The following is a 115343-nucleotide window of genomic DNA, read 5'->3' on the forward strand; positions in this document are numbered from 1 at the left end:
ATGACGCTATTCTAACAGTTGTGTCGATTGATCAATAGACTGTCATGGTTATGTAATTTTTCAGTGAGGAGGAAGAAAAGAGTTAAGCTAGCCATTTAGCTTGCAGCAGCGAAGCGCTATCAAGAAGCTCTGAGTTTAATCGCTCGGTCTATTCATCTATTCATTGCATTTTTGGTCGGTGACTTAAAAATGAGACCAATCATCTGTAGCAACTCATACTTAATCAGAAACCTTTGCTAGGTCTGACAGTCGGCTTAGTGCCAAGAGCGGATGTTGGTTGTATCGTGCAATGCTGATTTATTAGGAGCCGGTAAAGCCAACTTGAACTACCAAACCGAATTACCAAAAGTGATCGAGGTGATGGCTGTTGCACATTCTCAGTACCGCTTAACCGGATCAGGTTTAGACTGACTCAACTATGATGCATAGTATTTACGTCAAAGCGGGCTTGCTGTAAATTCTATAGCTTACAGGGTGATAAGCCGTACGGAACTAAATTCTATTAACATGCTGGCGATTGACGGGGAATAAAACAGGCTATTACTAGTTTTAAAGATCACAATATAAAATAATACTAATTAAAAGAAAGCGAACATTGACAGTTGAATAACTCACATAAAGGGTTAATATGAGCTTTAAAAACAAGACTAAAAATCAGCATTTTATCTCTCGCATTGAGCAACGATTGAATGCAATCAATTTAAATTCCGAAAAAGATAGTATGAAAATTTACTCGTTTTTATTACTGGAGCGAAATGAATACAAGGTTGAGTTGGAATCCAAAAGCGCTAATAAAATATCAAGTAATCTTGCCTATATTGACCTCTATAGTTTTGACTTTCTAGATAATGGAATTAGGCATAACTTCGAAAAGGCTTTTGGGAAGTATGAGGAAAAAATTCATGCGTCTACACTGACTTTCATTAATAAAATTGAAAGCAATAGCAATGATATTTTAGACGAGCTAAACGATGTCTTAGCCATGAAATTCCTTAACTTCATAAGGAATCCTTTTAACATAAAAAAAGTTTTGAACACGTTTGGTGCTTTGGCTGACTACTATCCATTAAACAGTAAACTACGCGCCGAATACGATAAAATAGAGAAAAGAGATGATAAAGGCGTGGACAGGATCTGCCATCTTTTTGACGTTGAAAAACACCAGTATTTCAAATGGATGAGGGTTATGTTTCTAATTTTGATGGATTCAGGAAATAAAGGAAGAAATATGTTAGATGACATCATTTACCAGTTTGTCACTGATAAAAAACAGGCAACGGCTGTTTGGGTTTATAAATTTACTGATGAAAACGCAGATAAAAAAGTATGCCTATCCGATAGATCGTTCGTAGACCTCGCTGGCCCAGAAAATGGTAGCTTGGTTATGGCTTTTAATCTCACGGCCAATTGCTTCATAAAACTTGCTATGATCGATGTGAGAACTTTTTTGGAAAAAAATCCAGAGCGACCAGATACGGTTGAAAACTTAATGGCAATTTTAGAGAACATACCTAAAAACATTGAAATAAGATTACTTTTAAATGATGAATATGCTCTTGAGGCACTAGCCCATTACAATAGAACAGCAATTCTTCAATGTCACAAAAGGGTTTATTGTTCATCTTCTAATATCTATGGGTTATAAACTGATTTATTTCAAGGTGGGCTGAGGGATTCCAAACCGTTAAATTTATTATTATGCACTGTTCAGACGCTTATATAAAGGCTGTTGAGCATCCACTGTTTGTGGAAATATAACATGATCTTTAAATAGTTATTGTCCACAAAATACAATAATTTGTAGTTGTCACTGATTTATATTATCAATATTTAGAGCGTGCAAGTTTAAGTAACTCGGGCCAAACCTGACAACCAAGTGGAAAGTTCAGTACCACCTATTCAAAATTTGAACGAAACTTCCGCTCCTCGCTCACTACGGACTGTTAACTCGTCCGCTGCATGCCAGGAGCGGACATTTTACACATTCTGATCTGCTTCGTACCAAAAGCAGATGTTGTGAATATCGTGTTATCTTACTCTCTGGGAATTAGTAAAACTCTCGTTTGACGTAAACGCATTCAGCCGCTTACTCTAAGAAAAAGGGGGCGGCTGAAATAAGTACGTTACCTTACTGTTATGCTTTTCTCTATGAATTAACCAGTCGTTGATAAGCAGAAACTCTTCCAATATTAGGGAGTTGAGGCAGCGTTGCAGATGCGATATAACCCAGGGCTTGAATTACAACTTGGTTAGTAGAAGCAAATGTTGCAGCCAAATTTTTATAACTCTCAGCACATCTAGCTATAGAAACTCTGGATACAAACTCACTATCCAAGACAAGTCTTACAAACTCTTTTAATTCGTTGTCACCAAACTTAGCAATCATCTGATCGTAATAATATACAGCTCCATTTGAAACGCCGTATCCATTACCCAACTTACACATTATTATGGTTTTGACATAATCCTTTCTTACTGCATCAGGAATAATTCCGGTACTGGATATATAAGCAGCTAAAGCTGAAGCATGAGGCGGTTCACTATGGAAATTATTCCATCCACTGTGAGCTTGATATAGATTATCTATCTTTATCGACATTTCAACTGATAGTGTATCTGCAGGTAAATATGGCAAGCCACTAACAATAGTCAAAAATTCGTTTGCAGCATCACGCCGAGAGTTCTCGCCATTGGTAGCAAAGGACTGGTATTTTATGCCGCAGTTATATTTCGCACTATCAGATGCTAAGGTCCAACAATCATTTGCAATAGCTTTAATATTGTTTTTAATTTGCACTGATGCGGAATCATTTGTATACATTCCAAATATAGTTCGCAAGAGAGAATTTAGAGCATCTAAAGGTAGAGTTTGTAAGCCTGTTTTGATATGGGCTATGGCAGTCGAATCTAAAGACTCTTGTTTGATACTTAGCAGAAAGCGATTTACATTTAAGGCCGCTGGTTCTGGTTGCTTTGATATAACTTCTTTAATACATGTTTCCAACCAAGAAACCAATTGAAAACCAGTTAGCTGATTCTGGTTAGGATGTGCTGCGCTTGCCCAATTTCGCATATCCCTAATGTAGTCTAGGTGTTTAAAACCTAAATCTGAAAGCAGACCTGTTAGGTGACATCCCCTAATTAACTCCCACTCCTCAACCTTTACAAGGTCATCAATGGATTTTAATTTATCGCGTCTTTTAGGATCGGTTATTATGCTATCATAAAAATAATCAATATCATTTAATGAAACCTTCCACCTCAAATTGGTTACAGTCTCATTCCAGAGGAAATTCAAAGCAGCATCAAAAAGACCTGCGCCGCATGCCGCGACAAATTTCGATAAATATAATGAGTCAGACCGGGTTTGTACGGTCATGTTACTGATGACATCGGGAAGATTTGAAATAACTCTATGACGTTCTGAATTATCTACGAGAACATTATTTGTAGGCAAATCTAAACTTGATAGGTAGGTAGCAAGTGACGTGTTAAATTGGTCAACAACAGTTGTTACACTTTGTGTGTCAACAACTAATAAGTTATTTGCCATGTTCATTCCTTTTCATCGATTTCATACCTCAGTCGAAAGTTCTGACAGAACCGATAACGACTTCATAAATTATTTAGGTAAGTCATTTGGGAAAACTTTATAGGTCTCATTTTTTGTCACGGGCTTTTAATGTTAGAAACAATTTAAACTAGCTGAACCAACTGATGCAACTAAAAAACCAAGATCAGACTGGCATTTTACCCACCAAAGTAGATTACAGGCCTGAGTGTAAGATACTTTTGTTGGCTTGCTTCCCATTACCAATGTCACTATATAGCTTGTAGTGTGACCATTATCACACGATAAACTACTTCCGCTCCTCGCTCATAGCTGCCAGTCAGACTTAATCGTACCTTGCTACAAAACACAAGCCGAACGCATTAAACGTATCGAAATTTTTACGAATGGTTCCGAATTAGCAGTTAACTATATGAATTTAAAGACTAGGTAAGTAAGGTAATGGAAGGTGTTTTTTACGATGATATTGATTTAATTGCTTGATTTTAAAAATAAAAATTCTTTTAAATCTAAAAGAGGAATCGTATTCGGTCTTTTTTTATCTGATTGATTTATATGGTTTTATTTTTAAGATCCCGAAATCCCCCGAAATCCCCCGAAATCTCCCCGAAATCCTATACTCGGCCTAAATTTCTACCCACTCATTTTTGCGTGAATCCAGGTAATCAAAGTAGTCACCTCCGAGACCTGGTGGCCTGAAAAGGCGGATCACCTTGTTTTCATTCGTGGTCGTATCGGTTTCGATCTCCCACACTGGTTTGTTCCGGCAGATGATAAGCAAGTACCGAGCGGGGCATTCTTCGCGGGTGCGATAGCGGTATTTGATAAGTCGTGGCGCGGGCCAGCAACAAGTTATGTCTCGTTAGATCAGCTTATGACCACTGGCACGGCATTCTTAGCGCAGATCCGCAGAGAGACCGTGTGTTTGGCCTTAATGGGGGCCGCATGATAACAGCACCGCGAACTAAGTCCCCGAGAAAGAAAAAAACGGAGGTGCTGGGCGTGCTGTTACCTGGTGGCGGCATCAAGTACGCCACTGATCATGATCGTGAAACGATGAAGGGGGTGCCTGTTGGCACGCCAATTTCAATGAGTCCAATTGGTGACTGCCGCAATCTGAAGCATCACCGTAAATTCTGGAAACTGCTTGAGTTGGGTTTCTCTTATTGGGTGCCAGACTGGACTTTTGTCAGTGCGCCGGAGGAATGGATAGCACACGAGGTGGCTAAAGCCGTGGGGAGTGCCGCTGGAGATCCGGGACTCTATGAGAATGTTACCAAGTCTATTGCTCAAGCAGTATTAGACAGGGTAATTAGGCAGCGCCAGAAGAGGTTTGATGGGGAGGCGGTAAAGACTGATGCAGCCTACTTCAACCACGTCATGATTAAGGCAGGATTCTATGACCTTATGGCTAACCCTGAAGGCGGGACATTGAAACAGCGTTGGAGTATCGCGTTTGTGAATATGGATCAGGGTGCTTTTGACCGTATTTATAAAGGCGTGGCTGGTGTTATCTGGAATGAGACATTAGCCCAGCACTTTGATAACGAGTATGAAATGGAGCAGGCAGTTAACCAACTGCTGGAGTATTGATATGAAATCTCCGGCATTTAGAAGTAAAGCCCTGCGCGATTCTGCACGGGGCCAATGCTGCACGCTACAGATCCCCAGCATCTGTAACGGTAACCCAGAAACAACGGTACTGTGCCATTTACCCAGTTCAACCCACGGCATGGGGTATAAGTCAGATGACTACTGGGCCGGAGAGAAGGAGCAAACTCTGTTGTTAGCATTGTACAAAACAATCGAATTGTGGATAAAATCGGGAAAGGCATTTAACGGATAAGGGACTATTGATGCGTCATAATATATTGTTTTTTAAATATTTCTATTCCACGACATTCGGTTTTTTGGTCACGTATTCAATGTGTAGATAGGGTCATTGCAGGTAATGCTCACGCTCAATGAACGTGCCGATTATCTTGTCATGCATTTCTGCCGATTTTGAGTACCCAAGCGTTTTGCGATTCAGTCGTTTTAACCGGTTACGAAGATTCAGGTTTTCGCGTTCAATCCGCTGGGTGTAAAGCTTACCTGTGATGTCTTTTGTAGCCGGTAACATCTCATAAGCACTGAAGTTGTCTGTACACCAGAAGGCGACTCTGAAGCCCGACAGTAAACCCAGTAATTTGCACTGCGTCATTTTGCTCCTGCGCCCAAAAGCATGAGCAACAATACGTTTGAGACGAGGCTCCCATGCATACCACAGCCAACGCTGACGCTTTTTATTGCCAACAAACGACCACATTTCATCAACTTCACAGATAAGCTGAATTTGCAGGTTATCCAGAGGAAGCGTGGTTACAACTCTCGGCGAGAGTTTTTTAGTGTGCGCACAACGGCATTAATGCTGATATGTAAAGCTCGGGCAGTGTCTCGAATACCGGCATTGTTCATTGCAAGGTCGACAATTTGTGATTTCATGCCGGGTTGGCAGGCGCGATAAGCATAATCGAGCTGGAAAGTACGGCAGCACGACTGGCACCGATAGCGCTGAAGTTTGGCCTTACCCAGGCCATGCTTTTTAACAGATTCGATTTGCTCACAAAACGTGCATTTTACGTCAACTTTAGCCATCAGATGCACACTTCAAAAAGAGTGATTCTACCGCATGATCAACACATTGAATACTTGACCAAAGCGAGGATATTCCCACTGAAGAGGTAAATTAGAATACAACACCGGGCTTAATGGCCCGGTTATTTAAAGCTGGCTAAAAATGTCAGATATCACCATTCGCAATTACCAATCTTTTATTTCTGTTTCGTTACTGTGAATTTATCACTACATTTTTGCACTGCCCAGAATATTACAGCGCCAACCACGAAGAAGCCGATAGCAACACCCCAGGCGGTAATCCCTTCATAGAAGGCATAAGCAATCATAAATCCTATAGCCATTATGAACGTAACGATAACGCCAATCATATCGAAGATAAATCGCAAGAACCCATTAATAACTTTTGATTTCATCTGCAAAATGCCTCAACGCCATAGGGTTATTTTTTGCCATTTTACTGAGTTTCATAAAACGCTCGAATGGCTTCTCAAAAAGAAAGAACAACATATCGTAATCATCCGGTTTTAGCTTATTAAAAAGCGATGGATTTTCTCGGGCTAATGTCCGTGATGATTCACATGCGCGAGATGCGATCCCTTGTAGCATAACGATGGAAATCATCGCGGTGGTGCCTAATCTAAAACTCAGTGTTACCGCAGAACTGGCCGCTAAGCCACTAACGACTCGTCCACTGATATAACCTGATATCAATGTCTGTGCCGCCATACGCGTGATTTTACCAGTGGCACCATAGATAAGCTCTTGGTGTAATTGTTGAATGGTTTCATCCGGTAAACGGCTAAGGGTATCATGAATGATGATATCTGCTATTTTAGCGATAATAAAACGATCGCGAATGAGATTACTGAAGGCATTAAGAAAACGCTTATCATCAGACATATTACGTTGTTGATAATATCGTCCGCCATCGGAAAGTTTTAAATCTTGAAAGGTACGTTCAACCCCCAAATATAAATCCATGGGGATAGACTTGATTCCCTCAGCCATGGCCTTAATAAATCTTGATGAATCCATAACATTTCCTTGTTCTGACTACATTCGCCTCCGCCTAGCATATTGGATTAAGGATCAATATTCCAAACCATTATAGTGAGCAAAATTCTGAAAATAGAACAACATCAGATATTTCCCACGTGCATTGAAAAATATCCGCTACCTCCAAGCCAGATAGCTATGCGTCTTAAAATAAATAACTACCCTGTTGCTCTCTTATCAACAACGCGCTAAATTATCCAAAGATGCCAAGCCTCACTTTTTGGTCACGTATTCAATGTGTAGATAGGGTCATTGCAGGTAATGCTCACGCTCAATGAACGTGCCGATTATCTTGTCATGCATTTCTGCCGATTTTGAGTACCCAAGCGTTTTGCGATTCAGTCGTTTTAACCGGTTACGAAGATTCAGGTTTTCGCGTTCAATCCGCTGGGTGTAAAGCTTACCTGTGATGTCTTTTGTAGCCGGTAACATCTCATAAGCACTGAAGTTGTCTGTACACCAGAAGGCGACTCTGAAGCCCGACAGTAAACCCAGTAATTTGCACTGCGTCATTTTGCTCCTGCGCCCAAAAGCATGAGCAACAATACGTTTGAGACGAGGCTCCCATGCATACCACAGCCAACGCTGACGCTTTTTATTGCCAACAAACGACCACATTTCATCAACTTCACAGATAAGCTGAATTTGCAGGTTATCCAGAGGAAGCGTGGTTACAACTCTCGGCGAGAGTTTTTTAGTGTGCGCACAACGGCATTAATGCTGATATGTAAAGCTCGGGCAGTGTCTCGAATACCGGCATTGTTCATTGCAAGGTCGACAATTTGTGATTTCATGCCGGGTTGGCAGGCGCGATAAGCATAATCGAGCTGGAAAGTACGGCAGCACGACTGGCACCGATAGCGCTGAAGTTTGGCCTTACCCAGGCCATGCTTTTTAACAGATTCGATTTGCTCACAAAACGTGCATTTTACGTCAACTTTAGCCATCAGATGCACACTTCAAAAAGAGTGATTCTACCGCATGATCAACACATTGAATACTTGACCATAAGTTATATGCCATAAATAATGGAATGAGAAACTTCCTACAAAACACCACTCCGAGACCTATAGAAACAAAAAAAAATTGATAATATATTAAATCATCTTATTAATAAGTTCCATGCTGATTGGTAATGCATAGTTCTTCTTGCTTTTTTGATGTTATCTATTGAAGTAATGGTTAAGACCTAAATGACATCTATGATATTCATAGATGATTTTTTATTAAAAATTAACAAAAAATATTAGTATGCAAACTACACCATATGAGTATATAAATTATTTTATGCCCATGCTGTAGTAGTTTTCATGGTTTTTTGTGGTAAAAATAATTCAATATCAGATATCAAATGTATCATGGATAGCAACTGTGATTGTTTATTTTTAGTTTCTCGCCATTATTTAAGAATAGATGGAATGGTCTATTCTTATTTTAGCTCTTGTGTCATCACTACGGACCATGACGGAATATCTATAAATTTATAACTTATATAGGGTATGGACTTTTAAACCAGGAATAAACCACCAAGCCTTAATTAATATCAAGAGTTATATTCTGATGTCAACCAGGCTTTTATTGAGAATATAGTATGAATAAAGTATTTAAAATAATTTGGAATACAACATTGAATCGATTTGATGTGGTGCCCGAGTTTGCAAAAGCAGGGAAAAAATGGGTCGTGCCGCAGATTTAGTGGTAATGGTTAATTGTCAGATACCATCCGATGATCTTATCGTGCATTTCTTCTGATTTTGAGAAGCAGATAGTCTTGCGGGCTAACCGTTTGAGATGGGTTCGCAAGTTCAGATTATGTCGCTCTATCCTCTGGGTGTATTTCTTGCTGATAACATGACTGGTTGAGGACAATAAAGTGCGGTATACCGGCCAGGCATCGGTCATGTAGAAGGCAATGCTAAACTGGCTCAGCAAAACCAGAAGACGCTTTAATGTCAAAGCATTTCGCGGGCCAAATACATGGGCGATAACGCGCTTTCGGATGCGGTCATAGGCATAAAACAGCCAGCGTTGATTGCCTTTACAGCGGACATATGACCACTGCTCATCGGCTTCACAGCAGATAACCACCTCTGCGCTAGGCTCTACGTTTTGCGCTACCTGGTGCGGCGTAAGTTTTTTAGATGACGCAGAACGGTATTGAGGCTTATCCGTAGAACCCGTGCTGTATCGCGGCATCCGGAGCCGTTCATCGCCATATCAACGATGGCCTGATGGGTTTCGGGTTTAGCTCCGTTGTAGCGATAGCTGAGCTGGAAGGTCTTCAGGCATTGGTTACAGCGATAGAGCTGCGCCCCTGAGCCGGAGTGGCCGTTTCGGATAACCCCATGAGTTTCAGAACAGCGAGGACAAACCACATCAATCTTTGCCATCAATCATCCAAAGGGTAAAGAGTACACCAACACTAAGTTTGCGTCACGACCAAAAAATGTAAAGCATCAACTTCCATGACCATAAAGACTACTATCAAACTTCCGTTGATTATAGGCCTTAGTGCTTTCGCTACGGGAAATGCCTGGGCTGCACCATTGCCATCCATTATTGTTAACAGTACGGTTAGCGAGAATGATGTAGAGCGTGATTCTGCCACAGGTCCGGCAGTTGCCGTGACTAGTGGCGGTAATTATACCGGTACAAACGTAACTATCACCTCACAAGCTCCAGCCTCTGGCGGAAATACGGCCGCCTTCTATGTGACCTCAGGCGGTAAAGCAAATATTGATGCCAGTAGCAATATCATCATGAATTCCTCAAGTATCGCTACGATTTGTTGCTCATATGGCCTTGTTGTCGATGGTGTGGGAAGTGTTGTAGATACTTCAGCTACGATAGTTGGTAGTACCGGGGGGGCGGGAGTGTACAACGGTGGTCTACTCAATCTTAATGGCGGTTCCCTCTCTGGCCTGTATGGCATCGTTTCCAGTGGCACTGGCAGTGTTATCTCTGGCAATGCGGATATTTCTGGTTCGGGAGCCGGGACTGGAGTTCGGGCTGAACTCGGTGGTTCGGTTATTTTGAATGGTGGAAGTGTCTTGTCAAATGGCATGACTGCAACGGGTAGTGGGAGTTCCATTTCTGCAACAGCACTTACTGTAAACGGCAGTATAAATGCCAATAATGGCGCCACCATCTCTCTTGATGGTGGGTCGGTGAGCGCAGGAGGCTTTGGTGCTGTTGGAGTTCTTGCCGATGGCTTGGCTAGTAGCTATGTCACGACGTCAGCAGATATCACCATGACTGGTGGTGGTGGTGGTTCTACCGCTATTTCCGCTAGAAACGGCGCGACCGTAGATATTACGGGGGGCAGTTTGGTTGGGGATACTTATGGCATTACCGCAGTCACTGGGGGACAAGTTTTAGTCTCCAATGCTAATGTTACATCTAATAATACAGGGGTCTATGCGGCTGACAGTGGCTCTCGAGTAACACTCAACAATGGCACTATCAATATGCCTGGTTGGAATAATGTGGGTGTGACAGTCAACGGAGTGGGTGCTGTTGTCGAAAACCTCGGAGTCACAATTATTGGTGGGGGTGCTAGTAGCATTGGTGCTCAAGCCAATAATGGCGGCTCTTACATCCTGGCAACTGGCGGTACGATGACCGGCAGTGGAACAGGGATCAAAGCCAATGGTGTAGGTAGCTCAGTTGTCAGTTCGGGTACGGTTAGCGCGACTCAACGTGCTGTAAATGCAACAAACAGTGGTATTGTGACCGTAAATGGTGGGTCTTTGGCGACAACTATTGCCGGCTATACTGCTATTGTTGCAGATACTAGTGGGCAGGTTAATATAACGGATGCGTCTGTTTTAGACTCGGCCACTTTAGCTGGTAATGGTATTCAGGCAATCAGCAGCGGAGTGGTCAATTTGGCTGGCGGTACTCTGAATATTAATGCCATTAACAGCTCGGGATTGATCATCGACGGTACAGGTTCAACCATTAATAGTTCAGCACCGCTGAATATCAATGTCGTTGGTTCTTCGAGTAAAGCAATAAGTGTCGCCAATGGCGCTTCACAAACATTCCAAGGTTTAACTGCTAGTGTGACGGGCAGTAATAGTAATGTGGTCCAATCCAATGGTGGTGCAAACCAACTTACCTTAATAGGGAGTTCGCTCAACAGCACGCAAGGTGCAGCTATCATTGGCCAGGGTGGCTCGCTTGACCTCATTGTGTCTAACTCTCAACTGAGTGGGCCAGTACTGGTGCAAGACAATGGCAGTACAATTGATATCACTGCCAGTGACAGTTCGGTTATCTCTGGTTCAGCAGAAGCAGCTAACTCTTCACTCACGTTAGATACTGGCTCTGCATGGAATGTCGGGGCGGGTAGTTCAACGTTGGCTTCTCTCTCAATTGATAATGGCACAATAAGATACATGGGGGCTGGTAGCCTAAACCTTAGCGGTGATGTCATTCTGGGTCCAAGTGGCGGTATATTCGACACCAATGGCTTTGATGCTGTACTTTCCGCCAGTACTATCTCTGGGGTGGGTAACTTTGCAAAAAATGGTGCTGGCACGATATCGTTGACACAATCTGCGGTCTACACTGGCCAGACGAACATCAATGCGGGCGGGCTTATCCTAGGTAGTAACGTTGATCCAATAACATTAGCTAGCCAACAAGTAAACATTGCCAACGGTGCTTTTATGGCAGGTTTTGGTGGAGTGGCAGGCGCTGTTGATAACAACGGGATATTGTTTGTCGGCAACCCAACTGCTCCGGTGACTTCAGTATTGAGTAACGTGTTCACAGTCGGGACGGATCTTACTAATAGCGGCAGTGTTTTTATCGGTAATGAAACTAGTAATGGTACCGGTAGCACGGGCAATCAGTTGATAGTAAATGGTAATTATACAGGTAACAGCGGTCTTCTGCATTTCAACACCGTACTGGGGGATGATAACTCGGCAACGGATAGCATGATCATTAATGGCAACACCAGTGGAATCACTTATGTTAGCGTTGATAATGCTGGAGGTAGTGGGGCCCAGACACTGAATGGTATTGAACTGATTCAGGTGAACGGTCAGTCAGATGGTAAGTTCGTGCAAAATGGCCGTATTGTTGCGGGGGCGTATGATTACTCTCTGGCCCGTGGCGTGGGAACAAATGCGACCAATTGGTATTTGAGTAGTGATGTGGTGACTGCTCCGGTTGATCCTACTGCCCCAGTAGACCCATCATTAATGGTCGAACGTCCGGAAGCCAGTGGTTATGCAGCGAACCTGGCTGCAGCGAACAACATGTTCGCCATGAGTCTGCATGACCGTTTGGGTGAAACACAATATATCGATGCATTAACCGGAGAACAGAAAGTGACAAGTCTGTGGCTGCGTAATGCTGGAGGCCATAATCGCTCCCGTGATACGTTGGGCCAGCTAAGTACGAAAGCTAACCGGTATGTAGTGCAATTGGGCGGCGATATTGCTCAGTGGAGTCATGGCGGGCAGGACCGTTTCCATCTTGGTGTGATGGGCGGTTATGCAAATAGCAAGAGCAGAACAGGAGCGAGTCTATCAGGTTACAGCGCCCGGGCCTCTGTTGATGGCTATAGCACGGGTGTCTATGGTACTTGGTATGCTAATGAAACCGATAAATCTGGCTTGTATGTGGATAGCTGGGCGCAATATAGCTGGTTCAATAACACCGTTGATGGCCAAGGATTGAATACTGAAGAGTATAAATCTAAAGGGTGGACAGCTTCTCTTGAGAGCGGTTATACCTTTAAAGTAGGTGAGAACGCGGCTAAAAATGCGACTTACTTTATCCAACCGAAAGCCCAGGTGACTTGGATGGGTGTCAAGGCTGATGACCATAAAGAAGTTAACGGTACCCGTGTATCCGGCGAAGGGGATGGAAATATTCAAACCCGTCTGGGGGTAAAAGCCTTTATGAACGGTTACAGTGAGCAGGATAAAGGGAAAGACCGGGTATTCCAGCCTTTTGTTGAAGCCAACTGGATTCATAACACCAATGATTTTGGTACTACTATGAACGGCGTAACCATTAAGCAAGATGGTGCAGCCAATATTGGTGAACTGAAAGTCGGTGTAGAAGGGCAAATCAATAAGCAGGTCAATCTGTGGGGCAATGTTGGTCAACAAATTGGTAATAAAGGCTACAGCGATACTGCGGTGATGTTAGGAGTTAAGTACAACTTCTAATCAGTTAAAAATACCATAGGTTACGATATCAGCATATTGTTATGATGTGCTGATATCTTTTGCATTATTCTCACTTATATAATCAGTAAATACTGCCATTAAGTTATATTTTACTGAAGAGTAAAATACGGTTTTTAGTGTTGGTTATGAGCTTAAAAAATCTTTGTCAAAGATAAGTGTTCATCAACAAATTATTGGATTTATAGCCCGAAATTTTTACGAATAGTTCCAGATTAATTGATAACTATATGAATTTAAAGGATGGCATAACAAGGTAAAACGAGGTGTTTTATTAAATGGAATGATGGTATATAATTGATTTAAAATGGAATTTATAATATCAATCTGAAATAGGAATCGTATTCGGTCTTTTTTTAATTTATTATAAAGACATGTCTGACCAGCGCTATCGTGCGTGGTAAATCCAATCTGGCTACAGGAAATGCATGTTACCGAAGCTCAAAGATCGCGCTGCCATCGAATTTGGCTAGTTCAGAACGAGCTTACTGCGCTCAAACTGACTTGATGCTGGGGATTATTGATGATGCTGGCACAGCGCGCTTGATTAACCTGAAAGGTTACGTCATATCTTTAAAACAATTAGATATATCGACAGCCCCTGAAATTGAATGGCCGGTAGCGCCAGTATCATAAAATATAAAACTGGGTTTAACGGCCCGGTCTATTTTAATCATATAGCCAGCGGCCTGCTTTGGCAGATTCTGTAAACATTTTTATTGTCAGTGGTTTTTTGTCTTGGACTGGTTCCTTAAAAGAAAAGAATCCTTTTTCTTTCCAAGGAAAATAATTACTCCAATAGAAGTTATCATAGTTAACGTTAAATGCTTTTAAACAGGTGGCTGTGGCATCACTTATGTCCTCAAAGCCAAAATTACTTAGCAAAACAGAATCGACTTCAACAAGGATCCTCTTGAAGACAATCGTCGCTATGAGGGAATGCTCTTTTTTCAAAAAATCGATAACCAGTAGTTCAAGATCAGTTTGAGTTACCATAAATTATTGCTAACTCAAACTGATAGCCCATGAAGGTTATCCCTACTGTGAGTGCATACAGAATCGCTATAGCATTTTGGGTTAATGTTGGTTATTATAAATATAATTCGGGATTTTTTAATTAATGGAACTAATAATGAATACTAATAAATTTCTTTTTTACACAATGGCGTCATTATCATTTTGTCTGTTTTGTTTTATTACCTTTGTTGTGTTCAGCTTTTTTACAACCATCATTGACATATATAATGACGGTGGGTTATCTCCATTTAACTATAGCTATGTTGTTGGTCACTTACTTATTCTTATGTTTGGATTAGGTTGCTTCTACTTTTCAATAAAAACAACCTTTAAGTTAAAGGATAAAATTTAATTATTATCTTTCAAGACCAATTATTATCTTCATGATAATCTCGTCCCACGCGGAGGGATTTTTATCTTTCATTATCATAGCCTCAATAAATGGGCTGGCATAGCTATCCACCAAAAAATAAAACAAATCCAAATCACCAGAACTTCTTAGCTTAGTATATATATCAGGTGTTTTCTCCCTTAACGCATCAGAGCCATAAATTGCTCGAGACCTAGCTCCACCTATTGAATAAATTGTTGAAAACAAAGAACCAACAAGAAATTTGCTCACGAGTCTTTTGGAGAAAATAGTAGATAAATCATTAAGAATAGCAGTGCTGATGACAAATTTGCCCGTTGCTTTTCCTAAACCATCAGCGAGTGATTTTATTTTGTCCTTTCTGATTTTGCTCACGAATTCATTTGTGATGATATTTAATATTTTGGTTAGATCTTCATTTGTAACGCCTTTTTTTATTCTCTCTAAGAGCCGTATGGTGGCTATTTCATTTCTTGATCTGTTTTCCGTGTCAATAAAATCTACAAATATAAATGATATATCTTTTGAAAAGTCAATAACAACTTCACCTGCCTGCTTAAAATATATTTTATAGGCGGGTTTATTGTTTGACTTTAAAATTTCCACTATTTGATTTGCTATTAAATCTTGTTTAGATATTTTACGTTCCTTATAGAGTGTCCTATGTTTATTTTGTCACGTTCACACTTCTTTTTACATAAACCCCATGAGAGAAATAGCTTATCATAGGTTAATATTTTAATCGTACGAAAAGCTAGCGTAAGGTTTGGCTTATTACACTAAAAAATTTCTCTGTTATTACCATATAAATTCCTATCACAGCATATTGGATTATGGATGATTACTCCATGCAATAAGAGTGAGCAAAATTCTGAAATTGGCGGGCGCTGATGGTTTTTGCCCTTCGTCACACTTCACATGATAGTGAGACTCTAGGCACCCCATCACGGCGATCAATGAAAAAATTCGGCCATCAAGTTACTTATAATCCCTTGTGTATCTTTCACCATATTCTTAAAGCTGATTGTATAACCCATTGATATATTGCATTTAATTTAATGTTTAGTATGGCGAAAATATTGACTAACATTATGAATCAACGAGATATTACCGGCGTTTTAAAATCCCTCGGCTTATGGCTGTGCGGGTTCAAGTCCCGCCCCGGGCACCATGGAAACAAATCTAAGTAAAACAAAGCAGTATGAGTATGTCGTTAACCGCCGTGAGGCGGTTTTTTTGTGCCTGAAATCACATTCCTAAGATGTTCCTAACATCATTTCCTAACATGATTTTGGCAATCTGAATAAAAACTCACTTTTTCTGACCACCCACCACTGGTACGATTTCTGTTTTCCTGTCATATCTTGCTGTCTGAGCTGTATTCTTATGCCCTGAAATAGCTTGTTTTTCTTCGAGTGTTCCCTCTAAATCGGATATGCCCTTTGCCTTTAAATCATGAAACGTGAAGTCAAAACCCAATTCAGGAAATGTTTTTGTGGCCAGTAATTTTGCATTGCGCCACCGACTATTGAAACCATCTCTTGTGTAACCATGTCCTGACTTTTGATGCAGCACATAAATACTGCTCACTCCTGGTGCTATTTCTATTTCATCGGCAATTTTGATGGCTTGTTGGGTCAAGTATTCAATGTGTTGATCATGCGGTAGAATCACTCTTTTTGAAGTGTGCATCTGATGGCTAAAGTTGACGTAAAATGCACGTTTTGTGAGCAAATCGAATCTGTTAAAAAGCATGGCCTGGGTAAGGCCAAACTTCAGCGCTATCGGTGCCAGTCGTGCTGCCGTACTTTCCAGCTCGATTATGCTTATCGCGCCTGCCAACCCGGCATGAAATCACAAATTGTCGACCTTGCAATGAACAATGCCGGTATTCGAGACACTGCCCGAGCTTTACATATCAGCATTAATGCCGTTGTGCGCACACTAAAAAACTCTCGCCGAGAGTTGTAACCACGCTTCCTCTGGATAACCTGCAAATTCAGCTTATCTGTGAAGTTGATGAAATGTGGTCGTTTGTTGGCAATAAAAAGCGTCAGCGTTGGCTGTGGTATGCATGGGAGCCTCGTCTCAAACGTATTGTTGCTCATGCTTTTGGGCGCAGGAGCAAAATGACGCAGTGCAAATTACTGGGTTTACTGTCGGGCTTCAGAGTCGCCTTCTGGTGTACAGACAACTTCAGTGCTTATGAGATGTTACCGGCTACAAAACACATCACAGGTAAGCTTTACACCCAGCGGATTGAACGCGAAAACCTGAATCTTCGTAACCGGTTAAAACGACTGAATCGCAAAACGCCTGGGTACTCAAAATCGGCAGAAATGCATGACAAGATAATCGGCACGTTCATTGAGCGTGAGCATTACCTGCAATGACCCTATCTACACATTGAATACGTGACCATCACTGTGGCCTTGCCGCTTCGGTATTAATCAGGAGGAAGAGTGGGAAATTGTTAATAGCCGTGGCCGAATGGTGGGGCAGACGGTTTCCCGCTCCAGCGGTGGGCAATTAACCGGTGGTCGTGCGGGTTTCCCCGGCCCTGATTTTTCCGGTTTTGTTGGGCTAGATGATTACAACAAACCCGAAGATATGTTTTCGGCCACCAAACGGGCCAGCGCTAACCGTATCTTGGTGAACACCATCCGCTCACGACGCGGTGATAAGAGCAAAGAGCACCCGACACCCTTTGTTTCTATCCAGCAAATACTTCATACCGATGATGCCACCGGATTTATGCTGTCCGGCAAGATGGGAGGGATTTTCATCACATCACCATTCCGGCGTAGGTCAGTGAAGAATATATCGATGCATTACCGGATCCGTGGCACTCGCAGTGCTGGTTCTCGGTTAAATGTTGCAAGATGAAACCCATAATTACCTGGTATTGCTGGGCAGGTATTGAGGGAAAATATTGGCCCTTTTTGTCAACATTGCCCGCCACTGGCGAAGTGGTCAGATATGCTGGATGGCAGATATACCATTGATGATGTGCAACTGATGCATGATGTGCTAGATGATATTATGGCGGTGGTGGAAAGGGCGCGAGGTTAGCAATAGGCTGTTATTCAGCTTTGCCTAGTATGTAAATGAATTGCATATTTAAAGAGTAAAATATACTATCCATAAAGATATTAAATATAAGGATATTATGAGTGAAAGAGATCAGTGGAGAGAAATGGGTTTCTCGTTTTTAGGGAAGTGCTTTAACCCAATCATTAAGCGCGTCATTTAAAATAAGTGTAGACAATTTTATATCTGAATTAACAAGTTAGGGTGCAACAATAATTATATCAGCCACATTAAGCCCCCCAGAAAGGGCTTATTTGATACATTGGTCTTGGAAAATATCAAGAAAACTTGTCAAGCCAGAGGATGTACCGGATAAAACCGGTGCCAACATTCAATGGGTTCATAAAAAGAGCGATGGCAGTACAGACTCAGCGAAAAGCATTAAAGCTGCACAGGATATGGTAAGAGCGTACGGTATGACAGGACTTAATGTGGCTCCATCATTAAAAAGCAGACATACCGAAGGGAATGCTATAGATATGAATATCTCATGGATGGGAGATTTAAAAATAAAAAAGGGGAAGATGTCTTAATTAAGAGTTTTCCCAAAGATGGTATGAATACAGAACTTCATAGTGTAGGAGAAAGTTTTGATGTTATAAAATACCATGGTGGTTCTAAAGATAGATCTCATTGGTCAAAGAATGGTAGATAACATGAAGAAAATGATTGTTTTTATTTTGCCATTTATTCTTTTACATGGATGCTCCCATGCTGCTGAAAAATACCCGGCTGATATTAGCGAGTTTATAAAAATAGCAGATAAATGCCAGTATCTTGCCGGCGAATGGGACTCATCAATCCCCAAAGAACGGCAAATTGCCATAGAGAAAGAAGTCAATGTTACTTGCCCTAAAGCAACTGAATTGCAAAAAAAATTAAGCACCAAATACCAAGAGAATAAGCAATTGTTGGAAGTCATTAATGATTATGACTTCTAATTTTAATGTTAGGAAGTGGGGGAGTTATGCAGATAAGAAGCATGTACATGAGATATTAGTTTTTCTATTAAACCATTCCCCTCGCCAAATATATTTTCATAAATATGGTTGCTTATGCTATTAACTATCTCTGACACAATTTTGTTTTTTTCTTTTGATTCTTTTTCAAAAAAATCATTTATCTTATTTTCTCCGTTAAGGTATGTTCTTATACAATGTTTTATCGAGGATTGTGCACAAGATGTATCTAGCTTTAAATTTTCATCATCAATATATCTGTACGCAGAATCAAAAATTAAATCTTTATCTTTATTTGATATTTTAACACCTGATACGGTATGAATATTGTCTATTTCCTTACTAATGACTGCTGACAAATAAGTGGTTTTCTCTTCTTTTTTCCACGTTTCAAAACCCTCACCTTTATTGACTTTTTTAACTTCCCTCATAAATTTATCGTAAAGGTTTGTATAATCTAAAGTGATGTTTTTCCCTTGATATGAGATACATACAGATTCGCTTATCATCCATTTTACATTAGGTCTTAGGTGCGGCTTTGGCCAGTTATTAAAGGTTATGGCTAGCTTTTCTGTGCCAAATTGGCTCTCTTGAGCGGGCGATTCTATTAGCGGAATATCAAAAATAAATATTTTATCTAAAATAGTGTAGTTACATAACTCGCCTTTTTGTTCAATGCACAATAGGTCGCCATTATCATCACCTTTTATGTGTAACTTACCCGTGGTTGAACTATCAATATGATTACTGCAAAACTTTTCCTTGTACCCAGGTGAGGCTAACTCTTTTAACCTAAAAAATATTTCTTCGACATCGTGACTTGTGAGGTTTTTCGTAGGATTGCATAGTTTATATAGACATTGAAATGCTTCTTTTTGACCGGTGGAAAAAAAGTAATCTTTTATTTTTTCCCATAGAGTCATATGCGGTATGGAGTTTTTAATAAGTATTTCATTTATTTGTTCGTTGCTAATATTTGCAGTAATAAAAGAGCTACCAACAGTAAAATTCATAAAAGATACCTTATTTAAAATAAATTTAATGAAATATAAGGAATGTTAAGGATATTAACACTAAGGCTTTCACCTGATTTTGTAGGTCTTGTAATCCGGTAGTTGTAAGTTCAAACAGCGATAACTATCTAATTGCGGTGAGAACATGGTGTTAAACACCAGTTTATGCAGTCCGCGGGTTTTAGTCGCTTGCTGTTAGCATCGGTATACGTTTATTACCGATATTTAGATTTAATTGGAAGATAGTCACGTGATACACAAATGCAAGGATAGGAAAATATATTATTAAGTTAAACGAGTTTTATTTACACAGATGAATTTAGCCGTATTTCGAGGTCAACAAGACAATTTTAATAGCTAATAAATTAGTTTCAGACTAATTATTGCTAAATTAAACTGGTGACGAGGTAAAGCATTGCAAGTGCGCGGAATATATGGGGGGAAAGATATGTAATTATATGAAATTGATGGGGATCACATTCAGATGATGGGCGTTTTACCACTTACATATTTATGCAATTGATATCATAAAAAATACAATCTAAAGTCAAGTTTAGGTATTCACAGTAGTTATTTATTAATCGTTTAAATTAGATGTGATATCTAAGAATGCCATGACACTCAAGTTATTGAAGCTATTTTTATCTGCCATGGGTGTTTATGTTTATTAGCTAAGTGATTTTTCCTAGGTATTTGGTTGACGTTTTATCTAGCGGTTAATTTTAAACAAGGAGTAGTTTATGATAACAAAAGGTATTTTCGTCGTATTTGGGGTGTTTTCCGTGACTTTACCTGCGCTCGCAGATGACAATATTCATTTGGATTCTAAAAGTATTAAAACCAGCGTTGGTTTAGGTATGCTAGGTGGAGAGTCTAAGGAGTATGTCTACGACTCTGATAGTGGACAAAAGATAAGTCAATTGAATTGGAAGATTAAAAACACTGCTATCATTAAAGGGGATATATCTTGGGATGCTTTTAATTGGCTAACTTTAAATGCTAGGGGTTGGACATCCTTGGCATCCGGATCTTCTGGGATGGATGACTATGACTGGTTAATTCCAGGGCAGACTAATTGGTCACACTGGTCCAATCATCCTAATACACAATTGAATCATGCCAATGAGTTTGATGTAAATGTAAAAGGGTGGATTCTTAATACACCTGAATATCGTATTGGAACTATATTCGGTTATCAACAAACTAGATTTAGCTGGGCAGCATCTGGCGGTAGTTATAGCTATAATAACGGCGCTACTACTGGGGTCTCCCCCCCTAATTCACCGGGTATAGGTTACAATCAACAATTTAGTATGCCTTACTTAGGGCTTGCCAGTATATATCGCTATCAGGATTTTGAATTTAATGCATTATTAAAATTTAGCCCTTGGGTTACCGCGAATGATAACGATGAACATTATAGGCGCAATCTTACTTTCCGCGAAAAAACCAATAATTCACGGTATTATTCTGTCACTGTAGATGCTGGTTATTATGTAACACCTAATGCCAAAGTTTATACAGAGTTAAGTCTCAGTAAGTATGAAGAAGGCAAAGGAGGTACAGAAATCATTAATAGGGCCACTGGAGAAAAGGCTTACCTCGGTGGTGATGCTGCCGGGATAGAAAACATGAATTACACGGTATCTATCGGCATGCAATACCAATTCTAATTTAGATAGTATTTCAAATAATGACGCCTTCACTGCAAGCCAAGGAGTTAATATGGCATGGATTAATCTAACACTTGGAAGCGGAAAACTTACCCAGCTCGTTACAAATAGTAATCGGAAACACTCCATATCCGACAGGCAAATTACGACGGAATACCGAAACCATGGCTATATTAGCAGCAATTGTTGAGGTGCATCCTGACTCGTTTGTGTTGAATTGATAGTCGATATACCACCAATCTAATTAGTTGGTGGCTTTTCTATATGGGGAGGTGAAGGCAAAAGACATGATGATAAACTTGCCACTATGTAAATATAACATATCTAACACCAGACATTTTAACGCAGTGCACCAAATAAAGAGTTTGCTCAGGTTGATTTTTTATGCCGGTAGTAATAGTACATTTTCGTGCGCAAATCAGCCAAGAGCCATTCGGGTAGAGTTTTAATAGAAAGCCATGTTACCATGGCTTTCTGGTGTATTTACTCTTTTGAATTACTAAGGAGTTTTACAGGACTCTGCAGAAAAATACTTTAACCCAGGCTCCCGGTCCGGTGGGCATGAATTTACTTTCTGCTTGACTAGCTGCATCAGCTTCATTATTGGCATTGAAAATACTATCCCATAGTCCAGAATCTGTTGCATCACCGTGGGAACCACTACAAATGTATTGCTGAGATTTACTTTCTTTTGCATGAGAGGGTAATACTGTGAATACCGATAAGAAACAAATTGCTGGAACTAGAATTTTTCGAAACGCAGCCAATATACTCATCTTTAAAATATCATGTGTATAAAAATGCTGAGTAATAGATCAGCCTCTGTAACATAGCACTACAAATTTATGACTATTTAAATTTTTCATAAACAGAATTACAGATAAATATGTTTTTTTAAGATTATATTGCACTAATGCTCTGGGCGATAATGTTTGTTCACATGATATCTCTGATAATTGCAGATATACATGTAGATGCTATCTATATTGATGCTAATAATTAACTTTAAAATACTAATCTTAATAAATAAAAAGAGGTGATAAATAGAATAGATATCTGTTGGTGATTGTGACCACTGATGATTATTTTGTTTGAAGATAAATCCGCAGAGAGTAGAAGTGAAATAGCAATACAGATGGTATTTACCGCGTGTTATCTGTATTGCGCCAGTAAAACCATCAATAATACTTTTGCTCTCCCTGAGCATCCTCGGTGTAAACTGCAAGTCGTCCTATCATGTCCAGTATTTGGCTATCATTATCAGGGCCGAGCATCGTTGACCGCTATTTCAGCCTGAATGTTAATCAAAGCAGGGAGAGTAATAAGGCGACAGGCAGACTTAAAGGCCAGGTTATCGCAATAAGAAGTGACGATAATGCTCTTATGACCAAACTCTGGTCGCGGGTTAAGGGAAAGGTGATACAGGCAGCGACAAGAACGCCAATCAAGTAAACCCAGAGCAAAATAAATCCGATATTCATGGGGCAATTTTCCTTTTGTCCATATTATCTGCTTATTATCGACGAAAAGGATGGCGTTTTTACAGCATAATTCAAAATAAATAGTAAATGCACACTGATGCGCTGTAATTGATGTCTGGAAGATAAAACTTCATCAGCGTTTTGTCGCCAAGTCAACACTAATGAGAATTATTATCAATCAACATTAAACAGATCGGTTTATTAGATTGATTAATAAATTTACTGAATCAATGATTAACACGGTTGACGTGAGTATCAAAAAACGCCGCCAAATCGTCCGTCAATAGAGTGATGGCGGCTAATCATGGAGGAGGTTTTGATGAAAGATATGTTAAAAGGCTTACTGTTAGTTGGTATTATGTCCGTCTCTGCCGGAGCTATAGCTGAAGAATGTAATCCTGTTAACAAGTGGTGGCCATATTGCAATGATCCCGCCACTGTGCCAGATGTTGGCACCTCAGAATATGACCGTTGCCAAGCTAAGGGTGGATGTACTGAATAATAATGAGTCCTGGAGTTGGGAATCAAATTTAATATTCTGATGCCATTATTCAATGGTCTGTAGATGATTTCTGCGTGTTTTAAAGCCACTAACCAAATAGATTAGTGGCTATTTATCGTGGGTGGCTAATTAAAAACTATCCTCACTGGTATATTGGGGGATATATTCACGGTACTGTCAATGTAATGATTGAAGAATATGATTAGCTGCTGCCACCCGCAGAGGATTGGGGTAATTCTTATTGGCTAACATCACTATGCCTATTTTCTTCTCTGGGATAAACGCAATATAGGCGCCGAAGCCATTAGTGCTGCCGGTTTTATGCACCCAAGAGGAGGATGCAGCAGAGTATGGCGGGGTTAAGGCCTTAATTTTATGGGGCTGTAAAGCAATTTCATTACTGCTGGAATCAATAACTTCTTGTGAGTTAATAGGCCAGTTGTACATTTCCCATCCTAGCCCCTGGAACATATTCCCTACTTGATAATAACGAGATTGGGCCGAGATAATGGCTTTCTTTAACTTATCATTATCGGCAGGAAGGCTATTCGGATCTATATTAGCCTGCATAAATTTCATCATATCTTGTGCCGTGGATTTGACGCCATAGGCTTCAGCATCTAATACCCCCCGGGTGACACGAACGGGTTGGTCATTTTTATAACCCCATGCGTAATCTGCGAGCATTGAGTCGGGAACGGTGATAAATGTATGTGTGAGTTTTAATGGTTGGAAAACGTGTTGAGTCATATAGTCTTCAAACGACAGATGACTTTTCTTTACTGCCAGTGCCCCGAATAACCCAATACTTGCGTTGGAGTAATTACGCATTACACCGGGAGCCCATTGCGGCTGCCATTGCTGATAATATTGCCATAATAACTTCATATCAGTGACAGCGTCAGGAATCTGAAGAGGAAGACCTCCAGCAGTGTAGGTCGCCAGATTCAGCATGCTAATATCTTTCCACTGGTCGCCTGTTAACTCTGAACTGTATTTTGTCGCCGGGTCACTGAGGTTAAGAATACCTGTTTGCTCAGCATAGCCTCCCACGACTCCAGTAAAGGTTTTACTGACTGAACCGAGTTCGAATAAAGTATTCTCTGTCACCGGGCGATGGTTTTTTATATCGGCCACACCATAGTTAAAGAACATTGGCTTGCCGTCATAAAAGACAGCGACGGCCATACCAGGGATATCTTGCTTTTCGATCAATGGAGTCAGAGTATTATTAACAATGGTGGCTATCTGCTGCTGTGTGAGGCTCTTTTGCGCAGATGCATAAAGCGGGGAGGCTACAAGCATTGCAAACACAAGAGAAGTTATAATAGGCTTTTTCATTGTGAGGATATCTTCCCTGGTTATTAAATGGTAAACAGTTATTTCTATTTGTATCCATTATAGACTGAATATGACTCTATCATTGGCTGTCATAGGATAGTACATCCGCAATAGAATGCTGAACTCAAGTCATAATATAATAGAGGTGCGGGTTCTGATGCCAGTAATATTTTAAGCGAAGAGTGTTACCGGCTTGAATATAGAAAAGTAATTAAGATAACTATATTTCCACAGCATTTATCTGGATATAGCCGTATTTAATAATGAGTGTACCTTATTGAAACACTGTAGAGTCTTAGTTCCTCTGTGTTGTTAATATCTCGATTCGTCATTTTAATACTGTGAAGTTTCGTAACCCTATCCTTATCTTCAGCGGTATTAGGGTGAGAAAGGAATTGCAATAAATAACAAGTGCTTTTTCATTGAGCAGCTTTTAGGCAGTCAACCATGAGAGGTATATTTTGTGACAAATGTTAATTTTGAAGAATCACTCATTCTCAATATCGGTATTAGCCTCGGTGCCTAATGGTTATTTGTGATGTTGGTATAACTTCGCGGCTTCTCTGCTAAGCAGTCTGTTAGGATTCGTAACCTAACGTGGTATAGTCCAATTTTTACGGAAAATTATGCTGACCAATTCATCCACTCGTCTTAACAAATACATCAGCGAAAGTGGTATTTGCTCCCGTCGTGATGCCGATCGTTACATCGAACAGGGTAATGTTTTTATTAATGGCAAACGCGCTGCGATTGGCGATCAAGTCTATATCGGGGATGTGGTGAAGGTTAACGGTCAACTGATTGAGCCGCGTAACGAAAATGACCTGGTGTTGATCGCGTTAAACAAGCCGGTGGGTATTATAAGCACTACGGAGGACGGTGAATCCGATAACATCGTTGATTTCGTTAATCACAGTAAACGCGTGTTTCCAATTGGGCGTTTAGATAAAGACTCGCAGGGTTTGATTCTTCTGACCAATCATGGTGATTTGGTTAATAAGATCCTGCGTGCCGGCAATGATCACGAAAAAGAGTATGTGGTGACGGTCAATAAACCGGTGACTGATGAATTTATTCTTGGCTTGGGTGCGGGTGTACCGATGTTGGGAACAGTGACTAAAAAATGCAAAGTAAAGAAAGAAGCCGCCTTGGTATTTAGTATCACGTTGGTGCAGGGACTTAATCGCCAAATTCGTCGCATGTGCAAGCACTTTGGTTATGAAGTGACTAAACTGGAACGAACTCGCATCATGAATATTAATTTGAAAGGTCTGCCAATGGGGGAGTGGCGAGATTTACGTGATGAAGAATTGACGGAGTTATTTAAGCTGATTGAAAATTCATCGTCTGATGAAAAGCCGCTTAAAAAAACGAAAGCTAAAGCTGCTGTTGATAAAAAAACCGTTATTAGCCGGCCGAAGAAAGTCGAAAAATCAGAAAGTCACTCTACTGCGCGTCAGCGTTTTACTAAGCCGGGGCGTAAGAAAAAGGGGCGCTAAGTTCGCGTCATTTTGCCCGCCGCCACGAATTGATAAAATTAACAGCCCTGTTGAGAGGGCTGTTAATTAAATTAGCCCAGTGGTGTAAACATAGGCAGTAATAAAGACAACTTAATCACGATAGCATTGGCAATATCGAGGAAGAATGCGCCGACCATCGGGACAATAAGAAATGCAATGTGAGATGGGCCGAAACGATCGGTAATTGCTTGCATATTGGCAATTGCCGTCGGGGTGGCACCTAAACCTAAACCACAATGTCCTGCAGCCAGTACCGCAGCATCATAATTCTTCCCCATAATCCGGTAAGTCACAAATATGGCATACGCAGCCATCAGCAATGTTTGCACCAATAAAATAGCCAACATTGGCAAGGCCAGAGAAGCTAATTCCCACAATCTTAGACTCATCAATGCAATTGCCAGGAAAAGAGAAAGGCTGACATTCCCGACGACTGAGACGGCGCGATCAAATACCTGATAAAACCCAGTATAAGTGAGTATATTACTGAGGATGACCCCGATGAACAGGACGTACACAAATATGGGTAATTCGAATATTGAGCCCTGGAGCAAGTCCCTAATATAACCCCCGGCCATCAAGCAAATAGTAATCATAGCAATGGTTTCGACTAAAACCAGTGAAGTTATCATTCGCCCTGATTGCGGTTTTCAAATGTCGTGGGCTGTAATGTATCTTCTGGTCTCCCATTTGGCGTCGCGGAATGCTTAATCAGATAAAGTGCAACCGGCCCTGCGATCAATCCGCCTAATACTAGGCCGAAAGTCGCACAGGCCATTGCAACTTCGGTGGCATTAATTAGCCCATAATTCTCGACAAATACATTGCTCCAGGCGGCGCCAGTACCATGCCCCCCCAGATAATGTTATTGTCCCTACCAATAACCCCATTAAAGGTTCCAGCCCCAACATTTTAGCCATACCAATGCCAACGGTGTTCTGCAACAGCAGCAAGCCAATAACCACAAAGATAAATTTGATTAAAACTTTACCGCCAGCCCTTAGACTGGCGAGATTCGCGTTGAGGCCAATCGAGGCAAAAAAGGTCAACATCAAAGGGTCGCGTAATGAGGTATCAAAATGTGCTTCCCAACCGGTGGTTTGGTGGATAAGTAGGAACATTAGTGCAACTAATAGGCCGCCCGTGATAGGGTCTGGGATGGCATATTTTTGTAATAAAGGCGTCTTTTTGACGCACTGTCTTCCCAGTAATAAAACCAGACTTGCCGCGACAAGTGTGCCATAAGCATCGAATTGGAACATATTGGAATGCTATATAGGTAAAAGCGATAACCGGTTATTTACGCAGTTCTTTCCACATGTTCAGATGTCATATAAAGGAGGATTCATTGTAATGCTCCTGGCAAGGGGGGAATGTGCACTTGTGGTGATGGCTGGTTTTTTGATGAGTATTTATATAACCATAATTGAATGCTGTTAATGCCATTATCACTTAATTAAAGCGTAACACGGCTTTTTATTTTATTACGCTGACTGCAATAAATTTATTATATAACATATTGTTTACACATGAAGATTGATATTTCCATTAGGGTTTTGACGGCCTTTAACCCTAACAGCCACGGTAGTCAACAAGGTTTTAAATGGATTCATTGAACAGGAGGGCTGGACTGTAGATTTGTCGATTTAGTTTGCTTTAAGGTGCAAATTTATTCAATAAGAAGAATTGTACAAATAATATCAGCCAATTACCTTGTGTTCCCCATTACCGGCCAGAAAAATATTAAGGTACAGATATCATCGAGGGTAGGCTGTATTGCAGTGGTCATCAAACTATCAAGTCTAGACAGTAAAAATTTAGAGGTATTAGTCAGTTTTATCACCATTAGCGTGGCGGTAGACTTCACCACAAATCAGTACCACATCAGGCCTTCTTTGATGAATTCGAGTCGCGACAGCCAAACACTCATGGCGAGTTGCGTAAATATCGTCAGTCACGGGCAGAGCCTCACAGGCATCCATTCCGCAGGTGCTAACCAGTAAAACAAATCCTATGAGCATATATTCTCCTTATTTATAGGATTTCTATGAGTATAGCCTGTTTGTGGGAGAGGTCGCACACTCGTTTTGTATCAAAGTCATCGGTATTGTTATCGATGTTCAAGGATTAGCCAAATTTGGTCATCGCCACACCGGCCATAATAATGGCGCTGGCTATCAGGCGTAATAGTGAGGGTTTTTCTTTTAACATCCAGATAGAAATAACCATAGCAAAGAGTACGCTGGTTTCACGGAGTGCGGCCACCAAGGCAATTGGCGTGCTTTTCATCGCCCAAATAACAATACCATAGGCCAATAACTGCATTGCACCACCCAAGATACCCTGACGCCAATGCTGTCGAATTTCACGAAAAACCATATTACGATGCATTATCCAAAGTAGCCCGAACATGGTTAGGCCATTGAACATAAATAGCCATAAAATATAACTGAGTGGTTCAATACTGGCGCGGCTTCCGGCCCCATCTGCAAGGGTATAGCTGGCGGTAAATGCCGCCGTCATTAAGGCATAAATAATGGCTCTGGGGTTGAGCCTATTAGGGCCATGGCGGCCATCAAATGTCATCATAATGACCCCCGAAACCAGAATAATAGCGCCAAATAATGCCATTGCCCGCGGAATTTCAGACAAAATTAGCCATGAAAGTAGGGCGCTTAATAATGGTGCTATGCCGCGTGCAATGGGATAAATTTGCCCAAACTCGGCTTGTTCATAGGCTTTACTGAGAAAGAGACAATAACCGGTGTGGAAAGCGACAGATAATAGTAACCAAGGGATCGCACTGGGAGAGGGGAGGCCAACAAAGAAAATACCAACGAATGAGATGAGGCCGGAAAAAAACGCCATCAAGGCAATAGCGACTAAACGGTCAGTGCCAAATTTGACCAAAGCATTCCAGCTAGCATGTAGCAGTGCAGCACCCAATACCGCAATAAATATTTCAGTGCTCATCCCATCTCCTTATTTAGGCGTGTGAGTTTACCTTGGATTGATGGGTTTGACATGATGATGAAAGTCGATTTTTAATATAAAAATTTAATCGAGCTTAAGCTTTGATAAGCAGGTCACGTTAACGAACGTATATATCTAATGATCATAGATATAGTGAGGTGTAGGGCGCTTTAATAGCAGCAGCGGCGCTGCTTCCTAAAATAGCTGCGATTTGGCATGATATAGGCATACATGTTTTTTTAGGGTGAATGATGAAACAGTTTCCGTTTGATAAACGTTACGAGATCGAAGATGCCAGCGGTATTGCTGAGTATTATATTGATGGCGATGAATATATTCGTGGTCAAGATGGTGTTCCGGGCTATCGAATTGATGGCTATGAAGTGTACGAACACAATGCAGAAGCCAAACTTGCCGGTTTTCTTGAGGGGAAACATATTACTACTCCAGATGCAGATATTCTGTTCACCATTTTAGATGGGACTCCCCGGGAAGAGTGATTTGCATCGGTTTGATTTCTGGCTGTAGAAGCTGCGATATAAATTTATACGCAGCTGCTGAATAAGAAGACGCGGCGTGATTACGGATAATAAATTTTTGTAGAAGGCGCTGTTCAGCTAACTGAAAACCGATTAACGTAATCTTTTGGTGATAATCAGCCGGAGCTTCAATGAATCAGCAAACTATGACGTTGTATACCGATGCGGATTTTTTCAGCCCTTATGTTATGTCCGTTTTTGTGGCTCTGACAGAAAAAGCACTTCCTTTCACACTGAGTGCCATTGACCTGTCTGCTGGCGAGAACTTAGGTGATGTATTTGGCAAGTTATCCGCAACTCGTCGTGTGCCCACATTGATTATTGATGATTTCCAATTATCTGAATCTTCAGCTATTTCTGAGTATTTAGACGAGCAATTTCCTTCACCGAAATACGCGAGAATCTATCCGCAGAATAAGCAAGAGCGCGCTAAAGCACGAGAAATTCAAGCATGGCTGCGCAGTGATTTTATGCCGATTAGGTCTGAACGCCCGACTGAGGTGGCCTTTGCCGGAATGAACATGCCGCCATTATCGCCAGCAGGGCAAGGTGCTGCTCATAAGCTTATTTCAGGTCTGGAACGTTTACTTTCAGATGGCCGAAAAAATTTATTCAATGAATGGTGTATTGCAGATACCGATTTGGCGTTAATGCTTAATCGGCTGGCGCTTAATGGTGATGCATTGCCGACTTATTTGCGTAATTATGCCAGCTATCAATGGCAGCGGCCTTCAGTACGGCAATGGTGTGAATTGTCACAGAGCTAGGTGCCCATTTTCATAAATGTAATATAGAGTTAGTGGGTTGCCAATGACCGCGCCGCTGGAAAATATAATGATAAAGATTGAGCAAATAATACGTGTTGTGGCGTTATTGTCAGGTGTTTTTTTATTGGCGGCCTGCAGTCAATTACCCAGAAATCCGGTCCCTGTGGCGTTGATGCCAGAGGCGGAAATTCCGGGTATGCCAAATATCCGAGCGAGAGCTGGGCATATAAGCCCAATATTTGAAGCTGACTTACTGCAGTCTTATAAAGATGAACCGAAAGAAATGTTTCGTGTTGCTGACGGAACTCTTGTATATCCGCATTTAGCATTATCGGGTGGTGGGCCTAATGGCGCATTCGGTGCCGGTTTTTTGAATGGCTGGACTAAAACGGGTAAACGCCCGATATTTAAAGTAGTCAGTGGGGTATCAACCGGTGCTTTGATAGCCCCTTTTGCTTTCTTAGGCAGTGATTATGATCAGGCATTGCACAATTTTTATACCACCACCACCACCCGAGATATTTTCCATCTGGATAATCTATTATTTCGTCTCTTTTTCCGTGAGTCACTGGCAGATACCAGTCCGCTGTCTCAGTTAATTGATGGCTATATTACACCGCAATTATTGAGTGAAATAGCCAAAGCCCATCAGCAGGGGCGTCGATTGTACATGGGCACGGTTGATCTGGATTCACAGCAGTTTATTGTCTGGAACATGGGGCTAATTGCGACAAAAGGGACGCCGGAAGCTTTAATATTATTCCGTAAGGTTATGCTCGCCTCCTCTTCAGTGCCCGTTGCTTTTTCACCAGTATTTTTTGATGTGGTCGCTGGGGGAAAACATTACGATGAAATGCATGTCGATGGTGGTGTTGCGGCACGAGTTTTTTATAACGGCGGGGTTTATAGCTCCAAAGTAGTGCGCGCCAGAGCCGGTTTAGCCGCCAGTAAAGAGGATATTTATATTATTCATAATGGTCAGCTTGGCCCACAACCTGCGCCGACTCCGCGCTTGGTCAGAGATATTGCTTTGCGCACTTTGGACTCCACCAGTAAAGCTGCATTGGTTGGTGATTTGTACCGCATTTATGCTTTTTCATTCGCTGAAAAATCAGGATTTCATTGGATAACGATCCCTGCGGATATCGATATTAACGGCGCAGAAATTTTTGACCCAGTTAAGATGGAGCATTTATATCAGGCGGGCTACGCAGAAGCTTTACTGGGGCCAAAATGGTCGTTACGCCCACCGGGGAGCATTGAAATGGAGACATTACTGCAAGAGGCCGCCGTGGGGCAAGGAAGTGAAAAGGCGGTCATAGGCGCGTTTGGGACAATACCCTGACTCAGATGCTGCTCATCTACATAAGCGCAAACAAAGGTAGTGAGCCATCAAAAATAGCCGCGCCAATATAGATAATAAAAAGTGAATAGAGAAAAAAATTGCTGATCATTTGACACCTCGGTTACCTACAGGGGTAAAACTTTTGGTCATGTCGCAACAATTACAATATAGCATGCCAATTGAATGAAAAGCGTACAGCAAATGAATAATTAATGAATTTATTGTTGCTTATTTGTGATGGAGATGGGGTTTTTGATAAATACAGCGGGGTGAGCCGGATTTTGCAGGCTAATAAGAGCAGAAATTAAGTGGTGTTAAACGGTATGGGTTTAGTGATGAAATTTATTGAATATATTGTTTTATCAATCGGTTAGCTTCAATTGCAAACAATTTAACCAGCATGTGAGCAGAGAGGTGTTAATTGTGCTACACTATGCGGCCGATAATCAAGGATAAAACATGAAAAAAGTCTCAATCATTGCTCAGTGCTTAATTAATGCTAAGAGTTTCAGTGAGATGTCCGAAGCTGAATCCTCGATAAAAAAGGTTTTCAACGACAGTTACGCCGAACACTCGTTTGATGAATGGAATACTGATGTTTCTACGTTGAGTGCAAACCGTATTATCAGCCTGGTGGCTGGTGCTTCCAAAGTTCGGGTCAGAGGGTTGATCCAAGAATTATGGAACCACTGATCCCAGACCTAGGGTTTTCAATAACCTGCTTACCATTTCACTACGCCAAGCATGCCAGCCATGCTGCGTGGTGAATGTTTATCCCCTGTATCTTTCTATTTCCTGCTTGTTTCGTTCTATTATTTCCTGCCACCCCGGCTTTTCTACTGAGTGAAAGTTGATTCGGTAAAAATAATCTGTGTAACGCTGGTCACTCCACGGTTTAATGCTGCCGGTTAAGGTAATCTAATGAGGTTGTATAACGCGGGGGGAGTGTATGTCATTTATTGATAGCATTAGAAAGCTGATTAGCAGCGTCAATGTGAAAATTAAGTGCCCGGACTGTGGAGCGACATCAGAACAAAATACAGAAAAAGTGCATAAAAATACGGCATTAGTCTGCCCCAAATGCGGCTGCTTATTTTTGCCTAAAGACAAACATTAGTGGTGGTGAAATTAGCCAAAGATCATCGATGCCCACCGCAACAGCATTAATGCCCCACAGATGCAAAGTAGTACCACAAACATCTTCCAATGTTTTGCATGTAAGCGTTTGCTTGCCATAGCCTTTATTTTACCTCGAGAGATTGGTTTGATTTGAAATTGTTTTGCGGGATTTATTTGTTTACCGCAATTTAGGTATAGTAGCGAAAATTTATGTTGATGCGAGAGTGAGTTTAGCGCGTTAACGTATAATATGAGCTGCATCAAGAATATTACGAATAGGAATACTGAAACTATGGCTGCAATTCCACAAAAATACGAAAACGCGGAACGTTGGGCTTTTGGTGATACCGAGCAAGTGGCCGATGATTTATTGGCGTTGGTTCTCAATGGCACGAAAACGGCAACCTGTGCGGCATTAGATGAAGATGGCGTTCCACAGGTGGGCGATGTGTTTGTGGTGGTGAATGGCCGCAATCAGCCGGTATGTGCAGTTGAGTTGACTGATGTCGATTTGAAAACCTTTGATCAGGTTGATGAAGCACATGCTTTAGCTGAAGGCGATCGCACTTTGGCTTATTGGCGTAAAACGCAACAGCGCTTTTTTGAAGAATACGATATGTTTTCCCCTGATATGATGCTGATTTGTATGCAATTCAAAGTGCTAGAAACATTCTGATAGCGCGGTTTGTGCTATCAATAATACCATATTTTGGGCCAGCAGCTCATATAAAAATGTTCAAGAATAAACCGCCACTCATAAAATTTATCTATGGGTGACGGCGCTTTAAAGCATTAAGTTACCCTCATTATCCAAGCGTCTTGCTGCCGGTCATAATGTTTTTTATAGAGCAGCTTGTCTTTGCCATCTAATGTCGCTGGAATACTGGTGTTTTCGTCCCAACCATCTAGCTGCATACACAATTCCGGATCCGATTTACACGGAATACTGATGGTATTTTCGCTTTTGTCCAGTGGTGCGGATAGCACTGCATCGTCAACTTCGAAATTTCTGATTTTTACCACAGTTCTTCCCATAAAGACTCCTTTCTGACCTGGTGGTATGAGGTGTGACCAGATTGGTCGCTTTATTGAGAATAGCCGAGGTTAAAAAAAGTGCCAGATTTTGTTGTTAAAAAAAGCAATGCGCTGTTAGCCAGGGAGTTCCGCTAAGTTAAACTGATTGCGCCCATTCTTTTTAGAATAGTAAAGCGCCTGATCAGCGGCGAGCATTAAATCGGCTTGATCAGTAATGCTGCTATGCAGATGGGATTGATAGACAGTGACACCAAGGCTTATGGTCACTTTGCGAAATTTACTTTCACTGTGTTTGATACCCATCGCCCGGATAGATTGCAAAATGTGCTCAGCAACCAAACTGGCCCCTTTTTGGTCAGTATCCGGCAAAATAGCTGCAAACTCCTCGCCACCATAGCGGGCAACAATATCCGTGCTGCGCTTCAATGATTTACGCAATGCTCGAGCCACTAGTCGTAGGCATGCATCACCTGAGATATGGCCATAGCAATCATTGAAATTTTTAAAGTAATCGATATCAATCATCAAAACCGCTAATGGTGAAGCTGAACGCCTTGCTCGCATAAATTCATGGGCTAGCACTTTTTTAAATTCCCGGCGATTAGGCAATTTAGTCAGCGAGTCGGTTCTGGCTTGAATTTCTAGGCGTCGGTTGGCCTTAATAAGCTTAAGTTCTAGTAACTTACGCTCATGGATATCTTCTGCAGTGCCGTACCAGCACTCGACATTACCGTGGTCATCTAGGCTGGGAACCGCGCGAATCCGCATCCAATTCCAGCCTTTTTCCACATGGCAAAAACGTATTTCAACGTCAAGTGGCTCCTGTGTTTGGAGTGAGTGTTCCCAACTTATCAAAGTGGGGTGGCGGTCATCGGCATGGATGGTTCGCAACCATCGGTCAGCCAGGGCTTCTTCACGGGTTAAGCCGGTGATTTTTTCAAAGCGCGAGCTGATATTGGTGATCATTCCATCCGGCGAGGCCGTCCAAGGGATTTGTGGGTTCAGCTCTACCATATTGCGATAATGCTGTTTGCTACTGCGCAGCTTCTCTTCCATCTTTTTCAATGCGGATATATCAATCATGGCAACAGACAGGCCACTTACCTGACCGCTCGGATAGCGGGCAACATTGATGCGCATGAAAAATACCCGTTGTTTATCCGGCATCTGAAACTCGGCATCAGGGATGCTGTCGTTGCTGTAGGCTTTTAGCAGGGCGCTTTGCAAAATAGGGATGATACTGGGCAAAAAATCAGCCACTTTCTGGCCATTCACGTCACTGGTTTTTTGGCCTAATAACTCCGCCAGATAGTCATTTACCGTCAGATAGCGCAAGGCGGTATCGATAAAACATAAGCCGGCTGGGGCGCTGGAATAAATTGATTCCAACTCAAACAGGCGTTTATGGGTGTCATGAGGTAACTCACTGAGATTACGGTCTATTCCCCGATAACCTTTGAATTCTCCCTTATCATCAAAAAGCGGAATCCCGCTGCTTTCAACCAGCACTTCACTGCCGTCTGCTCGGATGTTTCGGTTTTGTAACCCCACAAAAGGGATTCGTTGTGCCACAATTTTGGCAAATATCTTACCCACCCGGTAAGCCTCATCTTCGGGCATGAAATCAAACGGAGTTTTACCGATAACCTCTTGAGGAAGGCGGCCCAGTAGTTCGATAGATTTTGCAGATGAAAACGTATAACGGCCGGCAACATCAACTTCCCAGATCCAGTCTGAATTATTTTCGATGATATCCCGTAAGCTGTTCATTTCTTTTAACAGAGTAATGTCAGCTGATTTTTCCCGATTTTCATAATCAGTCATGATGCCCACTCCTGTTTAATCGCGGCTTTCCTTAAGTAGAAGTCTGTCGGCTATTATTTAAGCCCGCAGATTGTATAACAGGGACAGATTTAGTACAGTGCAATCGGAATTTTCTTATCTTTAAATTATTTCATGGCAATTATCACGCTGAGAAATAAAGGAAAATAACTGCGTGTAATTTTCATTTTGGGGAAGTACTGTCCCTGACAAAATTAACAATTAATACACAAGTACTAGGCTGACATTATCCTGATAGTTGCCGGGCGTCCGTTGGTTCTGACTGGGGTTAATCACGGCTTGATAAGGAACAAGTTGTGGATTGCCGGTGCCAGTCCCCGCCTGCATTGAGGTTGAATTCCATAGCGTGGTGCCTGATGCGCCCTGATACAGTTGATATTGCAAATAGTCAGTGACTGTGGAGGAACTTAATTTCATTTGTCGCCAATTGGCCACCGGGTTATCCCCAGCAGTGACATATGTATTAAAAGTCGAGCCTTTAGTGCAGGTGAGTGTGATATTTTGGCTGACAGGGTTGAATTGGCCGACTAAGGCAAAACTGCCAAAATTTACATCTGGCGAGCTATTAATGGCGCAATCTTTATTGACCACCAAGGTGACAGTGACGGAGGAAACATCAGTGCCAGTGCCATTTCCTGTCCAGGATCCTGCACAAATCCCCAAGGCACCTAACAGTTTACAAATATTGTAATGCCAAGCCAGATTAATAACATCGGTATAGGTTCCTGCACTGATATTGGTGCTGATTACCCCGTTATTGCCGGTGCGGATATAGATAGGTAAATTTGCACTCAGAGTTCCTAAATTAATAGATAACAGATTTGAACCGCTATAATTCAACTGACTGCCGACCGCTAGCGCTGGGCTAAATGTGCCGGTGCGATAAATAGAGTATGGGATGAGGTCGCCCGCCGCGTTTTTGAGGTTAAGATTATTGGTCGTGCTGGATATTGTTGCCGCCAAGGTAAATGAGCCTAATAGCGAAATAGATATTAATGCTCCGGTGCATGCCATGGCCGTGGTTCCTTGAGCATTGACCGCCGTGGTATTGGCGGTCAATGATGAACTCGGTGGTAGGGTGACGGTGCCGGGCGAAAAAGTGCAAGAGTCAGCTTGGGCGGCGGGGGTAATAAGCCCGATGAGTAATATCAGGATAGCGCCCATGACCGGGTGGTGATTGACACCCTTTGTTCCGATTCTATGCAGGATCATATTTTCTCCGTTATTTCCGCCATTATTGACACTTCAGGGTACCCATATCTTGTATTCCTGAACGGGCTTTCAGGGCGAACTGCAGATAGCAATAAGCACCATTATCCGCTCGGATTATTTTCAGTTTATTGTGTGGCTTTACTTGCTCAATGTAAGTCATTCCGTCCCAGCCGACATAACTGGCTGGTTGGGCACCCGAGGTAAATACTGGGCTACCTTTAGGTAAGTCTTTGCCGGATTCATCGGTAATACGCAGGGTGGCGGCGGTCATTTGCTCGAGTGGAAAGTCGACTAAGTAGCCGCTGCGTTCACTAATTGCCAAATTGCGCTCAACCTCTGGCATGGAGACATCCGCCGGTAGGCTCATGGGGTCAATTTGGAATTTCGCCTGATAATAAGAAGTCACATTAGGAATTAATAAATAGCCATCATCATTGGTGGTGCCTATCAACTGATTTTCGTAACTGACCGGAATTTGGCCAAAGCCACGGGTTGATACCAGTGCAAAAGCATCATTTATGGTGTTACTGGCATACACCCCATGGTTCATGACGACCACGGAACCACTCACTTCGCCCCAGCTCCGGTAGTCGCCAGTATTGCCATATACACCGACTCGGCTCTCCATCATCCGCGTGCGCCAAATGAGGTCAGCCTGTTGATAGCTGCTGTTTTCGCCGGTGCCATTCGCATAAGCCAGGTTCCAACCCAGCCCGCCGTTGGTCGGGGTCGCGCGGCTATAGTTGACCCGCTGGCTCCAGCTATTATTGGTGTCGCGTAGGCTACTGATGCTAGCCGCGCCCCAACCACCAAGAGGAATGCTGAACACCATCTGTGCGTTATAGCCTTTACTGCCCAACTCCCGGTTGACCGAGAGATAAAAGCTGGTATTGCCCAATACGGTGGTGCTGTAGCTCAGGTTCACCAGCCGCGTGCGCTCCCCCAATGCATCGCGCACATCAAAGTAACCTGAGCCGATAGACCCATATGCCCCCAATCCTAGGCTGCCGGTGATTTGGTCAGTCCGGCGACTGGGGCGGAATTCACTATTATAATTTGCAAGATCACCGTAGTTTTCACTGCGGTTAATACGCTGTGCATTTAGACTGAAAAATGCATTGCTATAGCTGTAGCCAAGTGAGTATTGATTACCGCGCCCTCCGTAGCGCTGAGTGGGGGACGATGGCAACGTATTGCTGTCGGTATCCGTGGGGGCTATCCCGCGGCCCAAAACCTCATCACCAGCATGACTGATGCTGTAAGAACTGTTTAGCACGCCATAATTTCCGACCCGCAAACTGACGCCGCTGCCCGCGACATTTAACTGCTTGGCGACATCAGACCGGCCTTCCAGTGTCAGCCAGGGCGTCGCACCGTAACGCAGCACTCCGCTAGCCACCGGCTCGCCGTAATCAGCAGAGCGAATACCGTAATTTTGGCGCAACATGCCGCTCGACAGGCTGAAATCCCATAAACCGGGCTTGAGCAAATCACTGGCAACATAGAAGGGAATTGAGGTGCTGACTTGACGCCCTAAAGCATCAGTGGTGACCACGGTCGCCTGACCTGCGCCATTGATTCTAGGGCCATTATCAATGACAAAAGGGCCGGGATTAACAGCGGCAGATTGTGTTCTAAAGTTATCAATATAGAGATCAACAGTGCTGGGGATGGCAGCTTGGCCGGCAAATTGGGGCAGTGGATAAGTCACTAAATCTGGGCGGATGGCAAAATTACGTGATATTTGCAGCCCCCCCAAACGTACTGAACTGCTCCACGCGAGTGAGCCGGTTATCAGGTCGCCAGCTGTGTAGCTTAGCATCTGATTTTCATCATTTAATCGCCACTGAGTATCATAACGGACATACCCTTTTTCGACGGTAATATTATCGGTATCCGTCAAGTTAGCGCGATAAATTCCGGTGTTACTGATCAAACCGAAGCGGTCAAACAGGCGCTGCTCAGTCCAGGCTGACGTGTTGCTGGGTTGGCCACTATTATTCCCTTGGCTGGCATAAACATCATAATTCAATAACAGGCCGAGACTGCTTTGAGCCCGCTGATAATCCTCGGTTGCGGCGCGGCTCACCCGCTGTTGAGGCAACCATTCGCTGGGGATATCAATGAGTAATTTCTGGCTGTCGCCTTGATAGGTAACATGCACTTTATCCATTGCATCAATAGCAACTTCCGCGCTATTTGACGTCGATGAGGGAAAACCCACCGCTTTTAACTGCTCAGGCGTCAAATAATAGTGTCCGTCGCGATACACCACGGGCACCGCTTCGCCGAAGTTACGCCCATTGACCACCAGCTCAAGATATAAGGTGGTGTCAGGCATTACCGCGGCGGCGGGCGGCGGCGGCAAATCCCCCGCTTTTACCGTCAGTGGTATGAATGCAGGGAATATCATTGAGGCATACATCAATGTCATAAATGGCGATAGCCTGAATTTGATAATCATCCCAGACCCTAACGTGTTGGCAGTTATTCCCGGTTATCAATGCACTAGCACTGCATTAATCAATAATGGCGCTCTATCCGGCCGGTTTATTGATGGGGGATAACTATAGGTTTAGGATTGCTATTCACTAGGGCAGTTAATGGCCCAGTACTGGCTGAAGCCGGAACTTGGAAACGCATTTCATTGCCCGGCAAAACATAGCCCATTAGCCCGCTATTCATGTTTCTATCTTGTAAGCTTACGCGGGAGATCCGGGCGTGGGTCTGCCCTTGATTGCGAATGGCCAGCCAGGTTTTACCGTTCTCTTGAATGATTTTGTAGCCGAGGCTCAGTGGGAAAAAGGTTGCCGGGTTATTGGCATCTTCAGCTTTCAGCCCCTCGCCATAGATAAACAGCGGGATGGAGTAGCGCATCTGAAATTTCAGCCCCATATTCAAATCCGGCGTGGCCGCGTCTTCATTGGGGTCTTTGCGCGGGATTTCATCAATCAGCACCCGGAATGCTTGCTCTTGGCCTGCGGGCACCTGGGTATTTTTAATCAGCCGAATCAACTGGCGCTTGCCGGGTAAAATTGTCGCAACTGGCGGGCTGGCAAGGATGGCTGATTGATGACTGTAATCTTCCTGCCCCGCTTTTTGTTGCCACCCTAATACGCGAATTTGCATGTAAACGGGCTGACTGTCTTTATTTTCCAGCCACAGCGCAGTGGCTTTCTCATGACTGTTTATCACCGGATCGATAGGCCAAATTAGCACCGAAGAGGCGGCGTAAAGTGAGCTGCTGGCCAATGTTGTCGCCGATAAAATCAGTAATGAGAGCGATGTTAATTTAATCATGGTGAACTCCTTGTCGATAAAGTACCCACATTAAATAAAGAGTAATTTAATAAGTGGCAGTCACTAATAAGGTATCTGTGTAATTTCCCGCCGTGGGCAGAGTGCTGGTGGCAAATAATTGCGCATATAAAATGATCTGCTGTAATGTGCTATTCGCGCTAATGACTTGCGCGGCTCCGCCGTTACTGCCATTGCCCCAAATCACACTGCGGGCGCTGTCTTGGAATACTTGATAAAATAGGTATTCGCCGGTGGCACTATTGAGTAACCGCCGACCCGCCGCGATATTGCCGGCAGTATTTGCACCACTATTTAGCGCCAAGGTAATGCTTGGTGTGCCACTGCATTGAATAATGATTGAACCGGCATTTTGGCTGGAGACAATATTAATTGCCGCTGACAATGACGAGACATTGCCAAAATTCAGGGTGCCAAAACTGCTGCTATCGGCAGTGCCACTCCCCAAAATACAGCCGGGTAATATTGTGGCTTTGACTGCGAAGGGGCTATTTAAGGTATCCCCATAACTATTAGCTATGGGCAAGCCCAGCAAACTCAGCACGAGTAATTGAATGAAGGTGGGGTAGAAACGGCTATGCATCATATTATTTCCTCCCTACCAGTTGACGGTGACTTGAATTGTGTCGGTGTAAACGCCCGCCGCTGGCGTGCTTTGTACGGGGATCAGCCCATACACGGGCAGGGTAGTGGGTTGCCCGGAAGCAACTTGTGATACCCCCACGGTATTATTCCAAATGTGGCTATGAGCGGAGTCGGTATACAGGTTGTAATTCACATGTTGACTGCTCGGCCCCCCGGCCAAATAGCGACTATTGACACTGCCGCTTTGCCCAGCACTGAGCAACACCGTAAAGCTGGTGTTTTTGCTGCATTGCACCGAAATTGCCCCGCCATTGGCCTGACCAATAACCGCTATCGGGGCGTTGAGCACGGTGGCGGAGCCAAAATTTAAGGTGCCAAAGGTGGTCGCGCCACTGACGGTGGTGCCCGCTATGCAGGTTGGCAATAAGGTGGCGTTGACGGTGATATTGGCGGTTTTAGAGACGGCATAAGCCGGATAAGTTCGCAGTAATAGCAGGCTGACGATAAGCCATAAAAGCCGTTTTTTATCGTCAGTCGCCAGCGAGCTATCCGGATAAGTGTCTAAGGTCATATTGGCTACCAATTGACAGTCACATTTACCGTATCGGTATAAGTGCTGACACTTGGCGTTGCTTGTACTGGCACTTCACTATAAACAGTCAGAGGAATGGCGGTACCTATCGCCGTCGCGGTGCCAGTGAGGAGGTCAGAGCCGGTAGTGCCCCATGCTTGGGAATACCCACTGTCTTTGAACAAATTATAATTAACAAACTCGCTGGTCCCGCCGGACAAACGGCGCTGGTTAGTCGATGCATGTGCACCATTATCAATGCCAATATTGTAGGCGGTGCCGGCACTACAATATAAATTCAATGCGCCATTGGTGGTGCTGCTGTAGGGCTGCCTGATGCGGGTATTTAACGTTGAGACGGTGCCGAAGTTGATGGTGCCTAAATTGGTCAAGCCGCCAGGGGTGGTGCCATCATTGACATAACATCCGGTAATAATTGTCAGTGTTGCGCCCAATGTCCCAGTGACCGAGCCCGCACTTTCTACTGGCGGGGCTGACTGTAATAAAACCATAGCACCAAGAATAAGTAAGGTTTTCTTCATTGTTTCATCCTTAATAATATAATTTACAGCCAAGTCATCTAGAGTTGAGTTGCGCCAATGACGTAGCGCAACCGATGTTTACGACACAAATGATTAAAAATCTAGATGATTAATTAATAGCAGCAAGATACGAAAAGTGTTCAATTTTAATCAAAAAATCACTCATCCATCTCATATCTATCATTTATTGTCTTTTGGGCTGGAAAAATAATAGGGGCGGCTAATTCCTTATATTAAAGTCAAATTGATGTTTTTGGCTTTTCATTCTTAATCTGAATCCTTTCAGCTACATTATAAATAGTGAAGTGAGTCTCTTTATTGATTAGTTTTATTTCTGAACTGGGTGACCGCTATTCCCAGCCCGAGCACAGCGAATAGGGCCGCCACACCGTAAGTCAATTGCATACCTTGGGTGATATTTATTGCGGTGGCGAATTGAATATCTTGAGAGGCAGCGGTGAAAGTAAAAACCGCCCCCATGACGGATGCGCCGGTGATAAGCCCGAGGTTACGCGAAAGATTCAACATGCCGGAAACCACACCGCGCCCATCCGCACTCACTGCTTTCATCATCCGAGTATTATTGGCGGTCTGGAAGATGGCGTAGCCGGCGGTCAGCACACACACTGGCACGATATAGCCGAGGATACCAAAATCAGTGGGGATGATTGCCAACAGCAGGGTGGCGACGGTTATTGCTGCCCAGCCACTGGTAACCATGATTTTATCGCCTAACTTGTCCACCCAATAGCCCGCGGGAATGCCGCTCAGCGCCGCCACAATTGGGCCGGCAGACATTGCTAACCCCACCCATTGCGCGGGTAAGTTCAGGGCGTGTGCAAGATAAAATGGCCCGACAATCAGGGTGGTCATCATGATGGTGGTGACCAGCGCGCTCATGATTAAGCCCGCACGTAACACCGGCTGATGCAATATTGCGCTCTGAATTAAGGGGGATTTTGCGCTCTTTTCTGCCCAGATAAATAATCCGCCGCTGATGGCTGCGGCCCCTAATAGCGCCCCATTATGAGCACTGAATGTGCCATGTCCGACGGTCATGGCCAGCGCATACAATGCAAGTGTGAGGCCCAACAGCAACATTCCGAGGGGATCAAAACCAGCATGGGCGAGCGGCAATGGTGTGTGATTGGCAGGCAAGTAATGTGAAATAAGGAACAAGGCCAGTAAGCCAAAAGGAATATTGATAAAAAACATGGCAGGCCAGCCGAAGCTGGCAATGAGTATGCCGCCAAGCGAGGGGCCAAGGGCGGTGCCGATAGCGGATACAGTGCCGAGTATCCCCATGGCGCGCCCGGTTTTTCCCTGACTGACGGTTTCACCCACCAGCGCCAAAGTGAGTGTCATCATGGCGGCGGCCCCCAGCCCTTGCAGGATGCGGGCGATAATCAATATGCCGATGGTGGGGGCAAATGCACAGCCCGCCGATGCTGCGGTGAACAGGGCGACCCCCAGCTTTAGCAACTGGCGCTTGTCGATAATATCCCCCATGCGGCCAATACTGATGGCCGAGGTAGTGATGGCCAGTAAATAGGCCAATATCACCCACTGGGCCTCTTGAAAAGAAGCCGGCAAAGTTTGTGTTAATGTGGGCAACCCAACATTGGCGATGCTGGTGGCTAATGAGGAAAGCAACATCGGCAGTGCGAGGCTGAGCATCGTTTTGCGTAGTGCGGCGTTTTCAACAGTCAGTGAATGGCTAGTGCGGGTATGCATTTTCATTGATTAGCGGGCTCCTAAAAATCCTCTTCAGGAGACTATTTCATTGCATGACAGGGCGGAAGACGCACGAAATGCAGCTTATTGCTGCATGCAACGCCATGTCCGGGCGGATTGTGCTAGAGTCAAAGGATGACAAAACCTGATCTCAATTTATTAATCACACTCAATGTGCTGCTGGCAGAAGGCAGCGTGGTGCGCGCCGCCCAACGGTTGGGGTTGAGTCCGTCGGCCATGAGCCGAGCGCTGGCGAGATTGCGCCAGACCACCGGTGACCCGCTGTTGGTGAGAGCAGGCCGGGTGCTCGTTGCTACCCCCCGAGCACTTGAGTTACGTGAGCAAGTCAGCCAATTGGTGCAGGACGCCACCTCCGTGCTACGCCCAGCGGAGAAGCTCGATCTTGCACAGCTAACACGTATTTTTACCTTGCGCACCAGTGATGGTTTTGTCGAAAACTTTGGCGCGGCATTGTTGGCGCGTGTGAGTCGAGATGCACCGGGTGTGCAGTTGCGCTTTATACAAAAGATGAACAAAGACAGTGCATTACTGCGCGATGGCAGTGTGGATCTGGAGACCGGGGTGGTCGGTGCTGCGGCTAGCCCTGAATTGCGTACTCGGGCATTATTTCGTGATGGTTTTATCGGTGTTGTCAGGGCCGGGCATGGGTTGAGCAGCGCAGAGATAACCCCCGCACGATATGCTGCCCAACGCCATATTATCATTTCGCGCCGTCAAGGCCATAAAGGGCCACTCGATGATAGTTTACAATTATTGGGGCTTGAAAGGCGCGCGGCGGCTTATGTTGACGGCATCTCGACCGCGTTGGCATTAGCGCAAGGCTCGGATTTAGTGGCCACGGTGCCCGAACGGCATACCTTGAATTTGCGCACTGGGATGTTCAGTTTCCCACTGCCCGTCACCTCACCGATTATCACGGTTTCTATGCTTTGGCACCCGCGAATGGATGCGGACTCAGCACACCGCTGGTTGCGCCAATGTGTGTTGGATATTTGTGGTAATCCCTATCAGGACGGCACACTTACGTCCCCCTGATAGGTCATTAAAATTAGAACCGGGGTATCGCGGTTCCCCAACTTCGCCACTCTTTCGGCTCTTCCGGGTTCAGTAAGAAATGTTGATTCACACTGGCTTTCGGTGCCAGCGGTGTGGTCGGCGGCGTGGCGAAAGCAATACCACCGCGAATAAACTGCTGGAAAGTGCCGCTTTTCACAACACCGCCCGTCAGGCCAAATTCAAGGTTATAGCCCGATGCCAGCCAGAAAACCGAATTCTGCCGCACAAGCTGTTGGAATTTCTGACTGATACGCAGCGAAACTTGTACTCGGTCAGACATGGCCCCCAGATTAAACCCTGTGACCGTGCCCACTTCCAGCCCACGAAACAGCACCGGTGTGCCGATTTGCAATGAACCCGCCTCGGCGGTGTCGAGAATAATACTCAGACCGTCCAGATAGCGCGAATCGGTAATGGTGGCGGTTTGTAGCTCAAATGACCGCAATATGCCGCCGTTGCCCGGCTCCACATTAATGTAGGGCTGGAACAGGGTCTCGAGGTTATTGACCCCGGCGGCGGAGATCTGCGGTGAAACAATCGAGAAGCGCGTCCCAGCACGGGCAAAGCTTTGAACATATTCGGGATAGAGCACAGCTTTGGCTAGCACTTCATTGCGCTCGGGGGCTAACTTGAGTGAATCAACCTGCCCAATATTGATACCCAGATAGCGAATTGGCATACCTGCGGCCAATTTGCTGGCATCAAAAGTACGTAAGATAATCTGGCTGCCGACCGCCCGCGCGGCGGTTTCATTCGCATAAAGGGTGCGTTTCGCGCCTTTGTCTAGTGTGACTCCCTCGAGGTTATCAAAGCTGATTGCCCCTTTTAATGCCCGATTCAGCGGCGAGGCTTGCACACTCAGACCGCTGCCATTTAACTGGACTTTCGCTCCCCCCTCAGCCCAGAAAATGCTTTTGTCGGTCAGTAACTTGCGATACTCCGGCTGAATGTACACCTCCACTTCAAACTCATTGGCTTTCGGCTTGATATGGGTAATTTCCCCCACCTGAAATTTGCGATACAACACCACGGAGCCGGTTTGCACATCAGGCAGGCTGGTCGCCGTCAGGGTTAGCGTAGTGGCTGGCTGGTTGCCTAAGATCCCATCTGTCGCTTTATCGACACTGCTATACAGCGGATATTTGCTAAGCGCTTCGCCTTTGCCGCCCGGTAGAATCAAAATCCCGCCATCAATCCACTCCTGCGCACTGGCACCTTGTATATCAACGCCATCAATGCCAAGTTTTACATCAATGCGGCTGTTAACCACAAACTTACTGTCTTGGTGCACCAGATGCCGATATTTTGCTTCAATGGCTGCGCTAAAACTCACGCCATTGGCCGATAGCTCGCGAGTTAATACCTGACCAATTTTAATACCATGCAGTGAAATGGGCTGGCCGACATCAATGCCATAGCTTTCAGGTGCTGTTAATTGCAATTCGAGCACATTGGGTTGTTGTAACAGGCTTTTACTGCTGGGCAGCACACTAAAGCGCTGTTGCGGCGCGCCTTCGCCGGGGATAAGTTCTAGGGTATTGCCGGTTAACAATTCACTTAATTTGGCATCATTAAGACTGATTCGTGGGCTATTCATTTCAATGCGCGTGCCGCTGCGCATTAAATTCACCACCGACGGGTCAATGGTCAGCTCGCCGGTAACTTTGCTGTCCGGCTGGAGTGTCATTTTGGTCAGGGTGCCTACTTGTAATCCCTGATAAATCAACGGAGTGCGCCCCTCACTCAAGCTGCTGCCACTCGGTAAATCCAAGGTGATAGCCACGCCGCGCTGGCTATGCGCCAAATCAGCGTAAAGCTGGAAAGGCTGGTCTGGCTTGGCATCCTGACTGTTTGGCGGAGAGTCAAAGGCGATCGCGCCATTGACTAATGCAGCCAGACTTTCCATTTGCACTGATGCACCACTTAGGCTGAAATCCCCTTTAAAACCAGACACATTCCAGAAGCGAGTGTCGTTTTTGACCAGTTTGGCAAAGCGCCGGTCAATCAGCACATCAATGACGACTCCGTTATTATCAGGTGCGATGTTGTAATCGTAGACTTTACCCACCGGAATTTTACGGTAATACACGAGCGAGCCGCTGTTTAGCGAGCCTAAATCCGGCGCATGCAGATGAATCATCAACTCGCCAGTATTCAGGCGAAATTTGGGCTGAGTATCTAATGCAGTAAAGTGGCTCTGCGGTTTACCCTCGCCCGGCATCATCCCGATATAGTTGCCGCCCACCAATGCATCCAGGCCGGAAACCCCAGCCAGCGAGGCTTTGGGGGTCACTAACCAGAATTGCGTTCCTTCCCGGAGTGAGTCTTCCATGTCATTTTTGATACTGGCGGTCACTTTAATATTACGCAGGTCATCATCCAGACTAATGGATTGCACGATCCCGACTTCCACACCTTGGTAGCGAATCGGGGTTCGCCCGGCCACAATCCCCGCCGCGGATTGGAAATCAATGGTGACTTCGGTGCCACGTTCTTGCCAATTGTTATAAACCAGCCAGCCGGCAATCAGCAGGGCAATAAAGGGCAATAACCAGAAAGGCGATATCCGGCGTTTATGTTTAATTTGTGCCTCAGTCGGTGTACTCGGCGTTTCCTGTTGCATGTGCATCCCAAATCAATCGGCTATCCAGCCACTCAACGGCCAGGATAGTCAAAATGACCGCAGACCCAAAATAGAAGGCTGCAGGCCCCATAGTGAAAGAAAGGAGCTGATCACGATTAATCAGCGACATCATTAATGCAATAACAAAGAGGTCTAACATTGACCAGCGGCCAATCCAGGTGATCAAGCGCAGCAGCCGCATGCGCGTTTTCAAGCTATGCTGCGTCTTGAGATGGATACTCAGCAGTAAGGTTAGCAAGACAATGATTTTGGTAAAAGGCACCAGCACACTGGCGATAAACACCACGGCCGCAATCGGCAGATTACCGGATGAAGCCAAAGAAACCACGCCAGAGAAAATAGTATCCTCCATGCGGGTGCCATTGGCATAAACAATTGATATCGGGAGTAAGTTGGCGGGCAATAGCAACACGATAGAGGCCAGTAATGCCGCCCAGGTTTTTTGGATGCTGTGGCGGCGGCGATGGCGCAAAGGAATATGGCAACGTGGGCAGCGCCCCAGGGCATCAGGGTGCCCAGTATAATGACAAGAGAGGCAAACGCGCAGGGTTTCTCGCGGGCCGGGGGGCTGCTCTTGTGGATAAAACCGCTCCCACAATTGTTCCAAATTCAAATGCACCAGTGCCAGAATACTAAGCAAGGTTAAGGTCAGATAGGCGATTAGCCCAGTCCCGGGCATGATGTCGGCATATTCTTTGACTTTAATGCAGGCCACGACCATACCAATAAGATAGATATCCAGCATCACCCACTCTTTCAATCTCTCGAGCATCAGCAAGATTGGCCGCAAATTCATACCTATCCGGCTGCCAATGCGCAGATACAGAATTGAAATGGTGAGTGTCATCGGGGCGCCCAGAATGCAAAATGCCACCATACTGGCCGTGATGGGGTGGCCTTGGCGACTCATTTGCCAGATTCCCTCCAGCAAACTGGCATCAATGCGCGTGCCGAGCAGGCGGATAGTAATCAGTGGCTCGGTAAACGCAAATGGCATCAGCAATAGCATGGCGACGGCAATCGCGGTCAGGCGTGTCAGTGACCAATCGCGCCCACTGGCAATTTTTGCACTGCACCGCGGGCAATACGCGGCCTGCCTGCTATTTAGTGCCGGCAAGGTAAACAGCGCATCACACTGGCAGCATCGTTGCACGCGCGCTGTTGACAATGGGCGTTGAATGGCATGAATCTTCATCTAATAAACACCCTGGCACCGATATCGGTCTATAAAGAATAGCGCGGATGGTAGCAGAGCAAGGCATCAAAACAAGCGGCAAAAAGGGGCAAACTTCGGCGATGGGCAACTCTTTTATAGCTTAAGCGCTGAATAACCTTGTAGCTAAGCGCATTTAATGATTATTTTATATAAGCTAAGCGTAACAATTGCCTCTGGCTATTCTTAGGTTTCTAACGGTCATTACATGAAAAAAGCAGAATTCTACGCGGAATTAAAACGTGACTTGAGTGCTCTGATTGCCGGTGAAACCAATTTCATCGCCACATTGGCTAATGCCAGCGCCTTACTGTATGAACGCCTTGAGGGTTTGAATTGGGCGGGGTTTTACTTGCTCGAGGGGAATCAATTGGTGCTCGGCCCTTTCCAGGGCAAAATCGCCTGCGTGCGAATTCCTGTCGGGAAGGGGGTATGTGGCACTGCCGTGGCAGAAAATCGCGTTCAGCGGGTGGGGGATGTGCATGCTTTCCCCGGTCATATCGCTTGTGATGCCGCCAGTAATGCAGAAATTGTGCTGCCAATCACAGTTAAGGGAAAAGTTATCGGCGTTTTGGATATCGATAGCATTGTTTATGATCGTTTCGATAACGACGACGAATTAGGCTTAACCTCAGTCGTGGCGGGGCTTTGCGAGCATCTTGAACTGTGTGATAGTTCAAAATATGTCACACAGACTGCAAGTTGATATACGGATAACGTGGCAATTGCTGATGGCGTCATTATAATGACGCCTGTTCATGCCTGCGGCTTGTTGGCAACCCGTTGTAATCAGGAAATTTCATGGAAAATCAACCTAAGTTGAACAGTAGTAAAGAAGTCATAGCCTTTTTGGCTGAGCGATTCCCGCTTTGTTTCACCGCCGAGGGCGAAGCACGTCCACTGAAGATCGGTATTTTTCAAGATCTGGTCGAACGTGTTCAGGGTGAAGAGAATTTAAGTAAAACGCAATTGCGTTCTGCGCTGCGTCTCTACACCTCAAGCTGGCGTTATCTTTATGGGGTCAAAGTTGGTGCTGAACGTGTTGATCTGGATGGCAACCCTTGTGGTGTGCTGGAAGAGCAACATGTCGAGCATGCCCGCAAACAGCTGGAAGAGGCGAAAGCCCGTGTTCAAGCGCAACGTGCTGAACAACAAGCTAAAAAGCGCGAAGCTGCCATTGCTGCGGGTGAAACTCCAGAGCCACGTCGCCCACGTCCAGCAGGTAAAAAACCTGCGCCGCGTCGTGAAGCGGGGGCACCGGTGGAAAACCGCAAGCCTCGTCAGTCACCGCGTCCACAACAAGCTCGGCCACCTCGCCCACAGGCCGAGGAAAACCAGCCACGCCCTGTGCCGGTCACAGATATCTCTAAACTGCAAATTGGTCAAGAAATCAAAGTCAGAGCAGGTAAGAGTGCGATGGACGCAACCGTATTAGAAATCGCTAAAGATGGCGTACGGGTGCAGCTGTCTTCCGGTCTGGCGATGATTGTGCGCGCAGAACACTTGCAGTTCTGATACGGAGGCCAACTTAGGCATGAACAAATTTGTCAGACTAACAGCAATCGCAGGCTTGTTACTGGCGGGCGCAAGTTACGCGGCTGATACAACGTATCGAGCCGACCAACTGCCTCAATTACACCAGGAACCAGAGCATGCAACCGTGAGTGAGCGCGTAACATCGCGCTTCACTCGCTCCCATTATCGCCAATTTGCCTTGGACTCCGAGTTTTCCGCCAAAATATTTGATCGCTTCCTCAACATGCTGGATTACAGCCATAATGTGTTGTTGGCATCAGATGTGGCACAGTTCGCGGATAAAAAACATTCGCTGGACGGTGAGTTAAAATCCGGCCAGTTAGATACGCCCTATGCGTTATTCAATTTGGCGCAAAAACGCCGTTTTGAGCGTTATCAATATGCATTGTCTGTGCTAGACAGGCCGATGGATTTCACGGGTAATGACACCATTGATATTGATCGCAGCAAAGCCCCTTGGCCGACCAGTACCGCCGAGCTGAACAAGCTTTGGGACGCAAAAGTTAAATATGATCAGCTCAATTTGAAGTTAACCGGTAAAACGGATAAAGAAATCAAAGAGACGCTGACCAAGCGCTATCAGGCCGCCATTAAGCGCTTGACGCAAAGTAACAGTGAAGACGTCTTCCAGTTGATTATGAATGCGTTTGCTCACGAAATTGACCCGCATACTAATTACCTGTCGCCACGCAATACTGAACAGTTCAACACCGAGATGAGTCTGTCTCTGGAGGGGATTGGTGCAGTCTTGCAAATGGATGATGATTACACATTGATCAACTCTATGGTTCCGGGTGGCCCGGCGGCGAAAAGTAAAACTATCGCGGTGGGTGATCGGGTTATCGGTGTCGGCCAAACCGGCAAACCGATGGTGGATGTCATCGGCTGGCGCCTTGATGATGTTGTGGCGCTGATTAAAGGGCCGAAAGGCAGTAAAGTGCGGTTGGAAATTTTACCTGCCGGTAAAGGAACCAAACCCCGCACTGTGACTTTGACGCGAGAACGTATTCGTCTGGAAGACCGTGCGGTGAAAATGTCGGTGAAAACCATCGGCAAAGAGCGCGTCGGTGTACTGGATATTCCTGGTTTTTATGTTGGCCTGACAGAAGATGTTAAGGTGCAGCTGCAAAAACTAGAAAAACAGAATGTTAGCAGCATTATCATCGACTTACGCAGCAATGGTGGTGGCGCTCTGACTGAGGCGGTTGCGCTATCTGGTCTGTTTATTCCGAGCGGCCCAGTGGTGCAAGTTCGTGATAACAATGGCAAAGTACGCGAAGATAGTGATACTGACGGCGTGGTGTACTACAAAGGCCCGCTGGTGGTATTGGTTGACCGCTATAGTGCGTCTGCATCCGAGATTTTCGCCGCCGCTATGCAAGATTATGGCCGCGCCTTAATCGTGGGTGAGCCTACCTTTGGTAAAGGAACCGTGCAGCAGTATCGCTCGCTGAATCGTATTTACGATCAGATGCTGCGCCCTGAATGGCCGGCATTGGGGTCACTGCAATACACTATCCAGAAGTTCTATCGGGTAGATGGCGGCAGTACTCAACGTAAAGGCGTTACCCCAGATATTGTGATGCCAACGGGGGTTGACCCGGCGGAAACCGGTGAAAGTTTCGAAGATAATGCCTTGCCTTGGGATAGCATCAATGCTGCCAGCTATACCAAGACGGGTGATTTGAAACCACTGGAGCCAGAGTTACTCAAAGTGCATGCTGCGCGCATCGCCATTGATCCTGAATTCCAGCATATTCAGCAAGATATTGAACGTTATAAGGCGCTGAAAGATAAGAAAAACATTGTTTCTCTCAACTATGCCCAGCGCGAGAAAGAGAATCATGATGATGATGCTACCCGTCTGAACCGCTTAAATGAGCGCTTTAAACGTGAAGGCAAAAAGCCCTTGAAGTCATTGGACGATTTGCCAAAAGACTATCAGGAGCCGGACCCTTATCTGGATGAAACTGTTCATATTGCACTGGATTTAGCCCATAAAGAAAAAGCGCAACCGCAGGTTGAATCTCAACCGGTAACCCCTGCGACAGCAGCCGCAGCAAAATAGTTAGCGGCTGATATGAATAATCCGGGTTCTATTGAGCCCGGATTTTTTTTGGCTTTTTTTAGCGCTAGGCTAATGTATTGGCGAAAAAACAGCTGAATATGTAATGAAAAGTATCCAAATTTGTAAAGTTATGTTGATTTATGCTGTTAGAACTTAACAAGCCTTGAAAATTTATCAGATGCCCATACGATCAGCATATCCCAGCAGTCATTTGGTTAAGTCACCGCTAAGTTGATGGCCATTATGACTTAATGCTTATTTTGACTTAATGCAGTGTCGATTTAGTCCGATCGCCAATTAACACAATAAGGAAATAAATTTTTATGATGCGTATCGCTCTGTTCCTTCTCACCAACCTGGCCGTTATGTTGGTGTTCGGGTTGGTGCTTAGCTTGACAGGTATCCAGTCCAGCAGTGTGCAGGGGCTGATGATTATGGCCGGTCTGTTTGGTTTTGGCGGCGCATTTGTGTCGTTGCTGATGTCCAAATGGATGGCTTTGCGCTCCGTGGGGGGCGAGGTTATTGAGCAGCCACGTAATGAAACTGAGCGCTGGTTGCTCGAGACGGTGCGTCGCCAGTCACAGCAGGCCGGTATTGCCATGCCGCAGGTGGCTATTTATCAAGCTCCTGATATTAATGCTTTCGCTACCGGTGCCCGTCGTGATGCATCACTGGTGGCTGTCAGTACCGGTTTGTTGCAAAACATGAGCCGCGATGAAGCAGAGGCGGTTATTGCCCATGAAATCAGTCATGTGGCGAATGGTGATATGGTCACCATGACCTTGATTCAAGGTATTGTGAATACATTTGTTATTTTCATTTCGCGTCTGATTGCACAGGTGGCCGCCGGCTTCTTGTCGGGAGATCGTGATAATGAGGGAAGCAGCTCGGGTAACCCGATGGTTTACTTCGCCGTCTCAATGGTATTGGAGCTGGTGTTTGGTATTCTTGCCAGCATTATTACCATGTGGTTCTCGCGTCATCGTGAATTCCATGCTGACGCCGGTTCGGCGAGACTGGTGGGGCGCGAGAAGATGATAGCGGCATTGCAGCGGCTGAAAACCAGCTATGAACCGCAGGAAACGGGGAGCATGATGGCTTTCTGCATTAACGGTAAATCTAAATCATTCAGCGAGTTGTTTATGTCCCATCCGCCGCTGGACAAACGTATTGAAGCTTTGCGTTCTGGTGAATACCTGAAGTAACCCGCCTTGAAACTCAATATAAAACCCCGCTTCGGCGGGGTTTTTTAGTACTAAAGTCGGATTAACTGCGTTTTTGACTCACTCGCAGTAGGCTAACCAGTGCCGCGATACTGGCGAAGCCGCCGGCGAGGATGAGCGAGGCGTGGGTGCCGTTGTCAGCAAACAGATTAAACATCAAAGCAACCAATGCCGCCCCGGATGTCTGGCCCAATAGGCGCGCAGTACCTAGCATCCCACTGGCCCCTCCGCTGCGATGTTGTGGGGCGGCGGAGATAATGGTGTGGTTGTTGGGGGCCTGAAACAGACCAAAACCTGCACCACACAGCACCATACGCCAGATAATATCCAAATCGCTGGGGTTGGCAGGCAAGATGGCCAGCAAGAACAAACCACTGGCGAACACTGCCAAACCAATCCCTCCGAGCAATCCGGCATGATAGCGCTCCACTAAACGGCCAGCGATCGGTGCGACCACCATGGTGGCCAGCGGCCAAGGGGTTAAGAGCAAGCCGGTGGCAACTTCATCACGCGCCAACACGGTTTGCAGGAAGAAAGGCAGTGAAACCATGGCTAGCATCTGTGCGGCAAAAGAACAAACGGAGGTGCCAATTGACAGCGCAAAAATAGGAATGCGCAGTAAATCGACCGGCAACAAGGGGAAAGGTTGCTTGAGTTGGCGGCGCACAAAGAAAAAGCCAATCACTAGCAATGCAATGACTTCAACGGCAATTAATGTCGGGCTCTGTTCTTGGGCAAAACCACTGATGGCAGTTATCAGTAAACCGAATGTCAGCGCATTCATAATGCAGCTGGTGATATCAAAACGGTTACCGTTGCTCTTCATATTGTTGGCTGGCAAGTACTTCATGCCCAAGCCCCAGGCCACCAATCCGATCGGCACATTAATGGCAAATAGCCACTGCCAGGATGCAACCGACAGCACTGCGGCGGCAATGGTGGGGCCTGCGGCGGCTGAAACCGCCACAATTAAGGCATTAATACCGATACCTCGGCCTAACTGGGCTTTGGGATAAATAATGCGGATCAGGGCGGTGTTCACACTCATCAGTGCGGCAGCCCCCAATCCTTGCAATATGCGAGCCAATGTCAGTGTCCATAAGGAGTCGGACAGGGCGCAAAACAGCGATGTCACACTAAACACCAGTAAACCGGCTTGATAAACCCGCCGATAGCCAATGATGTCACCCAATGATGCCATCGAGAGCAAAGATACCGTAATGGCAAGCTGATAAGCATTTACCACCCAAATAGACGTGGCTGGGCTGGCATTCAGGTCACGGGCTATCGTCGGTAACGCGACGTTGGCAATAGTGCCGTCCAGCACCGCAATCATAATACCTAAAGCAATAACGAAGATGGCGGCATAGCGCTGGGGAACCGGCATTCCATCGGTGGCTGATGGGGTCATAGGTTTTGTCTGTAAAAATAATAAGGTAAGTGAATCTTTCTATGCTAACGGCTATTGTGTTTGAATGCATCCTGACAAGTCGGGTTATTTGTAAAAGACCATTTTACGGCCAAGCATCGTCGCAACAGAGTATCGCAAAGAAAAGCCTCTCCCGCTCAGTGAGATTAACAAGCTGATAATGACCGTAATTTGTTAAAATCAGTAAAAATAGAACCGCGATCACGGAAAAATGAAACATCGTTTCTATAATGTGAGATAGTATTAGCCGAACAGGTTTCCCTGCGGGCAAATTTTAATTCTCTGATGATTTTAAGGACTTTCCGGATGGCTAAAGGTAAACAAATCCCCCTGACATTTCATACTTATCAGGATGCCTCTACCGGTGCACAAGTTACACGGCTGACACCGCCAGATGTGACTTGCCACCGTAACTATTTCTATCAAAAGTGTTTCACTCGTGATGGTAGCAAACTGTTGTTTGGCGGTGCTTTTGATGGCCCGTGGAACTACTATTTGCTGGATCTTAACACTCAGGTGGCAACACAACTGACAGAAGGGCGCGGTGACAATACCTTTGGTGGTTTCTTGTCTCCGGAGGATGATGCGCTGTTTTATGTCAAAGATGGCCGTAATCTGATGCGCGTAGACCTGGCTTCCTTGGCAGAAAGTGTGGTTTATCAGGTGCCAGAAGAGTGGGTTGGCTATGGTACTTGGGTGGCAAACTCAGATTGCACCAAACTGGTTGGCATTGAGATCAAACGTGAAGATTGGCAGCCACTGACCGACTGGAAGAAATTCCACGAGTTCTATTTCACCAAACCGTGCTGCCGCTTGATGCGTGTTGATCTTAAAACGGGCGAATCTGCGGTTATTTTGCAAGAAAATCAATGGCTCGGTCACCCTATCTATCGCCCATATGATGATAATACCGTGGCGTTTTGCCATGAAGGGCCACATGATTTGGTTGATGCCCGCATGTGGCTAATCAATGAAGATGGCAGCAATATGCGCAAGGTGAAAACCCATGCGGAAGGTGAGAGCTGTACCCATGAATTCTGGGTGCCAGATGGCTCGGCCTTGGTGTATGTCTCTTACTTAAAAGGTAGCACAGACCGCTTCATTTGCAGTGCTGACCCAGAGACATTGGAAAATCGTCAGTTGACCTCCATGCCCGCCTGTTCACATCTGATGAGTAACTATGATGGCTCATTGATGGTCGGCGATGGCTCTGATGCGCCGGTTGATGTACAAGACGACAGTGGCTATAAAATCGAAAATGATCCTTTCTTGTATGTTTTCAATATGAAGAATGGTACTCAGCATCGTGTTGCCCGCCACGACACTTCATGGAAAGTATTTGAAGGTGATCGCCAGGTCACCCATCCACATCCTTCCTTTACACCTGATGATAAGCAAGTGCTGTTTACCTCAGATGTTCACGGTAAACCGGCCCTATATTTAGCCACATTACCTGAATCAGTCTGGAAATAGTTGAATTTTGCACTAGCCTCTTTCTTGGAAAGAGGCTAATTTGCTGTCTGCAAGGCTTTTATCCGATTATTCACATTGGTTTATTGCACAGTCTCGCGACTTCCCTTTATAATAAAACCACTGTTCTATTTTTTTTAAAACATATTGTTTTATGAAACACAGAAAACTGAGTAGGGTAACCAAAAAATGGCTATTGCAGATCTAGATAAACAGCCCGACTCTGTATCGTCGGTTCTGAAGGTTTTTGGCATCTTACAAGCCTTGGGTGAAGAGCGGGAAATTGGTATTACCGAACTTTCTCAACGGGTAATGATGCCTAAGAGCACAGTGTACCGCTTTCTTCAGACCATGAAGTCCTTGGGCTATGTTGCCCAAGAGGGCGAATCAGAGAAATACTCCTTGACGTTGAAGTTATTCGAGTTGGGAGCTAAAGCACTACAAAATGTCGATTTAATTCGTAGCGCTGATATACAAATGCGTGAATTATCCAATGAAACTCGTGAAACTATTCACTTGGGTGCCTTGGATGAAGATGGCATTGTTTATATCCATAAAATCGATTCTATGTATAACCTGCGGATGCATTCTCGCATTGGGCGTCGTAATCCACTGCACAGTACGGCAATTGGTAAAGTGCTGCTGGCATGGCGTGACCGCGGTGAAGTAGAAGAAATCTTGTCTCATATCGAATTTACCCGTAGCACTAAACATACGTTGGCTAGCGCCGCAGAACTATTGCCCGTGCTGGATAAGGTCCGTGAACAAGGTTTTGGCGAAGATATTGAAGAACAAGAAGAGGGGTTGCGTTGCATCGCAGTACCTGTTTTCGACCGCTTCGGCGTCGTGATTGCTGGGTTAAGTATTTCCTACCCAACATTGCGTTTCTCAGAAGGCAGCAAGAGCGATATTGTGAAATCTTTACATCGTGCCGCGCGCAATATTTCAGAACAGATGGGCTATCGCGAGTATCCTTTCTAAGGAAACCGCCCCATTAGGGTAAATACCGTATAATTATTGGATATTTTTAATCAGCTGTTAATTATAACTATTTATTCCTTCCCATGCCAAACGGCTCCTCTTATCAGGAGCCGTTTTTATTGACAATCTCCGCGCTGGGCGGCAACGTCAAGGCACTTAATGCATCACTTCTTAAATCTTAATAATTATGATTTAGCAGCATTGTTTACGGTCTATTTAGTTCTGCTGAGTCACTATAACGGTGCTTAAACATATTATATAGGGAGAAATATGATGAGGAAGTTATTAAGCGCCGGGATATTACTGTTGCTCGCTGGTTGTAGCAGTTCCCAACATGATAATCAGCATAAATTGATAGATCGGGGTGATTATAAGGTTGATAGCAGTGTATCTTCAGTTGCCCAGAATGCCCGAGTGCGGTTCTTGGTGCTGCATTATACCGCGCTAGATGATGCACAATCACTGAAAGTACTGACACAAGGACAGGTCAGCGCCCATTATCTGGTCAAAACTCATCCTGATAATTTGGATGGCAAACCGGTGGTTCTGCAATTGGTTCCTGAGTCTGAGCGTGCTTGGCATGCTGGCGTCAGTGATTGGCATGCTGGCGTCAGTGATTGGCATGGGCGCAGTAGCCTCAATGATACCTCGATAGGCATTGAAATCGTCAATAAGGGGTTCACTGAGAAGATGTTGGGCCGGCAGTGGTACCCTTATAACGAATCACAAATTCAATTGATTGAGCGGCTAACCAAGGACATTATTGAGCGTTATAATATTGACCCGACAGATGTTGTTGCCCACAGTGATATTGCTCCCCTAAGAAAATCCGATCCCGGTCCCTTGTTTCCATGGCAGCGTTTAGCTGAGCAGGGCATTGGTGCCTGGCCTGATAACGCGACAGTGACAAAATATATTGATGGCCGAAATAAAAATGATCTGGCCTCCGTGGCGGTTATCCAGCAGGCGCTAGCCCGCTATGGCTACAAAATCCCACAGACGGGCGAGTTAGATGATGAAACTCGTCAGGTCATTACGGCATTTCAGATGCACTTCAGGGCGGATGATTTCAGCGGTGCTCCGGATGTAGAAACAGAAGCCATTGCCTTGGCGCTAGTTGAGAAATACCGCGCTGTTGGTTCTTGAGGCACCGTCGGAGTGCATGAATGCGTTAAAAACAAAAAGCCAGTCTGCTGACTGGCTTTTAATGGCTAACGAGTGATATTTACTGATGGGCTAAATCGCCATCATCATCACTGTTGAGAATCTCTTTATCTGTTTGTTTCATCAATTGGCTGGTAATGGTTCCTGCCGTCATTGAACCACTCACATTCAATGCGGTACGGCCCATATCAATCAATGGTTCAACTGAGATAAGCAAAGCAACCAGTGTGACCGGTAAGCCCAGCGCAGGTAACACAATCAATGCTGCAAAGGTCGCGCCGCCGCCAACACCGGCGACACCGGCTGAGCTGATAGTGACAATGCCGACCAGTGTGGCAATCCACATTGGGTCGAGCGGGTTAATGCCGACAGTGGGGGCGACCATCACCGCTAGCATGGCAGGATAAAGTCCCGCGCAACCATTTTGGCCGATAGTGGCGCCGAAAGAGGCTGAGAAGCTGGCGATAGATTCAGGGACGCCCAAACGGCGAGTTTGTGCTTCTACATTCAGTGGGATGCTGGCAGCACTGGAGCGGCTGGTAAAGGCAAATGTCAGCACGGGCCAAACTTTGCGGAAGAATTTCAGTGGGTTAATGCCAGTGAAAGACAGCAGCACGCCGTGTACCACAAACATAATGGCCAGGCCCAAATAAGAGGCAACCACAAAACTGCCCAGTTTGATGATGTCTTGAATATTAGAGCCTGCAACTACTTTGGTCATCAAAGCCAGTACGCCGTATGGTGTCAGCTTCATCACCAAGCGCACGAGCTTCATTACCCAGGCTTGTAGAGTGTCAATCGCTACCAGTACCCGCTGGCCTTTTGCTACATCGTCTTTCAGCAATTGCAGGGAGGCGATACCCAGGAATGTTGCAAAGATAACAACGCTAATAATTGAGGTTGGGTTGGCACCGGTTAAATCGGCAAACGGATTTTTGGGGATAAAGGACAGAACCAGTTGAGGCACGGTCAAGTCAGTTACTTTGCCGAGATAATTGCTTTCGATAGCGCTTAAACGCGCTGATTCTTGTGTGCCTTGCACCAGCCCATCGGCAGTTAAGCCAAACAGATTAGTGACCAGTACACCGACCAGTGCGGCAATTAATGTGGTGAACAGCAATGTGCCAATGGTCAATACACTGATTTTACCCAGTGAAGCGGCATTATGCAGTTTGGCAACAGCACTTAAGATAGAAGCAAATACCAATGGCATAACAATCATTTGCAACAATTGTACATAGCCATTACCGACAATATTAAACCAAGTGATAGATTCTTTTAGCACCGGATTATCTGCGCCATAGACCCATTGCAGCCCCAGACCAAATAGCACACCCAGTCCCAGACCTACCAAAACTTTTTTGGACAGACTCCATTGTTTATGCCGAGTTTGTGCCAATAGTAATAGCAGTGCCACAAATAACAGCACGTTAATCACAAGCGGTAGGTTCATCCCCAAATCTCCAAATTATTATTTTAAATATTGGCTGCTTATTCTGTTGCAATTATTAGCTGGAATAGCGCCACACACAGTCAACTGTGTAATTAGGCGCGTATGTTAGCAGTTCCTAAGTCGGCTCACTTATATCCAAAAAGAATGTTATATAAATTTTTGCCACTATTTGTATGGGATGTGTACAATTTGGTGATTATTTGCCCATTAAAATGTGATCACAATCTAAAATTCTTCAATTGTTCCATATAGGATTGCAGTGGAATGGTGGTGTCAGTTTGCCAATAGACGGAAAAACAGACTAATAGAACACATAATACGCGTTCTAATTGGTTACCTTTCTGTGGCCGCAGTAGCGGAATACAAAAACGCCAGCGGCACGGCCATAACAGTGGGACACCTGCCGGTGTAATCATATCGGCCAATAGATGGCTGAAATAGCCAATAATCATCGCGTGGAATGCATCAGCGGGGATAATCCAATCGCGGGAGATATCCATTTGAAACAGAGCAATACCGCCAATCACGGCCAATAAGCTATGAGTAAATCCGCGATGACCAAATGCGCGAGCAATAGGGGTCGATATCCACTTTAGCCGTTGACCAAGGATGGATTTGGGGTGGTCAATGTCTGGCAGCAAGGACGTTAACAGGGCGCCAGGTATAATATGCCACCAGTCGCCATGTGCCAGTTCAGGTGTGAGGCCGACTTTCTTGGCAAAAATAACGCAGGCGACAGAAAAAATCAGGTGTCCTTCTCCTGTCATACGTGAATTCCGAATCTGTAGCTGTTGATTTATCCAGTATATGAGATTTGTCTCGGTATGAATAGCCGTTACGCTGTAACTAAATGTCTCATTTTTTGCCAACTGAACCGGTGTTTTAGCGGCAAATCATTCAGGGGGTAAATATAGAAGTGTAAAGCGGAGTATTAAGCTGCAGACAGTGGGCAGTAATGCGCGGTTTTGCAGCAATATACCGGCATAAAAAAAGGGAAAAGCGACCGGGAGTCAACTTTTCCCCAAAGTAATACGGGTATGGGCATAATCACAAATAATGATGAGGGTACTAACAACCAAACTTTTATTAACAACTACACATCTATAAGGCCAAAATTAGAAGCTGTATTGCACGCCTACACGATAGCGAGTTTGGCGCTCGTCAGTGGTTTTGCTGCCAGCAACGTTACCGATAGCAACATATGGCTTCCAATTTTTATCCCACTTGTAAGCGACTTTCAGGTCATGACTCCATTCTTCTTTCTCTTTATTTGCCAGAATTTCGTCTTCGGATTTCTTGTAGTTCAATTCATATTCAGCTGAATAGTTTTTCAAGAAATTATAGGCAAACAACATGGTGAACTCATGGCCTTTCTCTGTGGCTTTAGTCTGAGCTGGCTGGTTACGTTTGTAGTATGGGCGGTAACGCAGTGATGTTGAGAAATCATCAGTGAAGGATACTTTGCCGCGCAGGTAAGGGCGGTAGTTATTAGAGTCAGAAGAAGATTCTAATGAGAAACCAGGTTCCAGTTGGAATGTTTTATTGAACTGATAAACATAACTGGCAACCACTTCAGTGCCATTACTGACTTGCTCGTTGAATGGTTTATTCGGGGTAGTATCGGAGCTGTGCTGGCCCCATTTTCCCTCTAAAGATAAACCAAAGCCATTTGCAAAACGGTTGGAAATCAATAAACGATCTTTATGATCAGATTTACTGGTATCTTTCATTTCGTGCCGGTAGTCAATTGTTGTTGCCACGGAGCTAAAGCTGATTACAGATGCCACTGCCAGAGTCAGTAATTTAAATTTCATTTTTATATAATCCCAGGGTTATGGTTATTTAAATCAAAAGTCATTAACAATTTAATAAAGAATCAACATACGACTAAAAAACAATTTCACGAACAAAGAAACAATGTTTCATTTATTGTGAATGCATATTCTATTTATATTAATAAATATTTTTGTGATCCAGATCTGTGTTGGTGATTAATTTTTTAAACAGATATTAAATTGTGATGTCGGTCTGATTGGCTATTATTTTTTTGTTTATAAAACGAAATAACCCCGCCAAATTAATGGCAGGGTTTAATAACAACTTAAGTTAAATTAATTCATTAACGCATTGCGCGTTTCAGAATACGGTCACCTTGTTTATTAAAGTATTCTGCTGTTTCTTGTACTGTCTTCTGGCCATAGTCGATATATTGAATTGCATCGCCGAACAGTGAAACGATTTGCGGATCATCAAAGTATGGTGAAGTTGTCATTTTGTGTGGCAATTCCAGTGCCATATTTAAGCCGGCAACAGAAGGATCTTCATCTTTAATAACCCCGGAGGAGCGAAGTTGAGCGACAGCAGTGGCACTCAATGGTACGCCACGCTCCAGACCCAATGCTTCAACACCTTCTTTGCTGTTCAATAAGAAGTTGATTAACATCGCACTTTCTTTTGGATGCTTGGTTGTTTTACCAATTGAAAGCATCTGTGCAGGTTTAAAGAATAAGCCAGCATCTTTTGCTCCTGGCAGCATTGGGTATGGGCCAAGATCCAATTTTGCAGGTTTGGTCAAGTTATCGGAATACTTAGTTATTGTGGAGTTCCACATATAAGTACCGGCCCACTCACCATTAATCCATGGCTTCATTTCATACATATTACTTTTGCCGAATGAAGCATAGTATTTGGTGGATGGCATAACATGACTATCTACCATGGTCTTATACATGGTAAAGAACTCAACCCACTGTTCTGGCGTGTAGGCAAATTTCTTACCTGCTTCATCAATAGTAGGAATATTATATTTTTGAGTCATATAAGAGCGGATTAATGCTAATGTATCTTGGTGCTCTAATACTACTGGGTAATATTGATCACCCAGTTTCTCTTTAAATACTTTACCCGCAGCAAGTAATTCATCCCATGTTTTAGGATATGCTAAACCTGCTTTAGCCCAGGTTGCATCATTGTAATAAAAGATACGAGCAGTAACTGAAATTGGAATACCATTCAATTTGCCATTAACTGTTGTTTGTTGCAGTTCTTTCGGATCAAATTGTGCCAAATCCAATTGTTCTTTTACGTTAAACAGATTGTAGAAACCAGTACCGTCTTTAGAGAAAATAGGCAACCAGTTCCAGTTAGTCTGCATAACATCTGGCTCAGTACCCCCGGCAATCTGTGTTGTCAGGCGAGATAAGTGACCATCCCAGCCGGTATACTCCGATTTAACATTAATATTCGGATGTTGTTTGTGGAATTCTTCAATAGCTTTCAATGTTACCTGGTGGCGGCCATTACCCCCCCACCATGACATCCGTAAATTAACTTCGTCCTGTGCTGCAAAAGCCTGATGCGACAATAATGCCAGAGTGGATGCTATCAGCGTGTGTAGGATCGCTTTTTTCATTGGGTACTGCTCCTGTTAAAGAGAGATATTTTTTTCTGTTTTTGCATCAAAGATATGGCATTTATCCATATCAAACTGGAAGTACACGGTGCGATGCAGACCATTTTCGATAATAGGTCGTGCTTCGTCAGACGGCAGACGACAGGTCAGCTCAAAGTCATCAACTTTGATATACATAAAGAATTCGTGACCCATGTTTTCCGTACGGACTAATTCACCTTGTGAGTGATTTTCAGTAAATGGACTCAGAGACATGCTGACGAATTCAGGACGTACACCAAAGAACACTTTTTCCCCGGTGTGGGCAGCGACTTTGGCTTGCTGTCTTTCATTCAATACCAGGGTGTATTGACCGACGGTCAGGCCAATTTCCCCGTCTTTTTCTACCAGCGTGCTCGGTTTGATATTCATTTCCGGCGCGCCGATAAAACCGGCAACAAACATATTGGTAGGGTAGTGATAGAGATTATCTGGGGTATCGACTTGCATAATGTGGCCCAGTTTCATCACACAGATTCGGTCGCCCATGGTCATGGCTTCGGTTTGGTCGTGGGTAACGTAAACTGTCGTTGCTGCTTTACCGCTTTTTTTCAACTGCTTATGTAAATCAGAAATACGAATACGCATGGAAGCACGCAGTTTGGCATCCAAGTTTGATAATGGCTCATCGAATAAAAATACATCGGGCTTTTTAACAATGGCGCGGCCAACGGCCACACGCTGTGCTTGACCACCAGACAGCTGACGCGGTAGGCGCTCTAGCAGATCTTCTAACTCCAAAATCTTCGCAGCTTCAGCAACTTGCGTCTCAATTTGGTCTTTTGGCATTTTGCTTAACTTCAAACCAAAAGCCAGATTCTCTTTAACGGTCATGTGTGGATATAGCGCATAGTTCTGGAACACCATGGCAATACCACGTGATTTCGGGGCCAAATTATTGACCACCCGGTCACCAATTCGTACTTCACCATCACTGATAGTTTCCAGCCCGGCTAACATGCGCAGGGTAGTGGATTTAGCACAGCCAGATGGGCCAACAATAACCATAAATTCGCCATCATGGATTTTCAGATCAATGCCATGAACCGCGCGGAAACCGTTGGAGTAAACTTTGCCTAATTTGTTGAAAATGACTTCAGCCATGATAAATCCTCTATTAACCTTTAATTCCGCTGCTGGTTACGCCTTGAACGAAGTAGCGTTGAGCCAGGAAGAAAACAATGATGGACGGCAGAATGGAGATGCTCGCCATTGCCAGAATTTCGTTCCACGGTGCGCCTTCGGTCACGTCAATCGACATTTTCAGAGCCAGCGCTATCGGGTACTTATCTACGCTGTAGACATAAATCAGTGGGCCGATAAAGTCGTTCATTGACCACATGAACTGGAACAAGGCCACGGAGATAATGGCTGGCTTCAAGATTGGCACGACCACGTACCACAACACTTGGAAGGAGTTACATCCGTCAATTTGTGCAGCTTCTTCCATGTCGCGAGGTACACCGCGTAGGAATTGGATAAGCATAAAGACGAAGAACCCTTGTGTCGCAAACGCCAATGGCAGATACAGCGGCATATAGCTATTCAGCATGCCCATTTCACGGAACATGATGTACTGAGGAATCAATAACACGGTACTTGGCAGCAACATGGTGGTGATTAATGTTGCAAACCAGAATTTCTTCCATGGAATTTCAAAGCGTGCAAAACCATACGCCACGATAGTGGAGGAAATAATTGTCAAAATAACTTTCGGGATAACAAACTTAAAGGTGTTAAGCATGTAGTGACCGAAGTTATATTCAGTGCCCGTCTTCCAACCGTTAACAAAACCATCTCGTGTTGGATGTTCTGGCCATAATCCTAATGTGGTGAAAATTTCATTATTAGGTTTAAAGGCTGCTGAGAACATCCACAGCAATGGGTAAAGCATCATCAGCCCGACAATAATCAAAACAATATAGCGAAGAACAGCACTGACTTTGGCTTTACGTAATGTGCGGCTAATTTCCGCATCAGCAATATCCTGCGCCAGATCTAATTTTTTCTGGTTGGAATTTTGTTGTACGTCAGTCATTTTTTCCTCCTTTATCGGCGGAGTAGAAGACCCAATATTTAGAAGATTTAAATGCAATTGAGGCAAATAGGGCGACTACCAGGAATAATATCCAGGCCAGTGCCGCACCGTATCCCATATCAAAGTATTTAAACGCTGTATCGTATATATAGAGCGAGAATAAATAAGTGTAATGGGTTGGGCCACCACCGGTGATGACATAAGGTGCAGTAAACTCTTGGAATGCCTGGGTGGTTTGCATGATAAAGTTGAAGAAAATAACCGGCGTAATCAGTGGCACGGTGACTTTCATAAACATCTGCCATTTAGACGCGCCATCAATCATCGCGGCTTCATATTGTGACTGCGGTACGTTTTGCAATGCGGCCAAGAAGATAACCATGGCAGAACCAAACTGCCAAACACGCAGTAATGTTACCGATGTCAGTGCTAGTGCTGGCTCTCCCAGCCAGTTAATTGCATCAAATCCGAATACCCCGATAAAACCATTAAGCAGGCCATCAATGGCAAATAGAGCGCGCCATAACACCGCAATCGCTACGCTACTGCCGAGGATTGACGGAATATAGAATGCGGTACGGAAGAAGCCGATACCGCGTAATTTAAAGTTCAGTACAAAAGCGATCCCCAGAGCAAATGCCAGTTTTAATGGAATAGTAAGAAATACATAAGCGAAAGTAACGCCCATGGATTTCCAGAATAAATCATCTTCAAGGAACATATGACGGTAATTCTCGATCCCGTTATAAACGGGAGGGTTCATTAAGTCATACTCAGTAAAACTGAGAAAGAAAGATGATACAAAGGGGAAGGCCGTGAATATTATCAACCCTATTATATAAGGTGATATATAGGCTAACCCCAGCATTCTGTTTTCATTCATAATGCTTACCTATTTTTAATAACATGAAAGATAAATAAAACTACTGATTCAAAAGCGTCGGATAAATAAAATCGATATCATATAGAGTGCGGCTTTCTCCGTTCACTCGATAATCTCCGTGGATGTAACCACCATTGGTAATAAATTGCGGTATTGCGGCCAATTTATTTTGTTTGGCGGCAATTAAGGTTAATAAAGCTAATGCAATCGGGTTATCGAGACGGAAATAACGGTGTTCCGCTGATTCGACAAACAGGCCGCGATGATAATGCTGTGTAAATAAGTCATCGCCAATTTGCCAGGCTAACTCAAATAGTTGCTTACATTGGCAATGCTCAGCCAGCTCAACTAATGCCAGCAGCAGATAAGGGGTGGCTGCCGGTCTTTGGCGGTCCATCAGTGCGGCACGACGTTCTGGTTTATTTAATTCAGCCAACTGCCAGCGGTGCAGCAATACAGCAATCAAGTCCAGCAATTCGTCATCTTCACTTGCACGCCAGGCGCGCACCAGCGGCAACAGGTAATCAACCTCTAATGGGAAGGGGGAGATAATTTTACCTTTTGCGCCGTAATAACCATCGCGTTGCAAGACATAGCCGCTCATATCTTGACCATCGTTCCATAACGGGCGCAAGGTATTGCTCTCAACGTCATAAGCAAAACGATAGTAATTCTTAAGACCATCAGTAACCCATTGCAGAACTTCTGTATCAGGTTGTTGGCGCAAGATATCCAACATTGCCAATGGGTTATCAATCAGTAATGGCCGCATGTCACGGAACAAAACATTGGCTTCACGGGCAATTTCACCAAACTCAGGGCCAAACTGACGTTTTGCCCGATCGCCATACCAGGATTGGGTCTGGTTATCATCTGCCGGTAGGGGGCGGCGTTGCTGTGGCGAACTGAATTGATAAACGGGCAATCCTGTTTCAGGATGGCGGGCTAAGACGTATTGACGATATAAATGTTTTCCCCACGCCGCAGCGGCGATATCACCGGTGTATTCTGCATATTTATAGGCAGCGTAAATCAGGTCAGTGCCCGCATTCACGAAAGTTAGGCCTTTGGTCTCTGGCAATTGCGGTAATGCTTCAGGTTTAACCACATCGTGGCGCGCATGAGTGAAAACATGTGGGTCGCGTTGTTTGTCATAACTCCCATGACGCCCTAGATCCAGTGTTTGCCAATCTTCGACATGGGCATGCCAGAAGCCTTGTAAGAAATTAAGTGTTTTTTCCCGATCAACACTAAGCAGCAGGTCGTAATAGGGCAGATGATGTTTAAGTTCATGCACTTGCGCTTTTGACTCAGGCCCTTCGGTTTGTAACGAATCCAGATTCAGGAAACGGTGCCCGCCCCAATAGAACAACCCGCTGTGTTCATGAGTGCCGTGTTGCATGAAATAACGGCTCTGCACCTGAGCTTGCTGGTGATATTGCGGGTCTTGGGTTACCAGACTGAGCGTGTCCAGGGTTCGTAACCAGTTTTGTTGACTAGCAAAGTTAGATATCGGAATATTACGACCATCTGGGAATTTCCAGACGACGGGGTGGTGAGTCAACACATCAAAACCATCGGCCATGAGCGGAGTGGGGTTTTGATTGCTGTGGCTAACAGACTGGACTAAATCAACATAGCTACGAATAGCGCTGAGCCAGTTAATCATTGCTGCGTCGCTGCCTTTAATGTTGCCGACAAAATCCATCACCGTAACCCCATCATAGAAACATCAGGTCGGAACCGGTTTAAGGTTCCTTATAAATAGAAACATCGTTTCAATCTATTATATTTGTATTTACTGGCGAGTCATTGGGCGAATGACAAAAGTGTGATCGAAGTCGGAACGTTGTTTTGAATTTTTTATTTTTGCATTTCTGAACGGATTTTTGACGAGAATGTATTTGTTAACTATTTGATAAATAAGTAATAAAAAAGGCACAACTGAAGTTGTGCCTCGATAGAGTTTTGAGCTGGATTATGGCGAGTAACCGCAGGAAATAGTCCTTAACTCAAATTAGTGATATTTATCGGTTTAGCGTGCTAACCAACCACCATCGACGGCGATAGTGTAGCCGCTGATGTAGTCAGAGGCTTTGGAGGCCAGGAAGACCACCGGGCCTTTCAGGTCATCAGGTAAGCCCCAACGACCCGCCGGGATGCGGTCAAGGATCTCTTTGCTGCGTTCTTCATCTTTACGCAACTGCTGGGTGTTGTTAGTTGCCATATAACCTGGCGCTACAGCGTTCACATTGATGCCATGTTTCGCCCATTCGTTGGCTAACAGACGGGTCACACCCATCACGGCACTTTTCGATGCAGTATAGGAAGGAACGCGGATACCGCCTTGGTAAGACAGCATGGAAGCCACGTTGATGATTTTCCCGCCATGACCTTGCTTGATAAATTGCTTGGCAACAGCTTGAGACATAAAGAACACCGTCTTGATGTTAACGTTCATGACATCGTCCCAGTCCTTTTCGCTGAAGTTGATCGCATCTTCACGGCGGATGATCCCGGCGTTATTGACCAGAATATCGATTTGGCCAAATTCAGCGACAGCACGTTCTAACAGGGCAGGGATGCCATCAATCTTGCTCAGGTCAGCCGTCAGACTTAAGAAACGGCGGCCTAATGCGGTCACTTTCTCAATGGTATCTTTTGGCTCAACAATATTCACACCAACGATATCACAACCCGCTTCGGCTAAACCAATCGCCATGCCTTGGCCCAAACCTGTATCACAGCCGGTAACCAGAGCAACTTTACCCTTTAATTCAAAGGAATCTAAGATCATAGCTAACATCTCTCTCAAGGCGGTCAAAGAGTACCGCGATTATACTATTGGGGAGAAAACCGCCCAAAGGACGGCTTTGGTTGGTGACGCTTAACGCTGTTGACAAACATTTAGCGCAGTTCGCTAACGGCGATATGGTCCATATCACCGAAGACTTGGTTTTCACCCACCATGCCCCAGATGAAGGTGTAACGCTTAGTGCCTACACCTGAATGGATAGACCAGCTCGGTGAGATAACCGCCTGCTCGTTATGGACGAGTAAATGGCGTGTTTCCTGCGCTTGGCCCATCATGTGGAATACAGCGGTTTCGTCGTCCATATCAAAGTAGAAATAGACTTCCATGCGGCGATCATGGGTATGACACGGCATGGTGTTCCAAAGGTTGCCGGGCGCCAGTTTGGTCAAACCCATGGTGAGCTGGCAGGTGGGTAACACATCAGGCACGATATATTTATTGATAGTGCGGCGGTTACTGGTGGCATCGTCACCCAATGTTTGTGGTGCGGCCTCTGCTAGCGTGATTTTCTTATTTGGGTAAGAGGTATGTGCCGGGGCACTGTTGTAATAGAACTTGGCCGGTGTTTGGCTTTCGAGGCTACTAAAGGTGACAACTCGGGCACCTTTACCGACATACAATGCTTCTTCGCGGCCAATCTCATAAACCTGACCATCGACACTTACCAGGCCCGGGCCACCAATATTGATGACGCCCAGTTCACGGCGCTCCAAAAAGTAACTCACACCTAACTGCTTGCCCACCTCGTCACCAATACTGACCGTTTTCTCGATAGGCAGGATCCCCCCCACAATGATGCGGTCAATGTGGCTATAGGTCATGGTGTACTCATCAGCGACAAAAATATTTTCGATGAGAAATTCACGACGCAGGCCGGCGGTATCGAGTTGCTTTGCATGGTCACTATGAATGCTTTGACGAACTTGCATATCGGTGCCTCTCTTTGAATTCGGGCCGGTGTTTCTTTTGATGTGGTGATGATAGTATTTGCGGGAAGTTAATTCAATTAAAATGAAATGATGTTTTATTATTTTTTGAGGGACGTCATGATTTTTGGATTAATTATGTTCAAACTGTGGATTTTGGCCGTAGAATGAGCCGAATTCAGCGTAAAACTGTGACTACGCTACACCTGAAACTATTTTGCATAATAATGAGGAGAAACTATGAAGATGTTTTTTATTAATGATGAAACGCCTTGGGAAGAGTTGGGTAATGGCATTAAACGTAAAGTCATGACCTGGAGTGATGACCTGATGATGGTCTGCGTTCACTTTGATAAAGGGGCGATTGGTGTTGCGCACAAGCATGATATTCATGACCAGATTGCTTATGTTGCGGCCGGCAGTTTTGAAGTGGAAATCGAAGGGCAGAAACGTATTTTGAAAGCAGGCGACGCCTATCGTGCGGTGAAGAATGAGATGCACGGAGCGGTATCACTGGAAGATAACAGTATTTTGATCGATACCTTTAATCCTAAACGGGCTGATTTCCTGTAAAACCTATTCAGGCGGCTGCATAGCGATTTCAGCCGCCTTACTATCACAAAAATCATTAGCTTTCGATAAAGCCGCCGTCATCTCAATCTATCGTGGCGTCACTGCTGGTTACGAAATATCCTCGCGACGTAATTGTTCTAACGATGCTAACTGAATATCGGCTAATGCCCAGCGGGGGTCAGAGCGGTACTCTTCTGACGGAATGACGATAGAGCGCATCCGTGCGGCTTTAGTGGCAATCATCCCATTGACTGAATCTTCCAGTGTGACACATTGCAGTGGGTCGACCCCCAAGTCAGATGCAGCATTCAGATAGACTTCAGGATGTGGTTTGCTGTAGGGCAGATATTCTGCGGAAACTAAGCGGTCAAAATAGGTTTCAATACCTAATAGGGCCAACACACGTTTTTGCATATGTAAGGGCGAGGCCGATGCTAGGCCGATTTTTAGCCCTTGTTGGCGGCAAAGATTCAACGCATATTCAACTCCCGGCAACACCGGACGTTTTTCTTCAACCAGTTCGATGGCTCTGGCAATAATGAGTTTGCAGACCTCAGCCTGACTTGGCCCTTGCCATGGCATGGCCTGGTACCACATCTTGACCACTAAATCGATGCGCAAGCCCAAGGTATCGGGCAGGGTATCGCGCGAGGTGGTATCCAGCCCAAGTGAGGTGAAAATATCAAGTTCAGCCTGTAACCATAAAGGCTCCGAGTCAATCAGCAAGCCGTCCATATCGAAAATTGCGGCCTTAATCGGGTGCGGGGTCGCCATTTATTATTACTCCTGTTTGGTCTCTAGCGATGGACTTAACACTTTATCATTGGTTGATAATGATTGAACCCGCAGAACGCAATTCTTTGTCTTACATCGGGGGTCATTTATTAAGTTAATGATATTGCGCCGGATGAGCTAGTCTTGAGTGGGGGAGAAACGCAAGAATTTGCGCAAAATTCTGCCCAAGACTGGGGTGTTGCGGGTAAACTAAGGCCACATAAGTGGTGGTATTTACAAGGAGAAGTCATGACTTATCAACAGGCTGGGCGTGTCGCTGTTATCAAACGGATAGCCGGGTGGCTCGTTTTTATTCCAGCACTGCTGTCAACATTGATTTCAATTATCAATTTTGCCTATCAATATAGTCAGAAAAGCACGGGAGTTAATGCGGTTATGTTGGATTTTATCCACGTGATGACCGATATGATCCGCTTCAACACGACTTTTCTGGACATCTTCTGGTACAACTCGCCAGTGCCGGATGTTGAACAAGGTTTTTCAACCCCGAACATCATGTTCTTTATCATTTATATGCTGATTTTTGTTGGCTTGTCATTGCAAGCCTCCGGTGCGCGAACGTCACGGCAAGTGCGCCACATCCGCGAGGGCATTGAAGATCAAATGATTTTGGAACAAGCCAAGGGCAGTGAGGGGCGCAGCCGGGAACAGTTGGAAGAGAAGATAGTCCTACCGCATCACACTATATTTTTGCAGTTTTTTACCTTATATATTCTGCCAATAGTGATAGGTGTGGTGTGCTATTTTGTCATCAAACTGTTGGGGTTGATGGCCCAAGGATAACGCCGCGCGTGGGGCGCTATTTTAATGCATCATGAAAAGGCCCATCATTTAGGGCCTTTTCTGTATTTATCCAATTGAAATTAAACAAAATTAATCTCTTGAAAGAATTTTCTGACGACTGACTCGCGAGACTCGTCTTGCACTCACAATATTGCTTCACTGATTGTCTTATGCTGTGCAACTATTTCCTCTGTTATATCAGTAGCGTTATGAACGTTTTTATATCAAAGAAAATGCGTAATTTTATTATTTTGGCTCAAACCAACAGCATGGCGAAGGCCGCTGAAAAATTACACATGACAGCTTCACCTTTCGGCAAGAGTATCGCGGTGCTGGAAGAGTTGGTGGGATATTCACTGTTTACCCGCAATGAGAAGAATATCAGCCTAAATAAAGCCGGTCAGGAGCTTTATCAGGAATTATTCCCTATTTATCAACGATTATCGGCCATTGATAATACCATTGTTGCGATGTCTCATCGGCAGAAAAATATCGTCATTGGTATCGATAATACATATCCCACGATCATTTTTGATCAATTATTCAGTCTCAGTGATAAATATGATGGCGTCACCGCTCAGCCCTTTGAGTTTAGTGAAAACAGTGTGATAGACGATTTACTCGACCGACGGGTGGATTTTATTATCTCACCACAGCAAGCTTCACCGCGCGTCACACACATTGATAGTTTGCAAACCACGGAACTGCCTTTATTACGCCTCGGTTTTTTGGTCTCACGCCGTTTTGAACATTGCCAGTCGCTGGAATTATTGAATACATTGCCGTGGTTACAAATGCGATTTCAAAATCGGGCTAATTTTGAATCCTTATTAGATGCGCATTTCCGCGCTATTGGGATTAACCCGACCATCATTTATCGCCCATACAGTTTTATGGCAAAAATTAGCGCGGTAGAACAGGGGCAGTTTCTTACCGTTGTGCCGCAGTTTGCTTACCGGTTAGTTAACCCGGCCAAATTGAAATATTTTGATGCGCCAAATCAGCCCATGTATATGCGCGAGTATCTCTATTCACTCAAGAATAATCACCATATAGAACAGGTCATGGGCTATATACACTCAGACCGTGACGGCGATTAAGGGGCTAGCATGGAGCCAAATTCGAACAAATTTTGATGTAGCCGGAATGCTTGCGCTAAATCGTGATGCAAATGTCCTCCTTTGGCCAGTGCCAGATATTGGTGCAGATAGTCACGATAGCTAGGATGGGCGCAGTGATTGATAATCGCGCTGGCGCGTTGCAGCGGTGATAAGCCGCGTAAATCCGCAACACCTTGTTCTGTCACGATAACTTTTACGCTGTGCTCACTATGATCAACATGGGTGCACATCGGCACAATGGTGGAGACTTTCCCGCCCTTGACGATAGAGGGGGCCATGAAAATCGACAGATAGGCATTGCGCTCAAAGTCGGCGCTGCCGCCAATGCCATTGACCAATTCTGTCCCCGCGACATGGGTGGAGTTGGCGTGGCCGTAAATATCAAATTCCAACCCCACATTAAGCGCAATGACACCTAAGCGGCGAATAATTTCCGGGTGGTTAGAAATCTCTTGGGGCCGCAGGACAATTCGGTTGGCGAAGAAATCCATGTTGTCATAGATTTTTTTCAGTGCGGTAGGTGAAATGGTTAAGCTGGAGGCACTGACGCCCAGCACTTTTTCTGTTTCCAACAGCGGCACCACGGATTCCTGCAACACCTCGGAATACATCATAAATGGCGGAATATCAGGGTTTTCCCCCAAGCGCTTCATGACCGCGTTATTGATGTTCCCGACCCCACTTTGCAGCGGAAGAAATTCGGTGGGAATACGCCCTAATGTCAGCTCGTTTAATAAGAAATTGACCACATTGTCAGCAATTTTCTCACACAATGGGTTGACGCGGTCAAGGCTGTTACTGGCATCGGGCAACTCGGTATTGACGATACCAACCACTTTGGCGGGATCAATTTGTACATAAGGTTGGCCCACTTTATCCAGAGCATGGAATATTGGCAGGGTATTGCGCCGTGGCGGGGCCCCCAGTAGCACAATATCAGCCAGCTCCGCGACTCGGGGGCTGTGATAATGATTTAATTCGATGATGATTTTCTTAGCTTTATGCAAAAAAATAGGGGAGTTGCCAATGCCGCTGGTGAGATAAACTTTGCCATCGGCGGTGATGGCACTGGCTTCAATGACCGCCACATCAATATCACCAAAGAAACCATAGTTGACCATTTGCGCGACTTCACTCAGATGCAAATCAACAAAACTGACGGCCCCTTGGTTGATTTTTTCCCTTAATAATGAAGCTGTTTGATACGGGGCTCGCCATGTAACGGCATCGGCAGCGGCCAACTCATCATCAGCCAAGGCACTGATTGAGGCCCCGGTCAGCAAGCGGATTTGGAACTCTTTTTGCTGCTGATGATGTGCCATGGCGCGCTTGGCTATCGCCCCCGGCAGCACTTTGGGCGCACCGGCGGGAGTGAAGCCACTGAACACCACCATATTTCCATGCTCAATACACTCGGCGGCTTCATCAGCAGTCAATATGCAATAGGACGGTTTCATTGAGAAATCCTTTAGCAAGAGGGGTTAATGGCCAAGAAAGTTCGGTTTACGTTTCTCCATAAATGCGCTCATGCCCTCTTGATAGTCAGCGCTATCATAAACCGCGCGCCGCATGCCTTGAATGCGCTCAAATTCATCAGAATTCATGGTGTGGGCTTCACCTAAAACGCGAAGTTCTTCTTTGATGACCGCAATGGCCAGCGGGGCTTTTTCGGAAATAACATGGGCCAGTTTTAAGGTGAAATCTTCCAGCTCTTCAGCGGCAACCACATGATTAAGAATGCCGACTGACAGGGCGCGCTCGGCGGTAATGGGGCTGGCGGTGAAAATCAGTTCTTTCACAATGTGAAAGCCTGCATCACGAATCAGGTTGTGGATGCCGACCAGATTGTAAGGCACGCCCAGATTCACCGGGGTCATTGAAAAGGTTGAATGACTGCTGGCGATGATAATATCTGAACTCATGATCATCTCAAATGCGCCGCCCCAGACACTGCCCTCAACCATGGAAATGATGGGTTTAGGATATTTTTGGATGGCGCGGGTGATTTGGCGCAGCGGATCGTCATAGGACAGTGGGTCGCGGCGGCCGCGGGGTAATTCGTGGATATCATGACCGGCTGAAAACACTTTTGAGCCCTCGGCCGCCCGTAAAATAATGCAGCGAATATCGGTATTGTTGAGGTCATGCAATGCCTGCATTAAGTCATCCATAAAGACCTTGCTTAAGGCATTGAGTTTACGGGCGTGATTGAACTCAATAATGCCAACCCGATTGGCAATCAACACTTTTACATACTGATAAGACATAATCATTTCCTTAATGGATAATCTGTTGCGTAATAAAGTGAGTGATGGCTCTGATGCCGGCCCGTGGCGAGATTTGGTTTTGGTGCAGCAGATTGTCTATGTGCTGATAATGTGCGCGCACCTCGGGGTGTGAAAACAGTGCGGCGAGCGCATTTACCTCGATTTGACGGCGAACCCAGTCTGCATTTTGCCGCTGGCGTAAGCTGGCCAATTGCCCGCTCTGAGTCATGACCGGCCAAAAGGTCTGTATTGCTTGCCAAACTTCGCGGATCCCGCGTTTCTCCAGCGCACTACAGCTGAGGACGCGCGGCTGCCATGCCGGATATTTGCGGCGGATGATATTCAGCGCGCTGCGGTACATATGGCGGGCAATATCGACATTGATATGATTGTCGCCATCATCTTTATTGATGACGATAAAATCAGCCATTTCCATGATGCCTTTCTTGATGGCTTGCAGGTCATCGCCCGCCCCAGCAATCTGTAGCGAGAGAAAGCAGTCCACCATGGCTGCCACTTCAGTCTCTGATTGGCCCACCCCCACAGTTTCCACAATAACAATGTCATAACCCGCTGCTTCACAAAGCAAAATCAGCTCGCGGGTGCTTGGGCTGATGCCACCAAGCTGCCCTCTGGAGGGGACTGGCCGCACAAAAGCATGCTCGGCGCGCGCCAAATTCAGCATGCGGGTTTTATCCGCCAAAATGCTGCCGCCACTGAGGGGGCTACTGGGGTCGACGGCAATGACCGCCACCTTGTGGCCTTGCAATAGCAGTTCCTCGCCGAGGGCTTCGAGAAATGTGCTTTTCCCCGCCCCGGGCGTGCCAGTGACCCCCAGCCGTTTAGCCTGCCCGGTGTAGGGCATAATGCTGTCCAATAATTGCGCACTTAATGCTTGATGCTGGGGCAGGCTACTTTCTACCAGGGTCATGGCTTGTGCCAGTGCTGCCCGATCGCCTTGACGCAAACGGAGGATGTAATCGTCCAGATTGTCGAGATTAATCATGGTGGGCACTAATGAGTTTTAAGACATCGCGCACACTGGCTAGCATCGGAGTACCCGGGCCATAAATGGCGGCCACACCGCGTTCGCGTAAGAAATCATAGTCTTGCGGAGGAATGACACCGCCGGCGACCACACAAATATCCTGACGTTGGTATTGGCGTAATGCTGCCACCAATTCAGGAATTAACGTTTTGTGGCCAGCAGCCAGTGATGAGGCGCCGATAACATGGACATCGTTTTCAACCGCCAGCCGGGCAATTTCAGCTGGGGTGGAGAACATCGGGCTAAGGTCGACATCAAAGCCAAGGTCAGAATAGGCACTGGCAATCACTTTCGCCCCGCGGTCGTGGCCATCTTGCCCCATTTTGGCAATCAGGATCCTGGGATGTCGGCCATGCTCTACCAAGAAACTTTGGCTTTGTGCGAGGATGTTATCAAACTCCTGCGCATCATTTTCGTTTTGGTGATAACTGTGGGCAATGACACCAGTCACGCACTCACTTGGCACCAGATAGCGGTCAAATGTTGTCTCCATGGCATCGGAAATTTCACCCAGCGTCGCCCGTAGGCGCGCGGCATGAATGGCGGCCTCTAATAAGTTTTCATGATGTCCCGCTGCGTGGCGCAATTGAGCCAATGCTTGTTGCACCGCGTCATTGTCGCGGCGGGCGCGGATATCATTCAGTTGGGCAATTTGTTCATTGCGCACTTTGACGTTATCAATCTCCAGCACCTGAGTGTCAGCTTCTTTTTCCAGCTTATATTTATTCACGCCGACAATGACACGCTTGCCTTGGTCAATCAGTGCTTGTTCGCCGGCGGAAGCCTCTTCAATCATGCGTTTGGGCAGCCCGACTTCAATGGCTTTAGCCATCCCGCCGACATCATCAATGTGCTGGATGATTTTTCGTGCTTGTTTGACCATTTGGTCTGTCAGTGACTCCACAAAATATGAGCCGGCCAGTGGGTCAATGGTGCGGCAAATTTCTGACTCTTCCTGAATGATGATTTGGGTATTGCGCGCAATACGCGCCGAAAAATCAGTCGGTAGACCGAGGGCTTCATCAAAGGCGTTGGTATGTAAAGATTGCGTGCCGCCAAGTGTCGCGCCGAGCGCTTCGATGGTGGTGCGAATGATATTGTTGTAGGGGTCTTGCTCGGTCAGGCTCCAACCCGAAGTTTGACAGTGTGTGCGCAGTGCCAAGGATTTAGGGTCAGTGGCACCAAACTGGCTGACGGCTTCACTCCACAGATAACGTGCTGCGCGCAGCATGGCAATGTTCATAAACAAGTCCATGCCAATGCCGAAAAAGAATGAGAGGCGGGGCGCAAAATCGTCAATATTTAAACCGGCTTTCAGCGCCGCTTTGATGTATTCAATCCCATCGGCGATAGTAAAGGCCACTTGCTGGACACAGTTGGCACCGGCTTCCCCCATATGATATCCACTGATACTGATCGTGTTAAAGCGCGGCATATTTTGGGAGCTCCAGGCAATGATGTCTGAAATAATGCGCATGGAGGGCTTGGGCGGATAAATATAAGTATTGCGGCACAGATATTCTTTCAGAATATCGTTTTGTATCGTGCCGGTCAGTAATGCCGGGGCAATACCTTGCTCTTCGGCGGCGACAATATAAAACGCCATAATCGGCAACACTGCGCCATTCATGGTCATCGAGACCGACATTTTGTCTAATGGGATTTGGTCAAACAGGACTTTCATGTCCTCGACGCTATCAATGGCCACACCAGCTTTTCCCACGTCGCCTGCAACCCGCGGATTGTCGGAGTCATAACCGCGATGAGTCGCGAGATCAAATGCAACAGACAGGCCTTTTTGCCCGGCAGCTAAATTTTTGCGGTAAAAGGCATTTGACTCTTTAGCTGTTGAAAAACCTGCATATTGGCGAATAGTCCAGGGCTGCGCGGCATACATTGTTGCCCGTGGGCCTCTGACGTAAGGTGCTATTCCTGGCAGTGACCCTGTCACTTCCAACCCATCAAGATCACTGGCGGTATACAGCGCTTTTACCGCGATACCTTCCGCAGTGTGACGGACTAAATCTTCGATTTTTTTTCCTTGCCGGTTCAGTTCTTTATTAGCAAGGTTTTCCCACTCGCGGATATCTACCATTTTACGACTCCCCATTATTGGCAATAGCATCCCATTAAGGAGTGTGAAATTTCCTTAGTGAAGGCTCTTGATTTTATTTAAGTAAGCGCTTTTTCGTGGCCATTGTCGCGGGCAAAAAAGAACAGGGTTGGCGGTCATTATTCGACGTCAGGGATGAGTCTAATCTGTGGTTTGGCTCATACTTTTTTAGAAAAAGTTTTTATTGCAGGCTATTGGGGCATAAAAAAAGCACCGCTAATGAGCGGGGTATCCCGCTGTTAGGGTGCTATTTATCTGTGGCGCACTAAAGTTTGTCGGAATGCAGCAGTTGTTCAACAGCTTTCTGTGCATTAATCCAATGCTGCCCGCCGAACAGATTGCTGCGATTCAATAAGTAATAAAGTTGATAAATAGGTTGGCGCTCAATAAAGCCCGCAGGGAGTGGCCAAACGCTCTGATATCCATCATAAATTTGTGCTGGAAGTTCTGGGTAGAGTGGCAACATGGACAGGTCACACTCGCGGTCACCCCAGTAACAGGCGGGATCAAAAATAACCGGGCCATGAGCGCTGGAAGCACAGTTCGCTGGCCATAAATCGCCATGTAGCAGTGAGGGTTGCGGCTGGTGGCCCTGTAAGCGCTCTTGAACCAGCTGGGTGATATGGTCTATATCGCCAAATGACATCCCTTTTTCAGCCGCCAATTGTAATTGCCAGCCGATGCGCTGTTCGGCAAAAAATTGCGCCCAGCGGCGCTGCCAGCTGTTGGGTTGTGGCGTAGTAGACAAATCATTATCAAAATCCAGCCCAAATTGCAGCTGTTCACTCCATTGATGCAGATGCGCTAATTGTTGCCCCAGACAATAGGCATTGTGGGCATCTAACAGCTTTAGTGGGATATATTCAAGTAGCAGGAAACTGTATTCACGATCACTGCCCACACCATAAACTTCAGGTACCCGAACCGTTTTGCTGCGGGCCAGGAGCGAAAGTTGGTCCGCTTCTGCGGTGAATATGGGCAGCATTTCACGGCTATCACATTTGATGAAAACCTCAGTGTCACCATAGCTAAGACGCCAGGCATCATGAATATCTCCGCCGGGCAGTTCGGTTCTTTCTCGAATTTCAGCGGGGCCGAGATATTCACTTAACAGACGATTCACTGCTTGCCACATGATTTACCCCCTATCAGCTGCCAGTTATACGTTTCATTCATGATGATTGAGACGTTGTTCGCTTGCTGCCTACCTGTAAGCCAATTGATGTTGGTTACAAATTCAGGTTAACTTTTTTATGATGTGAAGAACAAGAGCCTGTGTGCCGGGATACCGGTGTGGGATCAAACAAACGACAGATTTGTGGCTCGGTTGCTGTCTCCCACCCTTCAAGTTATTGGCTATCGAGATTAAAACTCAATTAATCATAGCAGGTTACCTTTGGCGATGTTTTCAGCATGGTCATCTTTGGCCGTCAGCGCGAGTGGTTGGCTTTTCGTCGGTTTTATATGGCTGTAAATTAGCGCCACGACAAAGAATAATGCCTGAATAATGACAATGCAGGGGCCAGTCGCGCCATCAATATGAAAACTGATTAATGTCCCCAATACACATGAAATCACCGAGACCAGAGTGGCAACCACCAACATGTGATCAAAACTGCGGCAGACCATAAAGGCGATAATACCGGGGGCAATCAGCATGGCGATAACTAAAATAACCCCAACTGCTTGTAATGACGCCACAATGGTTAATGCCAGTAAACACAGTAAACCATAGTGCAAAAATTTAACCGGCAGGCCAATGACTCGGGCATGGTTTGGGTCAAAGCAATAGAGCATAAAATCTTTTCGCTTTAACAGCACCACCAGCAGAGTGAACCCGGCTATCCATAAGGTCTGTTTCAGCTCTGCCAGCGAAATACCCAACATATTGCCGAACAAGATATGGCTAAGGTGCTGGTCAGTATCCATGCGGGAAAACAGCACCAAACCGAAAGCAAACATACCGGAGAAGACAATCCCCATCACCGTGTCTTCTTTTACCCGACTGTTTTCTTTCAAATAACCTGTGGCAACCGCGCAAAAAATCCCCGACACAAATGCCCCGATGACCAAGGGTATTGCGAGCCAAAAGGCCAATACAATGCCCGGTAACACGGCGTGAGAGATGGCATCGCCCATTAATGACCAACCTTTTAAGACCAGGTAGCAAGATAAAACCGCGCACACCACACCGGTAATAATGGCGGCCACGATGGCCCGCTGCATAAAAGGATAGGCGAAAGGTTCGCTGACCAGACTGAACAAGGTATTCATACATTATCCTCCGGACGTGGGGCCGCAGGGTGGCGACGTTTTTGGCGGGTCTGATAACGCGTTGCCAGCAAACCATGTTTAGGGGCGAAGAAAAAGGCTAACAAGAATACCACTGTTTGTAAGGTCACAATGACCCCGCCGGTGGCACCATCCAAGTAGAAACTGAGATAGGCACCAAAGGCACTGGTAAACGCGCCGATAGCAATAGCGATGACCAGCAAACGGCTGAAACGGTCAGTGAGTAAGTAGGCGGTGGCTCCGGGGGTGACCACCATGGCAATCACCAAGATAGCGCCGACAGTTTGTAGTGCCGCCACAGTACAGGCGCTCAACAACGTGAAGAATAAAATCTTTAACCGCAGCGGCGACAGGCCAATCGACATTGCGTGGCTCTCATCAAAAAACACCGCCAGTAAATCTTTCCAGATCAGACATAAAATCACAAAAGAGATCAGAATAATGATTTCGACTTGCAGGACGTCCTCATCAGCAATCCCCAAGATATTGCCGAAAATAATCGACTGCACATTGACCGAGGTGGGGTTGAGCGAAACGATGAGCAGCCCGACGGCAAAAAATGTTGAGAAGATAAAACCAATAATGGCATCTTCACGCAAGCGGGTGATATGGCGCACTAAAGTCATGGCCAATGCCGCCAGCATACCGGTAAAGAATGCACCGGCGGCATACGGCAAACCCAGGGCATAAGCACCGGCCACCCCGGGAACGACCGAGTGCGAGAGTGCATCGCCCATCAGCGACCAGCCTTTCAGCATCAAGTAAGCTGATAAGAAAGCGCAGACCGCACCGACAATGGCGCTAACCCAAATGGCCTTGACCATGTAGTTGTAATTAAAGGGTTGCAGTAAAATATCCAGCATCAGGGATTTTTCTCCTTCGACTGGCTTTGTGCCGGGGGATCATTTTTGGTATGGCCATAAAATACCGCCGGGCGCTCATCATCGGTGATGACAGTCACGGTGCGGGGGTCATTATCATCGTGCAGTGTATTACCCGACAGGTTGATATGGCGCAGCACACCGCCAAAGGTCATTTCAAGATTCTTTTGAGTAAAGGTGGTTTCTGTTGGGCCGGCGGCCAGTACCGTCTGATTAATCAGTATTACATGGTCACAAAACTCCGGCACACTGCCGAGGTTATGGGTTGAAACCAAAATCAGATGACCTTCATCGCGCAGTGCGCGCAGCAAGTCAATGATGGCATTTTCCGTTTTGACATCAACACCGGTGAAAGGCTCATCCAGCAGCAACACTGAACCCTGTTGAGCCAGGGCTCGAGCGAGAAACACCCGTTTTTTCTGCCCACCAGAAAGTTCGCCGATTTGACGAGAACGCAAGGCGGTTAAGCCAACCCGCTCAATAGCTTTATCGACAATGGTTTTGTCTTCACGGCTGGGAATGCGCAAAAAATTCATTTTGCCGTATCGGCCCATCATCACGACATCTTCGACCAATACCGGGAAGTTCCAATCTACTTCTTCAGTTTGCGGCACATAGGCGATGGTATTTTGCTTTAAGGCATAGCTAACGGACTTGTTGCTCAGCTCTACCTTGCCCACACTGGGCTTTACTAGCCCCATAATGCTTTTAAACAAGGTGGATTTACCGCTGCCATTGACGCCGACTAAGGCGCAGATAGTCCCACCGGTGAGAGAGAAACTGGCGTCATAAATGGCGGTATGCCCATTGTTATAGGTGACAGTGACGTTATCCACTATCAGCTCCGGGCGCACAAAAACAGCATGGCTCATTGACCAAATCCTTTCGCGATAGTTTGCACCGTGGTGTTAATCAAATCGATATATGTAGGCACTGGCCCTTTTTCATTTGACAACGAATCAACATATAACACCCCTCCGTATTGTGCACCGGTTTCTTTGCTGACTTGTTTCGCCGGCTTATCAGAAATAGTGCTTTCGCTGAATATTACCGGAATTTTATTGGCGCGCATGGTATCGATAACACGGCGCACCTGCTGCGGGGAACCTTGCTCCTCAGCATTGATGGGCCATAAATAAACTTCTTTAAAACCATAATCTTTTGCCAGATAACTGAAAGCCCCCTCACTGGTGACCAGCCAGCGCTGTTCTGCTGGAATGCGGGATAAACGCTCCCGTAGCGGGGCATCGAGGGCGGCAATTTTCTCGGCATAAGCTTTAGCATTGCGATTATAGGTGTCAGCATGGGCAGGGTCATGTTCCACCAGTGCTTTACGAATATTTTCTATATAGATCAACGCATTTGATGGGGACATCCAAGCATGTGGATTCGCAATACCTTTATAAGGCCCTTCACGGATGGGGAGCGGGGTAATGCCGTCAGTGACAACAGCAGAAGGGACATCTTTGATATTTTCGAAGAAACGTTCAAACCAACGTTCTAAATTCATGCCATTCCATAAAATCAGGTCGGCAGACTGCGCTTTGACAATATCCCGTGGTGTCGGCTGGTAGTCATGGATTTCAGCACCGGGCTTGGTAATCGATTCGACGACGGCCGCATCACCGGCGACATTCTGCGCGATATCCTGAATAATTGTGAATGTTGTCACAATTTTGAATTTTTTGTTTGGGTCGTTAGGTTTATTTTCAGCCAACACAGAGGTACTGATCAGCGCTGAAATGGCGATGACGGTAAACAAAGTCACAGCACGTAAAAACCGAGGTGTGAAGCCGCGAGTCGGGGGCAGGTGGGCTATTTTTTTCTTAGTAAACATGGCGATGTTCCCTTTCTTTAAATGAAAATGATTATCAATATCATCACGGGTGAAGTCAAGCCTCGCCATACAATAAACTAAAATTTACCGATAGTTACCTAATATAGCCTGATCATTATGTTGATAATGGTCAAACTAGGCCAAAAAATATATTTGGTCGAGGTGACAACTTGTATATGCTACAAAACGGCTTATTAGCACGGGGAATACTGTGAATCCAAAAGTCGGTTGCCTAATGGCAATGTTCTTGCTCGTGGGGTGTGCTAAACAGACTCCGCCACCGCAAGCAAATAATGGGTGGCTGAAAAAAGCGCCCGAAGGTGGTTTTCTGAATGCACCGAAAAGCAGCGCAGGTTCAAGTGCAGTGGCGTATAGCGATGTCATTAAACAAGCTGCTAGCCATTATGGTGTTGATGAAACTTTGATTAAAGCCATTATCCAAGTGGAGTCTGGTTATAATCCTGATGTGGTGAGTACTTCAAATGCAGTCGGGTTGATGCAAATTAAAGCCTCTACCGCCGGTCGTGATGCGTACCGAATGAAAGGGCGCAATGGCCAACCCAGTTCTGGCGAATTAAAAGATCCGGTGAAGAATATTGATATTGGGACGGCTTATATCAATATTTTGCAAAATCAGCAGTTAGCGGGGATCAGTGATCCGCAAACATTGCGTTATGCGACTATCGTTTCTTATGCCAATGGGGCGGGTGCCATGCTGCGGACTTTCTCATCAGATAAACGTCTGGCAGTGAATAAAATTAATAGTCTTAGCCCGAACGAATTTTATCAGCATATACAAAAGAAACATCCGGCCGCACAAGCGCCACGTTATTTGTGGAAAGTTGATACCGCTTATCGGGCGATGTCAGAATAATATTAAAACGCTAACCGATGTAGTCGATGGACGCTGTAACTTAGTATGACTAAGTATCAACATCGGCTAGCGTTTCTCTTTTAACTGCGTTATTTGTTATGCAATGGCCGGATGGTAGTTTGCAATAATATCCAGCACCCCATTAATAATAAACTGCACGCCCATGCACACCAGCAGGAACCCCATTAGTCGTGAAATAGCTTCGATGCCGCTTTTGCCAACCCAGCGCATAATAGCGCCCGAGCTGAGTAGTGATCCCCACAAAATTAACGACACGCTTAGGAAGATCAGTACCGGAGCTACAGTCACCACCCATGGGCTGAACATGTCATTGCCTTTTACTGAGGCCGCAGAACTGATTATCATAGCGATGGTTCCCGGCCCCGCTGTGCTGGGCATCGCCAATGGTACAAAGGCAATATTAATAGATTTTTGTTTCTTTAAATCCTGTGACTTGGCTTCTAACTGAGTATCTTCGATTGATTGTTGTGGGAATAGCATGCGAAAACCAATGAATGCCACAATTAACCCACCAGCAATGCGCAACCCCGGAATTGAAATGCCAAAGGTGTTCATGACGACCTGGCCGGCATAATAAGCCACCGTCATAATAAAGAAGACATAGATTGATGCCATCTTCGACTGCTGATTGCGCTCTTCGCTGGTCATATTGCCGGATAAACCGAGTAGTAAGGCCACGGTCGTCAATGGGTTTGCCAATGGCAGTAGGAGAACTAACCCCAAGCCAATGGCTTTACATAATTCGAGAATACTTTGCATCAATCTTGCTCCAAAAAAAATCTCAAACATACCCGATGAAAGTAAAATATATCAGGTAATTAGCCGTGCCGTGGGCCAATATGGCGACACACGATATTATGACTTACCTTGCCACTCTACGCGATACGTGAGGCAAAAGGCTATATCGGTATTATTTCCCACCAATGCCGGCGATGTGACAACGCGAATGGTGCAAATGCTATTGTAAGGGCGCAAAGATATGTGATGTAGATCAAATCTCTGGTTAGCAACAGTTGGTTCAATACAGTGATTCCGGAATATACTCGTACTACTTTTACGCCGCCAACGCACCTGCAACTCGCGTTATCGACAACATAACCATGTCGGCATTAATTTTTTGCAAGGAATAGGGTTTTGTGCATTTGTGATATTAGTGTTGAAGATGAATATATTCGTCAGCCACTATCGGCTTCTGCGGCATGGGTACTGGATACTCAAGCGGCACGGGCTCGGGGGCGGCTACGTTTTTTGAAACCTAAACGTGAAGCTCGGCCACGTTGGCGCTTAGCACCGCTCAAAGATACCTATGAAATTCGCTTTTATCCCAATCGGTTACCCGAACTTTGGTTTTTCAGTGCGGAAAATGCGGCCCGGAAACGGCTCTGAATGACATTCCTATCACAGGGGCTTTAACCGGAGGCCAACATGGCATTTACTGATAATGAACGTAGCGCGTTGTTGGCCGTCAAGGGCGTTGGGCCGACAGTTGTCGCCCGTCTGGAGCAACTTGGTTTTACTTCACTGGCTCAACTTGGCCAGGCTGATATGAATGAAATTGTGAGTAATGCAGCGGCCATGGTGGGGTCAACATGTTGGAAAAATAGCCCCCAAGCACGTTCGGCAATTCAGGCCGCGATTGATATGGCCAAAATACATTCACCAGAGTGAAGGTATTTCAGCTGCTATCTTTTCGGCCGATTATTATTCCAACCCACCTCAACTCGGGCCGCTTATTTCTTTTTCTGTGTTGTGGCGCGATGCGGCATTAATAACTCATCCAATATCTGCATCCTTTCTTCGAGCGGAATATACAGCCACCGCGTAAACCAAGGTGTTTTCTCTGTGCACTGTTGGTGGGTTTGGCGAAAATAAAGTTCAAGTCCCGACAGCACGTTGTTGATCTGTTTCATCATATTTCTCCCTTTCATTGAACAGTGAGTCAATAATAGGCAATGAAATACGGAAGAAAAACGGATGAAATATATTTTATTGTTCAGTATTTAGGGGATAAAGTTGTAAGACGAAGGGAATATGACTTGCTGAGATAGCGCTCGTGTCGTGTGAATTACAACCAAAATAAAACGCCCCGATTGCGTAAACAATCAGGGCGGCGTTCCAGTAACCATTGCTACACGGAAACGGAAATTTATTATGGGTACTTCCTGTAGAAATAGCAATACACCCAGCGCCACTTAAAAGCAATAGATCATAATGTAAATCATTGTTGGCAAGGATAAGCATCTATACATAACTCGCACCTGCGCTGTGTATGATAAAATTTTTCCTTATCGCCAAAAGTTATACTTTTAAAAATACTCAGGTGATTCAGTGGTTTGTCTTTAGCTATTATCGAAAATACCTAATTCTAAAACAGACATATTTTCAATCCTCAGTACGCGTTTTAGCGATTGGGAGTTTGCTATGGTTGGTCCATTTATTAACAGTGCGGGAATTATCCTTGGTGGTATTTTGGGGGTATTACTCGCCCGTCATGTCCCCACACGTTTGCAAGAGGGATTGCCAGCAACATTTGCTTTGGCGTCAATTTCCATCGGTATTGTGATGGTGGTAAAAGTCAGTTTTATGCCGGCCGTGATCCTGGCATTAATTGTTGGGACGGCGCTGGGGGAGCTATTATCTCTTGAACAAGGGGTGAAATGGGGGGCAAATAAAACTCGTGGCTTATTGGAGCGCATTATTCCTTCGCGTAGCACTTTGCCGCCGCAGGAGTTTGCACAAAGTTTTACCGCAATGATTGTGCTATTTTGTGCCAGTGGGTTAGGGGTTGTCGGCTCTTTAACGGAAGGTATTACCGGTGATTTCCAACTGCTCTTTGTGAAAGCCCTGATGGACTTTTTCACCGCGCTAATATTTTCCATTTCACTGGGTATTGCGCTGATCGCGATTGCTATCCCGCAATTACTCATCCAAATCGCATTAATTTTACTGGCAAAACTTATCATGCCCTACATGGATGAGATCGCCTTTGCTGATTTTTCGGCTTGCGGTGGGATTATTATGATTGCGGTAGGATTACGAATTGCTCAAATTAAAGTATTTGCTGTGGTCAATTTTCTGCCCGCGTTACTATTCGTCGTGCCAATCTCTTATTTATGGCGTCATTTCATGACGTAAAATGGGGAGAAGCAGAGGGACAGATCTCTGAAACGGTAGGCTTTTTTGCAAATGCTTATCATAGAAGCAACCGTTTCAGTTTGATGTAATGATATGTTTTTACTTGATTATTTTCTGCCTAGCCAATTTTACGGCACAAAAACTTGCCTTTTATTACGCCATCAAAAAAACGACCTTTCGAAACGACAGATAGAAAATTCTGGTGAACGCGCTCAGGGACGCCAAGATATTGGTAAATCCCTTGTTCACGGAACTGTATCTCCAGCATGCGATTTTCGGGATCATAACCAATCGACAAAATTCTGGAGGATGTAACAGGTTGTCGCTGCAATAGTTGACCCTCAGTTATACGGTGTTGATATTGTGCTGATCGTAGAGCAGTTTAAGAATGATAACTTTGTCGGCGATCATTATCACTGTTTGGCCGCAGTATTAATAGATTATTCGCCAGGTATTATTGTCATTGCATTAAGTGATGATAATATGGCTCCACTTTGTGGCATGATCTGTGTCACAAAGTAAACGTTGTATTCAGTTGCATATCAATATAACAAACGTGGGTTAAATTGATGCTGCAACCTTTTGAAATTAAACAATAATTACGTCTTGCATGTGATCTGTCGTGTGGGTCACCACTGTAGATAAGGAATTAGAATGCCTGTTATTACCCTTCCTGACGGCAGTCAGCGTCAATACGATCACGCCGTTTCTGTGCTGGATGTTGCTTTAGACATTGGCCCAGGTCTGGCGAAAGCCTGTATTGCTGGTCGAGTGAATGGCGAACTGGTTGATGCCAGTGACCTTATCGAATCGGATGCGCAACTGGCCATTATCACCACTAAAGATGCTGAAGGTTTGGAGATTCTCCGCCACTCTTGTGCGCATCTGTTGGGGCACGCTATCAAGCAGCTGTGGCCAGACACCAAAATGGCAATCGGCCCAGTTATCGACAACGGGTTCTATTATGATGTCGATATTGACCGTACTCTGACGCAGGAAGATCTGAGTCTGCTGGAAAAGCGGATGCACGAACTTGCCGATAAAGATTACGACGTCATCAAGAAAAAAGTCAGTTGGCAAGAGGCTCGTGATACTTTTGCAGCGCGTGGTGAAGAGTATAAAGTGGCTATTCTTGATGAGAATATCAGCCGCGATGACCGTCCAGGTTTATATCACCATGAAGAATACGTTGATATGTGCCGTGGCCCGCATGTGCCGAATATGCGTTTCTGCCACCACTTTAAACTGCAGAAAACATCTGGAGCTTATTGGCGTGGCGACAGCAGCAACAAAATGCTGCAACGTATTTACGGCACGGCTTGGGGTGATAAGAAGCAACTGAATGCTTATCTGCAACGTCTGGAAGAAGCGGCCAAGCGCGACCATCGCAAGATTGGTAAGCAATTGGACCTTTACCACATGCAAGAAGAAGCACCGGGTATGGTGTTCTGGCACAATGACGGCTGGACTATCTTCCGTGAGCTGGAAACTTTTGTGCGCATGAAGCTCAAAGAGTATCAGTATCAGGAAGTTAAAGGGCCGTTTATGATGGACCGTGTTCTGTGGGAGAAAACAGGCCACTGGGAAAACTATGCTGAGCATATGTTTACCACTTCGTCAGAAAACCGCGAATACTGCATCAAGCCAATGAACTGCCCTGGGCATGTGCAGATATTCAACCAAGGATTGAAGTCTTACCGTGACCTGCCACTGCGTATGGCCGAATTTGGTAGTTGCCATCGTAATGAGCCATCGGGTGCACTGCACGGCTTAATGCGTGTGCGTGGCTTTACTCAAGACGATGCACACATCTTCTGTACTGAAGAGCAGGTTCGCGATGAAGTGAATAGCTGCATTAAGATGGTGTACGACATGTACAGCACCTTTGGCTTCGAAAAAATTGTGGTCAAGCTATCCACTCGGCCTGAAAAGCGCATTGGTAGTGACGATTTATGGACCCGCGCTGAAGACGATTTGGCCGCTGCGCTGACTGAAAATGGTATTCCATTTGATTATCAGCCAGGTGAAGGTGCCTTCTATGGGCCGAAAATTGAATTTACCTTGCATGATTGTTTGGATCGTGCGTGGCAGTGTGGTACCGTACAGCTCGATTTCTCATTACCGGGCCGCTTAAGTGCGTCTTACATCGGCGAAAATAACGATCGCCAGGTGCCGGTCATGATTCACCGGGCTATTTTGGGGTCAATGGAGCGCTTTATCGGTATCCTTACCGAAGAATATGCAGGCTTCTTCCCAACTTGGTTAGCTCCGGTACAAGTCGTGGTGATGAATATCACTGATAGCCAGTCTGATTATGTCCAACAAGTGACCAAAAAACTGCAAGATGCAGGGATTCGGGCAAAAGCGGACTTGAGAAATGAGAAGATTGGCTTTAAAATTCGTGAACATACGTTGCGTCGGGTTCCTTATATGTTGGTCTGTGGTGATAAAGAGGTCGAGTCAGGCAAGATTGCCGTTCGTACCCGCCGCGGGAAAGACTTAGGAAGCTTGGATGTCAACGTGGTCGTAGACCAGCTGCTAACTGAAATTCGCAGCCGTAGTCTTCATCAACTGGAGGAATAAAGTATTAAAGGCGGAAAACGAGTTCAACCGGCGCGTCCTAATCGCATCAACAAAGAGATTCGCGCCACAGAAGTTCGCTTAACAGGCGTCGATGGTGAGCAGATTGGCATTGTCAGTCTGAATGAAGCTCTTGAAAAAGCTGAGGAAGCTGGTGTTGATTTAGTAGAAATCAGTCCGAATGCCGAGCCGCCGGTTTGCCGTATTATGGATTACGGCAAATTCCTCTATGAGAAGAGCAAGTCGACAAAAGAACAGAAGAAGAAGCAAAAAGTCATTCAGGTCAAGGAAATTAAATTCCGTCCTGGTACCGATGATGGCGACTATCAGGTCAAACTACGCAACCTGATTCGCTTTCTGGAAGATGGCGATAAAGCCAAAATCACGCTGCGATTCCGTGGGCGTGAAATGGCGCACCAACAGATCGGCATGGAAGTCCTTAACCGTGTCAAAAAAGATCTGACTGAAGATTCTGATCTGGCCGTTGTGGAGTCTTTCCCGACTCGTATCGAAGGCCGTCAGATGATCATGGTGCTCGCACCTAAGAAGAGACAGTAAGGCATACAAGTAACAGGCTTCTCTGCGCTTGCGCAGTTAGAAGTCTGTTCGCCTAGCTAGCTCGTTGTAATTAACAATGCGAAGTGGATATATTCAATGCCAAAAATTAAGACAGTACGCGGCGCCGCTAAGCGCTTCAAAAAGACCGCTAATGGTGGTTTTAAGCGTAAGCATGCTAACCTGCGTCATATTTTGACCAAAAAAGCTACTAAGCGTAAACGTCATTTACGTCCAAAAGGCCTGGTATCTAAGAACGATCTGGGTCTGGTCGTAGCATGTCTGCCGTACGCATAAGTAATTTTGGTTTGAATTAAGACGATAGGAGAAGTAAATGGCTCGCGTAAAACGTGGTGTGGTAGCACGTGCACGTCACAAAAAAATCTTAAAGCAGGCGAAAGGTTACTACGGTGCCCGTTCGCGCGTTTATCGTGTTGCTTTCCAGGCAGTAATCAAGGCAGGCCAATACGCCTACCGTGACCGCCGTCAACGGAAGCGTCAATTCCGCCAACTGTGGATTGCACGTATCAACGCAGCTGCTCGTCAGAATGACATGTCTTACAGCAAATTCATTAATGGTCTGAAAAAGGCTTCTATTGAAATTGACCGTAAGATTTTGGCTGACATCGCGGTATTCGATAAAGTGGCATTCTCTGCACTAGTCGAAAAAGCGAAAGCAGCTCTGGCGTAAGTCAGAATTGAAGAGGGAGCTTGTCTCCCTCTTTTAACCTTTAGCTTCTTAGTAAGAAGGTCATCGTTATGATGCATGCAGTTACTTTTCGCTTCTTTTTTTACTTTAGCGCCTGATTCCAGGAGGCTTGTGCGTAAGAATAGAAACGAAAAATAACGCCTAAGCCTCCCATTGTGGAGGCTTTTTTGTTTGTGTTCTAAGGTCGTGTTCGGGCTTTCGAACAAGTTTTACCATTAATTAATTTATATCACTCTAATTTTTATAACTATACCCAAGTGACTTTGTGATGCAGGTCAGTGACAACCGAGTGAGTCCTGGGGCGCTTAGCCAACTAAGTCGCCAGGGGGAGCAAGGGCAGCCAATACCCTGTATTTTGAAGGGCGATGGGAATATAAGCGGGCCATCCCGGCCAGAGGAAGAAGAAACAATGCCACATCTCGCAGAGCTGGTTGCTAACGCGAAAGCAGCCGTAGAAGATGCCCAAGATGTTGCCGCGTTGGATTTGGTACGCGTCGAATATTTAGGCAAGAAAGGCCATTTGACCCTTCAAATGACATCACTGCGCGAACTACCAGCTGAAGAACGTCCAGCTGCCGGCGCTGTCATTAATCAGGCCAAACAAGAAGTACAAGAAGCACTTAACGCTCGCAAGGAAAAGCTGGAATCAGCGGTGCTGAATGCCCGACTGGCAGCTGAAACCATTGATGTCTCTTTACCGGGGCGTCGTATGGAAAATGGTGGGTTGCATCCGGTCACTCGCACTATTGATCGTATCGAGACTTTCTTTGGTGAATTGGGCTTTTCGGTTGAGTCTGGCCCTGAAATTGAAGATGACTACCATAACTTCGATGCATTGAATATTCCCGCGCATCACCCAGCTCGTGCTGACCATGATACATTCTGGTTTGATGCCACTCGATTGCTGCGTACGCAGACATCTGGCGTGCAGATTCGCACTATGCAGGCTCAGCAACCCCCGATTCGAATTATCGTGCCTGGCCGTGTTTATCGTAATGATTATGACCAAACACACACGCCGATGTTCCATCAAATGGAAGGGCTGATTGTTGACCGTGATATCAGCTTTACCAATCTGAAAGGCACGTTGCATGATTTTCTGCGTAATTTCTTCGAAGAAGATCTACAGATTCGTTTCCGCCCATCTTATTTCCCGTTTACCGAGCCATCAGCTGAAGTTGATGTGATGGGCAAAAATGGTAAATGGCTGGAAGTGCTGGGTTGCGGCATGGTGCACCCCAATGTATTGCGAAACGTAGGTATTGACCCTGAGGTTTATTCAGGTTTTGCATTTGGTATGGGGATGGAGCGCTTAACGATGCTGCGTTACGGTGTCACTGATTTGCGGGCCTTCTTCGAAAATGACCTGCGTTTCCTCAAACAGTTTAAGTAAGGCGGGAATATCTCATGAAATTCAGTGAACTTTGGTTACGCGAATGGGTAAACCCAGCCATTAGCAGTGATGATTTAGCCCATCAAATTACCATGGCCGGCTTAGAAGTTGATGGTGTCGATGCCGTCGCTGGCAAATTTAATGGTGTGGTTATCGGCCACGTTGTGGAGTGTGGCCAGCATCCCAATGCCGATAAACTGCGAGTCACCAAAATTGATGTGGGCGGTGACCGCTTGTTGGACATCGTGTGCGGCGCACCTAACTGTCGTCAGGGCCTAAAAGTGGCGGTGGCGACTGTGGGTGCTGTTTTACCGGGCGATTTCAAAATTAAAGCGGCTAAATTGCGCGGTGAGCCATCTGAGGGCATGCTGTGTTCTTTCTCAGAATTGGCTATTTCAGAAGATCACGACGGCATTATTGAGCTACCGGCTGATGCACCGATTGGTGTTGACCTACGTGAATATCTCCGTCTGGATGATAAAACTATTGAAATCAGTGTTACGCCGAACCGTGCAGATTGCCTGGGTATTATCGGTATAGCACGCGATGTGGCTGTGCTGAATCAGTTGCCATTAACTGAACCGGATATGAGCCCGGTGGCGCCGTCTATCAATGACAGTTTCCCAATCCGAGTCGATGCTCCGCAAGCTTGCCCGCGTTATTTGGGCCGTGTGGTGAAAGGGATTAATGTTAAGGCGGCGACCCCATTGTGGATGCGCGAAAAATTGCGCCGCTGTGGTATTCGTTCAATTGATGCGGTGGTTGATATCACTAACTTCGTTTTGTTGGAGTTGGGGCAACCGATGCATGCGTTTGATTTGGACCGTATTAATGGCGGGATTGTGGTTCGTCTGGCCGCCGAAGGTGAAGAGTTAACTTTACTGGATGGGACAAAAGCCAAATTGCATGCTGACACCTTGGTTATTGCCGATCAGCAGCAACCTTTGGCCATGGCGGGCATTTTCGGCGGCGAGCATTCCGGTGTTAATGACGAAACTCGCAATGTGTTGTTGGAGTCCGCATTCTTTAACCCACTGTCAATTACTGGGCGGGCGCGTCGCCATGGCCTGCATACCGATGCTTCTCATCGCTATGAGCGGGGGGTTGACCCTGCATTGCAATATAAAGCGATTGAACGTGCTACGCGCCTGTTGATTAATATCTGTGGTGGCGAAGCTGGCCCGGTGATTGATGTAACCGCGCCCGAAGCATTGCCCAAGCGCGCCACCATCACACTACGCCGTGCAAAACTTGACAGCTTGCTCGGTCATCATATTGCTTGCGAGCAGGTCGGTGACATTTTGCGCCGCCTTGGTTGCCAGGTGACAGAGCAGGGTGCTGACTGGCAAGCCGTAGCGCCAAGCTGGCGTTTCGATATGGAAATCGAAGAAGATTTAGTGGAAGAAGTTGCACGAATCTATGGCTATAACAATATTCCAGACGTGCCTATTAAAGCTGATTTGATCATGACGAAACATCGCGAGGCAAACTTGTCTCTCAAGCGCGTCAAAACAGCGTTGGTTGACCATGGCTATCAGGAAGCAATTACTTACAGTTTTGTTGACCCTAAAGTGCAAGCATTACTGCATCCCCAACAAGAGGCATTAATTTTACCCAGCCCAATCTCTGTTGAGATGTCGGCAATGCGCTTGTCATTGCTGACGGGTTTGCTGTCCGCCGTGGTTTATAACCAGAATCGTCAGCAATCGCGTTTGCGTTTATTTGAAAGTGGCCTGCGCTTTGTGCCTGATAGTCATGCAGATCTTGGTGTCCGCCAGGATGTCATGCTAGCTGCTGTTATCACGGGCCACCGTTATGATGAACATTGGGATCTGGCGCGTCAGCCAATCGACTTCTATGATTTGAAAGGTGATCTGGAAGCAATTCTGGAACTTACCGGCAAATTATCTGATGTTCAGTTCCGTGCAGAAGCTCATCCTGCATTGCATCCTGGGCAGAGTGCTGCAATTTATTTATCAGGCGAACACATTGGTTTCATTGGTGTAGTTCATCCTGAACTGGAACGTAAGCTTGATCTAAATGGTCGTACTGTGGTGTTTGAAGTGCAGTGGAACAAGCTTGCAGACCGCGCCGTGCCTCAGGCCAGCGAGATTTCGCGCTTCCCGGCAAACCGTCGTGATATCGCCGTTGTCGTGGCTGAAAACGTTCCCGCAGAAGATATTTTGGCGGAGTGTAAGAAAGTTGGCGCAAATCAGGTAGTTGGCGTAAACTTGTTTGATGTGTATCGTGGCAAGGGCGTAGCAGAGGGTTATAAGAGCCTGGCTATTAGTCTGGTGTTGCAGGATACCGCACGTACACTGGAAGAAGAGGAGATCGCCGCGACCGTCGCAAGATGTGTAGAGGCGTTAAAACAGCGATTCCAAGCATCCTTGAGGGATTGAACCTATGGCGCTTACTAAAGCTGAAATGTCAGAACATCTGTTTGAAAAGCTAGGGCTTAGCAAACGTGATGCAAAAGATCTGGTTGAGTTATTCTTTGAAGAAGTACGTCGTGCTCTTGAGAATGGGGAACAGGTCAAACTATCTGGCTTTGGCAATTTTGATCTGCGAGACAAGAACCAACGTCCGGGCCGTAATCCGAAGACGGGTGAGGACATTCCTATTACGGCGCGCCGTGTGGTGACTTTCCGTCCAGGGCAAAAGCTAAAAAGCCGGGTAGAAACTGCCACTCCAAAAGAGTGAGTTTTTCCCCGCAACAAAAGGCCGCGCAAGCGGCCTTTTTCTTGTCTGTAACTTGTTGAAATACTGTGATTTTATTTTAATAGTGCCCACATCCTGACCACACCTTAAGCTCTTATTACTTTTTTACTCTGTTCTAATAATGAGCGGGCATTGAGTCAGGCAAGAAAAAACCCCGCATTGCGGGGTTTGTATAGGTGACTAAAATTCATCACCCAACTTCTATTAACCGTATTTTCGGGCAAACTCTTCATCTGAATTGCAAAGATAAATAATGAATTCAATGAAAGCGATAATCGATGGAATGAATGTCCAGCAAAAAATGAGATATAAAAATCCCTGGCCAATCTTACCGAGATAAAATTTGTGCGCACCGAATCCACCAAGAAAAAACGCCAGCAGAGCAGCAACCATACGATTTCTTTCACCCGTGACTTTTTGAGTGGCACCGCAACTTGGGCAAGCTCTGGCTGATTCATGTATTTCTTTACCGCAGCCACGACAAAAAACCATGTTCGACATAATGTGTAATCCTTCTAAATTTCAAAGACAATCATAATCAGCGCACTGAATTTGCTGAGAGGCTTCAGCCAAGCACAGCATGGCCTGACAGGTTGTGCTGATTTCATTTCATTTTTAATATGCTAACTTCAGCTCAGTGGTTTTAACACTTAACTGATTGTAATGATTAATAGGTTAGCAATCCATTAGAAGGCACTCTGAGCCACCAAAAAAGCCCACACGCGGCAGGCTAATCGAGCTGGTAATAATTAGTGATTATCGTAATGAATGTGCGGGCCGCCGCTATGCGCAGGAGTGATGCAGCAAGCCGAGAGCATAGAGCTCAATAACAATACACTCAGCATTAATGTTATGCGCTGTATTATATTTATCTCACAGTCTAATAATAGGGTTGAAATAAGTGAGGTGATTTTAATGCAATATAAAATCAGCCACTGTCAGTTATATGTTAAGACGTGTTAGCAGCGGTAGAAAATAGAAAATAGAAATATGCAATATGAAATGATTGTATGAATTCTGTAAGTTCTGTGCAATAAAATCGAAAATGGGAAATTATCTGATAGATAGGCTTTATTCGCGCTGATATAAATTTATCAACTGTTAAATAATATATTCGGATTGACATGAAAAAATATCTGCTGTTACTGAGCGTCCTGTCATTAATGCCGTTGATTGCACAGGCTGATGTATCACTGGACATCAATATACCCGGAGTCAGTTTGCATTTAGGCGACCAAGATAATCGTGGTTATTACTGGGATGGTTATGATTGGCGTCCACCACAATGGTGGCATGAGCACCGTGGTGGCCATATCGGCGATCGCAATGAACGCGGTTATTATTGGGATGGCGGGCGTTGGCAACGCCCCTCTACGCACGATGGGCAAAATCCTTTCCGTGAGCAGGAGGGGGGGGGTCAACAGCATAATAATAGGGGCCCCCATGACAATCAGCCACAATATAATGAAAATAATGGGCATAACCCAGCAGGCAATAATGGGCTTGGCAACAGTGGCAAGCCGGAGGGGGCAAATAACCCAGGTGGCCAGAATAATAGTGCTGGTCGAGGTCAGCAGCAGCTCTACCCGCAGCAAAATAATGGTCATCGGCGATAATAAATAAAAGACCGCGCTGGCGTTGCTACTGGAGTCACTGGGTAACGCTGGCGTTTTCGCGCAATAAAAGTCATCTTCTGCATGGAAAACTTCCCCTCATCCCCTTAACCCCCTACTATCAGTGCCTAGTAATGAATATCAAATGTTGATACTTATCCGCGCTCTTCAGGGATGTCCTGAGGCAATAACCGAGGATGTCATGCAGACCAGTCAGTTATTTACCACACTTCAACAGCGGCAACAGCAACGTGACCAGCGATATCTTAAAGGGTTAGTCATCATCTTATTTTTTGCGCTGCTCATGAGTTTATGTGCCGGTGATATGTGGATTTGGCCGACCCAATGGTTCGGCGAGGCCGGGCAATTGTTTGTTTGGCAGTTGCGTTTGCCGCGAACATTGGCGGTGATGATGGTCGGGGCCAGTCTTGCGGTGTCAGGGGCCGTGATGCAAGCTTTGTTTGAAAATCCATTAGCCGAGCCCGGCTTATTAGGTGTCGCCAATGGTGCCGGTGTGGCATTGGTGATGGCTGTCTTACTCGGGCATGGGTTACTGCCAATCTGGTTGTTAAGTGCTTGTGCAATTGCGGGAGCCTTATTGATGACGGTGTTATTGTTGGGTTTTGCCCGCCGTCGCTTATTAACCAATGCCCGTTTGTTGTTGGTCGGCGTCGCTTTAGGAATAGTTTGCAGTGCCGTGATGACTTGGGCCGTCTATTTCAGCACCAGTCTGGATTTACGCCAACTAATGTATTGGATGATGGGGGGATTCAGCGGGATCGACTGGCGGCAGCAAGGGTTGGTGCTGGCTTTGGCCCCCATTGTTTTGTGGCTTTGCTGCCAAGGGCATGTTCTTAATTTTATGTCACTGGGCGAACAGCAAGCCCAGCAATTAGGGGTGTCTCTCCATTTATGGCGGAACTTATTGGTGCTCGCCATTGGACTATTAGTGGGGATGAGTGTCGCACTGGCTGGGGTTATCAGTTTTATTGGCTTGGTGGTTCCGCATATTTTACGTTTGACGGGGTTAACTGATCAGCGCCGATTATTGGCCGGGTGCGCACTGGCGGGGGGAGGAATATTGTTATTCGCTGATGTTGTCGCGCGTATCGCCTTATTCTCGGCAGAGTTGCCAATTGGGGTGGTGACGGCAACCTTGGGGGCACCATTATTTATCTGGTTGCTGACACGTGTTAAAAGTGTAAAGTGATTTGCCTTACACGGGCGAATGTTCTTGGCGCTTCACCTGTTTATCATTGCTGAAATAAGGATTTCCCTGATGAGTGATTCAATTTATTCCATCTCAGTTAAAACGATTGAAAGCCAATCAGTTAAACTGGAAAAGTATAAAGGCTCAGTTTTGCTCGTGGTTAATGTGGCTTCTCAGTGCGGTTTAACCAAGCAGTATGAGGGGTTAGAAAAGCTCTATAAAACTTATCAGCCGCAGGGCTTTGAGGTGCTGGGTTTTCCAAGCAATGAGTTTGCCGGGCAAGAGCCGGGTAGCGATGAAGAAATCCAAGCATTCTGCCGCGGGACTTTCGGTATTGATTTCCCGATGTTCAGCAAAATTGAAGTCAATGGCCCACAGCGGCATCCTTTATACCAGCAGCTGATCGCGGCGAAACCGGTGGCGATAAAACCCGAGGGGAGCGAATTTTACCAACGTTTGGCCAGCAAAGGCCGCGAGCCAAAGCAGGCCAGTGACATTCTGTGGAATTTTGAAAAATTCTTGATTGGTCGAGATGGTGCGGTGCTGGCGCGCTTTGCTCCGGATATGACGCCAGAAGACCCTATCTTGCTCAATGCGATTACTCACGCATTGGCCGCCCATTAATTGACGGATGAAAGATTTATTTTGATGTTATTGCAACTCAGTCAAGTCAGTGTAGATAGCCGTCTTGCTCCTTTTTCGGCGCAAGTTGCTGCTGGGTTGCAAATTCATGTGATAGGGCCGAATGGGGCAGGTAAGAGCACTTTGCTGGCTGCATTGGCCGGGTTATTACCCGCGCACGGGGCCATCATACTCGAGGACCAGCCGTTATCCTGCTATTCAGGGCATGATTTGGCTCGCCGGCGAGCTTATTTATGTCAACAGCAAGCGACTTTGACCATGATGCCGGTCTTCCAATATCTTTCTCTTTATCAACCCGCTGCGGCATCTACGGACGCCATCGCGACGACGATTGGCTATCTTTGTGAAAGATTGCGATTAACCGACAAATTGCCCCGCATGTTAGCGCAGCTTTCAGGCGGAGAGTGGCAACGCGTTCGTCTGGCGGCGGTGTTGTTGCAAGTGTGGCCCGCGGTTAACCCTGATAGTCAATTGTTGTTGCTTGATGAGCCCTATACTGGCCTGGATGTCGCGCAAAAAGTGGCGTTGGACAGTTTGTTGCGCGAGTTTTGTTTGGCGGGCCGTAGCGTCATTATCAGCGCCCATGACCTTAATCATACCTTACAACAGGCCGATCAGGTGTGGTTGATGGCTCGTGGCAATGTCCTAGCTCAAGGTGTCACTCAGCAGGTGATGCAAACTGATATTCTCTCAGAAGTATTTGAGGTTGACTTTCAAATACACAGTTTTAATCAACAAAATTGGATTATTACCACCGGCTATTAACCGCTATATTTGGCCATTATTCCTAATTTATTATTCCCCTATAACAAAAGTGTATTTGTGGTTTTTTATTTCGCTATTTTAGCGCGGATAAAGACAATTAACGCTGACACTGAATCGTGCTAGGCTGTTTTTTATGCAATTGATTATGTTGAAAAAAACATAATGTCAATCTGAAACAATCCCATCGAATAAGACCGCAAAAAAAATCCTATCTTAAGGTTTATTTAAGGTTAATGAACTAGACTTCATATTCGGCCAAGTATCCGGCTATCTGAATAGCGTTTAGTTTTCGTTAACTTATAGGGGAATATAGTTTCCCAAAGTACCAAGTACCCTAGGGATTTCTCAATGCAGAATTTTTTGCCTTTTTCTCGTCCAGCAATTGGTACGGACGAAATTAATGCGGTAGTCAACGTGCTCGGCTCCGGCTGGATCACTACAGGCCCTCAGAATCAACAGCTGGAAACTGATTTTTGTACAGCATTTGGCTGCAAACATGCCATTGCGGTCTGTTCTGCTACCGCGGGTATGCATATCACGCTCATGGCACTAGGGATTGGCCCAGGGGATGAGGTTATTACGCCATCCCAGACCTGGGTTTCAACCATTAATATGATTGTGTTACTGGGCGCAGAGCCAGTCATGATTGATGTTGACCACGATACCTTGATGGTGAATGCTGCGGCTATTGAAGCTGCCATTACGCCGCAAACCAAAGCTATTATTCCAGTCCATTATGCTGGCGCACCTTGCGAGCTTGATGCCTTGCGTGCCATTGCCCAGCGCCACGGTATTCCATTAATTGAAGATGCGGCCCATGCAGTCGGCACGCGTTATGGTGATCAATGGGTGGGTGAGCAAGGTACGGCTATTTTCTCTTTCCACGCCATTAAAAATATCACCTGTGCGGAAGGCGGTTTAATTGCCACCGATGATGATGAACTGGCCGCGAGAGTGCGCCGGCTCAAGTTTCATGGTTTGGGGGTTGATGCTTTCGATCGCCAGATTCAAGGGCGTAGCCCGCAAGCAGAGGTGGTTGAACCGGGATATAAATACAATTTATCCGATATTCATGCTGCTATTGCTGTAGTTCAACTTCAGCGGTTAACTGATATTAATGCCCGCCGCCGAGCATTAGTTGCCCGCTATCAGCAAGCATTAGCTGACTCGCCGTTACAACCCCTCTCTGTACCAGATTACCCCCATTTACATGCTTGGCATCTTTTTATGGTGCGTGTTGATAAAGAGCGCTGTGGTATTGAGCGGGATTTATTAATGGCACGTTTAAAAGAAGCGGGAATAGGGACGGGCCTGCATTTTCGCGCGGCGCATACCCAGAAATATTACCGCGAACGCTATCCATCATTACATTTGCCAAATACTGAGTGGAATTCCGCCAGATTATGCACATTGCCCCTTTTTCCCGACATGCTCGATAGCGATGTTGATCGGGTTGTTGATGCATTGGCAACTATTATAGGGCCGCACCGTGTCTGAAAGTGAAGAAATCAAAAAAGTATCAATCGTTATTCCGGTTTATAACGAGCAGGAAAGTTTGCCAGCATTAATAGAGCGCACCTCGGCCGCCTGTAAATTACTGTCTCAATCCTATGAGATTATTCTGGTTGACGATGGCAGCAGTGATAATTCTGCTGAGATGCTGACTGCGGCGGCTAATGCGCCGGAAAGTCATATTATTGCTGTTTTGCTGAATCGTAATTATGGGCAGCATTCCGCCATTATGGCGGGATTCAATCAGGTCAGTGGTGATTTAGTCATTACGCTTGATGCCGATTTGCAAAACCCACCGGAGGAAATACCTCGGTTGGTCAGTGTGGCGCTAGAGGGCTATGACGTCGTGGGTACGGTTCGGGCGAACCGCCAAGATTCTGTATTCCGCAAAACCGCCTCGCGCATGATCAATATGATGATTCAACGTGCAACCGGGAAATCAATGGGTGATTACGGCTGTATGTTACGTGCCTATCGCCGTCATATTGTGGAGGCGATGTTACACTGTCACGAGCGCAGTACCTTTATTCCTATCCTGGCAAACACCTTTGCCCGTCGTACCACGGAAATTACTGTCCATCACGCAGAGCGTGAGTTTGGTGATTCAAAATACAGCCTGATGAAGCTCATCAATCTGATGTATGACTTAATTACTTGCCTGACGACAACGCCATTACGTTTATTAAGTCTGGTTGGCAGTGTCATTGCGCTTTCTGGCTTCACCCTCGCCGTGCTGTTAGTGGTTTTACGTTTGGTATTTGGCCCTGAATGGGCCGGTGGCGGCGTCTTTACGCTATTTGCCGTGTTGTTTATGTTCATTGGTGCCCAATTTGTTGGTATGGGCTTACTTGGTGAATATATCGGTCGTATTTATAACGATGTGCGCGCGCGCCCACGTTATTTCATACAGAAAGTGGTCGGTGCTGAGCCGAGCGAAAATAATCAGGAAGTAGAAAAATGAAAGCGATTGTATTTGCCTATCATGATATTGGCTGTGTTGGCCTGAAAGCCCTTGTTGATGCCGGTTACGATATTCAGGCGGTATTTACCCATACTGACTCTCCCACTGAGAATCGTTTCTTCTCATCTGTAGCCCGAGTTGCTGCGGATTTAGAATTACCTGTATTTGCACCGGAAGATGTTAACCACCCATTGTGGATTGAGCGCATTCAGCAATTACAACCCGATATCATTTTCTCTTTCTACTACCGCAATATGCTTTGCGATGAGATTTTATCTTCAGCCCCACGCGGAGGATTCAATCTGCACGGCTCTTTATTGCCGAAATACCGTGGGCGCGCGCCGATTAATTGGGCGTTAGTCAATGGCGAGAAAGAGACCGGTGTGACGCTACACCAAATGGTGAAACAAGCCGATGCCGGCCCGATTGCCGGGCAACATAAAGTGACTATCAGTGATGAAGACACGGCCTTAACATTACATGCAAAAATGCGCGATGCCGCCCAAGAGTTGCTGCGTGACTTATTGCCTAAAATGAAGAGCGAGCCATTGCATTTAGTGCCGCAACAAGAAGCCGATGCGAGTTATTTTGGCCGCCGTACGCCAGCCGATGGTGAAATTCATTGGCAAAAATCCGCATCAGCGATTAATAACTTAGTGCGGGCAGTGACAGAACCTTACCCTGGTGCATTCAGCTATCTTGGGCAGCGCAAGTTGACCATCTGGCGCTCACGCCCACTCGACATGATGCATAGCAAGCAACCTGGCACCGTGCTGTCAACATCACCACTGGTGGTAGCTTGTGGCGCAGGTGCATTGGAGATTGTGGCAGGTCAGGGTGAGGAGGGGCTATATGTTCAGGGGAGCCGTTTGGCGCAAGAGATGGGCATTGTCACTGACATCCGTCTGGGCAACAAGCCCCGCAATATCCTGAAAAGACGGACGCGGGTATTGATTCTGGGCGTTAATGGGTTCATTGGTAACCATTTAACTGAGCGGTTGTTACGTGATGACCGCTACGAAGTTTATGGTTTGGACATTGGTTCTGATGCCATCAGCCGTTTCCTGGATAATCCTTATTTCCATTTTGTCGAGGGCGATATCAGTATTCATTCTGAATGGATTGAATATCACATTAAAAAATGTGACGTTATTTTACCCTTGGTCGCGATTGCGACGCCAATTGAATATACCCGTAATCCGCTGCGCGTTTTCGAATTGGATTTTGAAGAAAATCTAAAGATTGTCCGTGATTGCGTGAAATACAATAAGCGCATTGTTTTCCCATCGACCTCTGAAGTGTATGGCATGTGCGATGATAAGGAATTCGATGAAGACACTTCGCGCCTGATTGTGGGGCCAATCAATAAACAGCGTTGGATTTATTCAGTTTCTAAACAACTGTTGGATCGGGTTATCTGGGCTTACGGCGCAAAAGAAAACCTGAAATTTACGCTGTTCCGTCCATTTAACTGGATGGGGCCGCGGTTGGATAGCCTTGATGCTGCCCGTATTGGTAGCTCCCGTGCTATTACACAGCTTATTTTAAACTTGGTTGAAGGTTCGCCAATTAAATTAGTTGATGGCGGCGCGCAAAAACGCTGCTTTACTGATATTCATGATGGTATTGAGGCGTTATTCCGTATTATTGAGAACCGTGATGGTGCCTGTGATGGTCAGATAATCAATATTGGTAATCCAACCAATGAGGCCAGTATTCGTGAGTTAGCGGAGATGCTATTAAGCAGTTTCGAGCAGCATGAATTGCGCGATAAATTCCCGCCGTTTGCTGGCTTTAAAGATATTGAAAGCAGCGCCTATTATGGCAAAGGCTATCAAGATGTGGAATATCGCACCCCAAGTATCAAGAATGCGCGTCGCATTCTTGATTGGCAGCCAGAAGTTGCCTTGCAACAAACCATCACCGAAACATTGGATTTCTTCCTGCGTGGCGTGGTATTAGAGTCGCATGAAACCGCGAAGGATGAGCATCACGTATGAAGCAAGTTGGCCTGAGGATTGATGTAGATACCTACCGTGGAACGAAGGAGGGGGTGCCATCATTGCTTGCTGTGCTGGAAAAGTATGATATTAGTGCCAGCTTTTTTTTCAGTGTCGGGCCGGACAACATGGGGCGCCATTTATGGCGCCTTTTCCGTCCCCGTTTCTTGTGGAAAATGCTGCGTTCTAATGCCGCCTCGCTGTATGGCTGGGATATTTTGCTGGCTGGCACCGCCTGGCCGGGCAAGCAAATCGCCAAGGATTTTGGCCCGCTGATGAAAGAGACTTTACAGGCGGGGCATGAGGTTGGTTTGCACGCTTGGGATCACCAAGGGTGGCAAGCCAAAGTGGCGACTTGGTCGGAACAGCAATTAACTGAGCAGGTGCAATTGGGCGTTGATGCATTACAAAAAAGCATTCAGCAGCCAGTGACTTGTTCGGCAGCGGCGGGTTGGCGCGCTGATGAACGTGTTCTGGCCATCAAGCAATTGTTCCCATTTAGCTATAACAGTGACTGTCGCGGCACTCATCCTTTCCGCCCATTACTGCCCGATGGCCGCTTGGGGGCAGTACAAATCCCCGTCACTTTACCGACTTATGATGAAGTGGTGGGCAGTGAGGTTGGTGCTGAGGATTTTAATGATTTTATCATGAATGCCATGTTGCACGACCACGGTGTGCCGGTTTACACCATTCATGCTGAGGTCGAGGGGATGTCACAGGCACCCATGTTCGAGCAATTATTAATGATGGCGAGAGAGCGTGGCATCCAATTTTGTGCTCTGGGGGCGTTATTACCCGAAAATCTGGATTCACTCCCGCTGGGGAAAGTGGTGCGTGCGGCCTTTCCTGGCCGAGAGGGATGGTTAGGGTGTCAGTCAGAGATAAAGGATGCGCAATGAAGTTGCTAAAAGGAAGTGGTGCCGCGCTACTGGCACTGTTTTTTGCTCTGGTTTATCTATTACCGATTAACAGCCGCCTATTATGGCAGCCTGATGAAACGCGTTATGCGGAAATTAGTCGGGAAATGCTGCAACGTGGTGATTGGATTGTGCCCCATTTATTGGGTATCCGCTATTTTGAAAAACCTATCGCGGGATATTGGTTTAATAATATTAGCCAGTGGATTTTTGGTGATACTAATTTCGCGGTTCGATTTGGTTCAATATTAAGCACGGCCCTGAGTGCGGCCTTGGTTTATTGGTTAGCGAATTTATTGTGGCGTAATCGTTCCACCTCATTTTTAGCCACCTTAATTTACCTCTCGATGTTGCTGGTATTTAGTATTGGCTCTTATGCCGTCCTAGATCCGATGATTTCATTGTGGCTCACGGTATCAATGGTCTGTTTTTATCTCACTTTGCGAGCGGAAACGACCCAACAAAAAGTCACGGCCTATCTTCTACTCGGTTTAGCTTGCGGTATGGGCTTTATGACCAAGGGTTTTCTGGCATTAGCGGTGCCGGTTATCTCAGTGTTGCCGATTGTCATACAGCAAAAAAGGGTCAAAGAGCTGCTGGTTTTTGGCCCGATAGCCATTGTGGGGGCGGTGATATTGAGTTTGCCGTGGGCATTAGCGATTGCTCAACGCGAACCTGATTTTTGGCGTTATTTTTTCTGGGTTGAACATATTCAGCGATTTGCAGAAAAGGATGCTCAGCATAAAGCTCCGATTTGGTATTACCTGCCTATTTTGGCCTTGGGTGTTTTGCCCTGGCTTGGGCTATTACCCGGCGCGTTGCTCAAAGGATGGCGCGAGCGGGTGACCCGGCCTGAGTTATTCTTTTTGCTTAGTTGGGTGTTAATGCCACTGCTATTTTTCAGTGTGGCTAAAGGCAAACTTCCCACCTATATTTTGCCCTGTATGGCACCATTATCTTTGCTGATGGCTGCCTATGCTACTGATTGTGCTGATAAGTTGCGCATGCGCGCGCTGAGGATTAATGGCGCGATAAATCTGATTTTTGGGCTGGTCTGCGCACTGGCTATTCTGGTTATTGGGATGGGCTGGGTGGCGCATCTGGTGGCTTATGAGCCTCATGAACATCAGAAAGTCATGCTGGCGACCTTGGCTTTTGCTGTGTGGGGCGGCATTGGTTTGGTCACTTTACGGCATAATGCCCGGCATTGGCGCTGGGCGGCAGCTTGCCCATTACTGTTTATCTTGCTGGTGGGCTATCTTATCCCGCAGCAGGTTATTGACTCCAAACAGCCGCAAAACTTCATCCAGGATAATTTTGCTGAGCTCAATAGCAGCCGTTATGTGGTGACCGACAGTGTGGGAGTCGCGGCGGGATTGGCGTGGCAACTGAAACGCAGTGATATCATGATGTTTAGCGAGAAGGGCGAGCTGACTTATGGGCTGAACTATGCTGACAGTCAAGATAGCTATATCAGCGCACAAGATTTCAACGACTGGTTGGCGCAGGCCCGGCAGCAAGGGGATGTCTCATTGGTGATTCAACTGTCACGTAATGAGGAAATCCCCGCTAATCTGCCGGCGGCCGATAAGGTTAACCTTATGAATCGACTAGCACTTTTGTGGTACAAGAAAGCACCATGATAAGTTATCTGCTATTGATAATAGTCAGTTTATTGACCTGTGCTGGGCAATTGTGTCAAAAGCAAGCGGTGCAATCTTGGGGGCGGTCAGCAGAAGAGCGGCTGACGCCCACATTGTGCTGGCTTGCCAGTGCGGTGGTGTTACTCGGGCTGGGAATGTTGCTGTGGTTGCGTTTACTGCAACATTTGCCCCTGAGTGTCGCTTATCCGATCCTCAGTTTTAATTTCGTGCTGGTTACGTTGGCGGCTCAACTGTTCTATGGCGAGAGGGCAACTTCCCGCCATTGGTTAGGCATCGCTTCCATTATGTTTGGCATTTTGTTGATTAGTTGGCATTGATGAAAGGATATTGCTGGGGGATAGGAAGTGTGGTGCTGGTGACGGTTGCCCAATTAATCCTTAAATGGGGCATGATGAATACACCATTAATGTCTTTGGCTGATATTAATGGGTCATTCTTAGTCAACCATCTGCCACAATTAATGGCGGTTATTGGTGGGTTGGCGGGATATACTTTATCAATGCTGTGTTGGTTTTTTGCATTAAGATATTTGCCACTTAATCGCGCATATCCACTATTGAGTCTGAGTTATGCCTTGGTTTATTTAGCCGCGGTATCACTGCCTTGGTTCAGTGAGTCCGCCACCTTACTGAAAACATTAGGCGCAGGTTTTATCTTGATGGGAATATGGCTGATTAATACTAAGCCGGTAAAAAAGGGGTAAATTTCCCCCATTATCTTGTAAATGGCAGGGTATTGGCCGCACTTAATCGCTCGAGTGACGGGCAGTTGTCAGTTTATCGGGGTTATTTTGTCTGCCGCCTTGCTGCCTCTTGAAATCTATTCGGTATATTATCTCATTCATATAACTTGTTTTTTCCAAACTCGATAGCTAAATTACCCCTATAGAAGCCGTTTATTAGTGAATAATTAATTATCTGGTGAATAGGCTAAGTCTTACCTTTGGTGAATTATCGATGCAGATACGTTTGTGGATCTTTCTTATCAGTATGATCCTGGCCGGTTGTAGCAGCCATGCCCCGACACCAAGTGGTCACTTGTCTGATTCAATTGTGGTGGTTGCCAAGCTGAATGAGCAACTGCGCCAATGGGAGGGCACACCTTATCGTAATGGTGGGTTAGACCAACGCGGCGTTGATTGTTCCGGTTTTGTTTACCGCACATTCCGTGATCGGTTTGACATGCAATTACCGCGTACCACTATCGCGCAAACCACCTTAGGCACCAAAGTCTCCCGCGATGAACTGATGCCGGGTGATTTAGTTTTCTTTAAAACCGGCAGTGGTCAGAATGGGTTGCACGTTGGTATTTATGATACCAATGATGAATTTATCCATGCCTCAACCAGCAAAGGGGTAATTCGCTCTTCGCTGGAGAATGTTTACTGGAAACGGGTGTATTGGCAAGCGCGCCGCATGTAAACAGAGAATTGCATCAATAGGCTGAACCGAAAGATATCTCTGCCGGTTATGTTATCTTAGTGGCTGCTTATTTTGCTTCGGAGCCGCGTTTATGTCATCCCTTCGGTTACTCATTTCTGATTCTTATGATCCTTGGTTCAATCTGGCGGTAGAGGAGTGTATTTTCCGCCAAATGTCGCCGGATCAACGGGTTTTGTTTTTATGGCGCAATGCTAACACCGTGGTTATTGGCCGCGCGCAGAACCCATGGAAAGAGTGTAATACCCGGCGCATGGAGCAAGATGGTGTGAAGCTGGCGCGGCGTAGCAGCGGCGGCGGGGCAGTATTCCACGATTTGGGCAATACTTGCTTTACCTTTATGGCGGGTAAGCCGGAATATGATAAAACAATATCGACGCAAATTATTCTGAACGCATTAGCCTCCCTTGGTATCCAGGCCACCGCATCGGGGCGTAATGATTTAGTGGTGATGAGGGAGGATGGTGAACGAAAAGTTTCTGGCTCGGCTTACAAAGAAACTAAAGACCGTGGTTTTCATCACGGTACATTATTACTCAATGCTGACCTCAATCGCCTGGCTGATTATCTCAATCCAGACCCAAAAAAATTACAGGCTAAAGGCATTACCTCCGTACGGTCGCGCGTGACTAACTTGGTGGAATTGTTACCGGGAATCGACCACGAAAAAATTTGCGCCGCCATTGAGCATGCTTTCTTTGATTATTATGCTGAAAAAGTCTCGGCAGAAATAATCTCTCCGCAAGCATTACCCGACCTACCCGGTTTCACCGAACAATTTGCCCGGCAGAGTAGCTGGGAATGGAACTTTGGCCAGGCCCCGGCATTTAGTCATCTCGTCGATACCCGTTTTACCTGGGGCGGCATTGAACTGCATTTTGATGTATTGCACGGTGCAATTGATCGCTGCCAAATATTCACCGACAGCTTAAATCCGGCTCCGCTGGAGGCACTGGCGGAACGGCTACAGGGCGTGGTTTATCACCCCGACCGCATTAATGCGGTGTGCTGGCAATTAAGTGATGATTTTCCCGAATCGCAAGCTGAACTGCTGCAAGTACGCCACTGGTTGGCGGAGGTATTACGCTAATGTCCCCTGTAAAGAGCGCTGGACTCGACCAAGACTGCGGGGCGGATAATACGCCTCAGTTTGCTCACAGTTATGGGCAACAACTGAGCGGTTTTTATACTCATTTACCGCCAACCCCGTTAAAAGGCGCGCGGCTGCTCTATCACAGTGAGCCGCTGGCCTGCGAGCTTGGGCTTGATGAAAGTTGGTTCCGCGCGCCCAAAACAGCAGTATGGGCAGGCGAGGCATTGTTAGCCGGCATGGCGCCCTTAGCGCAGGTCTACAGTGGTCATCAGTTTGGTCAGTGGGCGGGGCAGTTAGGTGATGGGCGCGGCATTTTGCTCGGTGAACAGCAACTCGGTGATGGGCGTCATATGGACTGGCATTTGAAAGGGGCTGGCCTAACCCCCTATTCTCGCATGGGGGATGGCCGGGCGGTGCTGCGCTCAGTGGTGCGCGAGTTCTTAGCCTCGGAAGCTTTACACCACTTAGGTATTCCCACCAGCCGGGCATTGACCATTGTGACCAGCGACCATCCGGTTTATCGCGAGCAAGCAGAGCGGGGGGCGATGTTGCTGCGGGTGGCGGAAAGTCATGTGCGTTTTGGCCATTTCGAGCATTTTTACTACCGACAACAACCCGCGCAAGTCAAACAACTGGCCGATTATGTGATTGCCCGGCACTGGCCGCACTTGAGCGGGCAAGAAGAGTGCTATTGGCTGTGGTTTACTGAGGTGGTCAAGCGCACCGCGCGGTTAATGGCCCACTGGCAAACCGTGGGTTTTGCTCATGGAGTAATGAACACCGACAATATGTCGATACTGGGCATTACCATGGATTATGGCCCATTCGGTTTTCTTGATGATTATGTGCCCGGCTACATCTGTAACCATTCTGATCATCAAGGGCGCTATGCTTTTGATAATCAGCCCGCAGTGGCACTGTGGAACCTGCATCGGCTGGGGCAGGCGCTGTCGGATTTACTGACTGCGGCGCAGTTACAGCAGGCATTAGCGGCTTATGAGCCAGAATTAATGGCAGCTTATGGCCAGCAAATGCGCGCTAAGCTAGGTTTTTTTGAGCATGATAGCCAGGATAATGACTTACTGACGGGCTTATTGAGTTTGATGATAAAAGAAGGGCGGGATTATACCCGCACTTTCCGCCTGCTCAGTGAGGTTGAAATCCACTCCGCGCATTCGCCATTGCGGGATGATTTTATTGACCGGGCGGCTTTTGACGGTTGGTACCACCGCTATCGGGCCCGTTTGCAGCAAGAATCCATTGATGATGCAGCGCGCCAGCAATCCATGAAAGCGGTGAATCCTAAGTATATATTGCGTAATTATTTGGCGCAGTTGGCTATCGATAGCGCACAACAGGATGATATTCAGCCATTGCAACGTCTGCATCAGGCTTTGCAGCAACCTTTTGCTGATCAACCGGAGTTCAATGATTTAGCGGCATTGCCCCCAGATTGGGGGAAACATCTGGAAATTTCCTGTTCCAGTTAGTCAGTATGGGTGGCGGATTTAATATCTCCGCCACCGTATTTCCCGTTATTTATTCACGCAATCAATTTGATTCTGCCGCCGCCCGCAGTTGTTTGAGGGTCGCCGGAGTGTGTAAGCCGAACCCCAGTAACGCCATATCATCCAGCACCAACAGCCGCTGTTGTCGACCTGCAGGGGTTAATGCCAGGCCGGGTAAGCGCCAGACATTCTCACTGCCCTTAAGTGCAGCGACGCCATGGCGGGTCACAATCAGTAAATCAGGGGCGCTGGCAATGACTCCTTCTGACGATAACGGCCGATATCCGCTAAAGCCATCAATGGCATTGTTAAGCCCTGCCGCCTTGAACATACTGTCAGCCGCGGTATCCAAACCGGCCGCCAACGGGGGAATTCCGGCATGAACCATGACAAACAAGGCTTTGACTGGCAGCGGTGTTGAAACCACACTCGCCAACTGCTGCTGGTAATCGGCTATCAGCTGCTGGCCTTGCTGCTCTTGATGCACGGCGGCGGCAATCTTTTGTATTTTATCAACCACTTTTTCCGGTGATTTATCCGCCGGAACATAGATAAGTTTGACCCCATAATCCTGAACTTGTCTTAATGCTCTGGATGGTGCCGCGCGCGCACTGCTCAACACCAGCGTGGGCTGTAGCGCAAGAATGCCCTCGGTATTGAGCAGCCGCATATAGCCGACATCGGGCAGCGCTCTCAGCGCCGCAGGGTTTAGGCTGGTACTATCCCGCCCGACAATAAGCTCGCCCGCCCCCAGCGCATAGACGATTTCAGCAACATCACCGCCAATGGTCACTATCCGCGGCGCGGCAATGCAATTCATTGAAATAACAAATGCAAGTATCGCGACCCATTTACTCATCTCCAGAACCGATGGCCGGTAAGGCCGCAAGTTGTTGATGCCATTGACTTTGCTCAGATTGGCCTTCATCGCGCTGACCAAAGATTTGCACAATATGCTGACCTTGTTTGTCGAGCAATTCCAAGCTGGAGATAAAACCGTCTTTTGTCGGCTTGCGTGTCACCCAACTTTCACTGATGGCGTGGTGGTCTAAAGATAAATTAAACTGCGGGCCTTTCACTGTCACTTGCTGATTATCATCATTAATACCGAAGTCATTAATCACGCCAGTGAATATTTGCATGCAGCCGCTGTTACCCACGAACAGCATGATTTCATTCTGGCAAGCCTGCGCGGCATTCATTATTTGCAAAAATGCCTGATTATCGACCCGATACGCTAAGTCGTCGCCGACTGCCCGGAAAGCGTGTTTACGGCTGATATTGTGGCGCTTGAGCAGCATGAAAAATTGATGAATATCAGTCATTTTTCGCCAGTCAGCATCAATCATGGCATTGTCAATGGCAGGCACCGCGCTGGCGGTTTGCTCGGCGGGTTCTAATACCAGCAAGGGATTATGGGCAGTGCGATATTTGGCGACCAACGCCTGCCAGGCATCCTGATGAGTTTGCGGGGTGCAATCAATTCGATGCGTCGCATTACCTTGCAAATCAAAGCACTGGATGCTGAGCCTTTCACCTTGCGGGGTGATTTCGCGCAGACTGAAAACCGCGCTCCAGTGGCGCAAGAATAATCTCAAATCCAGGGCGCGCGGGTTAAGAATTAACCCGAGATGGCCATGCAGGCGTAAGTTACGATACTCGCCCATCACCTCATGCACGGCATGTTGATTAGCCGTCATCGCGCGGGTGAGGCCGACATGCTCTAACGCGGTAAGCAAGGTAGTGGCGCTGATATCTAGCCGTTCAGCATCGTCACCCACGCGGGCGTGGGCCAGTTCCGCTTCACTGATATTTAGCCGGCGCGCGAGGTCTCGGGGGGAAAATTCGGGGTGAGTTTGCTTAGCGTTGAGGTAGCGTTGAGACAGTGTCATTTCCATTTATGTATTCCTTTATCATTGAGTGGCGCAGCGGCTATGGCTGCGACAGGGTTCCATTGCGCGATTTATTAGTCAGTTACCCGCGTTTAGTGGCTGAAAAATCACCATTGATAGCTGACAAGCACCTTGGCATTGCGTCCATCCTGAGGGATGTTCTGCGGTGAGTAATATTCTTTATCAAAAGCATTGGCCAGCACCGCGGTTGCGGTGATCCCTTTGAATGTATTTTGCCCGTGGTAGCTGAGATAAAAGTCATGCACGGCATAACCGGCTTGTGGGTGATAGGGTTTGCCTGATGATAATTTGGCATCATTGTTGTTCATAAATTTAGTATTTCCTGCCATTGTCACTATCCAGCCGGTGCTTAAGCCACTGTTAGCAATAGGAATATTCAGTTTGCTGGTCACCGTGTCGGGGTTGATGCTGTGAATAAATTGGCGGGTAGCAAGATTGATGCCGCGGGTGCGGTTATAGGCCAAGTTCCAGTCAAAGCGGCGGTGTTGATAATCCAGCGCCGCATCCCAGCCCCAGATTTTGCTGTGGGGGATATTGATGTAGGTTGAGGACTGAAAGTCGACGCTACTAGTAATGCGGTCTTTGGCATCAATATGGAAATAGCTGGCTTTGAATTGCACCGCATCGTTATTGGTCAGTAAATCATCAAATTGCATACCCAAACCGGCTTCGCGGGTGACATTGGTTTCTGGTATTAAATGGGGGTTAGGCCGCCAATAGTTAATAAAAAAATGATGTGAGTCATTATAAAGTTCTGCCAATGTCGGGGTGCGGAAAGCTTGACTGTAAGCCCCGAACAGCATCAGCCAGTCAGTTGGGTTGATGGTGATTGCGCCGCGTGTTGACTGGTTTTTGGCCTCTTTATCCGTGAACCCTTGGCGGCTGTTTTGATAGCGGTCAACGCGGGTGCCGGCCAGTAACGTAATGGGCACATCGCGCAGGGTCACTTCATTTTGTAGCCAGCCGGAAGAGAATTGGACTTCAGCCGGTGGAAAGCTGCGGGTAGTGCCAGTGGGAGTTTGTCGCTGGTGATAGCTTTCCACACCATAAGTCAGTAAATTTGCGGCCGGGCTGTGTGGCAACAGCGGGCTGCGATTCTCCAGTTTTATCCCCCGGGTCAGTTGCTTACGGCTGCCGTAACCCTCATGACGCACATCATCATTGACATTAATTTCAGAAACATAAAGTTGGCCGGTGGCATTCAGCCAGGAAAGATGTGGCGGTTGCAGGCGATAGGTGAGCTCGGCGTCGCGTTGGAGAGTCTTGCGCGCCATCATCGGGCTTTTATTCCAGCGTGGATTTGGCGCACTTTGACTGGCCATTCGTGGTTCTAGGGCGCGGTTATGGTAATAGCGCAGGGCGGTAGTTAATGATTGGCCCGCAGGAAGGTAGGCGGTGCTCTTAATCAGCAGGTTATTAATGTCCTCATGATTTGGCGCGCTGAAACCATTGCTTTGACGTATGTTACCGGCTTTACGTGTATTCAAAGCAATGAGTCCGTCCAGATTGTCAGTGCGGCCAAAAATAGACACTCCGACCCCTTGGCTATGATGAGCACTGGCACCCGCGCCACTGACACGCAAACCAACGTGTTGATCTGCCGTCAGTAAATCGGCCGGATTGATGGTCTGGTAGGCAATCACACCGCCCATCGCGCCACTGCCATATAATGACGTCGCTGGGCTGCGAATGACCTTAATTTGTTTGATTAAAGCGGGGTCCAGGAAAGTGCCATTAAAATGTGCGCCTTTAATTCCTTGGCGGATGCCATCAACCAACACCAAGACACCATACTGGTCATAACCTCTGATATTGACGTTCTGCCCATTGGTGCGGCCGGCCCCGGTGAGACTCACCCCGGGGACATGTTTGAGCATCTCAGTGGCGGTTGTTGCTGTGTGCTTTTGTGGCAGTGAAGCATCAATGATGGTCAGCATACCGGGCGACTTAACACTGTCAGGCAGGGCCGCCGTCACCGTCATATTGTCGTGGTGATGCCCAGACGATGGGCTGGCGGTTGTCACTGGGGAC

109 protein-coding genes, 4 pseudogenes and 1 other annotated feature (1 of these 114 only partly in view) are annotated in these 115343 nt (G+C 46.0%); of the genes and pseudogenes, 57 read left to right on the forward strand and 56 right to left on the reverse strand.

Features of this window, described 5'->3' with window-relative positions; translation table 11 throughout:
* The first annotated feature begins 628 nt into the window (after positions 1-628).
* Positions 629-1645 (forward strand): hypothetical protein, encoded by a 1017-nt coding sequence (locus tag D5F51_RS07325; protein ID WP_050135371.1) that lies wholly within the window; start codon positions 629-631, stop codon positions 1643-1645.
* 501 nt (positions 1646-2146) lie between these two features.
* Here the strand turns inward: D5F51_RS07325 and D5F51_RS07330 are convergent.
* Positions 2147-3553 carry a hypothetical protein gene (locus D5F51_RS07330; RefSeq protein ID WP_046694917.1) on the reverse strand — a complete coding sequence of 469 codons (1407 nt, stop codon included), beginning with the start codon at positions 3551-3553 and terminating at the stop codon, positions 2147-2149.
* Between the two features lie 679 nt (positions 3554-4232).
* Between D5F51_RS07330 and D5F51_RS07335 the strand changes: the two are divergent.
* From D5F51_RS07335 to D5F51_RS07345, 3 genes and pseudogenes are all read left to right on the forward strand, one after another.
* Positions 4233-4487, forward strand: a pseudogene (locus tag D5F51_RS07335) (DNA N-6-adenine-methyltransferase); the annotation flags it as partial.
* 29 nt (positions 4488-4516) lie between these two features.
* The gene (locus D5F51_RS07340) at positions 4517-5164 is read left to right on the forward strand and encodes a DUF1367 family protein (RefSeq protein ID WP_129196012.1); all 648 of its coding nucleotides are present in this window, start codon (positions 4517-4519) and stop codon (positions 5162-5164) included.
* Between the two features lies 1 nt (position 5165).
* Entirely contained in the window at positions 5166-5417 is a 252-nt protein-coding gene (locus D5F51_RS07345; protein ID WP_129196013.1) for a nuclease domain-containing protein, read from the forward strand.
* Between the two features lie 93 nt (positions 5418-5510).
* On the opposite strand, the gene D5F51_RS07350 is transcribed toward D5F51_RS07345, so the two are convergent.
* From D5F51_RS07350 to D5F51_RS07365, 4 genes are all read right to left on the reverse strand, one after another.
* A protein-coding gene (locus D5F51_RS07350) for an IS1 family transposase (RefSeq protein ID WP_129196014.1) occupies positions 5511-6208 on the reverse strand; the annotation gives its coding sequence in 2 pieces (ribosomal slippage) (positions 5511-5959 and positions 5959-6208; 699 coding nt in all).
* Positions 6209-6384: 176 nt separating this feature from the next.
* On the reverse strand, positions 6385-6603 hold the full coding sequence (locus D5F51_RS07355) for a hypothetical protein (RefSeq protein WP_050130796.1): 219 nt from the start codon (positions 6601-6603) through the stop codon (positions 6385-6387).
* Positions 6584-7225, reverse strand: coding sequence for a hypothetical protein (locus D5F51_RS07360; RefSeq protein ID WP_129196015.1), 642 nt, complete (start codon positions 7223-7225; stop codon positions 6584-6586). The genes D5F51_RS07355 and D5F51_RS07360 overlap by 20 nt, the downstream gene beginning before the upstream one ends.
* A gap of 270 nt (positions 7226-7495) precedes the next feature.
* Positions 7496-8193 (reverse strand): IS1 family transposase gene (locus tag D5F51_RS07365; RefSeq protein ID WP_129196014.1). Its coding sequence is split into 2 segments (ribosomal slippage): positions 7496-7944 and positions 7944-8193, totalling 699 coding nucleotides; the frame shifts between segments, so codons are not numbered across the junction.
* A gap of 644 nt (positions 8194-8837) precedes the next feature.
* Here D5F51_RS07365 and D5F51_RS22975 point away from each other — a divergent pair.
* Entirely contained in the window at positions 8838-8942 is a 105-nt protein-coding gene (locus D5F51_RS22975) for an ESPR domain-containing protein (protein ID WP_129196016.1), read from the forward strand.
* Here D5F51_RS22975 and D5F51_RS07375 read toward each other — a convergent pair.
* A protein-coding gene (locus D5F51_RS07375; protein ID WP_100273935.1) for an IS1 family transposase occupies positions 8939-9636 on the reverse strand; the annotation gives its coding sequence in 2 pieces (ribosomal slippage) (positions 8939-9378 and positions 9378-9636; 699 coding nt in all). The genes D5F51_RS22975 and D5F51_RS07375 overlap by 4 nt on opposite strands.
* A gap of 75 nt (positions 9637-9711) precedes the next feature.
* Between D5F51_RS07375 and D5F51_RS07380 the strand changes: the two genes are divergently transcribed.
* Together D5F51_RS07380 and D5F51_RS22980 are read left to right on the forward strand one after the other, a co-directional pair.
* Complete coding sequence (locus D5F51_RS07380; RefSeq protein WP_129196017.1) at positions 9712-13437, forward strand: autotransporter outer membrane beta-barrel domain-containing protein; 3726 nt, start codon at positions 9712-9714, stop codon at positions 13435-13437.
* Between the two features lie 411 nt (positions 13438-13848).
* Positions 13849-14091, forward strand: a complete 243-nt coding sequence (locus D5F51_RS22980) for a tail fiber assembly protein (protein WP_129196018.1) — start codon at positions 13849-13851, stop codon at positions 14089-14091.
* 33 nt (positions 14092-14124) lie between these two features.
* On the opposite strand, the gene D5F51_RS07390 is transcribed toward D5F51_RS22980, so the two are convergent.
* From D5F51_RS07390 to D5F51_RS07405, 3 genes and pseudogenes are all read right to left on the reverse strand, one after another.
* The gene (locus D5F51_RS07390) at positions 14125-14451 is read right to left on the reverse strand and encodes a DUF1493 family protein (protein ID WP_129196019.1); all 327 of its coding nucleotides are present in this window, start codon (positions 14449-14451) and stop codon (positions 14125-14127) included.
* 376 nt (positions 14452-14827) lie between these two features.
* Positions 14828-15448 (reverse strand): hypothetical protein, encoded by a 621-nt coding sequence (locus tag D5F51_RS22720; RefSeq protein WP_245994905.1) that lies wholly within the window; start codon positions 15446-15448, stop codon positions 14828-14830.
* 705 nt (positions 15449-16153) lie between these two features.
* Positions 16154-16435 (reverse strand): annotated as a pseudogene (locus D5F51_RS07405) (site-specific integrase); the annotation flags it as partial.
* Positions 16436-16537: 102 nt separating this feature from the next.
* On the opposite strand from D5F51_RS07405, the gene D5F51_RS07410 reads away from it, so the two are divergent.
* From D5F51_RS07410 to D5F51_RS07425, 4 genes and pseudogenes are all read left to right on the forward strand, one after another.
* Positions 16538-17235, forward strand: a protein-coding gene (locus D5F51_RS07410) for an IS1 family transposase (protein ID WP_129196021.1) whose coding sequence is annotated in 2 segments (ribosomal slippage) — positions 16538-16787 and positions 16787-17235 — 699 coding nt in all. Because the reading frame shifts where the segments join, the coding sequence is not laid out codon by codon here.
* A gap of 31 nt (positions 17236-17266) precedes the next feature.
* A pseudogene (locus D5F51_RS07415) lies at positions 17267-17781 on the forward strand (terminase); the annotation flags it as partial.
* 405 nt (positions 17782-18186) lie between these two features.
* A complete protein-coding gene (locus D5F51_RS22725; RefSeq protein ID WP_245994907.1) occupies positions 18187-18465 on the forward strand; it encodes a hypothetical protein in 279 nt (92 codons plus the stop codon).
* Between the two features lie 75 nt (positions 18466-18540).
* Positions 18541-18873 carry a hypothetical protein gene (locus D5F51_RS07425; RefSeq protein WP_162301707.1) on the forward strand — a complete coding sequence of 111 codons (333 nt, stop codon included), beginning with the start codon at positions 18541-18543 and terminating at the stop codon, positions 18871-18873.
* An 8-nt stretch (positions 18874-18881) separates the two neighbouring features.
* Here the strand turns inward: D5F51_RS07425 and D5F51_RS07430 are convergent, their stop codons facing one another.
* Complete coding sequence (locus tag D5F51_RS07430; protein ID WP_129196023.1) at positions 18882-19904, reverse strand: type III secrection system effector, WxxxE family; 1023 nt, start codon at positions 19902-19904, stop codon at positions 18882-18884.
* A 743-nt stretch (positions 19905-20647) separates the two neighbouring features.
* On the opposite strand from D5F51_RS07430, the gene D5F51_RS07435 reads away from it, so the two are divergent.
* On the forward strand, positions 20648-21577 hold the full coding sequence (locus D5F51_RS07435; RefSeq protein ID WP_425471891.1) for an omptin family outer membrane protease: 930 nt from the start codon (positions 20648-20650) through the stop codon (positions 21575-21577).
* Between the two features lie 509 nt (positions 21578-22086).
* Here the strand turns inward: D5F51_RS07435 and D5F51_RS07440 are convergent.
* Both D5F51_RS07440 and D5F51_RS07445 read right to left on the reverse strand, forming a co-directional pair.
* Positions 22087-22353: a hypothetical protein gene (locus tag D5F51_RS07440; protein WP_245994910.1), complete on the reverse strand. Its 267-nt coding sequence runs from the start codon at positions 22351-22353 to the stop codon at positions 22087-22089.
* Positions 22354-22881: 528 nt separating this feature from the next.
* On the reverse strand, positions 22882-23058 hold the full coding sequence (locus D5F51_RS07445) for a GhoT/OrtT family toxin (protein ID WP_129196025.1): 177 nt from the start codon (positions 23056-23058) through the stop codon (positions 22882-22884).
* A gap of 319 nt (positions 23059-23377) precedes the next feature.
* Between D5F51_RS07445 and D5F51_RS07450 the strand changes: the two genes are divergently transcribed.
* Complete coding sequence (locus D5F51_RS07450; protein WP_129196026.1) at positions 23378-23560, forward strand: hypothetical protein; 183 nt, start codon at positions 23378-23380, stop codon at positions 23558-23560.
* 177 nt (positions 23561-23737) lie between these two features.
* Here the strand turns inward: D5F51_RS07450 and ampC are convergent, their stop codons facing one another.
* A complete protein-coding gene (ampC, locus tag D5F51_RS07455) occupies positions 23738-24901 on the reverse strand; it encodes a class C beta-lactamase (RefSeq protein ID WP_129196027.1) in 1164 nt (387 codons plus the stop codon).
* A 626-nt stretch (positions 24902-25527) separates the two neighbouring features.
* On the opposite strand from ampC, the gene rluF reads away from it, so the two are divergent.
* Positions 25528-26400, forward strand: coding sequence for a 23S rRNA pseudouridine(2604) synthase RluF (rluF, locus tag D5F51_RS07460; RefSeq protein ID WP_129196028.1), 873 nt, complete (start codon positions 25528-25530; stop codon positions 26398-26400).
* Between the two features lie 71 nt (positions 26401-26471).
* On the opposite strand, the pseudogene gltS reads toward rluF, so the two are convergent.
* The 3 genes and pseudogenes from gltS to D5F51_RS07475 all read right to left on the reverse strand — a co-directional run bounded on the left by gltS (position 26472) and on the right by D5F51_RS07475 (position 29394).
* Positions 26472-27683, reverse strand: a pseudogene (gltS, locus tag D5F51_RS07465) (sodium/glutamate symporter).
* Between the two features lie 564 nt (positions 27684-28247).
* Positions 28248-28442, reverse strand: a complete 195-nt coding sequence (locus tag D5F51_RS07470; RefSeq protein WP_129196029.1) for a hypothetical protein — start codon at positions 28440-28442, stop codon at positions 28248-28250.
* Positions 28443-28548: 106 nt separating this feature from the next.
* Positions 28549-29394 carry a DMT family transporter gene (locus tag D5F51_RS07475; protein WP_025378464.1) on the reverse strand — a complete coding sequence of 282 codons (846 nt, stop codon included), beginning with the start codon at positions 29392-29394 and terminating at the stop codon, positions 28549-28551.
* A gap of 251 nt (positions 29395-29645) precedes the next feature.
* Between D5F51_RS07475 and D5F51_RS07480 the strand changes: the two genes are divergently transcribed.
* From D5F51_RS07480 to D5F51_RS22655, 5 genes are all read left to right on the forward strand, one after another.
* Complete coding sequence (locus D5F51_RS07480) at positions 29646-29894, forward strand: hypothetical protein (protein WP_129199252.1); 249 nt, start codon at positions 29646-29648, stop codon at positions 29892-29894.
* A gap of 170 nt (positions 29895-30064) precedes the next feature.
* A complete protein-coding gene (yfcF, locus tag D5F51_RS07485; RefSeq protein ID WP_129196030.1) occupies positions 30065-30700 on the forward strand; it encodes a glutathione transferase in 636 nt (211 codons plus the stop codon).
* A gap of 67 nt (positions 30701-30767) precedes the next feature.
* Complete coding sequence (locus D5F51_RS07490) at positions 30768-32045, forward strand: patatin-like phospholipase family protein (protein WP_129196031.1); 1278 nt, start codon at positions 30768-30770, stop codon at positions 32043-32045.
* A 459-nt stretch (positions 32046-32504) separates the two neighbouring features.
* Positions 32505-32738 (forward strand): hypothetical protein, encoded by a 234-nt coding sequence (locus D5F51_RS07495; RefSeq protein WP_025378460.1) that lies wholly within the window; start codon positions 32505-32507, stop codon positions 32736-32738.
* A gap of 256 nt (positions 32739-32994) precedes the next feature.
* The gene (locus D5F51_RS22655) at positions 32995-33162 is read left to right on the forward strand and encodes a YnfU family zinc-binding protein (RefSeq protein WP_214609812.1); all 168 of its coding nucleotides are present in this window, start codon (positions 32995-32997) and stop codon (positions 33160-33162) included.
* Positions 33163-33173: 11 nt separating this feature from the next.
* Here D5F51_RS22655 and yniD read toward each other — a convergent pair whose 3' ends face one another.
* Positions 33174-33281, reverse strand: coding sequence for a small membrane protein YniD (gene yniD / locus D5F51_RS22730; RefSeq protein WP_087769657.1), 108 nt, complete (start codon positions 33279-33281; stop codon positions 33174-33176).
* Between the two features lie 175 nt (positions 33282-33456).
* On the opposite strand from yniD, the gene D5F51_RS07500 reads away from it, so the two are divergent.
* Positions 33457-33840, forward strand: coding sequence for an ASCH domain-containing protein (locus D5F51_RS07500; protein WP_129196032.1), 384 nt, complete (start codon positions 33457-33459; stop codon positions 33838-33840).
* Positions 33841-33956: 116 nt separating this feature from the next.
* Here the strand turns inward: D5F51_RS07500 and D5F51_RS07505 are convergent, their stop codons facing one another.
* The 9 genes from D5F51_RS07505 to D5F51_RS07545 all read right to left on the reverse strand — a co-directional run bounded on the left by D5F51_RS07505 (position 33957) and on the right by D5F51_RS07545 (position 44009).
* Entirely contained in the window at positions 33957-34199 is a 243-nt protein-coding gene (locus D5F51_RS07505; RefSeq protein ID WP_025378458.1) for a DUF1480 family protein, read from the reverse strand.
* 114 nt (positions 34200-34313) lie between these two features.
* Positions 34314-36023: a sensor domain-containing diguanylate cyclase gene (locus tag D5F51_RS07510; RefSeq protein ID WP_129196033.1), complete on the reverse strand. Its 1710-nt coding sequence runs from the start codon at positions 36021-36023 to the stop codon at positions 34314-34316.
* A 219-nt stretch (positions 36024-36242) separates the two neighbouring features.
* Positions 36243-37253, reverse strand: a complete 1011-nt coding sequence (locus D5F51_RS07515) for a Csu type fimbrial protein (protein ID WP_129196034.1) — start codon at positions 37251-37253, stop codon at positions 36243-36245.
* Between the two features lie 22 nt (positions 37254-37275).
* Positions 37276-39717 (reverse strand): fimbria/pilus outer membrane usher protein, encoded by a 2442-nt coding sequence (locus D5F51_RS07520; RefSeq protein WP_129196035.1) that lies wholly within the window; start codon positions 39715-39717, stop codon positions 37276-37278.
* A gap of 86 nt (positions 39718-39803) precedes the next feature.
* Positions 39804-40553: a fimbrial biogenesis chaperone gene (locus D5F51_RS07525; protein WP_129196036.1), complete on the reverse strand. Its 750-nt coding sequence runs from the start codon at positions 40551-40553 to the stop codon at positions 39804-39806.
* Positions 40554-40599: 46 nt separating this feature from the next.
* Positions 40600-41157 carry a Csu type fimbrial protein gene (locus tag D5F51_RS07530; protein WP_129196037.1) on the reverse strand — a complete coding sequence of 186 codons (558 nt, stop codon included), beginning with the start codon at positions 41155-41157 and terminating at the stop codon, positions 40600-40602.
* 12 nt (positions 41158-41169) lie between these two features.
* Entirely contained in the window at positions 41170-41727 is a 558-nt protein-coding gene (locus tag D5F51_RS07535; protein WP_129196038.1) for a Csu type fimbrial protein, read from the reverse strand.
* 5 nt (positions 41728-41732) lie between these two features.
* Entirely contained in the window at positions 41733-42269 is a 537-nt protein-coding gene (locus D5F51_RS07540) for a Csu type fimbrial protein (protein ID WP_025378451.1), read from the reverse strand.
* Between the two features lie 315 nt (positions 42270-42584).
* Entirely contained in the window at positions 42585-44009 is a 1425-nt protein-coding gene (locus D5F51_RS07545; RefSeq protein ID WP_129196039.1) for an MFS transporter, read from the reverse strand.
* A 129-nt stretch (positions 44010-44138) separates the two neighbouring features.
* Here D5F51_RS07545 and D5F51_RS07550 point away from each other — a divergent pair, with 129 nt between their 5' ends.
* Complete coding sequence (locus D5F51_RS07550; RefSeq protein WP_129196040.1) at positions 44139-45059, forward strand: LysR family transcriptional regulator; 921 nt, start codon at positions 44139-44141, stop codon at positions 45057-45059.
* A gap of 13 nt (positions 45060-45072) precedes the next feature.
* On the opposite strand, the gene D5F51_RS07555 is transcribed toward D5F51_RS07550, so the two are convergent.
* Both D5F51_RS07555 and yebS read right to left on the reverse strand, forming a co-directional pair.
* Positions 45073-47703 (reverse strand): PqiB family protein, encoded by a 2631-nt coding sequence (locus D5F51_RS07555; protein ID WP_129196041.1) that lies wholly within the window; start codon positions 47701-47703, stop codon positions 45073-45075.
* Entirely contained in the window at positions 47672-48919 is a 1248-nt protein-coding gene (yebS, locus tag D5F51_RS07560; RefSeq protein WP_129196042.1) for a membrane integrity lipid transport subunit YebS, read from the reverse strand. Before yebS ends, D5F51_RS07555 begins: the two co-directional genes overlap by 32 nt.
* A 226-nt stretch (positions 48920-49145) precedes the next feature.
* Here yebS and D5F51_RS07565 point away from each other — a divergent pair, with 226 nt between their 5' ends.
* The 4 genes from D5F51_RS07565 to htpX all read left to right on the forward strand — a co-directional run bounded on the left by D5F51_RS07565 (position 49146) and on the right by htpX (position 53746).
* Positions 49146-49643, forward strand: coding sequence for a GAF domain-containing protein (locus D5F51_RS07565; protein WP_025378447.1), 498 nt, complete (start codon positions 49146-49148; stop codon positions 49641-49643).
* A gap of 95 nt (positions 49644-49738) precedes the next feature.
* Entirely contained in the window at positions 49739-50452 is a 714-nt protein-coding gene (gene proQ / locus D5F51_RS07570) for an RNA chaperone ProQ (protein WP_004706516.1), read from the forward strand.
* Positions 50453-50471: 19 nt separating this feature from the next.
* The gene (gene prc, locus D5F51_RS07575) at positions 50472-52541 is read left to right on the forward strand and encodes a carboxy terminal-processing peptidase (protein ID WP_129196043.1); all 2070 of its coding nucleotides are present in this window, start codon (positions 50472-50474) and stop codon (positions 52539-52541) included.
* 323 nt (positions 52542-52864) lie between these two features.
* Complete coding sequence (gene htpX, locus D5F51_RS07580) at positions 52865-53746, forward strand: protease HtpX (protein ID WP_129196044.1); 882 nt, start codon at positions 52865-52867, stop codon at positions 53744-53746.
* Positions 53747-53807: 61 nt separating this feature from the next.
* Here the strand turns inward: htpX and D5F51_RS07585 are convergent, their stop codons facing one another.
* Positions 53808-55175: an MFS transporter gene (locus D5F51_RS07585; protein ID WP_129196045.1), complete on the reverse strand. Its 1368-nt coding sequence runs from the start codon at positions 55173-55175 to the stop codon at positions 53808-53810.
* A gap of 324 nt (positions 55176-55499) precedes the next feature.
* Between D5F51_RS07585 and ogl the strand changes: the two genes are divergently transcribed.
* The 3 genes from ogl to D5F51_RS07600 all read left to right on the forward strand — a co-directional run bounded on the left by ogl (position 55500) and on the right by D5F51_RS07600 (position 58790).
* Complete coding sequence (ogl, locus tag D5F51_RS07590) at positions 55500-56666, forward strand: oligogalacturonate lyase (protein WP_025378443.1); 1167 nt, start codon at positions 55500-55502, stop codon at positions 56664-56666.
* 186 nt (positions 56667-56852) lie between these two features.
* Complete coding sequence (kdgR, locus tag D5F51_RS07595; protein ID WP_129196046.1) at positions 56853-57644, forward strand: DNA-binding transcriptional regulator KdgR; 792 nt, start codon at positions 56853-56855, stop codon at positions 57642-57644.
* A gap of 273 nt (positions 57645-57917) precedes the next feature.
* Positions 57918-58790 carry an N-acetylmuramoyl-L-alanine amidase gene (locus tag D5F51_RS07600; protein WP_129199254.1) on the forward strand — a complete coding sequence of 291 codons (873 nt, stop codon included), beginning with the start codon at positions 57918-57920 and terminating at the stop codon, positions 58788-58790.
* A gap of 79 nt (positions 58791-58869) precedes the next feature.
* Here D5F51_RS07600 and D5F51_RS07605 read toward each other — a convergent pair whose 3' ends face one another.
* The 10 genes from D5F51_RS07605 to kduI all read right to left on the reverse strand — a co-directional run bounded on the left by D5F51_RS07605 (position 58870) and on the right by kduI (position 70377).
* Entirely contained in the window at positions 58870-60261 is a 1392-nt protein-coding gene (locus tag D5F51_RS07605) for an L-cystine transporter (RefSeq protein WP_025378440.1), read from the reverse strand.
* Between the two features lie 218 nt (positions 60262-60479).
* Positions 60480-61028: a metal-dependent hydrolase gene (locus D5F51_RS07610; RefSeq protein ID WP_025378439.1), complete on the reverse strand. Its 549-nt coding sequence runs from the start codon at positions 61026-61028 to the stop codon at positions 60480-60482.
* 348 nt (positions 61029-61376) lie between these two features.
* Positions 61377-62075 carry an oligogalacturonate-specific porin KdgM family protein gene (locus D5F51_RS07615; RefSeq protein WP_005161701.1) on the reverse strand — a complete coding sequence of 233 codons (699 nt, stop codon included), beginning with the start codon at positions 62073-62075 and terminating at the stop codon, positions 61377-61379.
* A gap of 305 nt (positions 62076-62380) precedes the next feature.
* Positions 62381-63673 (reverse strand): ABC transporter substrate-binding protein, encoded by a 1293-nt coding sequence (locus D5F51_RS07620; RefSeq protein ID WP_087769272.1) that lies wholly within the window; start codon positions 63671-63673, stop codon positions 62381-62383.
* Positions 63674-63688: 15 nt separating this feature from the next.
* The gene (locus D5F51_RS07625; RefSeq protein WP_129196047.1) at positions 63689-64816 is read right to left on the reverse strand and encodes an ABC transporter ATP-binding protein; all 1128 of its coding nucleotides are present in this window, start codon (positions 64814-64816) and stop codon (positions 63689-63691) included.
* Between the two features lie 13 nt (positions 64817-64829).
* Entirely contained in the window at positions 64830-65750 is a 921-nt protein-coding gene (locus D5F51_RS07630; protein ID WP_025378437.1) for a carbohydrate ABC transporter permease, read from the reverse strand.
* Positions 65743-66633, reverse strand: a complete 891-nt coding sequence (locus D5F51_RS07635; RefSeq protein ID WP_025378436.1) for a carbohydrate ABC transporter permease — start codon at positions 66631-66633, stop codon at positions 65743-65745. The genes D5F51_RS07630 and D5F51_RS07635 overlap by 8 nt, the downstream gene beginning before the upstream one ends.
* Before the next feature lie 40 nt (positions 66634-66673).
* The gene (locus D5F51_RS07640) at positions 66674-68341 is read right to left on the reverse strand and encodes a pectate lyase (protein WP_129199256.1); all 1668 of its coding nucleotides are present in this window, start codon (positions 68339-68341) and stop codon (positions 66674-66676) included.
* A gap of 327 nt (positions 68342-68668) precedes the next feature.
* The gene (kduD, locus tag D5F51_RS07645; RefSeq protein WP_025378434.1) at positions 68669-69430 is read right to left on the reverse strand and encodes a 2-dehydro-3-deoxy-D-gluconate 5-dehydrogenase KduD; all 762 of its coding nucleotides are present in this window, start codon (positions 69428-69430) and stop codon (positions 68669-68671) included.
* A gap of 110 nt (positions 69431-69540) precedes the next feature.
* Positions 69541-70377 carry a 5-dehydro-4-deoxy-D-glucuronate isomerase gene (gene kduI, locus D5F51_RS07650; protein WP_129196048.1) on the reverse strand — a complete coding sequence of 279 codons (837 nt, stop codon included), beginning with the start codon at positions 70375-70377 and terminating at the stop codon, positions 69541-69543.
* A 237-nt stretch (positions 70378-70614) separates the two neighbouring features.
* On the opposite strand from kduI, the gene D5F51_RS07655 reads away from it, so the two are divergent.
* Positions 70615-70947, forward strand: coding sequence for a cupin domain-containing protein (locus D5F51_RS07655; protein WP_025378433.1), 333 nt, complete (start codon positions 70615-70617; stop codon positions 70945-70947).
* A gap of 108 nt (positions 70948-71055) precedes the next feature.
* Here the strand turns inward: D5F51_RS07655 and hxpB are convergent, their stop codons facing one another.
* Positions 71056-71721, reverse strand: coding sequence for a hexitol phosphatase HxpB (gene hxpB, locus D5F51_RS07660; RefSeq protein ID WP_129196049.1), 666 nt, complete (start codon positions 71719-71721; stop codon positions 71056-71058).
* Positions 71722-71970: 249 nt separating this feature from the next.
* Here hxpB and D5F51_RS07665 point away from each other — a divergent pair, with 249 nt between their 5' ends.
* Together D5F51_RS07665 and srsR are read left to right on the forward strand one after the other, a co-directional pair.
* Positions 71971-72525 carry a YniB family protein gene (locus D5F51_RS07665; RefSeq protein WP_129196050.1) on the forward strand — a complete coding sequence of 185 codons (555 nt, stop codon included), beginning with the start codon at positions 71971-71973 and terminating at the stop codon, positions 72523-72525.
* 209 nt (positions 72526-72734) lie between these two features.
* A complete protein-coding gene (gene srsR / locus D5F51_RS07670; RefSeq protein WP_129196051.1) occupies positions 72735-73625 on the forward strand; it encodes a LysR family transcriptional regulator SrsR in 891 nt (296 codons plus the stop codon).
* On the opposite strand, the gene scpC is transcribed toward srsR, so the two are convergent.
* From scpC to yfeA, 9 genes are all read right to left on the reverse strand, one after another.
* Positions 73622-75103, reverse strand: a complete 1482-nt coding sequence (scpC, locus tag D5F51_RS07675) for a succinyl-CoA:acetate CoA-transferase ScpC (RefSeq protein ID WP_129196052.1) — start codon at positions 75101-75103, stop codon at positions 73622-73624. The two genes, srsR and scpC, sit on opposite strands and share 4 nt — an antisense overlap.
* Before the next feature lie 24 nt (positions 75104-75127).
* On the reverse strand, positions 75128-75913 hold the full coding sequence (gene scpB / locus D5F51_RS07680; RefSeq protein WP_025378429.1) for a methylmalonyl-CoA decarboxylase: 786 nt from the start codon (positions 75911-75913) through the stop codon (positions 75128-75130).
* 10 nt (positions 75914-75923) lie between these two features.
* Positions 75924-76919: a methylmalonyl Co-A mutase-associated GTPase MeaB gene (gene meaB / locus D5F51_RS07685; RefSeq protein WP_129196053.1), complete on the reverse strand. Its 996-nt coding sequence runs from the start codon at positions 76917-76919 to the stop codon at positions 75924-75926.
* Positions 76912-79056: a methylmalonyl-CoA mutase gene (scpA, locus tag D5F51_RS07690; protein WP_129196054.1), complete on the reverse strand. Its 2145-nt coding sequence runs from the start codon at positions 79054-79056 to the stop codon at positions 76912-76914. Before scpA ends, meaB begins: the two co-directional genes overlap by 8 nt.
* Before the next feature lie 283 nt (positions 79057-79339).
* Positions 79340-80209, reverse strand: a complete 870-nt coding sequence (locus tag D5F51_RS07695) for a fructosamine kinase family protein (RefSeq protein WP_087769267.1) — start codon at positions 80207-80209, stop codon at positions 79340-79342.
* Positions 80210-80454: 245 nt separating this feature from the next.
* Positions 80455-81348: an iron/manganese ABC transporter permease subunit YfeD gene (yfeD, locus tag D5F51_RS07700; protein ID WP_129196055.1), complete on the reverse strand. Its 894-nt coding sequence runs from the start codon at positions 81346-81348 to the stop codon at positions 80455-80457.
* A complete protein-coding gene (gene yfeC / locus D5F51_RS07705) occupies positions 81345-82229 on the reverse strand; it encodes an iron/manganese ABC transporter permease subunit YfeC (RefSeq protein WP_025378424.1) in 885 nt (294 codons plus the stop codon). The genes yfeD and yfeC overlap by 4 nt, the downstream gene beginning before the upstream one ends.
* Complete coding sequence (gene yfeB, locus D5F51_RS07710) at positions 82229-83119, reverse strand: iron/manganese ABC transporter ATP-binding protein YfeB (RefSeq protein WP_129196056.1); 891 nt, start codon at positions 83117-83119, stop codon at positions 82229-82231. The genes yfeC and yfeB overlap by 1 nt, the downstream gene beginning before the upstream one ends.
* Positions 83116-84084, reverse strand: a complete 969-nt coding sequence (yfeA, locus tag D5F51_RS07715; RefSeq protein ID WP_129196057.1) for an iron/manganese ABC transporter substrate-binding protein YfeA — start codon at positions 84082-84084, stop codon at positions 83116-83118. Before yfeA ends, yfeB begins: the two co-directional genes overlap by 4 nt.
* Before the next feature lie 211 nt (positions 84085-84295).
* On the opposite strand from yfeA, the gene D5F51_RS07720 reads away from it, so the two are divergent.
* Entirely contained in the window at positions 84296-84958 is a 663-nt protein-coding gene (locus tag D5F51_RS07720; protein WP_025378422.1) for a transglycosylase SLT domain-containing protein, read from the forward strand.
* A gap of 96 nt (positions 84959-85054) precedes the next feature.
* Here D5F51_RS07720 and D5F51_RS07725 read toward each other — a convergent pair whose 3' ends face one another.
* Positions 85055-85738 (reverse strand): MarC family NAAT transporter, encoded by a 684-nt coding sequence (locus D5F51_RS07725; protein ID WP_129196058.1) that lies wholly within the window; start codon positions 85736-85738, stop codon positions 85055-85057.
* A gap of 375 nt (positions 85739-86113) precedes the next feature.
* On the opposite strand from D5F51_RS07725, the gene D5F51_RS07730 reads away from it, so the two are divergent.
* Positions 86114-86365 carry a hypothetical protein gene (locus D5F51_RS07730; protein ID WP_049633613.1) on the forward strand — a complete coding sequence of 84 codons (252 nt, stop codon included), beginning with the start codon at positions 86114-86116 and terminating at the stop codon, positions 86363-86365.
* 39 nt (positions 86366-86404) lie between these two features.
* On the forward strand, positions 86405-86647 hold the full coding sequence (locus tag D5F51_RS07735) for a helix-hairpin-helix domain-containing protein (protein WP_129196059.1): 243 nt from the start codon (positions 86405-86407) through the stop codon (positions 86645-86647).
* A 62-nt stretch (positions 86648-86709) separates the two neighbouring features.
* On the opposite strand, the gene D5F51_RS07740 is transcribed toward D5F51_RS07735, so the two are convergent.
* Positions 86710-86892 carry a hypothetical protein gene (locus tag D5F51_RS07740; protein WP_245994912.1) on the reverse strand — a complete coding sequence of 61 codons (183 nt, stop codon included), beginning with the start codon at positions 86890-86892 and terminating at the stop codon, positions 86710-86712.
* 508 nt (positions 86893-87400) lie between these two features.
* Here D5F51_RS07740 and D5F51_RS07750 point away from each other — a divergent pair.
* Positions 87401-88114 (forward strand): DUF554 domain-containing protein, encoded by a 714-nt coding sequence (locus tag D5F51_RS07750; protein ID WP_087769263.1) that lies wholly within the window; start codon positions 87401-87403, stop codon positions 88112-88114.
* A gap of 118 nt (positions 88115-88232) precedes the next feature.
* On the opposite strand, the gene D5F51_RS07755 is transcribed toward D5F51_RS07750, so the two are convergent.
* Positions 88233-88445 (reverse strand): KTSC domain-containing protein, encoded by a 213-nt coding sequence (locus tag D5F51_RS07755; protein ID WP_025378418.1) that lies wholly within the window; start codon positions 88443-88445, stop codon positions 88233-88235.
* 323 nt (positions 88446-88768) lie between these two features.
* Here D5F51_RS07755 and thrS point away from each other — a divergent pair, with 323 nt between their 5' ends.
* The 8 genes from thrS to ihfA all read left to right on the forward strand — a co-directional run bounded on the left by thrS (position 88769) and on the right by ihfA (position 96054).
* Positions 88769-90697 (forward strand): threonine--tRNA ligase, encoded by a 1929-nt coding sequence (gene thrS / locus D5F51_RS07760; RefSeq protein ID WP_025378417.1) that lies wholly within the window; start codon positions 88769-88771, stop codon positions 90695-90697.
* A gap of 3 nt (positions 90698-90700) precedes the next feature.
* Positions 90701-91252, forward strand: a complete 552-nt coding sequence (gene infC, locus D5F51_RS07765) for a translation initiation factor IF-3 (protein WP_011816226.1) — start codon at positions 90701-90703, stop codon at positions 91250-91252.
* Positions 91253-91348: 96 nt separating this feature from the next.
* A complete protein-coding gene (gene rpmI, locus D5F51_RS07770; RefSeq protein WP_002211834.1) occupies positions 91349-91546 on the forward strand; it encodes a 50S ribosomal protein L35 in 198 nt (65 codons plus the stop codon).
* Between the two features lie 37 nt (positions 91547-91583).
* The gene (gene rplT / locus D5F51_RS07775) at positions 91584-91940 is read left to right on the forward strand and encodes a 50S ribosomal protein L20 (RefSeq protein ID WP_004393357.1); all 357 of its coding nucleotides are present in this window, start codon (positions 91584-91586) and stop codon (positions 91938-91940) included.
* Between the two features lie 67 nt (positions 91941-92007).
* Positions 92008-92130: a sequence feature (Phe leader region), on the forward strand.
* Positions 92012-92056 carry a pheST operon leader peptide PheM gene (gene pheM / locus D5F51_RS22985; RefSeq protein ID WP_223300610.1) on the forward strand — a complete coding sequence of 15 codons (45 nt, stop codon included), beginning with the start codon at positions 92012-92014 and terminating at the stop codon, positions 92054-92056. (Overlaps the previous feature by 45 nt.)
* Before the next feature lie 237 nt (positions 92131-92367).
* On the forward strand, positions 92368-93351 hold the full coding sequence (pheS, locus tag D5F51_RS07785) for a phenylalanine--tRNA ligase subunit alpha (protein WP_129196061.1): 984 nt from the start codon (positions 92368-92370) through the stop codon (positions 93349-93351).
* 14 nt (positions 93352-93365) lie between these two features.
* Positions 93366-95753: a phenylalanine--tRNA ligase subunit beta gene (gene pheT / locus D5F51_RS07790; protein WP_129196062.1), complete on the forward strand. Its 2388-nt coding sequence runs from the start codon at positions 93366-93368 to the stop codon at positions 95751-95753.
* Positions 95754-95757: 4 nt separating this feature from the next.
* Entirely contained in the window at positions 95758-96054 is a 297-nt protein-coding gene (gene ihfA / locus D5F51_RS07795; protein ID WP_004700314.1) for an integration host factor subunit alpha, read from the forward strand.
* Between the two features lie 222 nt (positions 96055-96276).
* Here ihfA and D5F51_RS07800 read toward each other — a convergent pair whose 3' ends face one another.
* Positions 96277-96573 (reverse strand): TM2 domain-containing protein, encoded by a 297-nt coding sequence (locus tag D5F51_RS07800; protein ID WP_025378414.1) that lies wholly within the window; start codon positions 96571-96573, stop codon positions 96277-96279.
* Between the two features lie 623 nt (positions 96574-97196).
* On the opposite strand from D5F51_RS07800, the gene D5F51_RS07805 reads away from it, so the two are divergent.
* The 14 genes from D5F51_RS07805 (at position 97197) to D5F51_RS07870 (ending at position 111381) form a co-directional block, all read left to right on the forward strand.
* Positions 97197-97688 (forward strand): DUF2502 domain-containing protein, encoded by a 492-nt coding sequence (locus tag D5F51_RS07805; protein ID WP_129196063.1) that lies wholly within the window; start codon positions 97197-97199, stop codon positions 97686-97688.
* A gap of 199 nt (positions 97689-97887) precedes the next feature.
* A complete protein-coding gene (gene btuC / locus D5F51_RS07810) occupies positions 97888-98895 on the forward strand; it encodes a vitamin B12 ABC transporter permease BtuC (protein WP_087769072.1) in 1008 nt (335 codons plus the stop codon).
* 69 nt (positions 98896-98964) lie between these two features.
* Entirely contained in the window at positions 98965-99519 is a 555-nt protein-coding gene (locus tag D5F51_RS07815) for a glutathione peroxidase (protein WP_129196064.1), read from the forward strand.
* Positions 99520-99543: 24 nt separating this feature from the next.
* Positions 99544-100302 carry a vitamin B12 ABC transporter ATP-binding protein BtuD gene (gene btuD / locus D5F51_RS07820; protein ID WP_162301708.1) on the forward strand — a complete coding sequence of 253 codons (759 nt, stop codon included), beginning with the start codon at positions 99544-99546 and terminating at the stop codon, positions 100300-100302.
* 348 nt (positions 100303-100650) lie between these two features.
* Positions 100651-101799 carry a UDP-4-amino-4-deoxy-L-arabinose aminotransferase gene (gene arnB, locus D5F51_RS07825; RefSeq protein WP_129196066.1) on the forward strand — a complete coding sequence of 383 codons (1149 nt, stop codon included), beginning with the start codon at positions 100651-100653 and terminating at the stop codon, positions 101797-101799.
* Positions 101792-102775, forward strand: coding sequence for an undecaprenyl-phosphate 4-deoxy-4-formamido-L-arabinose transferase (gene arnC / locus D5F51_RS07830; RefSeq protein ID WP_129196067.1), 984 nt, complete (start codon positions 101792-101794; stop codon positions 102773-102775). The genes arnB and arnC overlap by 8 nt, the downstream gene beginning before the upstream one ends.
* Positions 102772-104775, forward strand: a complete 2004-nt coding sequence (gene arnA, locus D5F51_RS07835) for a bifunctional UDP-4-amino-4-deoxy-L-arabinose formyltransferase/UDP-glucuronic acid oxidase ArnA (protein ID WP_129196068.1) — start codon at positions 102772-102774, stop codon at positions 104773-104775. Before arnC ends, arnA begins: the two co-directional genes overlap by 4 nt.
* Positions 104772-105677 carry a 4-deoxy-4-formamido-L-arabinose-phosphoundecaprenol deformylase gene (gene arnD / locus D5F51_RS07840; RefSeq protein WP_129196069.1) on the forward strand — a complete coding sequence of 302 codons (906 nt, stop codon included), beginning with the start codon at positions 104772-104774 and terminating at the stop codon, positions 105675-105677. Before arnA ends, arnD begins: the two co-directional genes overlap by 4 nt.
* Positions 105674-107338: a lipid IV(A) 4-amino-4-deoxy-L-arabinosyltransferase gene (gene arnT, locus D5F51_RS07845; RefSeq protein ID WP_129196070.1), complete on the forward strand. Its 1665-nt coding sequence runs from the start codon at positions 105674-105676 to the stop codon at positions 107336-107338. The genes arnD and arnT overlap by 4 nt, the downstream gene beginning before the upstream one ends.
* Positions 107335-107676, forward strand: coding sequence for a 4-amino-4-deoxy-L-arabinose-phosphoundecaprenol flippase subunit ArnE (gene arnE / locus D5F51_RS07850; RefSeq protein ID WP_025378404.1), 342 nt, complete (start codon positions 107335-107337; stop codon positions 107674-107676). Before arnT ends, arnE begins: the two co-directional genes overlap by 4 nt.
* Entirely contained in the window at positions 107676-108062 is a 387-nt protein-coding gene (arnF, locus tag D5F51_RS07855) for a 4-amino-4-deoxy-L-arabinose-phosphoundecaprenol flippase subunit ArnF (RefSeq protein ID WP_129196071.1), read from the forward strand. The genes arnE and arnF overlap by 1 nt, the downstream gene beginning before the upstream one ends.
* A 253-nt stretch (positions 108063-108315) precedes the next feature.
* On the forward strand, positions 108316-108780 hold the full coding sequence (locus D5F51_RS07860; RefSeq protein WP_129196072.1) for an NlpC/P60 family protein: 465 nt from the start codon (positions 108316-108318) through the stop codon (positions 108778-108780).
* Between the two features lie 91 nt (positions 108781-108871).
* Positions 108872-109888: a lipoate--protein ligase gene (gene lplA / locus D5F51_RS07865; RefSeq protein WP_129196073.1), complete on the forward strand. Its 1017-nt coding sequence runs from the start codon at positions 108872-108874 to the stop codon at positions 109886-109888.
* A complete protein-coding gene (locus D5F51_RS07870) occupies positions 109888-111381 on the forward strand; it encodes a protein adenylyltransferase SelO (RefSeq protein WP_129196074.1) in 1494 nt (497 codons plus the stop codon). The genes lplA and D5F51_RS07870 overlap by 1 nt, the downstream gene beginning before the upstream one ends.
* 61 nt (positions 111382-111442) lie before the next feature.
* On the opposite strand, the gene D5F51_RS07875 is transcribed toward D5F51_RS07870, so the two are convergent.
* The 3 genes from D5F51_RS07875 to D5F51_RS07885 form a co-directional block, all read right to left on the reverse strand.
* Positions 111443-112258, reverse strand: coding sequence for a heme/hemin ABC transporter substrate-binding protein (locus D5F51_RS07875; protein WP_129199261.1), 816 nt, complete (start codon positions 112256-112258; stop codon positions 111443-111445).
* Complete coding sequence (locus tag D5F51_RS07880) at positions 112251-113297, reverse strand: hemin-degrading factor (protein WP_129196075.1); 1047 nt, start codon at positions 113295-113297, stop codon at positions 112251-112253. The genes D5F51_RS07875 and D5F51_RS07880 overlap by 8 nt, the downstream gene beginning before the upstream one ends.
* A 101-nt stretch (positions 113298-113398) precedes the next feature.
* On the reverse strand, positions 113399-115343 hold the 3' portion of the coding sequence (locus tag D5F51_RS07885; RefSeq protein WP_129196076.1) for a TonB-dependent hemoglobin/transferrin/lactoferrin family receptor. Its footprint extends 53 nt past the window's final position; 1945 of the gene's 1998 nt are visible here — the last part of the coding sequence; its start codon lies beyond the right edge, outside the window; the stop codon is at positions 113399-113401.

The sequence above is a fragment of the Yersinia hibernica genome (assembly GCF_004124235.1).
In the GTDB taxonomy this organism is placed as follows: Bacteria; Pseudomonadota; Gammaproteobacteria; order Enterobacterales; family Enterobacteriaceae; genus Yersinia; species Yersinia hibernica.

What these genes read in the sequence shown, in the direction of transcription:
- D5F51_RS22655 (WP_214609812.1), top strand. Translation starts at nt 32,995, where the DNA reads ATGTCATTTATTGATAGCATTAGAAAGCTGATTAGCAGCGTCAATGTG.
- D5F51_RS07380 (WP_129196017.1), top strand. Translation starts at nt 9,712, where the DNA reads ATGACCATAAAGACTACTATCAAACTTCCGTTGATTATAGGCCTTAGT.
- D5F51_RS07450 (WP_129196026.1), top strand. Translation starts at nt 23,378, where the DNA reads ATGAAAGATATGTTAAAAGGCTTACTGTTAGTTGGTATTATGTCCGTC.
- rpmI (WP_002211834.1), top strand. Translation starts at nt 91,349, where the DNA reads ATGCCAAAAATTAAGACAGTACGCGGCGCCGCTAAGCGCTTCAAAAAG.
- D5F51_RS07555 (WP_129196041.1), bottom strand. Translation starts at nt 47,703, where the DNA reads ATGCAACAGGAAACGCCGAGTACACCGACTGAGGCACAAATTAAACAT.
- hxpB (WP_129196049.1), bottom strand. Translation starts at nt 71,721, where the DNA reads ATGGCGACCCCGCACCCGATTAAGGCCGCAATTTTCGATATGGACGGC.
- pheS (WP_129196061.1), top strand. Translation starts at nt 92,368, where the DNA reads ATGCCACATCTCGCAGAGCTGGTTGCTAACGCGAAAGCAGCCGTAGAA.
- D5F51_RS07495 (WP_025378460.1), top strand. Translation starts at nt 32,505, where the DNA reads ATGAAAAAAGTCTCAATCATTGCTCAGTGCTTAATTAATGCTAAGAGT.
- D5F51_RS07490 (WP_129196031.1), top strand. Translation starts at nt 30,768, where the DNA reads ATGATAAAGATTGAGCAAATAATACGTGTTGTGGCGTTATTGTCAGGT.
- arnT (WP_129196070.1), top strand. Translation starts at nt 105,674, where the DNA reads ATGAAGTTGCTAAAAGGAAGTGGTGCCGCGCTACTGGCACTGTTTTTT.
- pheT (WP_129196062.1), top strand. Translation starts at nt 93,366, where the DNA reads ATGAAATTCAGTGAACTTTGGTTACGCGAATGGGTAAACCCAGCCATT.
- D5F51_RS07545 (WP_129196039.1), bottom strand. Translation starts at nt 44,009, where the DNA reads ATGAAAATGCATACCCGCACTAGCCATTCACTGACTGTTGAAAACGCC.
- D5F51_RS07725 (WP_129196058.1), bottom strand. Translation starts at nt 85,738, where the DNA reads ATGCAAAGTATTCTCGAATTATGTAAAGCCATTGGCTTGGGGTTAGTT.
- yfeA (WP_129196057.1), bottom strand. Translation starts at nt 84,084, where the DNA reads ATGTTTACTAAGAAAAAAATAGCCCACCTGCCCCCGACTCGCGGCTTC.
- D5F51_RS07605 (WP_025378440.1), bottom strand. Translation starts at nt 60,261, where the DNA reads ATGAACCTACCGCTTGTGATTAACGTGCTGTTATTTGTGGCACTGCTA.
- D5F51_RS07530 (WP_129196037.1), bottom strand. Translation starts at nt 41,157, where the DNA reads ATGATGCATAGCCGTTTCTACCCCACCTTCATTCAATTACTCGTGCTG.
- D5F51_RS07610 (WP_025378439.1), bottom strand. Translation starts at nt 61,028, where the DNA reads ATGACAGGAGAAGGACACCTGATTTTTTCTGTCGCCTGCGTTATTTTT.
- D5F51_RS07875 (WP_129199261.1), bottom strand. Translation starts at nt 112,258, where the DNA reads ATGAGTAAATGGGTCGCGATACTTGCATTTGTTATTTCAATGAATTGC.
- D5F51_RS22975 (WP_129196016.1), top strand. Translation starts at nt 8,838, where the DNA reads ATGAATAAAGTATTTAAAATAATTTGGAATACAACATTGAATCGATTT.
- D5F51_RS07860 (WP_129196072.1), top strand. Translation starts at nt 108,316, where the DNA reads ATGCAGATACGTTTGTGGATCTTTCTTATCAGTATGATCCTGGCCGGT.
- D5F51_RS07520 (WP_129196035.1), bottom strand. Translation starts at nt 39,717, where the DNA reads ATGATTATCAAATTCAGGCTATCGCCATTTATGACATTGATGTATGCC.
- D5F51_RS07340 (WP_129196012.1), top strand. Translation starts at nt 4,517, where the DNA reads ATGATAACAGCACCGCGAACTAAGTCCCCGAGAAAGAAAAAAACGGAG.
- D5F51_RS07480 (WP_129199252.1), top strand. Translation starts at nt 29,646, where the DNA reads ATGAAACAGTTTCCGTTTGATAAACGTTACGAGATCGAAGATGCCAGC.
- D5F51_RS07750 (WP_087769263.1), top strand. Translation starts at nt 87,401, where the DNA reads ATGGTTGGTCCATTTATTAACAGTGCGGGAATTATCCTTGGTGGTATT.
- yniD (WP_087769657.1), bottom strand. Translation starts at nt 33,281, where the DNA reads ATGGCAAGCAAACGCTTACATGCAAAACATTGGAAGATGTTTGTGGTA.
- D5F51_RS07325 (WP_050135371.1), top strand. Translation starts at nt 629, where the DNA reads ATGAGCTTTAAAAACAAGACTAAAAATCAGCATTTTATCTCTCGCATT.
- yfeD (WP_129196055.1), bottom strand. Translation starts at nt 81,348, where the DNA reads ATGAATACCTTGTTCAGTCTGGTCAGCGAACCTTTCGCCTATCCTTTT.
- D5F51_RS07430 (WP_129196023.1), bottom strand. Translation starts at nt 19,904, where the DNA reads ATGAATTTTACTGTTGGTAGCTCTTTTATTACTGCAAATATTAGCAAC.
- arnF (WP_129196071.1), top strand. Translation starts at nt 107,676, where the DNA reads ATGAAAGGATATTGCTGGGGGATAGGAAGTGTGGTGCTGGTGACGGTT.
- D5F51_RS07805 (WP_129196063.1), top strand. Translation starts at nt 97,197, where the DNA reads ATGAAAAAATATCTGCTGTTACTGAGCGTCCTGTCATTAATGCCGTTG.
- thrS (WP_025378417.1), top strand. Translation starts at nt 88,769, where the DNA reads ATGCCTGTTATTACCCTTCCTGACGGCAGTCAGCGTCAATACGATCAC.
- D5F51_RS07615 (WP_005161701.1), bottom strand. Translation starts at nt 62,075, where the DNA reads ATGAAATTTAAATTACTGACTCTGGCAGTGGCATCTGTAATCAGCTTT.
- lplA (WP_129196073.1), top strand. Translation starts at nt 108,872, where the DNA reads ATGTCATCCCTTCGGTTACTCATTTCTGATTCTTATGATCCTTGGTTC.
- scpB (WP_025378429.1), bottom strand. Translation starts at nt 75,913, where the DNA reads ATGTCTTATCAGTATGTAAAAGTGTTGATTGCCAATCGGGTTGGCATT.
- htpX (WP_129196044.1), top strand. Translation starts at nt 52,865, where the DNA reads ATGATGCGTATCGCTCTGTTCCTTCTCACCAACCTGGCCGTTATGTTG.
- D5F51_RS07500 (WP_129196032.1), top strand. Translation starts at nt 33,457, where the DNA reads ATGGCTGCAATTCCACAAAAATACGAAAACGCGGAACGTTGGGCTTTT.
- D5F51_RS07870 (WP_129196074.1), top strand. Translation starts at nt 109,888, where the DNA reads ATGTCCCCTGTAAAGAGCGCTGGACTCGACCAAGACTGCGGGGCGGAT.
- arnE (WP_025378404.1), top strand. Translation starts at nt 107,335, where the DNA reads ATGATAAGTTATCTGCTATTGATAATAGTCAGTTTATTGACCTGTGCT.
- D5F51_RS07425 (WP_162301707.1), top strand. Translation starts at nt 18,541, where the DNA reads ATGGTGGTTCTAAAGATAGATCTCATTGGTCAAAGAATGGTAGATAAC.
- ihfA (WP_004700314.1), top strand. Translation starts at nt 95,758, where the DNA reads ATGGCGCTTACTAAAGCTGAAATGTCAGAACATCTGTTTGAAAAGCTA.
- D5F51_RS07330 (WP_046694917.1), bottom strand. Translation starts at nt 3,553, where the DNA reads ATGGCAAATAACTTATTAGTTGTTGACACACAAAGTGTAACAACTGTT.
- D5F51_RS07630 (WP_025378437.1), bottom strand. Translation starts at nt 65,750, where the DNA reads ATGACTGACGTACAACAAAATTCCAACCAGAAAAAATTAGATCTGGCG.
- D5F51_RS07355 (WP_050130796.1), bottom strand. Translation starts at nt 6,603, where the DNA reads ATGAAATCAAAAGTTATTAATGGGTTCTTGCGATTTATCTTCGATATG.
- rplT (WP_004393357.1), top strand. Translation starts at nt 91,584, where the DNA reads ATGGCTCGCGTAAAACGTGGTGTGGTAGCACGTGCACGTCACAAAAAA.
- arnD (WP_129196069.1), top strand. Translation starts at nt 104,772, where the DNA reads ATGAAGCAAGTTGGCCTGAGGATTGATGTAGATACCTACCGTGGAACG.
- D5F51_RS07585 (WP_129196045.1), bottom strand. Translation starts at nt 55,175, where the DNA reads ATGACCCCATCAGCCACCGATGGAATGCCGGTTCCCCAGCGCTATGCC.
- ogl (WP_025378443.1), top strand. Translation starts at nt 55,500, where the DNA reads ATGGCTAAAGGTAAACAAATCCCCCTGACATTTCATACTTATCAGGAT.
- D5F51_RS07635 (WP_025378436.1), bottom strand. Translation starts at nt 66,633, where the DNA reads ATGAATGAAAACAGAATGCTGGGGTTAGCCTATATATCACCTTATATA.
- btuC (WP_087769072.1), top strand. Translation starts at nt 97,888, where the DNA reads ATGCAGACCAGTCAGTTATTTACCACACTTCAACAGCGGCAACAGCAA.
- kduI (WP_129196048.1), bottom strand. Translation starts at nt 70,377, where the DNA reads ATGCAAGTTCGTCAAAGCATTCATAGTGACCATGCAAAGCAACTCGAT.
- prc (WP_129196043.1), top strand. Translation starts at nt 50,472, where the DNA reads ATGAACAAATTTGTCAGACTAACAGCAATCGCAGGCTTGTTACTGGCG.
- D5F51_RS07815 (WP_129196064.1), top strand. Translation starts at nt 98,965, where the DNA reads ATGAGTGATTCAATTTATTCCATCTCAGTTAAAACGATTGAAAGCCAA.
- D5F51_RS07515 (WP_129196034.1), bottom strand. Translation starts at nt 37,253, where the DNA reads ATGATCCTGCATAGAATCGGAACAAAGGGTGTCAATCACCACCCGGTC.
- scpC (WP_129196052.1), bottom strand. Translation starts at nt 75,103, where the DNA reads ATGAAACCGTCCTATTGCATATTGACTGCTGATGAAGCCGCCGAGTGT.
- D5F51_RS07440 (WP_245994910.1), bottom strand. Translation starts at nt 22,353, where the DNA reads ATGAGTATATTGGCTGCGTTTCGAAAAATTCTAGTTCCAGCAATTTGT.
- btuD (WP_162301708.1), top strand. Translation starts at nt 99,544, where the DNA reads ATGTTATTGCAACTCAGTCAAGTCAGTGTAGATAGCCGTCTTGCTCCT.
- D5F51_RS07695 (WP_087769267.1), bottom strand. Translation starts at nt 80,209, where the DNA reads ATGTGGCAAGCAGTGAATCGTCTGTTAAGTGAATATCTCGGCCCCGCT.
- D5F51_RS07565 (WP_025378447.1), top strand. Translation starts at nt 49,146, where the DNA reads ATGAAAAAAGCAGAATTCTACGCGGAATTAAAACGTGACTTGAGTGCT.
- yfeB (WP_129196056.1), bottom strand. Translation starts at nt 83,119, where the DNA reads ATGAGCCATGCTGTTTTTGTGCGCCCGGAGCTGATAGTGGATAACGTC.
- D5F51_RS07360 (WP_129196015.1), bottom strand. Translation starts at nt 7,225, where the DNA reads ATGGATTCATCAAGATTTATTAAGGCCATGGCTGAGGGAATCAAGTCT.
- D5F51_RS07625 (WP_129196047.1), bottom strand. Translation starts at nt 64,816, where the DNA reads ATGGCTGAAGTCATTTTCAACAAATTAGGCAAAGTTTACTCCAACGGT.
- D5F51_RS07540 (WP_025378451.1), bottom strand. Translation starts at nt 42,269, where the DNA reads ATGAAGAAAACCTTACTTATTCTTGGTGCTATGGTTTTATTACAGTCA.
- scpA (WP_129196054.1), bottom strand. Translation starts at nt 79,056, where the DNA reads ATGGTAGATATCCGCGAGTGGGAAAACCTTGCTAATAAAGAACTGAAC.
- kdgR (WP_129196046.1), top strand. Translation starts at nt 56,853, where the DNA reads ATGGCTATTGCAGATCTAGATAAACAGCCCGACTCTGTATCGTCGGTT.
- D5F51_RS07505 (WP_025378458.1), bottom strand. Translation starts at nt 34,199, where the DNA reads ATGGGAAGAACTGTGGTAAAAATCAGAAATTTCGAAGTTGACGATGCA.
- ampC (WP_129196027.1), bottom strand. Translation starts at nt 24,901, where the DNA reads ATGAAAAAGCCTATTATAACTTCTCTTGTGTTTGCAATGCTTGTAGCC.
- D5F51_RS07345 (WP_129196013.1), top strand. Translation starts at nt 5,166, where the DNA reads ATGAAATCTCCGGCATTTAGAAGTAAAGCCCTGCGCGATTCTGCACGG.
- D5F51_RS07525 (WP_129196036.1), bottom strand. Translation starts at nt 40,553, where the DNA reads ATGATTAAATTAACATCGCTCTCATTACTGATTTTATCGGCGACAACA.
- D5F51_RS07640 (WP_129199256.1), bottom strand. Translation starts at nt 68,341, where the DNA reads ATGGATTTTGTCGGCAACATTAAAGGCAGCGACGCAGCAATGATTAAC.
- rluF (WP_129196028.1), top strand. Translation starts at nt 25,528, where the DNA reads ATGCTGACCAATTCATCCACTCGTCTTAACAAATACATCAGCGAAAGT.
- D5F51_RS07470 (WP_129196029.1), bottom strand. Translation starts at nt 28,442, where the DNA reads ATGCTCATAGGATTTGTTTTACTGGTTAGCACCTGCGGAATGGATGCC.
- kduD (WP_025378434.1), bottom strand. Translation starts at nt 69,430, where the DNA reads ATGATCTTAGATTCCTTTGAATTAAAGGGTAAAGTTGCTCTGGTTACC.
- yfcF (WP_129196030.1), top strand. Translation starts at nt 30,065, where the DNA reads ATGAATCAGCAAACTATGACGTTGTATACCGATGCGGATTTTTTCAGC.
- D5F51_RS07475 (WP_025378464.1), bottom strand. Translation starts at nt 29,394, where the DNA reads ATGAGCACTGAAATATTTATTGCGGTATTGGGTGCTGCACTGCTACAT.
- D5F51_RS07665 (WP_129196050.1), top strand. Translation starts at nt 71,971, where the DNA reads ATGACTTATCAACAGGCTGGGCGTGTCGCTGTTATCAAACGGATAGCC.
- srsR (WP_129196051.1), top strand. Translation starts at nt 72,735, where the DNA reads ATGAACGTTTTTATATCAAAGAAAATGCGTAATTTTATTATTTTGGCT.
- arnB (WP_129196066.1), top strand. Translation starts at nt 100,651, where the DNA reads ATGCAGAATTTTTTGCCTTTTTCTCGTCCAGCAATTGGTACGGACGAA.
- D5F51_RS07550 (WP_129196040.1), top strand. Translation starts at nt 44,139, where the DNA reads ATGACAAAACCTGATCTCAATTTATTAATCACACTCAATGTGCTGCTG.
- yfeC (WP_025378424.1), bottom strand. Translation starts at nt 82,229, where the DNA reads ATGCTGGATATTTTACTGCAACCCTTTAATTACAACTACATGGTCAAG.
- D5F51_RS07445 (WP_129196025.1), bottom strand. Translation starts at nt 23,058, where the DNA reads ATGAATATCGGATTTATTTTGCTCTGGGTTTACTTGATTGGCGTTCTT.
- D5F51_RS07620 (WP_087769272.1), bottom strand. Translation starts at nt 63,673, where the DNA reads ATGAAAAAAGCGATCCTACACACGCTGATAGCATCCACTCTGGCATTA.
- D5F51_RS07510 (WP_129196033.1), bottom strand. Translation starts at nt 36,023, where the DNA reads ATGACTGATTATGAAAATCGGGAAAAATCAGCTGACATTACTCTGTTA.
- meaB (WP_129196053.1), bottom strand. Translation starts at nt 76,919, where the DNA reads ATGATTAATCTCGACAATCTGGACGATTACATCCTCCGTTTGCGTCAA.
- D5F51_RS07390 (WP_129196019.1), bottom strand. Translation starts at nt 14,451, where the DNA reads ATGGTAACTCAAACTGATCTTGAACTACTGGTTATCGATTTTTTGAAA.
- yebS (WP_129196042.1), bottom strand. Translation starts at nt 48,919, where the DNA reads ATGAAGATTCATGCCATTCAACGCCCATTGTCAACAGCGCGCGTGCAA.
- arnA (WP_129196068.1), top strand. Translation starts at nt 102,772, where the DNA reads ATGAAAGCGATTGTATTTGCCTATCATGATATTGGCTGTGTTGGCCTG.
- D5F51_RS07600 (WP_129199254.1), top strand. Translation starts at nt 57,918, where the DNA reads ATGAGGAAGTTATTAAGCGCCGGGATATTACTGTTGCTCGCTGGTTGT.
- D5F51_RS07880 (WP_129196075.1), bottom strand. Translation starts at nt 113,297, where the DNA reads ATGGAAATGACACTGTCTCAACGCTACCTCAACGCTAAGCAAACTCAC.
- proQ (WP_004706516.1), top strand. Translation starts at nt 49,739, where the DNA reads ATGGAAAATCAACCTAAGTTGAACAGTAGTAAAGAAGTCATAGCCTTT.
- D5F51_RS07800 (WP_025378414.1), bottom strand. Translation starts at nt 96,573, where the DNA reads ATGTCGAACATGGTTTTTTGTCGTGGCTGCGGTAAAGAAATACATGAA.
- D5F51_RS07740 (WP_245994912.1), bottom strand. Translation starts at nt 86,892, where the DNA reads ATGATGAAACAGATCAACAACGTGCTGTCGGGACTTGAACTTTATTTT.
- D5F51_RS07535 (WP_129196038.1), bottom strand. Translation starts at nt 41,727, where the DNA reads ATGACCTTAGACACTTATCCGGATAGCTCGCTGGCGACTGACGATAAA.
- D5F51_RS07735 (WP_129196059.1), top strand. Translation starts at nt 86,405, where the DNA reads ATGGCATTTACTGATAATGAACGTAGCGCGTTGTTGGCCGTCAAGGGC.
- D5F51_RS07655 (WP_025378433.1), top strand. Translation starts at nt 70,615, where the DNA reads ATGAAGATGTTTTTTATTAATGATGAAACGCCTTGGGAAGAGTTGGGT.